Origin of the sequence: Rhodoferax sp. PAMC 29310, assembly GCF_017948265.1 — a bacterium.
Lineage (GTDB): Bacteria > Pseudomonadota > Gammaproteobacteria > Burkholderiales > Burkholderiaceae_C > Rhodoferax.
This window is the reverse complement of sequence record NZ_CP072852.1, coordinates 3,082,719-3,193,922: the sequence shown is the minus strand read 5'-3', so window position 1 is coordinate 3,193,922 and position 111,204 is coordinate 3,082,719. Positions and strand designations below refer to the sequence as shown.

The 111,204-nt window shown below is 60.1% G+C and carries 111 protein-coding genes, 4 pseudogenes and 1 riboswitch (2 of these 116 running past the window's edge); of the genes and pseudogenes, 71 read left to right on the top strand and 44 right to left on the bottom strand.

What is annotated here, in order from left to right; translation table 11 throughout:
• The 3 genes in view from J8G15_RS14900 to J8G15_RS14890 are tightly spaced (at most 44 nt apart) and all read left to right on the top strand, a layout consistent with a single transcriptional unit that may run on beyond the window.
• On the top strand, positions 1 to 113 hold the end of the coding sequence (locus J8G15_RS14900; protein ID WP_210543024.1) for an iron-containing alcohol dehydrogenase. 1,048 nt of this gene lie to the left of the window's left edge; 113 of the gene's 1,161 nt are visible here — the last part of the coding sequence; its start codon lies off the left edge, out of view; its stop codon occupies positions 111 to 113.
• A gap of 39 nt (positions 114 to 152) precedes the next feature.
• Positions 153 to 1,187 carry an NADP-dependent oxidoreductase gene (locus tag J8G15_RS14895; protein WP_210543022.1) on the top strand — a complete coding sequence of 345 codons (1,035 nt, stop codon included), beginning with the start codon at positions 153 to 155 and terminating at the stop codon, positions 1,185 to 1,187.
• Positions 1,188 to 1,231: 44 nt separating this feature from the next.
• The gene (locus tag J8G15_RS14890; RefSeq protein WP_210543020.1) at positions 1,232 to 1,912 is read left to right on the top strand and encodes a type 1 glutamine amidotransferase domain-containing protein; all 681 of its coding nucleotides are present in this window, start codon (positions 1,232 to 1,234) and stop codon (positions 1,910 to 1,912) included.
• Positions 1,913 to 1,945: 33 nt separating this feature from the next.
• On the opposite strand, the gene J8G15_RS14885 is transcribed toward J8G15_RS14890, so the two are convergent.
• Positions 1,946 to 2,977 (bottom strand): Glu/Leu/Phe/Val dehydrogenase, encoded by a 1,032-nt coding sequence (locus tag J8G15_RS14885; protein ID WP_210543018.1) that lies wholly within the window; start codon positions 2,975 to 2,977, stop codon positions 1,946 to 1,948.
• Between the two features lie 306 nt (positions 2,978 to 3,283).
• Here J8G15_RS14885 and J8G15_RS14880 point away from each other — a divergent pair.
• A protein-coding gene (locus tag J8G15_RS14880; protein WP_210542005.1) for an IS3 family transposase occupies positions 3,284 to 4,473 on the top strand; the annotation gives its coding sequence in 2 pieces (ribosomal slippage) (positions 3,284 to 3,542 and positions 3,542 to 4,473; 1,191 coding nt in all).
• A 68-nt stretch (positions 4,474 to 4,541) separates the two neighbouring features.
• Here J8G15_RS14880 and J8G15_RS14875 read toward each other — a convergent pair.
• Both J8G15_RS14875 and J8G15_RS14870 read right to left on the bottom strand, forming a co-directional pair.
• Entirely contained in the window at positions 4,542 to 4,739 is a 198-nt protein-coding gene (locus J8G15_RS14875; protein ID WP_210543017.1) for a DUF2892 domain-containing protein, read from the bottom strand.
• A gap of 97 nt (positions 4,740 to 4,836) precedes the next feature.
• Positions 4,837 to 5,499, bottom strand: coding sequence for a Crp/Fnr family transcriptional regulator (locus J8G15_RS14870; protein ID WP_210543015.1), 663 nt, complete (start codon positions 5,497 to 5,499; stop codon positions 4,837 to 4,839).
• Between the two features lie 215 nt (positions 5,500 to 5,714).
• On the opposite strand from J8G15_RS14870, the gene J8G15_RS14865 reads away from it, so the two are divergent.
• Positions 5,715 to 6,131 carry a DUF302 domain-containing protein gene (locus tag J8G15_RS14865; RefSeq protein ID WP_210543013.1) on the top strand — a complete coding sequence of 139 codons (417 nt, stop codon included), beginning with the start codon at positions 5,715 to 5,717 and terminating at the stop codon, positions 6,129 to 6,131.
• 90 nt (positions 6,132 to 6,221) lie between these two features.
• Complete coding sequence (locus tag J8G15_RS14860; protein ID WP_210543011.1) at positions 6,222 to 6,716, top strand: heme-degrading domain-containing protein; 495 nt, start codon at positions 6,222 to 6,224, stop codon at positions 6,714 to 6,716.
• Positions 6,717 to 6,839: 123 nt separating this feature from the next.
• Here the strand turns inward: J8G15_RS14860 and cueR are convergent, their stop codons facing one another.
• The 3 genes from cueR to J8G15_RS14845 form a co-directional block, all read right to left on the bottom strand.
• Positions 6,840 to 7,277, bottom strand: coding sequence for a Cu(I)-responsive transcriptional regulator (cueR, locus tag J8G15_RS14855; RefSeq protein ID WP_304621845.1), 438 nt, complete (start codon positions 7,275 to 7,277; stop codon positions 6,840 to 6,842).
• A complete protein-coding gene (locus tag J8G15_RS14850) occupies positions 7,274 to 7,471 on the bottom strand; it encodes a heavy-metal-associated domain-containing protein (protein ID WP_210543009.1) in 198 nt (65 codons plus the stop codon). The genes cueR and J8G15_RS14850 overlap by 4 nt, the downstream gene beginning before the upstream one ends.
• A 103-nt stretch (positions 7,472 to 7,574) precedes the next feature.
• The gene (locus tag J8G15_RS14845; RefSeq protein WP_210543007.1) at positions 7,575 to 8,576 is read right to left on the bottom strand and encodes a helix-turn-helix domain-containing protein; all 1,002 of its coding nucleotides are present in this window, start codon (positions 8,574 to 8,576) and stop codon (positions 7,575 to 7,577) included.
• 183 nt (positions 8,577 to 8,759) lie between these two features.
• On the opposite strand from J8G15_RS14845, the gene eat reads away from it, so the two are divergent.
• The 4 genes from eat (at position 8,760) to J8G15_RS14825 (ending at position 14,737) form a co-directional block, all read left to right on the top strand.
• Positions 8,760 to 10,157, top strand: a complete 1,398-nt coding sequence (eat, locus tag J8G15_RS14840; protein ID WP_210543004.1) for an ethanolamine permease — start codon at positions 8,760 to 8,762, stop codon at positions 10,155 to 10,157.
• 76 nt (positions 10,158 to 10,233) lie between these two features.
• Positions 10,234 to 11,565 (top strand): ethanolamine ammonia-lyase subunit EutB, encoded by a 1,332-nt coding sequence (locus J8G15_RS14835; protein ID WP_370627548.1) that lies wholly within the window; start codon positions 10,234 to 10,236, stop codon positions 11,563 to 11,565.
• 6 nt (positions 11,566 to 11,571) lie between these two features.
• Positions 11,572 to 12,414 carry an ethanolamine ammonia-lyase subunit EutC gene (gene eutC / locus J8G15_RS14830; protein ID WP_210543001.1) on the top strand — a complete coding sequence of 281 codons (843 nt, stop codon included), beginning with the start codon at positions 11,572 to 11,574 and terminating at the stop codon, positions 12,412 to 12,414.
• A 97-nt stretch (positions 12,415 to 12,511) separates the two neighbouring features.
• Positions 12,512 to 14,737, top strand: a complete 2,226-nt coding sequence (locus J8G15_RS14825) for a cation-translocating P-type ATPase (RefSeq protein WP_210543000.1) — start codon at positions 12,512 to 12,514, stop codon at positions 14,735 to 14,737.
• Positions 14,738 to 14,803: 66 nt separating this feature from the next.
• Here the strand turns inward: J8G15_RS14825 and J8G15_RS14820 are convergent, their stop codons facing one another.
• Positions 14,804 to 15,808, bottom strand: a complete 1,005-nt coding sequence (locus J8G15_RS14820; RefSeq protein ID WP_210542999.1) for an adenosine kinase — start codon at positions 15,806 to 15,808, stop codon at positions 14,804 to 14,806.
• A gap of 375 nt (positions 15,809 to 16,183) precedes the next feature.
• Here J8G15_RS14820 and J8G15_RS14815 point away from each other — a divergent pair, with 375 nt between their 5' ends.
• Positions 16,184 to 16,642, top strand: a complete 459-nt coding sequence (locus J8G15_RS14815) for an Lrp/AsnC family transcriptional regulator (protein WP_210542998.1) — start codon at positions 16,184 to 16,186, stop codon at positions 16,640 to 16,642.
• A 421-nt stretch (positions 16,643 to 17,063) separates the two neighbouring features.
• On the opposite strand, the gene msrB is transcribed toward J8G15_RS14815, so the two are convergent.
• On the bottom strand, positions 17,064 to 17,546 hold the full coding sequence (msrB, locus tag J8G15_RS14810; protein ID WP_210542997.1) for a peptide-methionine (R)-S-oxide reductase MsrB: 483 nt from the start codon (positions 17,544 to 17,546) through the stop codon (positions 17,064 to 17,066).
• A gap of 514 nt (positions 17,547 to 18,060) precedes the next feature.
• Between msrB and J8G15_RS14805 the strand changes: the two genes are divergently transcribed.
• The 4 genes from J8G15_RS14805 to J8G15_RS14790 all read left to right on the top strand — a co-directional run bounded on the left by J8G15_RS14805 (position 18,061) and on the right by J8G15_RS14790 (position 20,311).
• Positions 18,061 to 19,236: a metallophosphoesterase gene (locus J8G15_RS14805; RefSeq protein WP_210542996.1), complete on the top strand. Its 1,176-nt coding sequence runs from the start codon at positions 18,061 to 18,063 to the stop codon at positions 19,234 to 19,236.
• A 203-nt stretch (positions 19,237 to 19,439) separates the two neighbouring features.
• The gene (locus tag J8G15_RS14800) at positions 19,440 to 19,880 is read left to right on the top strand and encodes a DUF1810 domain-containing protein (RefSeq protein WP_210542995.1); all 441 of its coding nucleotides are present in this window, start codon (positions 19,440 to 19,442) and stop codon (positions 19,878 to 19,880) included.
• A 65-nt stretch (positions 19,881 to 19,945) separates the two neighbouring features.
• Entirely contained in the window at positions 19,946 to 20,083 is a 138-nt protein-coding gene (locus J8G15_RS14795) for a hypothetical protein (RefSeq protein WP_210542993.1), read from the top strand.
• A 9-nt stretch (positions 20,084 to 20,092) separates the two neighbouring features.
• Positions 20,093 to 20,311 (top strand): VOC family protein, encoded by a 219-nt coding sequence (locus J8G15_RS14790; protein WP_210542991.1) that lies wholly within the window; start codon positions 20,093 to 20,095, stop codon positions 20,309 to 20,311.
• Positions 20,312 to 20,412: 101 nt separating this feature from the next.
• On the opposite strand, the gene minE is transcribed toward J8G15_RS14790, so the two are convergent.
• From minE to minC, 3 genes are read right to left on the bottom strand one after another with little or no spacing between them, the layout of a single operon-like run.
• Positions 20,413 to 20,673 carry a cell division topological specificity factor MinE gene (gene minE / locus J8G15_RS14785; RefSeq protein WP_210542990.1) on the bottom strand — a complete coding sequence of 87 codons (261 nt, stop codon included), beginning with the start codon at positions 20,671 to 20,673 and terminating at the stop codon, positions 20,413 to 20,415.
• A 4-nt stretch (positions 20,674 to 20,677) separates the two neighbouring features.
• Positions 20,678 to 21,493, bottom strand: coding sequence for a septum site-determining protein MinD (gene minD, locus J8G15_RS14780; RefSeq protein WP_210542989.1), 816 nt, complete (start codon positions 21,491 to 21,493; stop codon positions 20,678 to 20,680).
• Positions 21,494 to 21,520: 27 nt separating this feature from the next.
• Positions 21,521 to 22,309 (bottom strand): septum site-determining protein MinC, encoded by a 789-nt coding sequence (minC, locus tag J8G15_RS14775; RefSeq protein WP_210542988.1) that lies wholly within the window; start codon positions 22,307 to 22,309, stop codon positions 21,521 to 21,523.
• 549 nt (positions 22,310 to 22,858) lie between these two features.
• Here minC and J8G15_RS14770 point away from each other — a divergent pair.
• The 5 genes and pseudogenes from J8G15_RS14770 to J8G15_RS14750 all read left to right on the top strand — a co-directional run bounded on the left by J8G15_RS14770 (position 22,859) and on the right by J8G15_RS14750 (position 27,292).
• Complete coding sequence (locus J8G15_RS14770; protein WP_210542987.1) at positions 22,859 to 23,440, top strand: hemerythrin domain-containing protein; 582 nt, start codon at positions 22,859 to 22,861, stop codon at positions 23,438 to 23,440.
• Between the two features lie 98 nt (positions 23,441 to 23,538).
• Positions 23,539 to 24,747 carry a YbfB/YjiJ family MFS transporter gene (locus J8G15_RS14765; protein WP_210542986.1) on the top strand — a complete coding sequence of 403 codons (1,209 nt, stop codon included), beginning with the start codon at positions 23,539 to 23,541 and terminating at the stop codon, positions 24,745 to 24,747.
• Positions 24,748 to 24,792: 45 nt separating this feature from the next.
• Positions 24,793 to 26,088, top strand: coding sequence for a hypothetical protein (locus J8G15_RS14760; RefSeq protein ID WP_210542984.1), 1,296 nt, complete (start codon positions 24,793 to 24,795; stop codon positions 26,086 to 26,088).
• Between the two features lie 161 nt (positions 26,089 to 26,249).
• Positions 26,250 to 26,546: pseudogene (locus J8G15_RS22160) on the top strand (GFA family protein); the annotation flags it as partial.
• Between the two features lie 47 nt (positions 26,547 to 26,593).
• Positions 26,594 to 27,292, top strand: a complete 699-nt coding sequence (locus J8G15_RS14750; RefSeq protein ID WP_240538597.1) for a hypothetical protein — start codon at positions 26,594 to 26,596, stop codon at positions 27,290 to 27,292.
• 54 nt (positions 27,293 to 27,346) lie between these two features.
• Here the strand turns inward: J8G15_RS14750 and J8G15_RS14745 are convergent, their stop codons facing one another.
• From J8G15_RS14745 to J8G15_RS14690, 12 genes are all read right to left on the bottom strand, one after another.
• Entirely contained in the window at positions 27,347 to 27,964 is a 618-nt protein-coding gene (locus J8G15_RS14745) for a DJ-1/PfpI family protein (protein WP_210542978.1), read from the bottom strand.
• A 54-nt stretch (positions 27,965 to 28,018) separates the two neighbouring features.
• Positions 28,019 to 31,105, bottom strand: a complete 3,087-nt coding sequence (locus J8G15_RS14740; protein WP_210542976.1) for an efflux RND transporter permease subunit — start codon at positions 31,103 to 31,105, stop codon at positions 28,019 to 28,021.
• A gap of 12 nt (positions 31,106 to 31,117) precedes the next feature.
• Positions 31,118 to 32,308, bottom strand: coding sequence for an efflux RND transporter periplasmic adaptor subunit (locus tag J8G15_RS14735; protein WP_210542974.1), 1,191 nt, complete (start codon positions 32,306 to 32,308; stop codon positions 31,118 to 31,120).
• A 37-nt stretch (positions 32,309 to 32,345) separates the two neighbouring features.
• Positions 32,346 to 33,782, bottom strand: a complete 1,437-nt coding sequence (locus tag J8G15_RS14730; RefSeq protein ID WP_210542972.1) for an efflux transporter outer membrane subunit — start codon at positions 33,780 to 33,782, stop codon at positions 32,346 to 32,348.
• The gene (locus J8G15_RS14725; RefSeq protein WP_210542970.1) at positions 33,779 to 34,471 is read right to left on the bottom strand and encodes a CerR family C-terminal domain-containing protein; all 693 of its coding nucleotides are present in this window, start codon (positions 34,469 to 34,471) and stop codon (positions 33,779 to 33,781) included. Before J8G15_RS14725 ends, J8G15_RS14730 begins: the two co-directional genes overlap by 4 nt.
• Before the next feature lie 570 nt (positions 34,472 to 35,041).
• Positions 35,042 to 35,755: an ABC transporter ATP-binding protein gene (locus tag J8G15_RS14720; protein WP_210542968.1), complete on the bottom strand. Its 714-nt coding sequence runs from the start codon at positions 35,753 to 35,755 to the stop codon at positions 35,042 to 35,044.
• A gap of 8 nt (positions 35,756 to 35,763) precedes the next feature.
• Positions 35,764 to 37,008 (bottom strand): ABC transporter permease, encoded by a 1,245-nt coding sequence (locus tag J8G15_RS14715; protein ID WP_210542965.1) that lies wholly within the window; start codon positions 37,006 to 37,008, stop codon positions 35,764 to 35,766.
• A gap of 10 nt (positions 37,009 to 37,018) precedes the next feature.
• Positions 37,019 to 38,287: an efflux RND transporter periplasmic adaptor subunit gene (locus tag J8G15_RS14710; protein ID WP_210542963.1), complete on the bottom strand. Its 1,269-nt coding sequence runs from the start codon at positions 38,285 to 38,287 to the stop codon at positions 37,019 to 37,021.
• A 94-nt stretch (positions 38,288 to 38,381) separates the two neighbouring features.
• A complete protein-coding gene (locus J8G15_RS14705; protein ID WP_210542960.1) occupies positions 38,382 to 39,665 on the bottom strand; it encodes a lytic murein transglycosylase in 1,284 nt (427 codons plus the stop codon).
• A 47-nt stretch (positions 39,666 to 39,712) separates the two neighbouring features.
• Positions 39,713 to 41,149, bottom strand: a complete 1,437-nt coding sequence (locus tag J8G15_RS14700) for a coniferyl aldehyde dehydrogenase (protein WP_210542958.1) — start codon at positions 41,147 to 41,149, stop codon at positions 39,713 to 39,715.
• Entirely contained in the window at positions 41,146 to 41,901 is a 756-nt protein-coding gene (locus J8G15_RS14695; RefSeq protein WP_210542957.1) for a class II aldolase/adducin family protein, read from the bottom strand. The genes J8G15_RS14700 and J8G15_RS14695 overlap by 4 nt, the downstream gene beginning before the upstream one ends.
• 545 nt (positions 41,902 to 42,446) lie before the next feature.
• Entirely contained in the window at positions 42,447 to 43,022 is a 576-nt protein-coding gene (locus J8G15_RS14690) for an NADPH-dependent FMN reductase (protein WP_210542955.1), read from the bottom strand.
• Positions 43,023 to 43,143: 121 nt separating this feature from the next.
• On the opposite strand from J8G15_RS14690, the gene mnmG reads away from it, so the two are divergent.
• The 8 genes from mnmG to J8G15_RS14650 all read left to right on the top strand — a co-directional run bounded on the left by mnmG (position 43,144) and on the right by J8G15_RS14650 (position 50,622).
• The gene (gene mnmG, locus J8G15_RS14685) at positions 43,144 to 45,174 is read left to right on the top strand and encodes a tRNA uridine-5-carboxymethylaminomethyl(34) synthesis enzyme MnmG (RefSeq protein ID WP_210542953.1); all 2,031 of its coding nucleotides are present in this window, start codon (positions 43,144 to 43,146) and stop codon (positions 45,172 to 45,174) included.
• Positions 45,174 to 45,854 carry a 16S rRNA (guanine(527)-N(7))-methyltransferase RsmG gene (gene rsmG, locus J8G15_RS14680; RefSeq protein ID WP_210542951.1) on the top strand — a complete coding sequence of 227 codons (681 nt, stop codon included), beginning with the start codon at positions 45,174 to 45,176 and terminating at the stop codon, positions 45,852 to 45,854. The genes mnmG and rsmG overlap by 1 nt, the downstream gene beginning before the upstream one ends.
• Before the next feature lie 112 nt (positions 45,855 to 45,966).
• A complete protein-coding gene (locus J8G15_RS14675) occupies positions 45,967 to 46,581 on the top strand; it encodes a LysE family transporter (protein WP_210542949.1) in 615 nt (204 codons plus the stop codon).
• Between the two features lie 90 nt (positions 46,582 to 46,671).
• Positions 46,672 to 47,457, top strand: a complete 786-nt coding sequence (locus J8G15_RS14670) for a ParA family protein (protein WP_210542947.1) — start codon at positions 46,672 to 46,674, stop codon at positions 47,455 to 47,457.
• Between the two features lie 58 nt (positions 47,458 to 47,515).
• The gene (locus tag J8G15_RS14665; protein WP_210542945.1) at positions 47,516 to 48,067 is read left to right on the top strand and encodes an alpha/beta hydrolase; all 552 of its coding nucleotides are present in this window, start codon (positions 47,516 to 47,518) and stop codon (positions 48,065 to 48,067) included.
• A 14-nt stretch (positions 48,068 to 48,081) separates the two neighbouring features.
• Complete coding sequence (locus J8G15_RS14660) at positions 48,082 to 49,023, top strand: ParB/RepB/Spo0J family partition protein (RefSeq protein ID WP_210542944.1); 942 nt, start codon at positions 48,082 to 48,084, stop codon at positions 49,021 to 49,023.
• A 39-nt stretch (positions 49,024 to 49,062) separates the two neighbouring features.
• Positions 49,063 to 49,791 (top strand): trans-aconitate 2-methyltransferase, encoded by a 729-nt coding sequence (locus J8G15_RS14655; protein WP_210547604.1) that lies wholly within the window; start codon positions 49,063 to 49,065, stop codon positions 49,789 to 49,791.
• A gap of 81 nt (positions 49,792 to 49,872) precedes the next feature.
• Positions 49,873 to 50,622 (top strand): HD-GYP domain-containing protein, encoded by a 750-nt coding sequence (locus J8G15_RS14650; RefSeq protein ID WP_210542943.1) that lies wholly within the window; start codon positions 49,873 to 49,875, stop codon positions 50,620 to 50,622.
• 281 nt (positions 50,623 to 50,903) lie between these two features.
• Here J8G15_RS14650 and J8G15_RS14645 read toward each other — a convergent pair whose 3' ends face one another.
• From J8G15_RS14645 to J8G15_RS14630, 4 genes are all read right to left on the bottom strand, one after another.
• Positions 50,904 to 52,397 carry a wax ester/triacylglycerol synthase family O-acyltransferase gene (locus tag J8G15_RS14645; protein WP_210542942.1) on the bottom strand — a complete coding sequence of 498 codons (1,494 nt, stop codon included), beginning with the start codon at positions 52,395 to 52,397 and terminating at the stop codon, positions 50,904 to 50,906.
• Positions 52,398 to 52,418: 21 nt separating this feature from the next.
• The gene (locus J8G15_RS14640) at positions 52,419 to 53,168 is read right to left on the bottom strand and encodes a triacylglycerol lipase (RefSeq protein ID WP_210542941.1); all 750 of its coding nucleotides are present in this window, start codon (positions 53,166 to 53,168) and stop codon (positions 52,419 to 52,421) included.
• Positions 53,169 to 53,573: 405 nt separating this feature from the next.
• The gene (locus J8G15_RS14635) at positions 53,574 to 54,791 is read right to left on the bottom strand and encodes an MFS transporter (RefSeq protein ID WP_210542940.1); all 1,218 of its coding nucleotides are present in this window, start codon (positions 54,789 to 54,791) and stop codon (positions 53,574 to 53,576) included.
• Between the two features lie 60 nt (positions 54,792 to 54,851).
• The gene (locus tag J8G15_RS14630; protein ID WP_210542939.1) at positions 54,852 to 56,291 is read right to left on the bottom strand and encodes an FAD-binding oxidoreductase; all 1,440 of its coding nucleotides are present in this window, start codon (positions 56,289 to 56,291) and stop codon (positions 54,852 to 54,854) included.
• 102 nt (positions 56,292 to 56,393) lie between these two features.
• On the opposite strand from J8G15_RS14630, the gene J8G15_RS14625 reads away from it, so the two are divergent.
• The 5 genes and pseudogenes from J8G15_RS14625 to J8G15_RS14605 all read left to right on the top strand — a co-directional run bounded on the left by J8G15_RS14625 (position 56,394) and on the right by J8G15_RS14605 (position 60,546).
• Positions 56,394 to 56,972, top strand: coding sequence for a cob(I)yrinic acid a,c-diamide adenosyltransferase (locus J8G15_RS14625; RefSeq protein ID WP_210542938.1), 579 nt, complete (start codon positions 56,394 to 56,396; stop codon positions 56,970 to 56,972).
• Positions 56,973 to 57,095: 123 nt separating this feature from the next.
• Positions 57,096 to 58,577 carry a sensor histidine kinase gene (locus tag J8G15_RS14620; protein ID WP_210542936.1) on the top strand — a complete coding sequence of 494 codons (1,482 nt, stop codon included), beginning with the start codon at positions 57,096 to 57,098 and terminating at the stop codon, positions 58,575 to 58,577.
• Positions 58,574 to 59,215, top strand: a pseudogene (locus tag J8G15_RS14615) (response regulator transcription factor). The gene J8G15_RS14620 and the pseudogene J8G15_RS14615 overlap by 4 nt, the downstream one beginning before the upstream one ends.
• Before the next feature lie 103 nt (positions 59,216 to 59,318).
• Positions 59,319 to 59,822 carry a heme-binding protein gene (locus tag J8G15_RS14610; protein ID WP_210542934.1) on the top strand — a complete coding sequence of 168 codons (504 nt, stop codon included), beginning with the start codon at positions 59,319 to 59,321 and terminating at the stop codon, positions 59,820 to 59,822.
• A gap of 10 nt (positions 59,823 to 59,832) precedes the next feature.
• Positions 59,833 to 60,546 (top strand): ankyrin repeat domain-containing protein, encoded by a 714-nt coding sequence (locus J8G15_RS14605; protein ID WP_210542933.1) that lies wholly within the window; start codon positions 59,833 to 59,835, stop codon positions 60,544 to 60,546.
• A gap of 23 nt (positions 60,547 to 60,569) precedes the next feature.
• On the opposite strand, the gene J8G15_RS14600 is transcribed toward J8G15_RS14605, so the two are convergent.
• The 6 genes from J8G15_RS14600 to J8G15_RS14575 form a co-directional block, all read right to left on the bottom strand.
• Positions 60,570 to 62,075, bottom strand: a complete 1,506-nt coding sequence (locus tag J8G15_RS14600) for a wax ester/triacylglycerol synthase family O-acyltransferase (RefSeq protein ID WP_210542932.1) — start codon at positions 62,073 to 62,075, stop codon at positions 60,570 to 60,572.
• A 201-nt stretch (positions 62,076 to 62,276) separates the two neighbouring features.
• Positions 62,277 to 63,407 carry an ABC transporter substrate-binding protein gene (locus tag J8G15_RS14595; protein WP_210542931.1) on the bottom strand — a complete coding sequence of 377 codons (1,131 nt, stop codon included), beginning with the start codon at positions 63,405 to 63,407 and terminating at the stop codon, positions 62,277 to 62,279.
• Positions 63,408 to 63,486: 79 nt separating this feature from the next.
• Positions 63,487 to 64,773, bottom strand: coding sequence for a TRAP transporter large permease (locus J8G15_RS14590; RefSeq protein WP_210542930.1), 1,287 nt, complete (start codon positions 64,771 to 64,773; stop codon positions 63,487 to 63,489).
• A complete protein-coding gene (locus J8G15_RS14585) occupies positions 64,770 to 65,297 on the bottom strand; it encodes a TRAP transporter small permease (RefSeq protein ID WP_210542929.1) in 528 nt (175 codons plus the stop codon). The genes J8G15_RS14590 and J8G15_RS14585 overlap by 4 nt, the downstream gene beginning before the upstream one ends.
• A gap of 62 nt (positions 65,298 to 65,359) precedes the next feature.
• Positions 65,360 to 66,337, bottom strand: coding sequence for a TRAP transporter substrate-binding protein (locus J8G15_RS14580; protein WP_210542928.1), 978 nt, complete (start codon positions 66,335 to 66,337; stop codon positions 65,360 to 65,362).
• 139 nt (positions 66,338 to 66,476) lie between these two features.
• Positions 66,477 to 66,788 carry a hypothetical protein gene (locus tag J8G15_RS14575; protein WP_210542927.1) on the bottom strand — a complete coding sequence of 104 codons (312 nt, stop codon included), beginning with the start codon at positions 66,786 to 66,788 and terminating at the stop codon, positions 66,477 to 66,479.
• A gap of 10 nt (positions 66,789 to 66,798) precedes the next feature.
• Here J8G15_RS14575 and J8G15_RS21625 point away from each other — a divergent pair.
• The 10 genes and pseudogenes from J8G15_RS21625 to J8G15_RS14530 all read left to right on the top strand — a co-directional run.
• A pseudogene (locus J8G15_RS21625) lies at positions 66,799 to 67,074 on the top strand (IS91 family transposase); the annotation flags it as partial.
• Positions 67,075 to 67,399: 325 nt separating this feature from the next.
• Positions 67,400 to 67,489, top strand: a pseudogene (locus J8G15_RS22155) (peptidase); the annotation flags it as partial.
• A gap of 490 nt (positions 67,490 to 67,979) precedes the next feature.
• Positions 67,980 to 68,609 carry a twin-arginine translocation signal domain-containing protein gene (locus tag J8G15_RS14565; protein WP_210542923.1) on the top strand — a complete coding sequence of 210 codons (630 nt, stop codon included), beginning with the start codon at positions 67,980 to 67,982 and terminating at the stop codon, positions 68,607 to 68,609.
• 45 nt (positions 68,610 to 68,654) lie between these two features.
• A complete protein-coding gene (locus J8G15_RS14560; protein WP_210542921.1) occupies positions 68,655 to 70,223 on the top strand; it encodes a GMC family oxidoreductase in 1,569 nt (522 codons plus the stop codon).
• A gap of 30 nt (positions 70,224 to 70,253) precedes the next feature.
• Positions 70,254 to 70,631 carry a ribbon-helix-helix domain-containing protein gene (locus J8G15_RS14555; protein WP_210542919.1) on the top strand — a complete coding sequence of 126 codons (378 nt, stop codon included), beginning with the start codon at positions 70,254 to 70,256 and terminating at the stop codon, positions 70,629 to 70,631.
• A gap of 92 nt (positions 70,632 to 70,723) precedes the next feature.
• Positions 70,724 to 71,260, top strand: a complete 537-nt coding sequence (gene gloA, locus J8G15_RS14550) for a lactoylglutathione lyase (protein ID WP_210542917.1) — start codon at positions 70,724 to 70,726, stop codon at positions 71,258 to 71,260.
• 4 nt (positions 71,261 to 71,264) lie between these two features.
• On the top strand, positions 71,265 to 71,600 hold the full coding sequence (locus J8G15_RS14545; protein WP_210542915.1) for a c-type cytochrome: 336 nt from the start codon (positions 71,265 to 71,267) through the stop codon (positions 71,598 to 71,600).
• 8 nt (positions 71,601 to 71,608) lie between these two features.
• Positions 71,609 to 72,028 (top strand): VOC family protein, encoded by a 420-nt coding sequence (locus tag J8G15_RS14540; RefSeq protein WP_210542914.1) that lies wholly within the window; start codon positions 71,609 to 71,611, stop codon positions 72,026 to 72,028.
• Positions 72,022 to 72,816 (top strand): 2OG-Fe(II) oxygenase, encoded by a 795-nt coding sequence (locus J8G15_RS14535; protein ID WP_210542912.1) that lies wholly within the window; start codon positions 72,022 to 72,024, stop codon positions 72,814 to 72,816. The genes J8G15_RS14540 and J8G15_RS14535 overlap by 7 nt, the downstream gene beginning before the upstream one ends.
• Before the next feature lie 12 nt (positions 72,817 to 72,828).
• Entirely contained in the window at positions 72,829 to 73,620 is a 792-nt protein-coding gene (locus tag J8G15_RS14530; RefSeq protein ID WP_210542910.1) for a hydroxyacylglutathione hydrolase, read from the top strand.
• Here the strand turns inward: J8G15_RS14530 and J8G15_RS14525 are convergent.
• Positions 73,603 to 73,998: a hypothetical protein gene (locus J8G15_RS14525; protein ID WP_210542908.1), complete on the bottom strand. Its 396-nt coding sequence runs from the start codon at positions 73,996 to 73,998 to the stop codon at positions 73,603 to 73,605. The two genes, J8G15_RS14530 and J8G15_RS14525, sit on opposite strands and share 18 nt — an antisense overlap.
• A 114-nt stretch (positions 73,999 to 74,112) precedes the next feature.
• A complete protein-coding gene (locus tag J8G15_RS14520) occupies positions 74,113 to 75,132 on the bottom strand; it encodes a DctP family TRAP transporter solute-binding subunit (RefSeq protein ID WP_210542907.1) in 1,020 nt (339 codons plus the stop codon).
• Between the two features lie 44 nt (positions 75,133 to 75,176).
• Here J8G15_RS14520 and J8G15_RS14515 point away from each other — a divergent pair, with 44 nt between their 5' ends.
• The 3 genes from J8G15_RS14515 to J8G15_RS14505 are packed head-to-tail and all read left to right on the top strand — an operon-like array spanning position 75,177 to position 79,029.
• Positions 75,177 to 77,243, top strand: a complete 2,067-nt coding sequence (locus tag J8G15_RS14515) for a nitrogen regulation protein NR(II) (RefSeq protein WP_210542905.1) — start codon at positions 75,177 to 75,179, stop codon at positions 77,241 to 77,243.
• Positions 77,244 to 77,247: 4 nt separating this feature from the next.
• Positions 77,248 to 77,907, top strand: coding sequence for a response regulator transcription factor (locus J8G15_RS14510; protein ID WP_210542903.1), 660 nt, complete (start codon positions 77,248 to 77,250; stop codon positions 77,905 to 77,907).
• 12 nt (positions 77,908 to 77,919) lie between these two features.
• A complete protein-coding gene (locus J8G15_RS14505; RefSeq protein ID WP_210542901.1) occupies positions 77,920 to 79,029 on the top strand; it encodes a 6-phosphofructokinase in 1,110 nt (369 codons plus the stop codon).
• Between the two features lie 85 nt (positions 79,030 to 79,114).
• On the opposite strand, the gene J8G15_RS14500 is transcribed toward J8G15_RS14505, so the two are convergent.
• Positions 79,115 to 79,537: a hotdog fold thioesterase gene (locus J8G15_RS14500; RefSeq protein WP_210542898.1), complete on the bottom strand. Its 423-nt coding sequence runs from the start codon at positions 79,535 to 79,537 to the stop codon at positions 79,115 to 79,117.
• Between the two features lie 283 nt (positions 79,538 to 79,820).
• On the opposite strand from J8G15_RS14500, the gene J8G15_RS14495 reads away from it, so the two are divergent.
• From J8G15_RS14495 to J8G15_RS14465, 7 genes are all read left to right on the top strand, one after another.
• Positions 79,821 to 80,906 carry a cobalamin-independent methionine synthase II family protein gene (locus tag J8G15_RS14495; RefSeq protein WP_240538312.1) on the top strand — a complete coding sequence of 362 codons (1,086 nt, stop codon included), beginning with the start codon at positions 79,821 to 79,823 and terminating at the stop codon, positions 80,904 to 80,906.
• Between the two features lie 59 nt (positions 80,907 to 80,965).
• Positions 80,966 to 83,152, top strand: a complete 2,187-nt coding sequence (locus J8G15_RS14490) for a bifunctional diguanylate cyclase/phosphodiesterase (protein ID WP_210542896.1) — start codon at positions 80,966 to 80,968, stop codon at positions 83,150 to 83,152.
• Between the two features lie 47 nt (positions 83,153 to 83,199).
• Positions 83,200 to 85,299, top strand: a complete 2,100-nt coding sequence (locus tag J8G15_RS14485; protein ID WP_210542894.1) for an acetoacetate--CoA ligase — start codon at positions 83,200 to 83,202, stop codon at positions 85,297 to 85,299.
• Positions 85,300 to 85,371: 72 nt separating this feature from the next.
• On the top strand, positions 85,372 to 86,466 hold the full coding sequence (locus J8G15_RS14480; RefSeq protein ID WP_210542893.1) for a 6-carboxytetrahydropterin synthase: 1,095 nt from the start codon (positions 85,372 to 85,374) through the stop codon (positions 86,464 to 86,466).
• A gap of 547 nt (positions 86,467 to 87,013) precedes the next feature.
• Positions 87,014 to 87,427: a GFA family protein gene (locus J8G15_RS14475; protein WP_210542891.1), complete on the top strand. Its 414-nt coding sequence runs from the start codon at positions 87,014 to 87,016 to the stop codon at positions 87,425 to 87,427.
• A 521-nt stretch (positions 87,428 to 87,948) separates the two neighbouring features.
• Positions 87,949 to 88,158, top strand: a complete 210-nt coding sequence (locus tag J8G15_RS14470) for a DUF4287 domain-containing protein (protein ID WP_210542889.1) — start codon at positions 87,949 to 87,951, stop codon at positions 88,156 to 88,158.
• A gap of 333 nt (positions 88,159 to 88,491) precedes the next feature.
• Positions 88,492 to 89,618 (top strand): IS3 family transposase gene (locus J8G15_RS14465; protein ID WP_370627427.1). Its coding sequence is split into 2 segments (ribosomal slippage): positions 88,492 to 88,690 and positions 88,690 to 89,618, totalling 1,128 coding nucleotides; the frame shifts between segments, so codons are not numbered across the junction.
• Positions 89,619 to 89,706: 88 nt separating this feature from the next.
• On the opposite strand, the gene J8G15_RS22150 is transcribed toward J8G15_RS14465, so the two are convergent.
• The 3 genes from J8G15_RS22150 to J8G15_RS14455 form a co-directional block, all read right to left on the bottom strand.
• Positions 89,707 to 89,922: a hypothetical protein gene (locus J8G15_RS22150; protein ID WP_370627426.1), complete on the bottom strand. Its 216-nt coding sequence runs from the start codon at positions 89,920 to 89,922 to the stop codon at positions 89,707 to 89,709.
• 14 nt (positions 89,923 to 89,936) lie between these two features.
• Complete coding sequence (locus tag J8G15_RS21620; RefSeq protein ID WP_240538310.1) at positions 89,937 to 90,311, bottom strand: hypothetical protein; 375 nt, start codon at positions 90,309 to 90,311, stop codon at positions 89,937 to 89,939.
• Between the two features lie 134 nt (positions 90,312 to 90,445).
• Positions 90,446 to 91,021, bottom strand: coding sequence for a TMEM165/GDT1 family protein (locus J8G15_RS14455; protein WP_210542888.1), 576 nt, complete (start codon positions 91,019 to 91,021; stop codon positions 90,446 to 90,448).
• Positions 91,022 to 91,025: 4 nt separating this feature from the next.
• A riboswitch (yybP-ykoY riboswitch) is annotated at positions 91,026 to 91,205 on the bottom strand.
• Positions 91,206 to 91,296: 91 nt separating this feature from the next.
• Here J8G15_RS14455 and J8G15_RS14450 point away from each other — a divergent pair.
• From J8G15_RS14450 to J8G15_RS14430, 5 genes are all read left to right on the top strand, one after another.
• Entirely contained in the window at positions 91,297 to 91,926 is a 630-nt protein-coding gene (locus J8G15_RS14450; RefSeq protein ID WP_210542887.1) for a Rossmann fold nucleotide-binding protein, read from the top strand.
• A 214-nt stretch (positions 91,927 to 92,140) separates the two neighbouring features.
• Entirely contained in the window at positions 92,141 to 92,383 is a 243-nt protein-coding gene (locus J8G15_RS14445; protein WP_210542886.1) for a CDGSH iron-sulfur domain-containing protein, read from the top strand.
• 569 nt (positions 92,384 to 92,952) lie between these two features.
• Entirely contained in the window at positions 92,953 to 94,182 is a 1,230-nt protein-coding gene (locus J8G15_RS14440; RefSeq protein WP_210542885.1) for an IS256 family transposase, read from the top strand.
• Positions 94,157 to 94,846: a hypothetical protein gene (locus J8G15_RS14435; RefSeq protein ID WP_210542884.1), complete on the top strand. Its 690-nt coding sequence runs from the start codon at positions 94,157 to 94,159 to the stop codon at positions 94,844 to 94,846. Before J8G15_RS14440 ends, J8G15_RS14435 begins: the two co-directional genes overlap by 26 nt.
• 139 nt (positions 94,847 to 94,985) lie before the next feature.
• On the top strand, positions 94,986 to 95,276 hold the full coding sequence (locus tag J8G15_RS14430; protein WP_210542883.1) for a hypothetical protein: 291 nt from the start codon (positions 94,986 to 94,988) through the stop codon (positions 95,274 to 95,276).
• A 39-nt stretch (positions 95,277 to 95,315) separates the two neighbouring features.
• On the opposite strand, the gene J8G15_RS21615 is transcribed toward J8G15_RS14430, so the two are convergent.
• Positions 95,316 to 95,690, bottom strand: coding sequence for a PEP-CTERM sorting domain-containing protein (locus J8G15_RS21615; RefSeq protein WP_240538309.1), 375 nt, complete (start codon positions 95,688 to 95,690; stop codon positions 95,316 to 95,318).
• Between the two features lie 568 nt (positions 95,691 to 96,258).
• Here J8G15_RS21615 and J8G15_RS14420 point away from each other — a divergent pair.
• Entirely contained in the window at positions 96,259 to 96,999 is a 741-nt protein-coding gene (locus J8G15_RS14420; protein WP_210542882.1) for a hypothetical protein, read from the top strand.
• 92 nt (positions 97,000 to 97,091) lie between these two features.
• Positions 97,092 to 97,910 (top strand): DUF3750 domain-containing protein, encoded by an 819-nt coding sequence (locus J8G15_RS14415; RefSeq protein WP_210542881.1) that lies wholly within the window; start codon positions 97,092 to 97,094, stop codon positions 97,908 to 97,910.
• A gap of 161 nt (positions 97,911 to 98,071) precedes the next feature.
• On the opposite strand, the gene J8G15_RS14410 is transcribed toward J8G15_RS14415, so the two are convergent.
• Positions 98,072 to 98,485: a hypothetical protein gene (locus tag J8G15_RS14410; protein WP_210542879.1), complete on the bottom strand. Its 414-nt coding sequence runs from the start codon at positions 98,483 to 98,485 to the stop codon at positions 98,072 to 98,074.
• A 167-nt stretch (positions 98,486 to 98,652) separates the two neighbouring features.
• Here J8G15_RS14410 and J8G15_RS14405 point away from each other — a divergent pair, with 167 nt between their 5' ends.
• The 7 genes from J8G15_RS14405 (at position 98,653) to J8G15_RS14375 (ending at position 104,476) form a co-directional block, all read left to right on the top strand.
• On the top strand, positions 98,653 to 99,477 hold the full coding sequence (locus J8G15_RS14405; protein ID WP_210542877.1) for an ABC transporter ATP-binding protein: 825 nt from the start codon (positions 98,653 to 98,655) through the stop codon (positions 99,475 to 99,477).
• Positions 99,470 to 100,369: an ABC transporter permease gene (locus J8G15_RS14400; RefSeq protein ID WP_240538308.1), complete on the top strand. Its 900-nt coding sequence runs from the start codon at positions 99,470 to 99,472 to the stop codon at positions 100,367 to 100,369. The genes J8G15_RS14405 and J8G15_RS14400 overlap by 8 nt, the downstream gene beginning before the upstream one ends.
• Positions 100,366 to 101,313: an ABC transporter permease gene (locus J8G15_RS14395; RefSeq protein WP_210542876.1), complete on the top strand. Its 948-nt coding sequence runs from the start codon at positions 100,366 to 100,368 to the stop codon at positions 101,311 to 101,313. The genes J8G15_RS14400 and J8G15_RS14395 overlap by 4 nt, the downstream gene beginning before the upstream one ends.
• A gap of 68 nt (positions 101,314 to 101,381) precedes the next feature.
• Positions 101,382 to 102,398 carry an ABC transporter substrate-binding protein gene (locus J8G15_RS14390; RefSeq protein ID WP_210542875.1) on the top strand — a complete coding sequence of 339 codons (1,017 nt, stop codon included), beginning with the start codon at positions 101,382 to 101,384 and terminating at the stop codon, positions 102,396 to 102,398.
• Positions 102,399 to 102,502: 104 nt separating this feature from the next.
• The gene (locus tag J8G15_RS14385; protein WP_210542874.1) at positions 102,503 to 103,162 is read left to right on the top strand and encodes a TetR/AcrR family transcriptional regulator; all 660 of its coding nucleotides are present in this window, start codon (positions 102,503 to 102,505) and stop codon (positions 103,160 to 103,162) included.
• Between the two features lie 112 nt (positions 103,163 to 103,274).
• Entirely contained in the window at positions 103,275 to 104,051 is a 777-nt protein-coding gene (locus tag J8G15_RS14380; RefSeq protein ID WP_210542873.1) for a ferredoxin--NADP reductase, read from the top strand.
• Positions 104,052 to 104,080: 29 nt separating this feature from the next.
• Positions 104,081 to 104,476, top strand: a complete 396-nt coding sequence (locus tag J8G15_RS14375; protein WP_240538307.1) for a thioredoxin family protein — start codon at positions 104,081 to 104,083, stop codon at positions 104,474 to 104,476.
• 25 nt (positions 104,477 to 104,501) lie between these two features.
• Here J8G15_RS14375 and J8G15_RS14370 read toward each other — a convergent pair whose 3' ends face one another.
• The 3 genes from J8G15_RS14370 to J8G15_RS14360 form a co-directional block, all read right to left on the bottom strand.
• Positions 104,502 to 105,098, bottom strand: coding sequence for a hypothetical protein (locus J8G15_RS14370; protein ID WP_210542872.1), 597 nt, complete (start codon positions 105,096 to 105,098; stop codon positions 104,502 to 104,504).
• Between the two features lie 130 nt (positions 105,099 to 105,228).
• Positions 105,229 to 106,524: an amidohydrolase family protein gene (locus J8G15_RS14365; RefSeq protein WP_210542871.1), complete on the bottom strand. Its 1,296-nt coding sequence runs from the start codon at positions 106,522 to 106,524 to the stop codon at positions 105,229 to 105,231.
• A 68-nt stretch (positions 106,525 to 106,592) separates the two neighbouring features.
• Positions 106,593 to 107,423, bottom strand: a complete 831-nt coding sequence (locus tag J8G15_RS14360) for a helix-turn-helix domain-containing protein (protein WP_210542870.1) — start codon at positions 107,421 to 107,423, stop codon at positions 106,593 to 106,595.
• A 102-nt stretch (positions 107,424 to 107,525) separates the two neighbouring features.
• Here J8G15_RS14360 and J8G15_RS14355 point away from each other — a divergent pair, with 102 nt between their 5' ends.
• From J8G15_RS14355 to J8G15_RS14340, 4 genes are all read left to right on the top strand, one after another.
• Positions 107,526 to 108,473: a DMT family transporter gene (locus tag J8G15_RS14355; RefSeq protein ID WP_210542869.1), complete on the top strand. Its 948-nt coding sequence runs from the start codon at positions 107,526 to 107,528 to the stop codon at positions 108,471 to 108,473.
• Positions 108,474 to 108,840: 367 nt separating this feature from the next.
• Positions 108,841 to 109,440, top strand: a complete 600-nt coding sequence (locus tag J8G15_RS14350; protein WP_210542868.1) for a CBS domain-containing protein — start codon at positions 108,841 to 108,843, stop codon at positions 109,438 to 109,440.
• A gap of 63 nt (positions 109,441 to 109,503) precedes the next feature.
• A complete protein-coding gene (locus J8G15_RS14345) occupies positions 109,504 to 110,187 on the top strand; it encodes a dienelactone hydrolase family protein (RefSeq protein WP_210547600.1) in 684 nt (227 codons plus the stop codon).
• A 234-nt stretch (positions 110,188 to 110,421) separates the two neighbouring features.
• A protein-coding gene (locus tag J8G15_RS14340; protein ID WP_240538306.1) for an MYG1 family protein crosses the window boundary here: on the top strand, positions 110,422 to 111,204 show its 5' portion. 192 nt of this gene lie beyond the right edge of the window; only the first 783 of its 975 coding nucleotides appear in the window; the start codon lies at positions 110,422 to 110,424; the stop codon falls past the right edge of the window.

Sequence of the window (111,204 nt, the reverse complement as noted above, 5' to 3'; positions counted from 1 at the left end):
AAGACATTGACACCGTAATCAGCCAACTGGAAGAGCACGGCATGACCCAGCTCAGCGAACACCGCGACCTCACACCGGCCATCAGTCGCCGCATTCTTGAAGCCGCGCTCTAAATCGGCTTCCCCTTCAACCTCATTTCAGGACGTCTCACCATGACCCAATCCACCACCGAAAACCGCCAGATTCAACTGGCTTCCCGCCCGGTTGGCGCCCCCACAGCGGCCAACTTCAAACTGGCCGACACGGCTGTCCCCGTCGCCGGCCCTGGCGAAGTGCTGCTGCGCACTGTGTACCTGTCTCTGGACCCCTACATGCGGGGACGCATGAGCGATGCCGCCAGCTACGCCGCCTCGGTGGCCATTGGCGCACCCATGGTCGGCGCCACCGTGTGCAAAGTAGAAAGCAGCCAGAACGAGAAATTCGCTGAGGGCGACTGGGTGCTGGCCTACACCGGCTGGCAAGACTTTGCCGTGTCCGACGGCACCGGCCTGACCAAGCTCGACCCCAAAATGGGCCCGGCGTCTTACGCCCTGGGCGTGATGGGTATGCCCGGCTTCACCGCCTACATGGGCTTGCTCGATATTGGCGCACCCAAAGCAGGTGACACCGTGGTGGTGGCCGCTGCAACCGGTGCCGTCGGCTCCGTGGTCGGCCAGATCGCCAAGCTCAAGGGCTGCCGCGTCGTCGGCATTGCCGGCGGTGCAGAGAAGTGCCGCTCTGCTGTCGAAGACCTGGGTTTTGATGCCTGCATTGACCACCACAGCGACGACCTGGCGGCGCAATTGGCAGCGGCTTGCCCGAAAGGCATTGACGTGTATTTTGAGAATGTCGGTGGCAAGGTGTTTGACGCCGTGCTGCCCTTGCTCAACACCGGTGCCCGGGTGCCGGTGTGTGGACTGATTGCCCATTACAACGCCACCGAACTTCCTTCGGGCCCTGACCGCACGCCCGTGCTGATGCGCACCCTGCTGACCAAGCGCATCCGCATGCAAGGCTTCATCATTTTTGATGACTACGGTCACCGCTACCCCGAGTTTGCCAAGGACATGGGCCAATGGCTTGCTACGGGCAAGATCAAGTTCCGCGAAGACATCGTCGACGGTCTGGAGAACGCACCGCAAGCCTTCATGGGCCTGCTGGAAGGTAAAAACTTCGGCAAACTGATTGTTCGCGTTGCCAAAGACTGACCCTTTTTTAACCCCTAACCCCTTACCACTCACCAGGAATTCACATGAAAAAAGTACTGATCGTTTTGACCTCCCACGACCAACTGGGCACCACTGGTGCCAAGACCGGCTTCTGGCTGGAAGAGTTTGCTGCGCCCTACTACGCACTCAAAGACGCCGGCGTGGCCTTGACGCTGGCCTCACCACTGGGTGGCCAGCCCCCCATCGACCCCAAGAGCGATGACCCGGCTTCCCAAACCGAAGCCACCATTCGCTTTAAGGCCGACGCCCCTGCGCAAGCCTTGTTGGCCAGCACGCTGAAACTGAACGACGTGTCGGCGGCTGACTTTGATGCCGTGTTTTACCCCGGCGGCCACGGCCCCTTGTGGGATTTGGCCGAAGACGCCACCTCCATCGCCCTGATTGAAACCATGTTGAAGGCCGGCAAGCCGGTGGCTGCGGTATGTCACGCCCCAGCGGTGCTGCGTCACCCCAAAGGCGCCGACGGCAAGTCGGTTGTCAATGGCAAAAAGGTCACCGGTTTCACCAACACCGAAGAGGAAGCCGCCGGTCTCACCGCCGTGGTGCCTTTCCTGGTGGAAGACATGCTGACGCAAAACGGAGGCGTGTACTCAAAGGCCGCTGACTGGCACCCGCATGTGGAAGTGGACGGCTTGCTGATCACCGGCCAAAACCCGGCGTCGTCCGAGCCAGTGGCACACGCCTTGCTGGCGAAACTGGGCTAATCCCAGCGCCCGCCAGCGCGGCGGGCTCAAAACTTACCGTTGAAAGCGAGACCTGGCCAACTCGTCCGCCACTACGGCGGTCGAGCGGCCTTCTTTGTCGGCGCGGGGAAAAATTTCAGCCAAGGTATCGCTGATTTCGCGCACATGGGCTTCCACGTCCGTCTCGGGCTTCTTCAGGTACTCGTAGCAAACCTTGATGATGCCGCCCGCGTTGAGCACAAAGTCAGGCGCATACAACACCCCTTTTTGACGCAGCAAGTCACCTATGTCATCGGTGGCCAACTGGTTGTTGGCACCGCCCGCCACAATTTTGGCGCGCAGGCGGGACAAGGTGTTGGGGTTCAGCGTGGCACCCAGCGCGCAGGGCGCATAAATGTCGGCATCGACATCGTAAATCGCGTCCACACCCACGACCTCGGCACCCAACTCGGCACGGGCACGCTCCAACGCGACCGCGTCAATGTCCGCCACCACGAGCTTGGCGCCCGCTGCGTGCAGGCGACGTGCGTAATCAAAGCCGACATGGCCCAGGCCCTGCAAGGCCACGGTCAAGCCGTCCATGCTGTCGCGTTTGAAATGGTGTTTGACGGCCGCCTGGGCGCCCACAAAGCAGCCCAGTGCGGTGTAGGGCGAGGGGTCGCCGCTGCTGCCCAGGCCGGCCACATAGCCGGTTTGGGTGGCCACGTGCGCCATGTCTTGCGGGCTGGTGCCCACGTCTTCGGCCGTGATGTAGCGCCCGCCCAGACGCTCCAGGGCTTCGCCCAGGGCCTCGAATAAAGCCGGCGTTTTGTCAGTTTTCGGGTTGCCAATGATGACGCTTTTTCCACCGCCAATCGGCAGGCCAGCTACCGCGTTTTTGTAAGTCATGCCGCGCGACAGGCGCAGCACGTCGTTCACGGCCAACGCTTCGCTGGCGTAGTTCCACATGCGGCAACCGCCCATGGCCGGACCGAGGTTGGTGTTGTGAACGGCAATGATGCCTTTGAGACCCGATTTGGGTTCCGAGACGAACACCACTTGCTCGTGGTCGTCAAAATTCAATTCATTGAAGATGAAGCTGGTCATCAAAGTTCTCCGCGCAGAGGACACGCAACCGCACGGGTGGCACGGGGGAGCGTCATTCCACTTTATTTGGGTTAAAGGTCAGTGGATGAAGCAGGCTCTGGGCATCAGGATCGCTGGTGGCCACAGAGCAAGCGGTGAGAGTCTCACCACGTACGAGTATAAAACGCCCATAAAAAACCCTTGCAGCCAAAGCCGCAAGGGAAAGTCAGGATCTCTTATGTCGGCCCGGAACACCGGGCTAGGTGACCTTGCCCTCGAAAAACGTATCTCTTGCTGAGTGTTTAAATTCACGCAAGGAGAACGGAAATGACGAAGACAGCAAGAGCGCGCTACACGCTCGAATTCAAGCAAGAAGCAGTTCGACTGGTCGAAGGTGGCCAGAGCATTGCAGCCGCGGCACGCACGCTGGGAGTGGTCGACCAGACGTTGTTCAATTGGGTCAAGGCGCAGCGCCAGGGCCAGCTCAAGGGAGCTGACAGCAAGGTATTGGTCAGCGCCGAGCAGATGGAGATCAGCCGGTTGCGGGCCGAGCTGGCGCGTGTGAAGATGGAGCGTGACATTCTGGGAAAAGCGACGGCGTACTTCGCAAAGGGATCGATTTGAAGTACGCCTTCATCCAGCGCCACCGCAGCACATGGCCGATCTCGGTACAGTGCCGCGTACTGGGGGTGAGCATCGCCGGGTACCACGAACACTTTGTGCGACTGGCCAGTCCGGCCCAGCTCCGCCACCTGAGCGATGACGCCTTGCTGGTGCACATCAAGGCCATCCATGCCGAGACGCGAGGCGGCTACGGCTGGCCACGCACCTGGAAGGAGCTGCTTGCCCGTGGCATCCGTGTGGGCAAAGAGCGCGTGCAAAAGCTCATGCAGTTGCACGGCATCCGTGCCAAGGGAAAGCGGCGCTTCAAGGTCACCACCGATAGCAATCACGATCTAGCGATCTCACCCAACCTGCTCAACCGGGAGTTCGATGTGGCAGCACCCGACAAGGTCTGGGTGGGTGACATCACGTACATCGCCACGGACGAAGGCTGGTTGTTTCTGGCCGTGGTGATTGACCTGTTCAGCCGCCAAGTAGTGGGCTGGTCGTTACGAGAGGAAATGACGCGGGACATCGTCATTGATGCGCTGCGCATGGCATGGTTCAAGCGGCATCCGGGCAAGCAGGCTGGCCTGATGTTCCATAGCGACCGCGGCAGTCAGTACGCCAGCAAGGACTTCCGGGAAGTGCTCAAGGAGTACGACATCACCAGTTCAATGAGCCGGCGCGGCAACTGTTGGGACAACGCCTGCAGCGAGACGCTGTTTGGATCATTGAAGGTGGAACGGTTATACGGACAGAAGTTCAAGACTCAGCGGGAGGCAAAGGATGAAACGATTGCTTGGATGCTTTGGTATAACCGGACTCGACTGCATTCGACACTGGCCTACGTCAGCCCGGTGCGGTTCGAGCAAAACTGGCTTGCTAATCAGCCCAAGCAAGCCAACTCATGATCTCGGTTATGGGATACGGATTCCAGGGGCAAGGTCAAGGACGGGGCAAACAGCCCCGGCAAGTTAATTCAAGTCTTGTTTTTCATGGAACAAGTGTTGAAACCCAGCATGGCATAGGGCGGGCACCAGCCGATAGCACCCGTAGCCAGTGGCACGATGCCAATCCAGCCCCAAACACCAATGTTGCCTGTCAGGGTCAAGCCAATCAAAGCCAAGCCCAGCACGATTCGTATCACGCGGTCAGCGCCGCCAACGTTCAGTTTCATGATTCACTCCTTAAGGTTTGTTGATGGATCTATTGAACGCGTTTGTGCGCGATAAGTCTGTGACCAAAGTCACCCAAGGCCCGCGCCGGCAGGCCCGTCAGTTGATCAGCGTGGCAGCCAGCGCGCGCAGTGCCGCGCCGTTCGTGATCTCAATCTGCTCCCGCCCCAGCGCCACCCATCCCTCGCGCTCGAAGCGGCGCAGCAGGCGAGTGACGATCTCACGCACCGTGCCCAACTCGTCGGCCAGCGTCTGGTGGGTCACCGCCAAATGGTGACCATGGCCCAGCAGGGCTGCGGCCAGCCGGCGGTCCAACTTGTGAAACGCCACGGCGTCGATCAGGCTGGTCAGGTCGGCCATGCGTTCTGCAAACAGGCCCAGCACCTCGTTGCGAAAAGCGGGTTCGTCCAGCCAGCGGTTGAATGCCGCGGACGGAATCACGATCAGGGTGCTGGCCTTGGTGGTCACACCATGGGCTGACAGGGGCTGGGTTCTGAACAGGCAGGCCGAAGACACCAGACACAGTTCGCCGGGGCCCACCCGGTACAGCTCCAGCGAGCGCCCGTCGCCCGAGCTGCGAGACACCTTGATCTCGCCCGCCAGCACCAGCGGAAAGCCCTGACAAGGCGTGTTCTCGCCAAACAACTCGGTGCCTGCCGGCACTTGCATGGGCGCCACGGCCGCACCCAAATCAGACAGCGACGGTTGCACTAGCGCGAGGGCCGGGTACAGCGAGGTCAGTGTGTCAGGGGTTTGGGGCATGAAGGGGCATTGAGTTGAATGGCGCCATGGACAAAGTTTACAAGGAATTGTCCTCTAGCCCTTATTTAATATGCGTAACACGCTATATGTTTGATAGCGGCACGCTTTCTTTAGGGTATGTGCCCGGTGATTGACTTAAGTCAACCCGTCATACTGGCTGGGCGCTAAATTGGACCACTAGCGCCTTTTAGCGCCACTTGCCCAAGGAGCATCTCATGAACTCGACATCCCCGACTGCGCCTGGCTACAGCTTCAGCGCCACCCTACCCGACACCGTTTTTTCCAAAGCGGTGTCGCGCGTGACCGAGGCGCTCAAGGTTGAAGGCTTTGGCGTGCTCACCGAGATTGATATTCAGGCCACGATGAAAGCCAAGCTGGACATTGACGTGCGTCCTTACCGGATTCTGGGGGCTTGCAACCCGCAGCTCGCCCACCGCGCATTGACCGCTGAGCCGGACATTGGTTTGCTCTTGCCCTGCAACGTGACTGTGCGTCAAGAGGAGGACGGCGCTCTCATGGTGGGCTTCATGGACCCGGTGGCGGTGATGCAAATGACAAGCAACCCGGAGGTGGCCCAGGTCGCCCAAGAGGTGCGCGAACGCTTGATGCGTGTGAAGGCCGCCCTGGCCTGACTCTCTGCCAAGGCCGACGGGCATCAGTGAGACACAGGCTGGCGTAAGCGATGATGGTGCCTTCGCTGAACAACCCCTTCTGAGGACCCCATGACGCTGGAACACGACATTGAACGCCTGGCTTTGCAGGAAGAGCGGCTGCGCTTTTCCCGGTTCGACAAGGCCACCGCCTGGCAACTGGGCTGCCTGCTCAAAACGCAGGCCGAGGCTCGCAACCTGTCTTTGACGATCGATATTTGGCTGGGCGGCGAAGCCGTGTTTTTTCACGCCATGGACGGCACCACACCTCTAAATGCAGACTGGGCCCGGCGCAAGCGCAACACTGTGAACCTGATGCAGCGCAGCTCGTATGCAGTGGGCCGCGCCAATCTGCTCAAAGACCAGACACTGGAAGCCACGCTGGGACTGGCGACACGTGACCATGCCGATCACGGCGGCTGTTTTCCGATTCGGGTAAATGGCGTGGGCGGTTGTGTCGGCACGGTCACCATCTCCGGCGCGCCGCAGCGCGACGACCACAACCTAGTGGTGGAAGTGCTGGCGGGACTGTGCGGCGTTCCGCTGCAAGACGTGGCGCTAGCTTGAGCCTGGGGCAGGTCGGGGCGGGGCGGCGCGGAAATCGGTCCTTGAATTTTTAAGAAAACTGGCTCTAGCGCCCTATTGGTATCCGAAAGCCGCTATTTATTCGATAGCGATTATCTCGAGTCGTCAAAACGCGTGACCAGCCAAGTCGTCCAGAATGGGGCTGTCCGGGCGGTCATCCCCGTGACAATGGGTCAGCAACGCGCCCAGTGTGCGCTGCATGGCCTGCATGGCTTCAATGCGCTGGCTCAGTTCATCGACATGCTTTTGCGCAATGCGTTTGACACTGGCGCTCGCCCGCTTGCGGTTGTGCCACAGGTCTACCAGCTCGGCAATTTCCGCCATCGAAAAACCCAAGTCACGCCCGCGCCGGATGAACTGCAGGGTGCGCACGTCGGCCTCGGTGTACTGGCGGTAGCCGCTGTCGGTGCGCGCCACGCCAGGCAGCAAGCCCAGCGACTCGTAATGCCGCACCATCTTGGCGGACACATTGGACAGGCGCGCCGCCACCCCGATCACCACCGGCCAGGCCAGTCTGCCCAGGTCTGTGGAGGCGGTTTTCATGCCGCGACGGCGTAGCCTTCTTCGGCAATGGCGGCGGCCAGCGCCTCGCGCGGCTGCTCGGATTGGACTTCCACCTGATTGGCGGCGCGGTCAATGGTGACTTCAGCTTGCGGGTCGGCTTGCTTGACGGCGCGGGTGACTGCTTTTTCGCAATGGCCGCAAGTCATTCCGGTGACGGTAAAGGTTTGCTTCATGGGATAACTCCTTGGATGGACAAAACAACGACAACCCGTAGTTTTAACCTTCCCATCGTAGCAAGGTCAAGCGCTGATTTTGCCTCGTGCCGTGGGCCCCGGTCTAATGCATACCCTGCTTCAGGGTCTCAGAAGGCCGCTGCCCAAAGAGCTTTCGATAGTCACAGGAAAACTGGCTGAAGTGCCAGAAGCCCCAGTCGGCGGCCACGTCTCGCACCGTGCGGGGCGGCGAGGTGGTGTCTCGCAGAGAGCGACGGGCACCATTGAGCCGGATGATGCGCAGGTACTGCACCGGGTTAATGCCCAGCACATCCTCAAAGCAGTATTGCAAAGTACGCCGACTCACAAACAGTTGTTGGCACAACTCAGGCACGGCAATCACGCGGTCATGGTGCTCTAGCACGTAATTGCGCGCCTTGGCAACAATGCGTTGGCGCCGTATAAAGCTGCTGCTAACGGCTCTATCGACTTCGCTGGTGTCCAGCAAGGGCAACAAAGTGTCAAACACGGCCTGCTGTGCCGCGTCATGTCCCTGCCCAATGCGATCAGGGTTGAGCAAGGTGTTCAGGGTTTGCCGACAGGCATCGCGGGATGCGCTGTTCGCCTGCACCATTTCTGATCGGGTCAGGCCCTTCAAGTCCAGTTTGCAGCCCATTTGGTCTGCCGCCGTTTGCAAGGCACTCTGGCGCACCACGATGCCATAGATGGCGTAGTCGGCCGGGGTTAGCAGCTCAAACTCGCACGCGCCGGGGCGCACTAACACATGGTCTTGTGTCATCACACGGCCATTGAGGCGGGTGAGTTGTTCCGACACCGGAAAACCGAACCACACGGCGTCAGGCCAGACGCAGCATGACTGGCGCATCCCCTGACTGGTGCTTTCCCGAAACACCTGCATTTGGGGCAATTGCAACTCTTCTAACAAGCCATGAAATGGGCCGGAGGTGGTCTGGTCGTAACGCTGTTGCCAGTTGGTCAGATGGCCGGCGTGGTCATCGGCATCCTCGGCCAAAGCGGTGCGAATGTGTGGCCATGCACCAAGCCCATGGGGTTGTGCGACCTCCGTGCTCTGCGATGGTGCGGGGATCGAACGGACATGGGTCATGGCGATAGGGGCTCCAAAGTGCGCAGTCTCCGCCCTGGCCCTATTCACCGACAAGGTGTGTCTAGAAACATTGCCAAAATTTGATACCGGTCAATGGCGGGGTTGCTTACATTCAAGGCAAGCAAAGGCCGTGCCTGCGCTGGTCGACTCGACCCTTACCGTCTCAACCTGTTGAAGGAATCCATGCAATCCGCAAATCTGCAATCTGGCACGCACGTGCTCAAACCGGTGCTCAGCACCTTGCAACTCTGGGGCATCGCCGTGGGCCTGGTGATCTCCGGCGAGTACTTTGGCTGGAGTTATGGCTGGGCGTCAGCAGGCACCCTGGGCTTCACCGTGACGGCGATCTTTGTCGCGGCGATGTACACCACGTTCATCTTCAGCTTCACCGAATTGACAACATCCATTCCTCATGCCGGCGGCCCGTTTGCGTACAGTAAGCGCGCCTTTGGCCCCACGGGCGGCTACCTCGCCGGTGCGGCCACGCTGGTGGAGTTTGTGTTTGCGCCGCCGGCCATTTCATTGGCCATTGGTGCCTACCTGAATGTGCAGTTTCCCTCACTGGACCCTAAAATGGCGGCCTTGGGTGCTTACATCATCTTCATGACGCTGAACATCGTGGGGGTGCAAATTGCGGCCACCTTCGAGCTGTGCGTCACGGTGTTGGCCATTTTTGAACTGCTGGTATTCATGGGCGTTGTGTCACCCGGCTTTTCAATGGCGAACTTCACCAAGGGCGGCTGGTCCGGTCAAGACTCTTTCAGTTTGGCCTCCATTCCCGGCATGTTTGCGGCCATTCCATTCGCCATCTGGTTCTTTCTTGCCATTGAGGGTGTGGCCATGGCGGCAGAAGAAGCCAAAGACCCCAAACGCTCCATTCCCATCGCTTACATCGCGGGCGTCCTGACGCTGGTCGTTTTGGCAATTGGGGTGATGGTGTTTGCAGGCGGGGCCGGCGACTGGACCAAGCTAGCCAACATCAACGACCCCTTGCCTCAGGCCATGAAGCTTATCGTGGGTGAGAATAGTGGTTGGTTACACATGCTGGTGTGGTTGGGCTTGTTTGGCTTGGTGGCGTCGTTTCACGGCATCATTCTGGGCTATTCACGCCAGATTTTTGCCCTGGCCCGAGAGTCCTACTTGCCCTCATTTTTTGCCAAAGTGCATCCTCGTTTCAAAACACCTCACCGCGCGATTCTGGCCGGTGGTGCTATCGGTATTGCGGCCATTTACAGCGATGAATTCATCACCATCGGTGGGCAGACACTGACCGCCAACATCGTCACCATGTCGGTCTTCGGCGCGATTCTGATGTACATCCTGAGCATGTTGAGCCTGTTCAAGTTGCGCCGCGATGAGCCTGACATGGTGCGCCCTTTCCGCGCCCCCTTGTACCCTTACTTCCCGGCCTTCGCGTTGATGGGAGCCTTCATTTGCATGGGCACGATGATTTATTACAACCCCTTGATTTTTGGTGTGTTCATAGGCTTCCTGGCGGTGGGCTATGTTTATTTCCTGACAACAGGCCATCACCGCGCCGCTGCCATCGATCTCCAGGCCGCCGTGGCCCAGGTCAATTGAGGTCACCGTGCGCTCTCATCGCTACACCCACACAATTGGCGTCACCACCTACAGGTTTGGTGACCTCAAGGAGCTGATGGCCAAAGCCACACCAGCGCGCTCCGGTGACTTGCTGGCGGGCGTGGCGGCGTGTAGTGCTGAAGAGCGTGCGGTGGCGCAGATGGCGCTTGCCGAGGTGCCACTGTCTACTTTTTTGACCGATGCGCTGGTGCCCTACGAGCGGGATGAAGTCACGCGCCTGATCATGGACAGCCATGACCGTGCCGCCTTTGCAGCGGTCAGCCACCTGACGGTGGGCGATTTTCGCAATTGGCTGCTGAGCGACGCCGTCGATAGCGCCGTGCTGAGCGCACTTGCGCCCGGCCTCACGCCGGAGATGGTGGCGGCCGTGTGCAAGATCATGCGCAACCAGGATTTGATTTTGGTGGCCAAGAAATGCCGCGTGGTGACCGCTTTTCGCAACACCGTCGGATTGGCGGGGCGCTTGTCCACCCGCTTACAACCCAATCACCCCACAGACGACACCACGGGCATTGCCGCCAGTCTGCTCGATGGGCTGCTCTATGGCAGTGGCGATGCGGTGATTGGCATTAACCCCGCGACGGACAACGTAACGCAGGTGGTGAAGCTGATCACCATGATGGGTGACATCATCAGCCAGTACGGCATACCAACCCAGTCCTGCGTTCTGACGCATGTGACCAATACCTTGGAAGCCATCCATCGCGGGGCGCCGGTTGATTTGGTGTTTCAGTCGATTGGGGGAACAGAGGCGACCAACACCAGCTTTGGAGTCAACCTGGCACTGCTGGCTGAAGCACGCAACGCGGCACTCTCCCTGAACCGGGGCACGGTGGGGAGCAACGTGATGTACTTTGAGACCGGGCAGGGCAGTGCGCTGTCCGCCAACGCACACCACGGCATGGACCAGCAAACCTGCGAGGCACGTTCCTACGCTGTGGCCCGCCACTACCAACCCCTGTTGGTGAACACCGTGGTGGGCTTTATTGGCCCCGAGTACCTTTTTGACGGCAAACAAATTATTCGGGCCGGGCTGGAAGATCATTTCTGCGCCAAGCTGCTGGGGCTGCCCATGGGCTGTGATGTTTGTTACACCAACCATGCCGAGGCCGATCAGAACGACATGGATGTGTTGCTGACCTTATTGGGCGCTGCGGGCTGCAATTTCGTGATGGGGATTCCGGGCTCGGACGACATCATGCTGAATTACCAAACTACCTCGTTTCACGATGCCTTGTACGCCCGCCGTGTGCTGGGCTTGCGCCCGGCGCCTGAATTCGAAGCGTGGTTGGAACGAATGCAAATATTTAGCAAAGTCGGTCCTGACTTTGCGTTGCACCCCACCTTGCCGCCAGCGTTTCAAAAAGCACTGTTGCGATTGAACTGAACCACCGTGAAAGAAAACATTCCCCTTGTTACGGCCAACTCGTGGTCGGTGCTGCGCCAGTTCACTGACGCGCGCATTGCGCTGGGGCGCTCGGGCGTCAGCCTGCCAACGTCAGTGCACCTAGCCTTTCAACTGGCCCACGCCAAGGCCAGGGATGCGGTGCATCGCAGCCTGGATGTGCCCCACCTGACACAGGCGTTGTCGGCGGCCTGGCCCGAACTGGCGCCACCTTGTGCGTTGTTGCACAGCGCCGCCACCGACCGCAATCAATATCTACAGCGTCCTGACTTGGGGCGAAAACTGGACGCCGCCTCCTTGGATCTTCTTGCAAGCGCTTACCCCAAACCGACCCAAGCTGGGAAGAAGGCTCGTCCATACGACCTTGTTTTTGTGGTGGCGGACGGGCTGTCGGCATTGGCCATTGAACAAAATGCGGCGCCCTTCTTGCGCGCCATGAAGCCACGCCTAGAGCAGAGCCAGTGGCGCGTCGCGCCCCTGTGTATAGCGATGCAATCGCGGGTGGCGATTGGCGACGAAATTGGGCAGGCCGTGGGCGCCAAGGCCGTTGTGGTTTTGATTGGTGAGCGCCCGGGTCTGAGTTCGCCCGACAGCATGGGCTTGTACCTGACGTGGATGCCGTCTGTGGGGCTGACCGATGCCAGCCGCAACTGCATTTCTAACGTGCGCCTCGCAGGTCTCAGCCATGACGAGGCAGCCTTCAAATTGCACTACCTACTGACCCAGGCACGCCAGCGACAACTGTCAGGTGTGGCGCTCAAAGACGAGGCGAACGGCAGCGCGCTGGCAATGGCGGACGAGAAAAGCAACTTCCTGCTGCGCTCACCCTGACGCGGGCGGTCGCTCCGGAACGTCAAAACGCCCCGCTGCGCATGGACGCGAAAACGGCGCTTGACCGTCCCATCATGGGAAGGATTAAAGTCAACCCATGACTACTGAAACCTTGACTCCCAAGAACCCGCCGATTGACATTGGCATTGGCGGAATGACCTGCGCGTCCTGCGTGGCACGGGTTGAAAAAGCATTGAAGAAGCTGCCCGGTGTGCAAGAGGCCACAGTGAACTTGGCCACCGAGTCGGCGCGCGTGTTGGTGGCGGCCAACGGGCCAGAGGAAGCCCGTTTGCGCCGGGCTGTGCGTGACGCCGGTTACGAGCCACGCGCGGCTGACGCGGCCATCGATTCTGCGGAGCCCTCAGCGTGGGAAGGATTTTTGCCGGTCGGTGTAGGCATCGCCTTGTCGCTGCCGCTGGTGGTGCCCATGGTGGCAGATTTATTTGGCAAGCATTGGATGCTGCCGGCTTTGTGGCAATTTTTGCTGGCCACACCGGTGCAATTCATTCTGGGTGCGCGCTTTTACAAGGCCGGCTGGCACGCGGCCAAGGCACTGACCGGTAATATGGACCTGCTGGTAGCGATTGGCACCACGGCGGGGTGGGCCTTGTCGATGTGGTTATGGCTCACTGCAGAGGCGGGCACCATGCCCCACCTTTACTTCGAGGCCTCGGCGGTGGTGATCACGTTGGTGTTGCTGGGAAAATGGCTAGAGGCCCGCGCCAAACGCCAGACCACCTCTGCCATTCGCGCCCTGCACGCGCTGCGCCCGGATGTAGCCCATTTGATGGGTCTGGACGGCGAAGTGGACGTGCCTGTGGGTGAGGTGCTGGTGGGCGACAAGCTGGTGGTGAAGCCCGGCGAGCGCTTCCCCGTGGACGGCACGCTGCTTGAAGGCCGTACCCAAGTCGATGAGTCGATGCTGACGGGCGAGCCGCTGCCGGTGGACAAGGACAAAGAGGCCAAGCTCACCGGTGGCTCCATCAATGGCGATGGCCGGGTGGTGATGCAAGTGGGCGCCGTGGGCAATGAGACCGTTCTCTCGAGCATCATCCGCCTAGTGGAAGACGCGCAGGCCGCCAAAGCGCCGATTCAGCGCATGGTGGACCAGGTGAGTGCTGTCTTTGTGCCGGTGGTGCTGTTGATAGCACTGGTCACACTGCTGGCCTGGTGGCTCACCGGCCACCCGTTCGAGCAGGCGGTGATCATCGCCGTCGCCGTGCTGGTGATTGCCTGCCCCTGCGCGCTGGGCTTGGCCACGCCAGCCGCCATCATGGCCGGCACGGGCGTAGCGGCCCAGCATGGCATTCTGATCAAAGACGCGCAGGCGCTGGAGCTGGCGCACAAGGTTGATGTCGTCGCGTTTGACAAGACCGGCACGCTCACCGTGGGTCGGCCCAAGTTGACGGCCTTGCAGCCTGCAGCGGGCATGAGCGAAGACGAAGCCTTGACGGTGGCCGCCAGTTTGCAAAGCGGCAGCGAACACCCGCTGGCCCGAGCGGTGGTCGCCCGCGCCACGGAAAAGGGCTTGCGCTTTGGCGCCCCCGACAGTCTGCGTGCTGTGCCCGGTCGGGGCACGGAAGGCGAAGTAGGGGCGAAAAGCTATTTGATTGGCAGTCTGCGCTGGATGGAAGAGCTGCAGGTGGACACCCGCGCCATGAACGTACAGGCCGCCGAATTGCAAGCCCAAGGCTACACCGTGTCTGCCATGGCCGAGCGCACCACCGTGGGCCTGACCCTGCGCGCCCTGATGGCGTTTGGGGACGAGCCCAAGCCGGGCGCCAAGGAGGCACTCGCAGCCCTGCGCGCACGCGGCATCAAAACCGTTATGATTTCGGGCGACAACCAAGGTGCTGCTGAGGCCATGGCACGCCGTTTGGGCCTGCGCCCCGAAGAAGGGGAGGTCATGGCCGAGGTATTGCCCGGCGACAAGGCCGCCAAAGTGATCGCCCTGAAAGAAGGCGGACACACCGTGGCCATGGTGGGGGATGGCGTCAACGACGCGCCTGCGCTGGCCGCCGCCGACGTGGGAATGGCCATGGGCAACGGCACCGATGTGGCAATGCACGCGGCGGGCATCACGCTGATGCGGGGCGACCCCCAGCTGGTGGCGGCGGCACTGGATATTTCAGACCGCACTGTGGCCAAAATTCGCCAGAACCTGTTTTGGGCGTTTGGCTACAACGTGGCCGGTATTCCGTTGGCCGCGTTGGGATTTTTGAACCCCGTGGTGGCTGGCGCCGCCATGGCGATGAGTTCGGTGAGTGTGATGAGCAACGCGCTGCTGCTCAAGCGCTGGAAGCCAACTTCAGGACAAAAATAGGCTCCAGCCCCTTATTAGTCTACGCAGGCAGCTATCAAATCAATAGCTGTCTGATTTTCCCCTACCCTACTTGGCCCGTTGTTCAAAACTGGCTTTGATCTCACCCAGAATGTCACCGCTCAGGCGATTGCCATATTGGCTGACCACACGCCCGGCCGATTGGTTGGCCAGCCAGGCGGCATCCACTGCGCTGTGGCCATGGGTGACCGCGTACAAAAACGCACCGGCAAACATGTCGCCGGCACCATTGGTGTCAATGGCCTTGACGTTGGCGGCAGGCACAGCCGTTTGGCGGCCGCCTTCCAGCACCACACAACCCAGAGCGCTGCGCGTCAGGCACACGGTGCGCGCCAACTGGCTGATCTGGCCCATGATGACCTGAATATCCTGCGAGCCGCACCACACCTGCGCTTCTTCTTCGTTGCAAAAGAGATAGTCCAACCCATCGCCCACCATGTCCTCCAGGCCAGGACGGCAGTAGTTGATCATCGTGACGTCGCTCAAGGTGCTGGCCAGCAGCACGCCTGCGTCTTTGGCCATCTGGCGTCCCTGCAAGGCGGCGTCTAGGCCGGTCGGGGACGCTGACAAGTAGCCTTCCATGTAATAGACAGTGGACTGGGCCAGCTCGTCGGCATGCAAGGCCGTATGGTCCAATTCGGCAGTAGCTCCCAAAAAGGTGCTCATGCTGCGCTCGGCGTCCGGCGTGACCATGACCATGCAGATGCCGGTTTCACCGGTGGCCAGGTTGCCACGCGTCAGATTGCTGGCCACGCCGTTGTCCATCAGATCTTCACGGTAAAACGCGCCAAATTCATCATCTGCCACGCGGCAGGAGTAGAAGGCTCGCCCGCCCAACTGGGACAAAGCCACTACCGTATTGCCGGCGGAGCCGCCGCCGTTGCGTCGGGATGTCAATTGCCGGACATGGCCCAGCAGTTCATCACGCCGCGCGGCGTCAATCAGAGTCATATGGCGCTTGGCCACGCCCATGGTCTGCAAATGGGCATCCGTTACTTCGTAGTCGGAGTCAACCAAGGCGTTGCCAATGGCATAAAGATCGTAGTTTTTCATGGGGCGCAGGGAAAAAGTCAAGAAGCGTGGCCAAGCTCGGCCAGACCCTCCAGTTTACCGGCCACGGGTTTGCAGCACCACTGCAGCCAACCAGTCACCCGTGGCGATGTCATTGCGGCGAAAAAAAACCGCTCAAAAGAGCGGCAGTTTTTTCGTCCCTCCATTCTTTTGAGATGCCGTGAGGCTTTGTCACATCAAACAACTCAGCAGTGGGTGACCACTGATTGACTGACTGTCCATCCGCAGCGGTAACCGCGTCCTGACAGGCTTTAGTATTACGCGCCACCTCTAGAAATAATTTCTCAATTGGCTCGCAATCCATCTCAATTAAGAATAAATTTCTTTAATTTTTCAAATTTTGGCTATATTGTCTTCATGGACAAAATTGACAGAAAAATTCTTCACATTCTTCAGGCTGACTCCCGCTCCAGCTTGCAAGAGATCAGCAAGTCAGTCGGTCTGAGCAGCACGCCCTGCTGGGGGCGGATCAAGAAGATGGAAGAGGCCGGTGTGATCGAGGGCTACACCATTCGACTCAATGCCCAAGCCATTGGCCTGGGCGACACCGTGATGGTGCAAGTGACGCTGGACAGCCATTCAGACAACACCTTGGAGAAGTTTGGCGAGACGTTGGCCAGTATTCCCGAGGTCATTGAGGCCTATTTGGTCTCCGGCGAATACGACTACCTGCTGCGTGTGGCGGTGAAAGATACCAAAGACTATGAACGCCTGCTGCGCGAGCGCCTTTACAAAATCAAAGGCGTGCGCCACAGCAAATCCAGTTTTGTGCTGCGCACACTGAAAAAAGCGGATCTACCGCTGTTTGTCAGCTGAGGTTCACTTTGCGCAGGGTCAAGCACGTGCCAATCCCAGGACGAGCAAGGTGTGTTGCAAGTCACTGGCGCAACGGCGCAGTGGATCACATCCCGAATTCAATGCCGACATCGGGCAGTCTTGTGCGTAATCCTTGTCGATTCGCAACCGGGTAAGGTCAATCCAGCAGCCCTGACCTACCATCAACCATATGAAATCGACCTACGCCAACAGATTCAAGCGCCTTTTGGCGCACACATCTGGATGGTTGAGGGCATTAAGCGTGTTCATTGTGACCCCCATCAGCTTCTGTTGATCAACCTAGACTCCCTGACTCCAATGTAGGGGTAGCGTCGCCAGCAAAGGTCTGAATATTGAGGGTGATTGGGTACCTAATCAGGGGTTCATGAACGCCTGAGTGCATTCACAGGGCGCATGGGACTCATGTCTTGGCCACAAACTTAAGCGCAACCCCGTTGTTGCAATATCGTTTTCCTGTGGGCTGCGGACCATCGTTGAATACATGGCCTTGATGCCCTTCGCAGCGCGCGCAGTGGTACTCGGTGCGCGGAAAAATCAATTTGAAATCTGTTTTGGTGAGCACTGCGCCCGGCAAGAAGCTGAAAAAACTCGGCCAACCGGTGCCGCTGTCGTACTTCATTTCAGAGGTGAATAAAAGCAGGTCACAGCCTGCACAGTGGTAAACACCAGCACGTTTTTCCGTGTTCAAAACACTGGAATGAGCTCGTTCTGTCCCCTCGTCTCGCAAAACGTCGTACTGATCGGCGGTCAGGCGCTTTTTCCATACGGAATCACTCAGGCGAAGGGGCTCAACAGCCTGTGGTTTGGCGGTGGGAGTAGCAGCTTTTATTTGATGGGAAATGCCCAAGACTCCCAACATAGTCAACAAGTGGCGGCGGTTCATGGTTTCATTCTCCTTGATGGGTCCATTGCATGTTGGTCGCGTTAGCGACCGCTTTCTTTCATGAATGTAATTTCATCGTCCCTGATATGTTTTTAGGCGTTCTGAAGCCTTGCCGGAGAGGGCAATGATGTTCCTCTCTTATTCTTTATTTCTTCTATAAATACATAGTAGTAGTAGTAAGGGCAGCGCTTTTCTGTGGATAAGGTTAAAAAACCTTTTTAGTTCAACCACTTACGATCGATTGACGGGTGTGGGCTTCTCTGCTTTTCTGGTGTCACCCGATCTTGAATAAGTTCAGAGTTTCCAACTTTCTGTGGATAACCATGATCTTCTTCAAAAGTTGTCCACATGTTTATCCTTTTTCACGTGGCTCCGTGGCGCATAGAGTTCTTTCAGAAGCCCTCTTATGTGATCTTTTTTACGTTTTGGGATTTGTTGGTGGCTCGTATCTTGATCCTGGCGAGTGAAGCGCCATCTAACTTCAGCGTTGTTTTTTTTCTACTGGATCGGGTGTTTGGTTGTGAAACGTGTGTTGCCTCTATTTTTGGTTTCGGTGCTGTTGCATGGTCTGTTGGGCTGGTGGCTGTCCGCCGACCTGACATCCATTGATTTATTGCTGGGTGTGGGATTTCAGGTTTTTCTGGTGTTGTCATCGCTGCTGCTTCCGCTGGCTTTGATTGCGCCGCGTGTGGCGCCCTCTGCGTGGTCGCCTACATTGACCTGGCTGGGTTTGATATTTATGGGCGGCTTTTCAAGCCTGTTTGTGTTGTCGTTGCTGCGAGGCGTTGCTTTGGTGGCTGTGACCCTGCTGAATTGGACTTGGCCGGGGAGCTTGGACGAGACCCTGTTTCGGAGTTACAGCGCTTTGGCCGTACCCGTCGTGGGCCTGCTGATGACCATAGGTGGGTTCTGGAATGCCAGGCGTACCGCCGCCGTTGTCCAGGTGGATGTGCCCATCCTGAACTTGCCGCATGCGCTTCATGGCTTCACAGTCGCGCAAATTACGGACATTCATGTCGGTCCAACGATCAAGAAACACTATCTTCAACGCATCGTTAACCGGGTCAACAGCCTCAATGCCGACCTGGTGGCGATCACGGGTGATCTGGTGGACGGCAGTGTTCATGACCTACACGACCATGTGCTGCCGTTGCGCGGGCTCACTTCAACTCACGGCACGTTTTTCGTGACTGGCAACCACGAGTATTACTCTGGTGCTCACAGCTGGATCGCGGCCTTGGGTGGCCTTGGCGTGCGGGTGCTGATGAATGAGCATGTGCTGATTCACCATGGCAGTGACAACCAGGACACAGAGCACGCCATGATGGTAGTAGCGGGTGTGACGGACTATGGTGCCCATCATTTTGACGACAGCCATCGCAGTGATCCCCATGCGGCGATGGCGGATGCCCCGGAGCATGCCTTGTTCAAATTGCTATTGGCTCATCAGCCGCGCAGCGCGCCTGCCGCCGCCAAGGCTGGCTTTGATTTACAACTTTCAGGGCACACCCATGGCGGGCAGTTCTGGCCGTGGAACCACTTTGTCAGATTTCAGCAACCCTTTACGGCCGGTTTGCACAAATTGGAAGAGATGTGGGTGTACACCAGCCGGGGTACGGGTTATTGGGGACCGCCCAAGCGCTTTGGTGCTCCTTCGGAAATTACGCATTTGCGTTTGGTAAGAGTTTGACCTCTATCCTCCGAATTTACTAGGTAGATTGCTATCTATTTTGAAGCAATAGAAGTTCAGGCAATCGCGGTGATTATTCCTCTATTGGCATGGCGGATCAGCGCTAGGTCTGTGGTGTGACGACACGCGGGCTTAACCCGCTAGCGCTCAATAGCCAAATGCGTCAAGATAGCTTATTTGCTTGGCATGGGATAGGTGAATTAATGAACCTGACAACAGAAGGTCTTGAACGCTTTGTGGAGGCGCAGGACCGCGTTTACGAAACCGTCTGCGATGAACTCGCTTTGGGCGAAAAAACCACCCATTGGATGTGGTTCATCTTTCCACAATTTCGCGATCTGGGTCGAAGCCCGATTGCCCGCCACTTTGCCATTCAGTCGGCTGACGAAGCGCTGGACTATTGGCAGCACCCGATTTTGAGTCCTCGTTTGCTAGAGTGCACTCAATTGGCGGTGGCGCAATCTACGTCCACCGCCCACGATTTGTTTGGCTCGCCCGACGATCTGAAATTCAAATCCTGCATGACGCTGTTCTCCCTGGTCGCGCCGGACGAACCCGTATTCAAACAGGCCTTGACTCGATTTTTTGCCGGTCGGCCGGATGAGAACACCCTGAAATTGCTGATCAACGTGTCACCCGTTTGACCTGACCCGCGTTTTTCACCCCGTTGAACGCGGCAGGGCCAGCGATTTGCCAACCGGAGATGGCCATGACTCTGGGACTGAGAACTGTCATTTATCCGGCGCCGAATCTGACCGCTGCCAGCCAGTGGTATGCCAAGGTGCTCGTTACTGCGCCTTGCTTTGAAGAACCCTTTTATGTTGGGTTTTCCGTGGGCGACTTTTAGCTGCGCTTGTTGCCCAACGCCACACCTGGCACCACGGGTGCGCAAGCCTTGTGGGGCGTGGCACAGATCGAGCATAAATTGTCCCGATTGCTTGAAATGGGCGCCATTGAACTCGAAGCGGTGAGAGAGGTCGGAGGCAGCATCAAAGTGGCCGCTGTCACCGACCCCCTTGGCAACCGTCTGGGTTTGATTGAAAACCCCTTGTTCGATGCCACCGCTGTGAAATAAGCCAGTGGCTACGCCAATCGGATGTCAGTGCACATTGCGCACGCTCAAAGAAAAGGGAGGGGTGTACCCCTCCCTTTTGCATAAAACACGCTCAATCAGGCTTATCGGCTGTCTGGTAGCTCAATTTTGACCTCCAGAACCTCCAGATTATCTTGGCGCTCCAAATTCACCTTGATGTCTTCGGCGTTGATCTTGATGTACTTGCTGATCACGGCGATCAGCTCCCGCTGCAAATCAGGCAAGTAGTCGGGCTGCGCCGCGCCACGACCGCTGCGCTCGTGCGCCAGAATGATTTGCAGCCGTTCTTTGGCAACGCTGGCCGTCTTCTTTTTCTCGCCGATAAAAAAGGAAAGAAATGACATGGGCTTATTTCCCCCCGAAGAGCCGTTTCAGCAGCCCTTGCTTGGGCGCTTCTGTGAAGCGCATGGGTTTCTCGGTGCCCAGAAAACGGTCGATCACGTCCTTGTAAGCCTCAGACACATCGCTGCCATGCAGATGCACGGCAGGCAGTCCTTGATTGGAGGCTTGCAACACCGTCTCGCTTTCAGGAATGACGCCAATCAGCTTGATACGCAAAATATCCTGAATGTCCTCCAGTGACAGCATTTGCCCCTGGTTGACCCGCGCCGGGTTGTAGCGGGTGATGAGCAAGTGCTCTTTGATCGGGTCCATGCTCTGTGTGGCTCGGCGGGTCTTGCTGGCCAGCATGCCCAAAATGCGATCTGAGTCTCGCACGGAAGACACCTCGGGGTTGGTCACCACCAGTGCTTCGTCGGCAAAGTGCATGGCCATCATGGCGCCAGTCTCAATACCTGCTGGAGAGTCGCACACGATGAACTCAAAGTCCATCGCCGCCAGATCGGTCAATACCTTCTCTACACCGTCTTGCGTCAAAGCTTCTTTGTCACGGGTTTGCGACGCAGCCAGCACAAACAGGTTGTCGCACTGCTTGTCCTTGATCAGTGCCTGGTTCAAATTCGCTTCACCGTGAATGACGTTGATCAGGTCATACACCACACGGCGCTCGCAACCCATGATCAAGTCCAGATTACGCAAACCCACGTCGAAGTCGATCACGGCAGTTTTATGACCGCGCAACGCCAAACCGGTCGCAAAACTGGCACTGGTGGTCGTCTTGCCAACGCCTCCTTTGCCGGAAGTCACCACAATAATTTTTGCCATGGGAAAGTTGTCTTTCAAAAAGATGAATTAGGGGTTGAGCGCTTCAAACAAGAGCTTATCTTGGCCGTCATTGCTCAGCCGCACTTGAGCCGGCTTGCCGTGCACATCGGGCGACAGTGGGTTTTCACTGGTACGGTAAATACCGGCGATTGAAATCAGTTCAGGTTCCAGACACAAGGAAAAGATGCGGGCATTGGTATTGCCACTGGCACCCGCCATGGCTTTGCCACGCAAGGGCGCATAAACATGGATATTGCCATCTGCCACCACCTCAGCGCCCTGGTTGACCATGGCCAGTACCACCAGGTCTGCACCACGCGCATAAATTTTTTGCCCTGATCGCAAAGGCTTGTCGATGACCATGGTGGCAACGGCCGGAATCTCGCGCACAATTTCTCGCACCACTTCGGTGGTGACCACTTCTGTCAAGACCGGCGGGGCGGATTTGGGACGGGGACGCGGGACATCGACCGGCACTTCCACCAAGCCCACGGACCGGGCCGCTTCCATCCAGTCCCGATTGGCGCCCCGCATGGCCACTGCAACCAATCGGCATGCGCGCAGCGCTCTCAACAAAGGAACCAAATCTGAGACGGGTAGTTTCGGATTGAGTTGCGAGAAGTCGAGTACCAGCGGGTCGTGGTCAAAAAAATCAGGGTTCTCGCCAAGATGGCCATATCGCGCCAGCAAGTCCGCGCTGAGTTGCGCCCAATCATCTGTGTTCACCAACAAGGCCACCAATGGCAATTGGGCACTTTTGATTTCAAAAGAGACAGGAGAGGAGCCAGGCGACGAAGCGGCGGGTGTAACAGACATGGAGGGGGACAAAAAACTTGATAAGAGGGCCAGAGAAGCCGCCCAACCCGGTGAAATGCTCGGGCCAGGCCATCCGGTAGCGCAAATCTTACTTGATTGTGCTGGTCGAAGCGTTTTTTAGTCTGGCTTATTTGCAGGTATGCACAAGCATAAAGCATCAATGTAAAACTGCCTGTTTTTTGACACCAGCGTTTTCCCTTGTCTTTCTATATCTTCTATTTATAAGATAGTAGTAGTAGGTAAGGGAAGCGCTCTGCTGTGGATAAGGTGTTTTTTTTGATTTAAAACATAGACTTAAGTTATCTCAAGCCATGTGGGTGACCTTGCTTCTGATGTGTACCCGGATTCTGGACAATTTTTCATTTGGCGTCACCTCTGTGGATAACTGCTGGCTTGTGCCAGATTTATGCACAGCTTTTTCGGTGGTGTGTTTTGCGGTCAAAAATAGCAGGCAAGGCGCTCGAACAGCTGATGAACTGTGCATTGATCCGTGTCAAGGTCAATCCAGTTCGGCGCTGTCATGCTTGGCGCTTGCTTTGGAGAGATGTGATGGTCCACCCCAGTATTCGAATCATTCGGGAAGAGCACGCCGCTTTGGCGACCCTGATGAATGCCTTTGAAAAGGCATTGCTCTCGGGGCCCGGCGATCAGCCCGAGGTTTTCTTTGACGGAATGCGCGCCATGCTTTTCTACGTGGACGAGTTCCCGGAGCAGTTGCACCATCCCAAAGAGTCGAACCTGTTGTTTCCCCGTGTGGCACGTTTGGCCCCCGAGACGATGGAGACCATTGTTCTGCTTGAAAAAGACCACGCCACGAGCGAATCGGCGGTACGTGAGTTGCAACACTTGTTGTTGGCGTGGGAATTGATGGGGGAGTCGCGCCGTGAAGCCTTTGTAGAGACGGCCCGCCACTACATCAGGTTTTATCTGGCCCACATGCAGATGGAGGAAAACGTTATTTTTCCCGCAGCGCTGCGGGTTCTCAGCGATGAAGACTGGCGTGAGCTGGACGCAGCCTTTGCCACCAATTGCGATCCCCTCACGGGACAGTACAAGCGCAACCCGGCTTTTGACCGCTTGTTTGCGAGGATTCTCATGCACTCACCGGGCGCCGTGTCTGGCAGTACCTGAGGCACGCTTGCTGGCGGGCAAGCTGGTTCCCGCCGGGCCAGCAATCTCAGCCAAGGCGACAGGGCATTGCAAGGGCTTTGCGCCAGAATGCAAGTCGCATGACGACTTTGACCCCCACTTCTCACACCCCCTTGTCCCAGCTCTTTTGGCTGGCGTTGGCTTTGTCCATGGGAGCGGCTCTGTCTTTGGGCATCACCCGGTTTTCCTATGGTTTGTTGTTGCCGCCCATGCGGGACGATTTGAATTGGTCCTACACCCTGGCGGGGGGCATGAACACCGTCAATGCGCTGGGTTATTTGCTGGGTGCGCTGGTCACGCCCCGTCTATTGCAACGTTATGGTGCGTCGCGTGTACTGATGCTGGGTTCGGTGTTGGCCAGCGTGTTCATGGGCTTGAGTGGGTTTTTCACTGACAGCACCCCATTGCTCGTGCAACGGTTGCTGGCCGGCGTGGCCAGCGCGTTGGTTTTTATTGCGGGCGGTTTGTTGGCGGCGCGCTTGGGCGCCTTGCAACCGGCTCGTGGTGGCTGGCTGATTGGCTTGTACTACGGCGGCACGGGGTTTGGCATTGTGTTGTCGGCCCTGTTGGTGCCTGCCGTGCTGGAAGCGGCAGTGGCGTGGCCCCATGGCTGGGCCTGGGCGTGGTGGCTGTTGGCCGGAACTTGCCTGGTGGCCACAGCCATCTTACGTTGGCCCGCGCGCGTTTTGCGGCAGTTGGCACCGCCAGCCGCCGTGGGCAGTGCACCCCCTGCATCATTCAACTGGCGGCCGTTTTCATTTGCGCTGTCGGGTTACGCCATGTTTGGCGTGGGCTACATCGGCTACATGACGTTTGTGATCGCCCTGTTGCGCGAGCAAGGCGCCAGCGGCCCGGACATCACCGTTTTTTACACGCTGCTGGGCACCGCCGTGGTCGCCTCGGCGCGCATTTGGGCAGGGTTGCTGGACCGGTACAAAGGGGGCCGGGTGTTGGCCTTGCTCAATGGATTGTTGGGCCTGGCAACTTTACTGCCTGCGTTGACTTCCGCTTGGCCCGTGGTGCTGGCCTCGGGCATTTTGTTCGGCGCGGTGTTCTTGGCGGTGGTCGCGTCGACCACCGCGCTGGTTCGGCACAATCTGCCGCAGGCAGCCTGGGGTGCGGGCATCAGTGCGTTCACCATTGTGTTTGCGTTTGGCCAGATCGTAGGACCCACGCTGGTGGGTTACATTGCTGACGGACAGGGTGGCTTGGCCCGCGGCCTGATTTATTCTGCCGCCGCGTTGTGGGTGGGCGCTGCACTGGCCTCGCGCCAGCGGGCGCTGACTTAGCGTGCCGTCTTTTGCGGGCTGGCGCAGGCCATGCAGAATGCAGGCATGAACAAAGCGTTGAAGTGGATCTCAGTGACAGGGTTGGCGGCAGGTGTGCTGGTGGTCGGTTCTGTGTGGGGCCTGCAAACTTGGTTGGGCTCGGCTGACTTCAAGGCCCGTGTGGAGCGCGAAGCCACTCAGTCGCTGGGCGTGGGTGTCAAGCTGGGCGGGATTGAGGTCTCTGTGTTTCCCAAGCCTGCTGTGGTGGTGACTGATATCGAGGTGGCCACAAAGCCGGCACTGTCCCTGGCCTATGTGGGCGTTCGTCCTGAGTTGGGCCGCCTTTTGATGGGCGAGTGGTCCGTCGGATCGGTGCTGGTGCGTGATGCCTCACTGCCACAACATGGCATCGACGCTTTGCTCTTGTCGCTATCAAAAACAAATCAACCTGCGCAATCTGGACCGGGGTCAAAGGCCAAAACAAGTCCCAAGAAGTCTCAAGCATGGTTTCCCCGAGAACTGTTGTTGAAAAACGTGAGCTGGGTCAACGCCAAGGGTTTGGCCATGACGGTGGACTTCCAGGCTGATATCAATGCTCAAGGCGAGCCTGACAAGGTGAACGTGCAGGTGTTGAAAGGATTTTTGCAGGGCTCAACCGCACAGCTTTCCCGGCAAGACCGAGTTTGGAGTGTGGCGCTGAGCGTGGGAGGAGGCACGGTCCAAGGCCCGGTGGAGTTCCGGGTACCTTCCCAGCCAGGTGGCGCCTATGTGCTCAAGGGCCAGTTGGAAACCAAGGGCGTTGAAGTGGCTGCGCTTAGCACGGCAGCCATACCGGTGCTAAGCGGCCGGTTGGACGCAAGCACGACGCTCTCAGCCCGAACGAGTCAAATTGATACGCTGTCTGATGTATTGAAATCCCAAAGCCAGTTCACCGTGAAGGGCGCCGTGTTGCATGGCATTGACTTGGCCAAGGCGGTCAAAACTGTGGGCACCAGCCGCGGCGGAAACACCTCACTGGACGTTCTGGCCGGGCAGGTCAGCACCGAAGGCCGGGTCCTTCAAATCAACAACTTGGTGGCCAGTTCAGGCGTGTTGAGCGCCACCGGGCAAGTCAAAGTGGCTGCTAGCCGGGCCTTGAGCGGACAAATCAGCGTCAACCTGGCAGCCAGCCAGTTGGGAGGTGCTGTGGGCGTGCCCCTGGAAGTGGGTGGCACGCTGGACGCGCCACAAGTCAATTTGTCCCGCTCCGCGTTGATCGGCGCGGCCATCGGCACTGTGTTGATGCCCGGTGTGGGCACAGGCGCCGGTGCGTCGGTGGGGGACAAGGTGGGTGAGGGGCTGAAGAAATTATTTGGGCGATAGACGGACCCAGGTCGCGGCTTGCACGGATGCCAGAATCGGTTTACTGTTCCGCGACCCAAGCGGAATTCTGTGGAGGACCGCAGGAGCTTTGGGGATTCGCAATTCCGAGTTCGATTCTCGTCAGATTTTGACTCGCGTGAAACCATTCTGGGAGAGGCGCCATGTCATATGTACTTGAAGGAGGTTGTCTTTGCGGAAAGGTCAGATTTCGGGCAACACAGGCTCCGCTGCGTACGCTTGTATGCCATTGCACTTTTTGCCAGCGAATGACTGGCTCCTCGTTTTATACGGAGTCCTTGTTTCCGATTGAGGCGGTTGAGTTCCTGTCCGCGAGGCCGCGCAAGTATGAGCACTTGTCTGACGAAAGTGGCAAGAAGGTGTTCGTGGAATTTTGCGCGGACTGCGGATCAACGCTTGGGTTGACGTTTGAACGTTGGCCTGAACTGCGAGCGATTTCTCGTGGCTGTTGCGACAACCCGAATGCAGTCGAGGTCACCGCCAACATTTGGACAAGATCAGCACAATCTGGCATGGCGCTGCCGTCTGGAGTCGACTGCTTTGGTGGGGCGCGTGCAACATTGGAAGGCGCCCCCGAGCACCCCACCAGGTACGGAACACCTGTCATGATCGCGGGGAGCGGCAAGGCCTGACCCTTCTCCTGCTTGGACTCTTTCAGCTGCCGCTTCGGCAAAAGGTTCGCCTCAACAAAAAAACGCAATCAATGCATTCCACCTTCCACGTCACCCCGCCTTCAGACTTTGACTTCATCCTTGGTGACTGGAAAGTTCGTCATCGGCGGTTGAATTCCCGCCTTACCGGGTGCTCGGCGTGGACGGAGTTTTCTGGCAAATCCTCCACCCGAAAGATCCTGGGCGGCTTTGGCAATGTGGAGGACAACATTCTTCATTTTCCCGACGAAGAGGTGCAGGCGGCGCCGTTTCGTTCGTTTGATCCGGTTACCAAGATGTGGGCCATCTGGTGGCTGGACGGGCGTGCGCCGCACAGTCTTGACGTGCCTGTTATCGGCAGATTCACCGGTTCTGTGGGCACATTTTTTGCCGACGATTGGCTGGCGGAGAAGCCCATCAAGGTGCGTTTTGCCTGGGATGCCAATCCCGGCGGTAACCCGACTTGGCAGCAGGCGTTTTCAGGAGATGGGGGCTTGAGTTGGGAAACCAACTGGGTGATGGAGTTCAGCCGCTGAACGCGGCGTGTGTTTTCACGCGGGAGCGACTGACTAGTTGCACGCTGTCATCACTCACGGCTTGACGGGAACCCCCTCCAAATAGGGCGTGATGTGGCCCATGGCGCGGGTGACGTAGTCCTCTTTTTCTCCGACCGGCGCGACGTAGTGGATGGCGTTTTCGGCGGCGGCGAGGCCGGCCAGACGGGCGATGAGCCAAGTGGCGAGGTAGCTTGAGGCCAGGCAGCCGCCGGCCGTGGCCACGTTGCCGTTGGCAAAGAAGGCCTGATCGAGCACGGCGATACCGGCTTCTTCAGCCCACGGTTTGGTGGTGAGGTCGGTGCAGGCAGGTACGTTATCGAGCAAGCCGAGCTTGCCCAGAATGAGTGTGCCGGAGCATTGCGCGCCCAGCAGTTGGCGGGAGGGGTCCAGCTGCAGTTGCGCCATCAGGGCCGCATCGGCCGCAATCTCTCGGGTACGCATGCCGCTGCCGATGAGCACGGCGTTCGCCGCACTGGCCTCGGCCAGCGTGGCCTGCGCTTCAATCACCAAGCCGTTCATGGAGCGTATGCGCTCGGTGTTGCTGGCGATGGAGACGCGCCAACCGGGTTGCTTGACACGGTTGAGGATGCCCAGCGCGATGAGCGAGTCCAGCTCGTTGAAGCCGTCGAAGGTGAGGATGGCGATGTGCATGGCTTTGCAGATTTGGAGTGGCGGGAATCCCTTGTTTCAACAGGCGATTTTTTTCTACGCCTCCTTGGGCTTGCTTCCTCCCAAACCGCGCACCCAGCCAGCCCCGCGGCGGATGAGGTGCTCGATGTCGTCCACAAAGGTGAACACCGACGGAATCACCAACAAGCTGAGCACGGTGGAGGTCATCAGGCCACCGATCACGGCTACGGCCATGGGGCTGCGAAAGCTGGAGTCTGCCGCACCCCAACCCACCGCGATGGGCAGCATGCCGGCGCCCATGGCCAGGGTGGTCATGATGATGGGGCGTGCCCGTTTGTGGCAGGCGTCCAGCAGCGCTTCGGTGCGTGTCATGCCGTGGTCGCGGCGGGCGACGATGGCGTATTCCACCAGCAAAATCGAGTTCTTAGTGGCAATGCCCATGAGCATGATCAGGCCAATGAGCGAGGGCATGGAGAAGCTCTTGTCTGCCAGCAACAAGCCCACAAACGCACCGCCCAAAGACAGTGGCAGCGCCGCCAGTATGGTGACCGGGTGTAAGAAGTCCTTGAACAAGAGCACCAGCACAATGTAAATACACAGCACGCCCGTCAGCATGGCCAGGCCAAAGCTGGCGAACAGTTCACCCATGACCTCGGCGTCGCCGAGAGCAAGTTGTTTCACGCCGGGCGGCAGTTGGGTGATGCTGGGCAGTTTTTGTACGGCGTCGGTCACGTCGCCCAATTGCGCGCCAGACAGCTCCACTTCAAAGGTGACGTTGCGGGCGCGATTCAGGCGGTCGATCACGGCGGGGCCGCCGGTCATCTCCAGCGTGGCGACTTGGCTCAGCATGACCGGGCCGTGGGTGCCGGGCACGCTCAAGCGGCCCAGCACGCTGAGGTCCTGGCGGGCGGTGTCGGCCAGTTTGACCACGATGGGGACCTGGCGCTGTGACAGGTTCAGTTTGGACAGTGCCGAGTCATAGTCGCCCACGGTGGCAATGCGCAAGGTGTCGCCAATGGCGGCGCTGGTCACGCCCAGGTCGGCGGCGCGGGCAAAGTCAGGGCGCACGGCAATCTCTGAGCGGATCAAACTCGCGCTGGAGGCAATGCTGCCCAGGCCAGTAATGGTGCGCAGGTCTTTCTCCACGGCGGCGGCGGCTGTGGCCAGAGCCACGGGGTCTTCGCCAGTCAACACCAACTGGTATTTCTCGCCCGAGCCCCCCAGGCCGACTTTGCTGCGCACGCCGGGCAGCTCAGCCATGACGGCGCGGATGTTGTTCTCAATGCCCTGCTTGCGGGGGCGCTGGCCGCGGTCGGTGAGCAGCACGGTGAGCGTGGCTTTGCGCACTTCCGAGGCGCCGGGCGGGGCAAACGGGTCAGAGCCCGCCGAGCCGCCACCAATGGTGGTGTAAACACTTTTCACATGGTCCACGCGCATGACCAGTTGGCGGGCGGCCTCGGCGGCCTCGCGCGTTTGCGCCAGGGTGGAGCCGGGTGACAGCTCCACCATGACCTGGGTTTGTGAGTTGTCGTCGGGCGGGATAAAGCCTTTGGGCAACAGCGGAATCAGCATCAACGAACCAACGAAAAAGGCGCCGGCAGCGGCGGCCGTGATCCAGCGGTGTGTGAGGCACCAGCGGCTCCACACCATGTAGCGGTGCATCCACCAGGGTTCTTTGTGTTCGCGCGGACTGCGCCGCATGATGTAGGCGGCCATCATGGGCGTCAACATACGCGCCACGACCAGCGAGGCGAACACAGCCAGTGCCGCTGTCCAGCCAAATTGCTTGAAGAACTTGCCGGGAATACCGCTCATGAAAGCGGTGGGCAGAAACACGGCTATCAGCGTGAAGGTGGTGGCGATCACGGCCATACCAATCTCATCAGCGGCTTCCGTTGCGGCCTTGATGGGCGACTTGCCCATGTTCAGGTGGCGCTCGATGTTTTCGACCTCCACAATCGCATCGTCCACCAGCACGCCAATCACCAGTGAGAGCGCCAAAAGCGTGACCACGTTGATGGAAAAGCCGAGGTAGTGCATGCCGATAAAGGCCGGAATCACCGACAGCGGCAAGGCCACGGCGGACACAAATGTGGCCCTGAAATCACGCAGAAACAACCACACCACAATGACGGCCAGAATGGCGCCTTCGTACAACAGCGTCATGGAGCCGGCAAATTCTTCTTCCACCGGCACCACAAAGTTGAAGGCCTCGGTGAGCACCAGATCGGGGTGGGCCTGTTGTAACTCGGCCAACGCGATTTTGACGCCTGCACCCACCTCCACCTCGCTGGCGCCTTTGCTGCGGGTGATCTCAAAACCCACCACCGGTTTGCCGTTGAGCAAGGCCATCGAGCGTGGCTCGGCCACGGTGTCGGTGACTTCTGCCAACTGGTCCAGGCGCACGCGCTGGCCGCCGGACAGTGCAATCTGGATGCGGGCGAGTTCTTCTACCGTCTTGACGGTGGCTATTGTGCGCATGGGCTGCTCACTGCCGCCCAAGTCGGCCCGGCCGCCGGCACTCTCGGTCTGCACTTGTTTCAGTTGGCGCGACACGTCGGCCGCTGTGGCGCGAAGCGCCTGCAGCTTGAGCGGGTCCAGTGCGACTTCCACCTGGCGGGTCACGCCGCCGACGCGGCTGACGGAGCCCACGCCTTTGACAGCCAGCAGACGGCGCGACACGGTGTTGTCCACAAACCAGCTCAAGGCCTCGTCATCCATACTGGGCGCGCTGACGGTGTAGGCCAGCACGGGCGTGCCGGCCAGGTCAATCTTTTTGACCACCGGGTCGCGCACGTCAGCGGGCAGGTCGGCCCGCACACCTTGCACGGCGGAGCGCACATCGTCGACGGCCTCCTGCGTGGATTTCTCCAACCGGAATTCGGCGGTGATGGTGACGCCGCCGTCTTGCACCTTGGTGTAGATGTTTTTCAAGCCCTGCAAGGGGGCCAGCGCGTTTTCCAGTTTGCGGGCGACCTCGGTTTCCAGCTGCGCGGGCGCGGCACCGGGCAGCGAGGCGACGACGATGACGTTGGGCACGTCCAGGTCAGGAAAGTTCTGCACCTTCATGGCCTGAAAGGACAGCAGACCGGCAAAGGTCAGCAACACAAAGAGCATCACCGCCGGAATGGGGTTTTTGATGGACCAGGAGGAAACATTCATGGTGTCTGCTCCTTATTTACTAGCGGCTTGCGCAGGAGCAGTGGGCGCTGAAGGCTGATTTGGCTTGGAAATATCAACCACTTTCACCAAATCCCCCTCGCTCAGGAAACTGGCGCCACTGGCCACCAGCTTTTGTTCCAGCGTCACGCCGTTGACGATTTCCACCCGGTCGCCCACCATGGCGCCGGTTTTGACCTTGAGCTGGCTCACCCGGCTATTGGCATCCACTTGGTAGACGTAGCTGAAGCCGTCTCGCACCACCACGGCGGTTTGTACCACCGTCATGGCATTGACCTGGCCCAGAGCGATTTCGCCGCGCGCAAACACGCCGGGTTTGAAAGTGCTGGTGTGGTTTCTGGTTTGGGGTGCGCTGAAGTCCACGTAGACCAGGCCGTTGCGGGTTTGGGCGTCCACGGTGGGGGAAATGAGGCGCACTTTGCCCTCGGCGGTGTCACCACCGGGGGCAGTCAGCGTCACGCGGGTACCGGGTTTCACGCGGCCCAACTCGGCGGCGGTAACTTCACCGCGCCACTCCAAGCGACCTTGGCGAATCAGGCGGAACAGGTCAGCACCCGCACCCACCACGGCGCCCACGCTGGCGGTGCGGGCCGAGATGATGCCGGCGTCAGGCGCCACGATGCGGGTGTAGTTCAGGCGCAGTTGCTGCGCGTCTCGTTGCGCTTTGGCCGACTCCACGCGAGCTTTGGCCGTCATCTCACCGGTTAGAAACTGGTTGATTTGTTGCGCGCTCAAAGCACCTGTGCCTTGCACGGCGCGGGCGCGCTCGGCGTTGGCGGCGGCCTCAGCCGCGAGTGCAGTGGCTTCGGCCAGTGAGGCGCGGGCGAGGGCCAAGTCGGCCTGCACACCGTCGCTGGACAGGGTGGCCAGCAACTGACCGCGCTTGACGCTGTCGCCTACCTGGGCGTGCAACTCTTGAATGCGCAAGCCATTCACCTCGGCGCCCACGCTGGCTTCCTGCCAGGCGGCGACGCTGCCGTTGGCCAGCAGGGTGATGGGCATCTGGCCGGCGGTGGCTTGGGTGAGGCTGACGGTGAGCGACGGTTTGCCGGCTTTGGCGCTGTCGGCTGCAGTGGGGGCGTCGGCCGCATCGGAGCGGGTGGTCAGCAGGCCGAGGCCGCCCAGCGTTAGGAAGCTGGCCAGCACGAGGCCGAGGGTGAGGGGTTTGACGGTGAATGAGTTCATTGGGAGGGTCTCAACAATCGGTAGGGGGCGGGGTGGCTCAAGGGGCCGACGAAGGGGTGGCGGTGGACGGGTCAGGCGTGAAGGTGCTGCGGTCCCAGCCGCCGCCCAGGGTGCGGTACAGCGCCACCCAGGCCAGGTTGCGCTCCAGCGCCAAGCCGAGCAGGCCACTCTGCGCGGCCAAGGCCACGCGGCGGGCTTCTTCCAGCTCGACGAGGCTGGCCAGGCCTTGGTCAAAACGCACTTGGGTGGCGGCCAGCGACTGCGCATAGCCTTGGCGCGACACCTCGGCGTTGGCCTGGCGGGTGTCGGTGCTTTGCAGCTTGATCAAGGCGTCCTCCACCTCGCGCACCGCCTGGCGCACTTGGCTGCGGTAAGTGATCACCGCTTGCTGGTACTGGGTCTCGGCGAGGCTGATGTTGGCTACGCGCTGGCCGCCGTCAAACAGCGGCACGCTCACGGCCAATGGGCCAAAGGACCAGGTGGTCAAGTTGGTGGTGGTGCCGCCGGTGTTGACGCGCAAGCCGCCAATGGCGCCGTTCAAGGTCAGGCGGGGGTAACGCTGGGCCTTGGCGCTGCCCACTTGCGCGCTGGCCACCACCACGTCACGCTCCGCGGAGAACACGTCGGGCCGCTGTGTGAGCGTTTGCGCGGGTATGGTTGCTACTGAAAAAGGAGCGGCTTGTGCAGGTTGGACGAGGGCCAGGGCCAGTTTTTGTCTCAAAGGCGCTTCATCCATGCCGGTCAGCGCCACCAAAGCCTTGGTGTTCAGGTCGCAGCTTTCTTGCTTGCTGGTGACGCGGCTTCGGGCCTCTGCGGCACTGGCGCGGGCCAATGCTGCCATGGCGGGTGCTGTGAACCCGGCTCGGGTGCTGAGTTCAGTCAGACGGGCGGTGTCGGCACGGGATGCGGAGTCTGCCTGGGCCACAGTTAGCAACTGGGTGCAGGTGGCCAGTGCGTAGTAGGTTTGTGCCACTTCGGCGGCCACTGACACACGGGCGTTGTGCCACTGCGCCTGGGTGCCCTGCAACTGGGCGAAGGCAGCGTCGTTCACCGCCTTGTTGGCCCCGACCAAATCCAGTTCCCAGCTGGCTTGCAGCCCCACGTTGGCGCTGGTTGCCACCGGTGTGTTCGGCTGGCTGACCCCGCGGCTGATGCCGGCCGACGCGCTGGCTTGAGGTAGCAGCACTGCATTCGCCGCGGCTTGGTTGGCGCGCGCCTGAGCAATGCGGGTCAGCGCCTGCGCCATGGAAGGGCTCTGGGCCTGGGTGGCGTCAATCAGTTCGACCAGCAGCGGGTCGCCCTGGCGTTGCCACCAGTTGGCCAGTGATTGCACCCGGCCCTGGTGCGGCAGCGGCGCCTGCCACTGCGGCGCGGCCAGTGAGGGAACTTGCGTGGCCGGCATCATTACGCTGCAAGCGCTGAGCACCAGCGTGCTGCTGGCAACAGCCATGCCTTTGAAAAAGTGGGGCGTCATGGGGCGGTCTCTGGGTGGGGCGTGGGGGACGGCTGGGGCAGGACGATCTGGCGGCGCTGAGCTTCAGCGGCGACCATGGTCAAGGCGTATTCAAGCAGGCGATCGGTGTAGGCGTCGATGGCTTGCGGCGTGTCGTTCAAGCTGGGGCGAATGGTTCGGTACACGTCAGTAGAGAGCTGCAGCATCACACCCAAGCCCGCGATGGAGAACGCCAACCTGTGAATATCGTCGTCTACTGTGGTTGCCAGATGACGGCACAGGCCATCCACCAGCGCGAGGTGGGCGGGCTGAATGTTGTTTTCAATTTCGGCTTGCCACACCCCCGTGGGCTCCAGCATTTCGCGCATGAAAAGCTTCACACACTGCTGGGCGGCGTCGCTTTGTTTAAGGGGTTCTGTCATGGCCGTCAGCAGGCCTCGAATCGCCTCGGCCAGATTGGCAGCCGGTGCCAGTGCGACAGGCGGATTGATGCGCGGATCCTGAAACAAGGCGCGGTATAAACCGGCCTTGTCGCCAAAGTAATAGCTGATGGCCGACACATTCACCTGCGCCGCCAGCGCCAACTCGCGGATGGAGGTCGCAGCAAAGCCTTTTTCAGCAAACAAAGTCAGCGCCGCATCCAGCAGCCGTGTACGGGCCTCTTGGCCGTCAATTCTCAGTTCCTTGGGAACGGGGGTGTCAAGTTTCATGGCCGGGATCATACAACTCAATCAATCGTTTGATTTAATTGCTTGATTTGGCCTTTGCATCCTGCATGCCCACCACGGCGTGCGGTCGCCTCAAAGCGGGAGTGCGACTTTCTGAGGTCGACTTGTTGGCCGCCTACATTTTTTTGGCCAGAAGAACTTTGGCGCCATGGGACCCTGCGCGCTCTGCATGCAGAACGTTTGCCGCCAATTCGCAGCACTCACCCGGCAAAAAAGTCGCTTTTGAGTCCGAATACTGGAGAGAAAATTCGCCTTCTAAAACGACAAGACTGGCGGAAAATTCGTGTGTATGCAATGGGGCGTCTGTGTCAGAGGCGTATTCTTTTTGTTGAAAATCAGAGAACCCATTGGCAGACGCTCGCACTCGAAATTCAACTTCGTTCATACATCGTTCCTTCAGTTTTTTAGAGAGTGAATTCTTCAGCTTTCAAGAATTCATGTGGGTTGGATAGGCTGTTGATTGTGTGATTTTCTTGGAAATTGAATTTCCTTGCAGCCCTCGGAGTGGGCCGTGGCGTCGGCCATATTTGATATTTGGCAGATGCTGTATCGCTAGGCGACCGCGTTAGGGGCATCCCGCTCAACCTTGCCGTCCACCAACTCAATCGTGCGGTCGCACCGCTGAGCCAGGCGCGGGTCGTGGGTGACCACCAAAAATGAGGTTCCGAGGTCCGCGTGCATGCGGCGCATCAGCGCAAACACTTCGTCAGACGACGCCCGGTCGAGGTTGCCGGTGGGTTCGTCCGCCAAGACCAGGGGCGGTTGCATGACCAGCGCGCGGGCAATGGCCACGCGCTGTTGCATACCGCCAGAGAGTTCACCCGGGCGCTTGCCCATGGCATCGGACAGGCCCATGGCGGCCAGCACCTCTTGCGCGTGCTTGCGCTGCGCCGCGCTGACGGTGCCGTCGCGCATGAGGGCCGGCATGGTCACGTTTTCCAGGGCGGTAAAGGCCGGCAACAGGTGGTGGAACTGGAACACAAAGCCGAGTGCACAGCGGCGCTGCAGCGTCAGCGCGGCATCGTCCAGCCCGGCCACCTCCGTTCCTTGCAGGCGATAGCTGCCTTCGGTCATGGGCTCTAACAAGCCGATGATGTTGAGCAAGGTGCTTTTGCCCGAACCGGACGGGCCGATCAGCGCCACAAACTCGCCCACGCCCACCGACAAACTGATGCCATGCAATACCTCAGCCTCATTGGGGCGACCGATGTTGTAGCGCTTGCGCACCCCCTCCATGGCAATCAATGGAGCGTTACTCGGTGCCATGGTCGCCGTCAAATCCGGATTGCCTGGGCGGGGTCCAAAGCGGCAGCGCGCCGCGCCGGCGCGACGGCGGCCAACACGCCACACACGGTGGCGATGGCGGCAATCGATAGGGCCAACTGGGGTGAGAGGGAAATCACAAACAGCGGGAGGCCGTCAGAGCCGCGCACAAAGTGGGTAAAGGCTGCGATCAGGGCCAGGGCCAAGAAGATGCCCAGGGTCGAACCGAGCGCCCCCACGATGGCGCCTTGCAGCAAAAACACACGCTGAATCTGGCCCTGGGTGGCGCCCATGGCCCGCAGAATGCCGATTTCACGGCGCTTTTGCACCACCGACACGACCAGCACGCTGGCAATGCCCAAGACCACGACCACCATCACCACACCCCGAATCAGCGCCGTGCTGACAGACTGCGCGTTCAGGGCCGATACGAGTTGGGCATTGGCCTGCTGCCAGCCTTCTACCTTGTAGGGGAAGCGTTGCGCCAACTCGCCCGACAGTGCCGAAGCCGCCCAAACATCGGTCAGTGCCAAGTCCAAATTGGTGGCGCCCCCTGGAAGCCCCAGCAGGCTTTGGGCCGCGCGCAGCGGAACAATCACGGTGCGCCGATTCAGCTCGCGCACACCCAGGTCGACCAGGGCGGTGACCCGCACAGAGTCGACCACACTGCTACTGGCATTGGTGCCCCCCACAATGAGGCTCACCCGGTCCCCCACCCGCAGCCCCAAGTCGCTGGCCAGTTCACGCCCCAGGATCGCCTCGCCCGGGCCGAGTCGGGCGACACCGTCGACGACCTTGCTTCGCAGGCCCACGATGCGGTCATAGCGGTCCAGATCGACACCCAGCAGCGCGATGGCTTTGGATGCCTCACCCCGCTGCGCCAGGCCGGCGCCCGACACCATGGGCGAAACGGCCGCCACGTCGGGCATCGCCTCCAGCACGGGCACCAGTGCCTGCCAATTGACAATGGATCGCGGGCGCTGGGTGCGCGGTTGCACCTGCTGCAAGGTGGTGGTATTGAATGTATTTGGGCCTGTGGTGAAAGCCGCGTCCTCTGGCGCCGAGATTGTGATGTGGGCCTGGGCACCCAAGGTTTTTTCCAGGGTGTTGCGTTGCAAGCCGCTGATCAGTGCCGAGATATACGCCACCACGGCCACACCGGCGGCCACGCCGACGATGATCAACACGGTTTGCATGCGCCCCTCGCGCAGAAAACGCATCGCCACCTGAGCTTCAAAACCGATCCGGTACCGCATCGGGTTTTTCTCAGCGGCCCATGGCGTTGCTCATCGCTGCGCCGGCATCATCGCCAGCGCGCTTGGGCGTTGCAAACCCTGCTCTGGTGTCGGCCTTGACCCGTTGCCCCACGGCGGGCGTGGGGCTCAGCAAAATCACATCACCGGCGGCCAAACCATCCAGCACTTCCACCGCGTCGAGGGTGCGAAGCCCCAGTCGAACCGAACGCGCCACCACGCGGCCTTCTTGCGCCAGCCGCACGCTAGCGGTCGTGCCGCCAGCCTGGGCACCCAGGGCTTGTGCAGGCACCACCAACGCCTGGTCGCGTTGGCCGGTGACCAGCTCGACGGAGAGCGTCATGTCCTCGCGCAAAAAATCCGGCACCGGGCCCGACAGAATGAGTTTGACTTCCACGGCACCACGCTGCGCATCGACCACGGGTGCAATGAACTGCACTTTTGCATCGAAAGGCTGCTGCGCAAAGGCATCAGCTCGCATGACTGCCTTCTGGCCCAACTGCACCTGCGCCATGTAACGCTCATCCACCTGACCCACCAGTTGCACCGGGCTGTCCAGGGCCAAGGTCAGCAGGGCACGCCCGGGCTGAACAATCTGGCCCGGCTCCACGCCCCTCAAGAGCACCCGGGCATCGGCAGGGGCAGTGAGGGTGGCCTGCTCCAGACGTGCCTGGGCTGACGCCAGCGTTGCCTGGGCCTGCGCCACCTGTGCTTGCGCGCCGACCCAGTCAGCGCCTTGCCGTGCGTTGGCCTGCAGTTGGCCCAGGGCGGCATCGCGCTGTGCCGTGGCAACCGCGGCTGCGCGCTGTGATTCGTCCAAACGCGCGGCGCTGACAAAGTTACGGGCGACCAATTCTTGTGTGCGGGCAAGGTCCTTTTTGGCGGCAAGGAGCACCGACTCGGCCTGCTCCAGATTGGCCTGAACGGCACTGCGCCCCGAACTTTGGAGGGCAGCTAACTTGGCCTGTGCTTGGCGAACGCCGGCCTGCGCTTGGGCAAGCGCTGCTTGCAGCTCGTCGCTCTCCAGTTGCACCAAGATGTCACCCCGCTTCACCCGGGCGCCTTCGGCCACGTTGACCTGCGCCACGCGGCCGGTCAGGGTGGCGCCAATCTCAACCCGAGAGGTGCTGGCCACCCGCGCTGAAAACAGTAGAGTGCGGACCAAAGGCTGTGAATGCACCACCATGGCGGCAACTGCCGGCGCGCGCATCGTGTACCACGCAAAAGCCGCTGCGCCACTTGAGGCGGCCAATACAAGCAACAAAAGGGTACGGCGGTTCATAAAGGCATTGAACCATAGACGCATGGGGGCGACGGATTTTTCCTGGAGTGCTCCTCATCGTGATCCAAATAGGAGCGTTTTCCCCCGTCCCCACTCACTGCAGTCGTTGTAGCAACTCTAGCGTCGGGTAGCCGTCGGCGGGCAGGCTGAGGCTGCGTTGGTAGTCACGAATGCCGCTGCGGGTGGCGGGGCCCATGATGCCGTCGGGCGTGCCGCTGTCAAAGCCGCGGGTGTTGAGCGCGGTTTGCAGGTTTTTCAATTGGGTCCGTGTCAAGGCTTGCAGATCTCGCGGCCACGCCGTTTGCACGGCGGGGCCGCCCGCCAGCCGCTGGGCCAGCAGGCTTACCCCAAGGGCGTAGCTGGTGGAGTTGTTGTAGCGCAGGATGGTGCGAAAGTTGACGCCCACCAGAAAGACCGGGCCGCGTGCACCGGCGGGTAGCAACAAGGTGCCGTTGGTCAAAGCGGGCAACGTTTCGCCGTCCATGCTTTGTACGCCCTCGGCGGCCCAGTTGGATGCGGGCTGAGACGTGTCGGCTCGGGCGTAGTCAAAGCCGGTGGGCAGGCGCACTTCCACGCCCCAGGGTTGACCGCGTTGCCAGCCTGAGCGGGTCAGAAAGTTGGCGGTGGAGGCCATGACGTCGGGCAGGCTGCCCCAGATGTCGCGACGGCCATCACCGTCGGCATCGACCGCATAGGCCAAATAGTTGGACGGCAGAAACTGGGTTTGGCCCATGGCGCCGGCCCAAGAGCCAATCATGTCGACGCGGGCAATGTCACCACTTTGTAGAATTTTGAGGGCTGCTAACAACTGGCCCCGCGCCCAGTCTTCCCGCCGACCTTCGAAACCGAGTGTGGCCAAAGCGTCGATGGTGGGAATGTCACCCATAAAACTGCCGTAGTTGCTTTCCATGCCCCATATGGCGGCCAGGATTTCCATCGGTACGCCGTAGCGCCCCGGCACGCCATCAACTTCGACTGGCAGATTGCGCATCCGGGTCTGCCCACGGGCAACGCGCTGTGGCGAGACGGCGGTGTCCAGGTAGGCCCAGACGGTGCGGGTGAACTCGGGCTGGGCCTTGTCGGAGGTGATGACGTGCGGAATGAGTCGCACGGTGTCAAAGGCCTGGTGGAGCGTGGCCTCGGTGATGCCGGCAGCGCGGGCTGAAACGCTGAACTCGGCCACCCAGCGGGCGAATTTCGCGACGGAGTCGATCTCTGGCTCAGGGGCCGGCGCGGCGACTACGACTGGCGCAGGTATGACAGGGGCTAGGGCCTCGACAGGTGGCGCAGAGGCACAACCGCCCAGCGCGGCGAGGGTCAGCAGGGCGGGCGCGACCCAGCGGGGCGCTTGCGGCGATGGGCGGGAGTGTGTATGCATTCCCGCCATTTTCGTCGCACCCTGGCGTCCAGGCAGGCCCGTTCGCTTTAGCGAGTCAAAAACGCCAGGTACTTGGTGGCGAATTTGCCGTAGGGCGGCCACATGAATTTGAGGGCGCTCCAACCAGCCTGGTAGAACACGGGACGCAGCTTGCTGAAGGTGATGAAGCCTTCATAGCCATGGTAGTGGCCCATGCCGCTGTCGCCCACGCCGCCAAAGGGCAGGTCGTGTTGGGCGAGGTGGAAGAGGGCGTCATTGACGGTGACTCCGCCTGACATGACGCGGGTGAGCAGCATGTCGATGGTGGCTGAGTCGTTGCTGAACGGGTAGAAGGCCAGGGGGCGCGGGCCTTGGTTAATGGTGGCCACGGCGTCTTCAAGTCGGGTGTATTCCTTGATGGGCAGAATGGGGCCAAAAATCTCACGGGTGAGCAGCACGCTGTCCGCCGGGGCGTTGAGCACGAGGTGTGGGGCAATCTTGCGGGTGGCTGCGTCCCAGCGCGGGCCAGGGGTGAGCTGCACCAGCGTGGCCCCGCCCGCCTCGGCTTCTTGCAGGGCGGTGGTGAGGCGCAGAAAGGACTTGTCGTCAATGATGGCGGTGTAGTCGGGGCCGGCGATGGTGGGGTAACGCAGGCTGACGATGGCTTTGGCGGCGGCCACAAACGCGTCAGTCTTGCCCTTGGGCAGGTAGAGGTAGTCGACCGTGGTGCAGATTTGGCCGGCGTTCAGGAACTTCACAAACAGCAGGCGCTCGGCGGCTTTTTGCAGAGGGTAGTCGTCGCAGACCAAGGCCGGTGATTTGCCGCCCAATTCCAGCGTCACGGGGCACAGGTTTTGCGCGGCCGCCGCCATGACGGCTTTGCCGGTTTGGCCGGAGCCAGTGAATAGCAGGTGATCGAATTTGAGCTTGGAGAACTCGATGCCGACGCCGCCAATTTCGTCAAAGAAGGCCAGCTTGTCGCGTGGGAAATAGGCGGGTGATTTGTTGACCAGAAAACGTGCCAGATGGCGGGAGTTTTCCGACATTTTGACCATGGCCCGGTTGCCGGCGGCAAAGATGTAGACCAGCGGGAGGATGCTGAGGTTGATGGGGAAATTCCAGGGCACGATGCAGCCCACCACGCCCAGGGGCTGTGGAATGACGCGGTTTTTTCCGCCCAGGAAGTTGCGCAGGTCAACGTGGCGGCGCTGTGGTTTCATCCATTTTTTGAGGTGGCCCAGCGTGTGTTTGATGGCGTCCTGCGCAGGAAATATTTCCGCAAACAGGGTTTCGTGGCTGGATCGACTGCCGTAGTCGGCGTTGATGGCGGCGACCAGGCCGTCTTTGTTTTCGCGCACGAACTTTTGCAACTGCAGCAGGTCGGCGCGTCTCTGCTCCAGCGTGGGTACCGGTTGCAAAAAGTAGGCCGCCCGCTGCAGGTCAAGCGTGGCTTGCAAGTCAGTCTGAATCAGGCCCTGTTCAGCGGTGCTTGAGGCGGAGTTCATGTGTTGTACCCGGGGTTGCTTCGATCCAGTTTGCGCAAGAGTGCTGGCCAAGCCAGTGCGGCGCCCATGCCGGCGGTGGCGACTTTCATGACGCTGGCAATGCCGGCCACGATCTCCGGGTTAACCAGCGTGAGTTCGCCACCGGCTTGCGCGTCAATCTGGATGCGGCAGGTGTTCTCAAAGGTGTACATGGCGAGAAACGCAGTGGGTATGTCTTTGCCCACAGTGAGCAGACCGTGGTTGCGCAGCATCAGATAGCTCGCATCACCCAGGTCGGCCTGCAGGCGAGGCTTTTCGTCGTCGCGCAGGGCCACGCCTTCATAGTCATGGTAGGCCAGCGAGCCGAGCACAAAGGTGGATTGTTGGCTGATGGGCAATATGCCGCACTTTTGCGCGCTGACGGCAACTCCCGCTCGGGTGTGGGTGTGAAGCACGCAGCCCGCATCGTCGCGCGCCTGATGAATACAGCTGTGGATGTTGAAGCCGGCCGGGTTGACTGGAAAGGGCGACTCACTGAGCTTGTTGCAATCCTGGTCGATCTTGACCAAGCTGGACGCAGTGATCTCGTCAAACATCATTCCATAGGGGTTGATCAGAAAGTGGTGCTCGGGGCCGGGGATGCGGGCCGAAACATGGGTGAAGACCAAGTCGCTCCAGCCGTAGGCGGCCACCAGCCGGTAGCAGGCCGCGAGGTCGCAGCGCAGCGCCCATTCTTCGGGGCTGACCTGGTCTTTAAGAGAAGGGATTTGCATGACGTGCTCCGGGTGACTGGCGCCGAGGTAGTGGCGCTCAACCGGTAAGGGTAAACCGATGTGGGTTCTTTTGCTGTCCAGTGCAGGACAAATGCGGGTAATTGCTGGGGTGAAATAGGGGGGCTTGCCCATTGAAGCTGTCCGGCTGCTTTGTAATGCCTGGATGCATTATTGGCCTGTAGCGCTTATAAAACATGCGTAGATAGCTATTAAATACGTAGCAATTCTTACGCTGCAACCCCCACTCTCTCCCCAGCCCTCTCTCGCCCCGCCGGGCGAGAGAGGGCGCTCAACAGCCACATTTGGTCGGATGTTGGAAGATTCGCTGCGCCTTATCGAGCGGCCTCAACCTCGACCGCCCCCGGCCACTTAGAAAGTTAGCCTTCCCCTTTGAACTCAGCCCCGCACACAGCGTTGGCCACAAACGGCTGTTGAGCTCCCCTTTCCGCCCCGGCGGGGGTGGAGAGGGGCTGGGGGAGAGGGGGGGAAGAACAAGGCGGTTGAGATTCCCGGTCCTTGGTCAGGGCGTCGTGAGCCCGGAAAAGTCAGACCAGCCGTGAACTGGCCCACAACACCTGATCAACCACCGCCTGCACGCTAGCGCGGTGCGCTTCGCTCTTAAGCTGGCCTTGTTCATCAAAAGCCTGTCCGGCGCCGTTCAGCGCGAACTGCTTGGGAGCGATCCAGCATTGCATGTTTTGCATCAAAGGATTCAAGTGACTGAGGGAGCGCAAACCGCCCAGGCCACCGGGTGAGGCGCTCAGAAGGCCGACCACTTTTCCCTCAAATGGTTTGAAGCCATTGGCCCAGTCGGCGTGGCCTTTGACCGGGCTGGAGGCCCAGTCGATGGTGTTCTTCAGCAAGGCGGTGTAGCTGCCGTTGTATTCGGGTGAGCAAATGATCCAGGCCGGGTGCTCCCACATCAATTGCTTGAGGCGAATCACGTCGGCTGGGGTGCCTTGGGCTTCCAGGTCTGCGTTGTACAAAGGGATGTCCAGCGTGGACAATTCCAGCAGCGTGACCTCGGCGCCAGCGGCGCGGGCGAGGGTGGCGGCCTGGGCGGCCAGTTGGCGGTTGAAGGAGTGTTGGCGGGTGCTGCCCGCGAAGATCAGAGTTTTCATGCGGGCCATTGTGCCCGCCTGCCAAGCCAAAAATGGCCCACGCCGGTAAAATCGGGGTCTTCAGCCCCTACGGGCGCAGGGCGCGCTGCTTATCTCACGCCCCCACCACAGACTCATCACCATGCTTTATCCTGAAAATTTCGACGTTATTGTTGTCGGCGGCGGACATGCCGGCACCGAAGCTGCTTTGGCGGCCGCCCGCATGGGCTGCAAGACTTTGCTGCTCAGCCACAACATCGAGACGCTGGGGCAGATGAGCTGCAACCCATCCATTGGCGGCATTGGCAAAGGCCATCTGGTGAAAGAGGTGGACGCACTGGGCGGTGCCATGGCGGCGGCCACGGACGAGAGCGGTATTCAGTTCCGTATTCTTAATTCCAGCAAAGGCCCGGCTGTTCGCGCCACGCGCGCCCAAGCCGACCGGGTGTTGTACAAAGCGGCCATTCGGCACCGGTTGGAGAACCAGCCCAACCTCTGGCTGTTTCAGCAAGCGGTGGAAGACCTGATGGTGGAGGGCGACCGGGTGGTGGGCGCGGTGACGCAGGTGGGTGTGCAGTTTCGCGCCAAGACCGTGGTGCTGACCGCTGGCACCTTTCTGGACGGCAAGATTCATGTGGGCCTGAACAACTACGCGGCCGGCCGCGCGGGCGATCCGCCGGCTGTTTCCCTGAGTGCTCGCCTAAAAGAGCTGAAGCTGCCCCAAGGCCGCCTGAAGACCGGTACACCGCCGCGGCTGGATGGTCGCACCATTGATTTCAGCAAATGTGTGGCCCAGCCCGGCGACGGCATGCCCGGCGGCATGAGCCCGCAGATGCCGGTGTTCAGCTACATGGGCCGAGTCGAGCAGCACCCGGCGCAAATGCCGTGCTGGACCACGCACACCAATGAGCGCACCCACGAGATCATTCGCCGGGGCTTTGACCGCAGCCCCATGTTCACCGGCGTGATTGAGGGGGTGGGCCCGCGCTATTGCCCAAGTGTGGAAGACAAGGTCAACCGCTTTGCCGACAAAGACAGCCACCAGATTTTTCTGGAGCCTGAAGGCCTGACCACACACGAGTACTACCCCAACGGCATCTCGACCAGCTTGCCGTTCGATATTCAGTATGAGTTGGTCCGCTCCATGGTGGGCCTGGAGAACGCGCACATTCTGCGCCCCGGCTACGCCATTGAGTACGACTACTTTGACCCGCAGCAACTCAAAAGCAGCTTCGAGACCAAGGCCATCAAGGGCTTGTTCTTTGCGGGCCAGATCAACGGCACCACCGGTTACGAGGAAGCGGCCGCGCAAGGCCTGTTCGCCGGCACCAATGCTGCGCTGCAAGCGGGCGCCAAGACCGAGTGGTCGCAGGACACCTGGCTGCCCGGCCGGGATGAAGCCTACCTGGGGGTGTTGGTGGATGACCTGATTACCAAAGGCGTGAGCGAGCCCTACCGCATGTTCACCAGCCGGGCCGAGTTTCGTCTGCAACTGCGTGAAGACAATGCCGACGCCCGCCTGACCGAGGCGGGCCGCAAGCTTGGCCTTGTAGATGATGCCCGTTGGGACGCCTTCTGCAAGAAGCGGGATGCTGTTTCACGTGAAACAGAGCGTCTGAAAAGCGTTTGGGTGAACCCCAAAAACCTGGATGAAGCTGAAGCCGTACGTGTGCTGGGTAAGGCGATTGATCATGAATACAGCTTGGCTGACTTGTTGCGCCGCCCTGATGTGACCTACGCTGCCCTGATGACCTTGGCCGGTGGCAAGTACGCCAGCGCCGAGTTGACCACCCCTGTTTCACGTGAAACACAGGCTGAACTCACGGCAGATGCCGTGAGGGCGGCTGTGGTGATTGAGCAGGTGGAGATTGTCGCCAAGTACTCGGGCTACATCGACCGTCAGAGGGAGGAGGTGAGTCGCGCCTCCCATTACGAGCAAATGAGACTGCCCACGGAGCTGGATTACATGCAGGTGTCTGCCTTGAGCATCGAGGCGCGCCAGACCCTGAACAAGTTCAAGCCAGAGACCTTGGGGCAGGCGTCCCGCATCTCAGGCATCACGCCAGCCACCGTGTCGCTGCTGCTGATTCACCTGAAGAAGAGCCGGTTCAAGGGCTTTGTGTCGGAGAAGGGTGCGACTGAAGTGGCCGGCTCAGAAGCAGGAATAGCTTGATGCGGGCGCTGGAGGCTGAGCTGCGCCAGGGCTTGGCTGCTTTGAATTTGCCTTTGAGTGATGAGCAGGTCACCCGACTGTTGGACTACATGGCACTGATTGAGAAGTGGACCAAGGTCTACAACCTGACTGCCGTGCGAAACCCGGTCGAGATGCTGACGCACCACTTGTTGGATAGTCTTGCTGTGATTGCACCCTTGCGCGCACAACTGGCGAGTACCGGTATTCAGGCGCAGACTGAGGCGTCGAGTGGCAAGTTGCGCTTGTTGGATGTCGGGTCAGGCGCGGGCTTGCCCGGCGCGGTGATTGCCATTTGCTGCCCGGACATTGCCGTGGATTGCGTGGATACCGTCGCCAAGAAGGTGGCGTTTATTCAGCAAGTGGCTTTGGGGCTGAAGCTGCCCAACTTGCGTGGCGTGCATGCGCGGGTTGAAAACCTCACCGACGAGTACGCGGTGGTGAGCTCCCGCGCCTTTGCCTCGCTGGTCGATTTCACCCAATGGTCGATGGCTGCCTTGGCAGAGAACGGTATCTGGATGGGCATGAAGGGCAAGAACCCGGCCGAGGAAATGGCCGCCTTGCCCGCCAGCGTGAATGTGTTTCACGTGGAACAATTGACCGTGCCTGGTCTGGATGCCGAGCGCTGCATCATCTGGATGCGCGCAGCCGACGCACACTGAGTGCAATTGCAGGCTCGCCGGTCGGGTGCTGCAAGACGGTGAAGGGCACCAAATAGTTTGAGAATCAGGTGGCGGCGCTTAAACTCGCCCGCTCCACTTGAAAGACCTCCTCATGTTCGGCATCGCAGACTACGGCGCTTTTGTTGTCGCCATCATTGTGTTTCTGATGATTCCCGGTCCGGGCAATCTGGCCTTGATCACATCCACCAGCAAGGGTGCGGTGCGCGGCGGTTTGGCGGCCACACTGGGTGTCATCGTCGGTGACCAGGTTTTGCTGTGGCTGGCGGTAGCAGGCGTCGCGACTCTGCTGGCCACTTACCCAAAGGCGTTTCAGGCGGTGCAGTGGGCGGGTGCTGGCTACCTGGCCTGGTTGGGCGCCAAGATGCTGCTGGCCAAACCGGGCGCTGGCCCCATCATTCACATCAAGCCGCACCACTACCTGCGCCAGGCCATGATGATCACGCTGCTCAACCCCAAGGCGATCGTGTTCTATATGGCGTTCTTCCCCTTGTTTGTCGATCCGGTCCGCCACCAGGGTGTGATGACCTTTGGCGTCATGGCGGCCACCATTGCTGCGCTGACCTTTGGCTACGGGTTGACCGTGGTGCTGCTGACGCACTACCTGGCAGAGCGCCTGCGGGCCAATCCCATGATCTCTCGCACGCTGGAAAAGGTGGCAGGATTGTTCTTGATTGGATTTGGTGTGAAATTGGCCCTGTCGCGCTAGTCGCTTGAATTTACACTTGCGGGGTGTTTCACGTGAAACATCCCGCAAGCTCTCCCCGATCTCTCACTCTTTCTTTCAAGTACCTACCTTATGGCCAAAATATTCTGCGTTGCCAATCAAAAGGGTGGCGTTGGCAAAACCACCACCACGCTCAATCTGGCGGCGGGCTTGGCCAAGATCGGACAACGGGTGTTGATGGTCGACCTGGACCCGCAGGGCAATGCGACCATGGGCTCGGGTGTGGACAAGCGCAAGCTGGAACTCACCATTTATGACGTGTTGCTCGAGTCCGCCACGGTGGCAGAGGCCCGCGTGAAAAGTGCCAAACTGGTGGACGCCGGGTGCAGCTATGACATTCTGGGCGCTAACCGGGAGTTGGCCGGAGCTGAGATCGAGATGGTGGGCCTGGAGCGGCGTGAAACCCGAATGAAAACGGCGCTGGCCGCTGTCGTGGACGAATATGACTTCATCCTGATCGATTGCCCGCCCAGCCTGTCAATGCTGACTCTCAATGGTTTGTGCAGCGCCAACGGCGTGATAGTGCCCATGCAGTGTGAGTACTTTGCGCTGGAAGGGCTCACTGATTTGGTCAACACGATCAAGCAAGTGCACGCCAATTTGAACAAGGAACTGGTCATCATTGGATTGCTGCGCGTCATGTTTGATCCGCGCATTACCCTGCAAAGTCAGGTGAGCGAGCAGCTCAAATCACACTTTGGCGGCAAGGTGTTTGACACCGTCATTCCTCGCAATGTGCGCTTGGCCGAAGCCCCCAGTTATGGCGTGCCAGGCGTGGTGTTTGATCCGCTAAGCAAAGGCGCGCAAGCCTTCATCGCCTTCGCCAGCGAGATGGTGGAGCGGGGCAAGAAAATATAAAGAATTTGGCTGCTACCTCAGGTACAGCCTGCACAAGCAACTATCAAAACCATAGCAAATGAAGCCGTCCAACATTCTGATCCTGCCCGGCTGGCAAAACTCCGGCCCCGACCATTGGCAAAGCTTGTGGGAGCGGGACTTGGGCTACCAGCGGGTTGAGCAACACGACTGGATGCGTCCGCTGCGCGGCGACTGGATTTCCCGTCTGGAAGATGTGGTGCTGTCCTGTGACGAGCCGGCCGTTCTGGTCGCCCACAGCCTGGGTTGTTTGCTGGTGGCGGCGTGGGCCTCCCACTCGCGCAACACACACCGGGTCAGAGCGGCCTTTTTGGTGGGCCCCGGTGATGCCGAACAAGAAGCCTTGCGCCCGGTGTTGACCAGTTGGTCGCCCGTGCCCCTGCAAACTCTGCCGTTTCCCTCCGTGCTGGTGGGCAGCCAGAACGACCCATACTGTAGTTTTGAGCGCGCCCGCGCCTTTGCCAGCGCCTGGGGCAGTACCTTTGTGGATGCCGGCCCGCAGGGTCATCTCAATGCCGAATCCGGCCTGGGTGACTGGCCGGCTGGCACCGAGTTGCTGGCACCGCTGCTGACCTTAACCCCCCTTAATTAAAGAGTGAGACAAACATGGTCACGAAAAAACCAAAAGGCCTAGGCCGCGGACTCGAAGCTCTGCTGGGCCCCAGAGTGGCCGATGGCGCGTCGCTGGATGACACCCACTCCGGCGAGGCAACTCCGGCGCTGCCGTCCACCTTGATGCTCACCGACATGGTCCCTGGCATGTACCAGCCGCGCACACGCATGGACGAGGGCGCGCTGTACGAGTTGGCCGAATCCATCAAGGTACAGGGCATCATGCAACCGATTCTGGTGCGCCAGCTCAAAGAGGGCGACAACCAGGGCAAATACGAAATCATTGCCGGTGAGCGTCGTTTCCGCGCCGCCAAGCTGGCCGGTCTGGACAGTGTGCCCGTGCTGGTGCGCGACGTGCCCAACGAGTCGGCCGCCGCCATGGCGCTGATCGAGAACATTCAGCGTGAAGACCTCAACCCGCTGGAAGAAGCGCAGGGCCTGCAACGCTTGGTGAAAGAGTTTGGCCTGACGCACGAGCAGGCTGCGCAAGCGGTGGGGCGCTCGCGCAGCGCCGCCAGCAACCTGCTGCGCCTGTTGAACCTGACCGACCCGGTGCAAACCATGCTGATGGCGGGCGACATTGACATGGGCCATGCCCGTGCCCTGCTGATGCTGGACCGGGGTGCGCAGGTCACGGCTGCCAGCCAGATTGCCGCCAAAAAAATGTCAGTGCGCGAGGCCGAAAGTCTGGTGAAGAAGCTCAGCGCCGAATTCTCCCTGACGGCTACCAAGCCGAAGAAAGAAAAGTCCCGAGACATGAAGCGGGTGGAAGAAGAGTTGTCTGATTTGCTGATGGCCGAGGTCGAGATTCGCGTCAAAAAGCGGGTCAAGCGGGCAGGGCGCATGGAGGAGCAGGGTGAACTCAGCATCCAGTTCGGCTCACTCGACGAGTTGAACGGCTTGCTGGACAAGCTCAACCGCGCCGCCACGCGCTAAAGCCCGCCAGCCGTGGCCAAGCTGCCTCGCCAGCCCTTGATGTGGCCGCTGCCTGCCGTGCTGTCCTGGGCGCTGTCCTGGGCCGTTTTCGGCGGCTTGCAGCGCCTGGGGGTTGCGACTGTGGTGGCACTCGCTGTGGCTTGTGCCACAGGCGTAGGCTTCAGCCTGCTGGGCCCCACCTGGTGGCGCCGGCTGATGATTGGGCTGGGCTTTCCTTTGTCATTGGTCTTGTCGGGTGTGGTCAGCCTGCCGGCCTGGGCCTGGCTGCTGCCGCTGGCCTTGCTGCTTTTGATCTACCCGCTCAATGCGTGGCGTGACGCCCCGCTTTTCCCCACGCCCTCCAATGCCTTGAAAGACCTCGCGGCAAACGCCCCCTTGCCAGCCGGTGCGCTGGTGCTGGACGCAGGTTGTGGCCTGGGCCACGGGCTCAAGGCCTTGCGCCAAGCCTACCCGCAGGCGAAGCTGCAAGGGCTGGAGTTCTCTTGGCCGTTGCGGGCCCTGTGTGCGCTGCGCTGCCCTTGGGCCCGCGTGCGCCAGGGCGACATCTGGCGGGCCGGTTGGCAGTCTTACGCCATGGTCTATGTCTTTCAGCGACCCGAGAGCATGGCGCGCGCCATGGCGAAGGCGCAGGCTGAACTGGCCCCTGGCGCCTGGCTGGTCAGCCTGGAATTTGAGGCGATCGACTGGGAACCTGCGACGCGGCTGCAGTGCCCCGACGGGCGAGCGCTGTGGTTGTACCAAGTGCCGTGTCAGACCCGCTTGCGCTGAGTTCGCAGGCCGCCATAATGGCGGGTACCTTCTGCCCACACCTTGATGGCGGGACAGGAATGACCACTACCTAGGAACCCCATGGTGAACCCCATTGACCAGCGCCCCGAGCGGCGCGCAGACCCTACGCGCACGGCCATGGCAGTGGCCCTTTTTGCGATGGCGTCATTGACTGAAACCCGCGACTCTGATTCCGACGGCCACATTCTGAGGGTGCAGCACTACCTTCAGGCACTGGCCAAACGCTTGAGCGCCCACCCGCGCTTCACGGCACGATTGACCGACGACTACATCGATGATCTTGCTCGATCGACGCCGCTGTATGACATGGGCACCATTGGCATTCCCGACCGCATTTTGCTCAAACCCGGCCGTCTCACACCGCGTGAATATGAAATCATGCAGACCCACACCACATTGGCCTACGAGGCCATTGTCCGGGCTGAGCAAATCCTGGGCTTGCACGCTGAGCAGCTTCAGTTGGTGAAAGAGCTGGTGCACTCGCACCATGAGAAGTGGGACGGCAGTGGCTATCCCAGAGGCTTGTCGGGTGACGCCATTCCCGTGTCGGCCCGTTTGCTCGCCGTTGCCGACGTGTACGACGCGCTGATCTCAGACAAGGTCTACAAATCTGGCGTCAGCCACGACAAAGCGGTGGGCATCATTTTCCAGGGACGGGAAAGCCACTTTGACCCCGACATGGTCGACGCCTTCATGGACATTGAGGCCGAGTTCAACGCCATCGCACAGACTTACGCCGACTCCGAGCAGGACATGCAAAAGAAGATCGACTACCTGGCCAACGCCATCGCCGAAGACGCCGAGATGTAAACGCCGCGGGCCTCCTCGGTCATCGGCTCGGTCCCGAGAGGTGCAAGGCGGCCTTGGGCAGATGGCTGTAACGACTTGGTGGCGCAAGTGCGGCGCATACCGCCCGTCCATAGAAACCGAACGGTTAAAAACAACAGCTGAAGTTGGAAACTTCGGGGGACTCCTCTAACGCGCCATTCCAGTAGTTTTGGGTATCAGCGCCGGTCGACTCGCTGCCCTTGCCGATGGGGCGTATTCCTCCGCTTCCAACCCTGCCCTGCATTTTTCGACTGACCAGGGAACTATGCCGGCGAGACCTTCTTCTTGGCCACTTTTTTGACCCTCGCTGCGGGGGTTTTTTGGGTTCTGCCGACTGCGCGCGGCGCGGCATTCGCCAGCGCAAATAGTTCCTGGAAGCTGTCGCGCAGGCACTGCGCAAAGACGGCGGGGTCCGGCAATTGCTCGGCACACGCGGTGAAGGAGATGGCAATCTGGTCGTTGTAGCCGGTAACCGAGAAGACCAGCCCCATCCCATCCGAAATCGGCATGATGGCCGACATGTGCGTCAATCGCGCGCCTTGCAAATAGAGAGGCATTCGTGCCCCAGGGACATTGGTGATCGTGCAATTGGCCAGCGGTACCCAGTTGCCAAGTTGGGCCGAGGCCGCTCGCAGCATCTTGCTGGTGGCGGCAATAGCCACCGAAGGCGCGTGTTGGGCCAGATTGCTCAACTCCCTCGCGCTGACGGCCTGCGCCATCACCGCTGAGGAGGAACTGGCAGCCTGGATGGCAGCCAGTCGCTCCACGGGGTCCGCCAAATGGGTGCTCAGGGCCACGCGCACAAAGGCGTAATTGGACCGTCGCTCGGACGGCTCGCCGCTGCGCACGGTAATCGGTGCCGCGGCGACCAAACTGGTATCGGGCAATTCGTCCTGCAGGTCCAGGTAGCGCCGCAATCCACCGCCGCAGACGGCCAGCACGACGTCGTTCACCGTGGCCGAGGGGACCAGGGCACGGATGGCCCCAAAATCCTTCAACGCAAACCGGCGCGTCTCATACACGCGAGAGGATGACACCTCGGTATTGAAGCGTGTCATCGGAAACTCGTTCGGTCGGGTCAAGAACTCGCCGGCGAGGGTTTTTACGGCCGCCTGAAAGGAGGCCCACTGGGTTCCGACCAGTTGAGCGGCGCGCAGAGGGAACGTGACGAGATTCAAGCCCGTCAGACAAAAAAGAAGCAAGTTGCCGGGGGCTTCCTCCGGAAACCAGGGCGCGGGCGGGGGAGGGGGCGCCGTGGTCGGTGTGAGATCGTGCAACAAGCTGGTGATTTCGGCGCCACTGGCCATATTGATGGCCGCGTGATGGATCTTGATCAGCACGGCAAAGCTGCCCACCGGCAGGTCAAGAAAACTGTCCAGCCCTTCAATGACATACATCTCCCACAGCGGTCGCTGCAAATCCAGCGGACGGGTGTGAATGCGAGCGCACTGAATACAGAACTGGCGCCAGTCACCCGGCTTGGGCAGCGCAATATGGTGAACATGGTGGTTGATATTGAAGTTCGAATCCTCAATCCAGTAGGGGTAGTCGAGATCCAGCGGCACCCGCAGAATTTTCTCGCGCAGATGCGGCAAGCGCTCAAGACGACTCGTGACGTGAGCCTGAATTTGTTTAAATCGAACCACGCCACCTGGCGCCGTGGACTGGTCGTAGATGTGAAGCAGTGTGACGTTGGAGTTGGCGTGGGCGCTGTCCGAATAGATAAAGGACGCATCGTGCTCGCTGAGTTGACGCATAGAGAGCTTTCGTAACAGGTTTCAATTCGCGAGACTGGGCGCCTCGTCGGGCGCAGGGCAACTGGTCAATTGCAGCACCCGCGCGAGCATGCCCTTGGGCTGAAACGGTTGCCAATCGCCTTCTGGCTGCGCCAGACGGTCAGCCACAATGGCCAAAACGATGCCATTGAAACCCAGTCCGATATGGCTTCCCGCCACCTGGATGTTTTCATGCAGGGCGGCGTCACCATCAATTGTGGCCTCCTGAGGAGGCACCACGCCATCGCTCAAGGAGTACAGGCAACTGGTGGGAATCGGCAGTCGCTGGCGCTCGCGCATCGCCTTGGCGCGCGGCTTCATGATGTGCGCCGCGGTGCCCAGGCGATGCGACACCAGGCGATAAATTGCTTTCAGCGCAGGGGGTGAGCGGCTGTCTCCGTGATCGACGCTGACGGGGCTACCCAATGTGACGATCGAACGTACGCATTCCATCGCGCTTTCGGCGCCATAGAACGAAAAGACCCCGCCCAAACTCCAGCCCACCAGGCTCACCTTGCGACCCGTGATGTGATGCAGGTAGCGAATCTTTTGAGGCAACGCGTTCGCGTGTTTGCCCCGAAAACCGACGTTGCGCCCCAGCCCCCAGGTGTGCACGTCATAGCCCTTTTTCCGTAAAAATAGCTTGAGGGCGATAAGCGTGGACTCGCCGGCCATAAAGCCCGGTAGCAACAGCACCGGATGTCCGTCGCCGCGGGGTGCCTCCATCAGCAGGGGGAGTGAGGCGGGCAGCATCGCCATTTCCAGAAGACCTCTGGGCTCCATAAGGGAGCTAAATAGGAGCGGCGAGCCCACGTGAGGGTGCCGAACAACGGCGCGGCTTGGTTTTGAGCGGTCTCTGGTGACGGGGGTGTTCAATTCAGTTCCCATTAAATAAGGGCCTGTATGGCGTGATTAGCGAAGCGATATTGATGCCTTCTTGACCAAGGCGGATGGCGGCGATCAAAGACAAGAAAGTGCTTCAATCGACTGCAGTGAGCCACGCCTATTCCGTTGATTTTGCCAAGGCTCTGACGTCGTTGCGCCAGCGCAATGACCTGAAAACCAGTCGTTGACCATTCTCACTTTGAGCCACATGCGGTCGTGTATTTGACGCTATCATAAAAATACACAACCCGCAGTCACCAAGACGTCGCGACGTCAACGCCCCGTTGGCTCCGGTCCCTTGCGGGATCGTATCCCCAGCCCCAGCCCCAGCAGCGCCAGTGTGGCAAACACCGCGCCAGCCTGAAAGGTCATGGCGGCGCCGTAGCTGTCCCAGAGCCAGCCGGCCAGGCCGCTGGCTACCAGCATGGCTACGCCACTCACCAAGTTGAAGAAGCCGTAGGCGGTGCCCCGCAGGTCGGCTGGGGCGGTGTCGGCCACCATGGTGGCCAGCAGGCCTTGGGTCATGCCCATGTGAATGCCCCACAAGGCGACCCCGGCCAGCATCGTGGTCCAGTGGCTGTTGTAGGCCAGAACCAGGTCGGCCGCGACCAGCACCACCAGTCCCCAGGCCAGCAAGGTCGTGTGGCTCATGCGGTCTGACAGCTTGCCAAAGGGGTAGGCCGAGGCGGAGTAGACCAAGTTCATGGCCACCATCACCAGCGGCACCAAGGCCAGCGCCACGCCGCTTTGCTGGGCGCGCAGCACCAAAAATGCCTCACTGAACCGGGCCAGTGCAAATACGGCGCCGATGATGACCACGGTCCAATATGGCGCGCCCAGACGACGCAGGTTGTCTCTTTTGATGGGGTTGGTGCGAACGGTGCTGGCCGGACGCTCGGGTTCTTTCACGCCAAAAAGTAGCAAGGCCACAGCCATCAGCCCGGGCACCACGGCGACCCAAAACACGGCCCGAAAGTCGTTGGACCAAAGCAGCATCAGCCCCACCGCCAGCAGCGGGCCGGTGAAGGCGCCGACCGTGTCCAGTGACTGGCGCAGCCCAAAGGCTGCCCCGCGTATCTCTGGCGGCGTCAGGTCTGCCACCAGGGCGTCACGCGGCGCGCCGCGAATCCCTTTGCCCACCCGGTCCAAAAAGCGCGCCGTTACCACCAGGCCCACACCGGGGGCAATGGCAAACAGCGGCTTGGTCAGGGCGCCCAGCGCGTAGCCAAACACCGCCAAGCCTTTGCGCCGCCCCAGGTAGTCGCTCAAGGTGCCGGAAAACACTTTCACGATCAGGGCAGTGGATTCGGCCAGGCCTTCGATCAGGCCAACCGTGAATGCGCTGGTGCCCAGCACGGTCACCATGAACAGGGGCAGCAGGCTGTGAATCATCTCGGAGGAGATGTCCATGAGCAGACTGACAAAGCCCAGCACCCACACGCCCTTGGGGATCTGACTCAGGGCGGTGGACTGGGGTGCGGGGTTTGGCATAGTTTTATGAGTGAAATAGGCCGCTAGCGCTCGTCCTGTCTGCGCAAGCAGCTATTTATTTTATAGCGTGAAGATTTTGCCTGGGTTCAGGATGTTTTTCGGGTCCAGTGCCTGTTTGATCGTGCGCATCATGGCCACGGCGCCGGCGCCGGCCTCGCTCACCAGAAAATCCATCTTGTGCAGGCCAATGCCGTGTTCGCCGCTGCAGGTGCCTTCCATGCTCAAGGCACGGGTGACCAGCGCGTGATTCAGGCGCTCGGCGGTTTCGCGCTCTTCGGGCAGGTTGGGGTCGATCAGGTAGCCAAAGTGGAAGTTGCCGTCGCCCACGTGGCCGACCAAAAAGTAGGGAATGCCGGTGGCGTCCGCCTCGGCCACCGAGTCCAGCAGGCAATCGGCCAGCCGGGATATCGGCACGCAGGTGTCGGTGGAAATGGCGCGGCAACCGGGTTTGGACTGGATGGCGGCAAAGTAGGCGTTGTGCCGGGCCGTCCACAGGCGGGTGCGCTCTTCAGGGGTGGTGGCCCACTCAAAGGCGCCCTGGTCGGTGGCCACGCCGTTGTCGGCGGCAATGTCTTGCACCAGCAGCGCCTGCTCTTGCACGCCGGTGGGTGAGCCGTGAAACTCCATCAGCAGCAGGGGTTCTTCGCGCAGGCCGAGCTTTGAATGGGTGTTGACCATGCGCACAGTGTTGGCGTCCAGCAGCTCCACGCGGGCAATCGGAATGCCCATCTGGATGATTGAAATGGTGGTGCGCACCGCTGCCTCAATGCTTGGAAACGAGCAGATGGCTGCTGAGATCGCCTCGGGCAGCGGGTAGAGCTTGACGGTGACTTCGGTGATCACACCCAGTGTGCCTTCCGAACCCACCATCAGGCGGGTCAGGTCGTAACCCGCGCTGCTTTTCTTGGCGCGGGTGCCGGTGCGAATCACCTCGCCGCTGGCCGTTACGACTTCCAGGGCCAGCACGTTTTCACGCATGGTGCCGTAGCGCACGGCGTTGGTGCCGCTGGCGCGGGTGGCGGTCATGCCGCCCAGGGTGGCGTCAGCGCCGGGGTCAATGGGAAAGAACAAGCCGGTGGACTTGACCGCCTCGTTGAGCTGCTTGCGGGTCACACCCGGCTGCACGGTCACGGTGAGGTCTTCTGCGTTGATGGACAGTACCGCGTTCATGCGGCCCACGTCCAGGCTGATGCCGCCTTGCACGGCCAGCAGGTGGCCTTCCAGAGAGGAGCCAATGCCAAACGGAATCACCGGCACGCTGTACTGGTTGGCCAACGTCAGGGTGTCGGCCACGTCTTGCGTGCTCTCTGCAAACACCACGGCAGCGGGCGGCGGCACGGTGGTGAAGGCGGATTCGTCGCGCCCGTGCTGCTCGCGCACCGCTAGTGCCGTGGAGAAGCGGACGCCAAAGCGGGTTTTGAGCGCATCCAGCAAGGCCTCGGGCAGGTCTCGGGTCTGGATGGTGGGGGCCAAATGGGCGGGGGAAAGAGGGGCGTTCATGACATTCCTTAATCGGGGGACCGGGCACTCAGCGGCTGGGCAAGGCCAGCCGGGGTGTGGTGCCATTTTGCTGCAACAATAGTCCGAACAAAGGAGCATCGCATGGGACAACGACTAACGCAAATCGCCACCCGCACCGGGGATAACGGCACCACCGGTCTGGGCGACAACACCCGCCTGTCCAAAAACAGCCTGCGAGTGCATGCCATGGGTGACGTGGATGAGCTCAACTCCAACCTCGGCGTGCTGCTGTGTGAAGACGTGCCCGAGGGTGTTCGCACCCTGCTGGTCGAGATTCAGCACCAGTTGTTCAACCTGGGTGGTGAGCTGTCCATTCCAGGCTTTGAGCTGCTCAAGGCCGAGGCCGTGTTGGCTCTGGACGACGCGCTGGCCGAGCACAACGAGGCGCTGCCGCGCCTGCAAGAGTTCATTCTGCCCGCCGGCACCCGCGCCGCCTCGCTGGCCCATGTGTGCCGCACCGTGGCCCGCCGGGCCGAGCGCGCCGTGGTGGCGTTGGAGGGGCAAGACACCCTGAAAGACACCCCGCGCCAGTACCTGAACCGCCTGTCGGACCTGATGTTTGTGCTGGCGCGGGTGCTGAATCGCCACCGCACGGACGGCTCCGTGGGTGACGATGTGTACTGGAAAAGTGAGCGTTTGAAGGCCTCTGAAGGGAAGTAGGCGCGAACTTTACGAACGGACAGGGTGGAAGGTGTCCGCGTCAGGGCGTCACCCTGACTATTTGGACTAGGGGCCTTTGCGGTCACAGTCACCCGGCGCGCCTGACAAGGCAGAATCGACGCCATGCAACATTCAAGGCAAAGCTTTCGTTGGTGGCTCGTCGGAGGGGCTTGCTTGGGCCTGCTCGGGTCGGCCTTGATTGCACGCCAGTCATTGGATGAACAGCGCGCCTTGTTTGAGACCGATGCCCGCATCGTGCACCGCCTGCTCAGCCAACGCGTGGTGCAGCACGACGCCATTCTGGCCACACTGACCCTGTTGCAGCCCGCGGCCGAGGCACCGGGCGCTACGCCCCCTGAGCAACGCCTGCCCGCGCTGTACCCCCACATTCTTGCCGTGCAACGACGCGATCGCAACGGCGCATGGCGTGACCCGGCCTTGGCTTCGGCCGAAACGACCTCTCGCCAGACCGTGCAGGCCGCATTGGCTTCGGTTGACTTTGCGGCGGGTCGCTACCAACTGGTGCTGGCCGCCACGCCCACCAGTTATGCGCTGACTGTGGATCTGCGCGCCATGGTGCCCACTGAGGAGTGGCCCATGCCGCTTGAAGCCAGCCCGGTTCGCGTGTCGCTGGCGCATGACGGGCAGCTGTTTCAGATCCAGGCCGGCCAGTTGCCGGAGCAGACCACCGCGACGGGTTGGTCTTTTGATTTCCACAAACACCTAGCGGCCACCAGCCAACCCTTTGACGTGGTGGCAGAGCGCCACCTCGGATGGGGTCAACTGCCGTGGTGGCGTATGGGGGCCTGGTGGCTGCTGGTTGCCGCCGCGCTGGCGGGCATGGCGCAGGCCCAGTTCCAGCGGGCTGAGCGACGTCGGGCCGAAGAGTTGTTGCGCCTGGGGCAGGTGGCAAGGCTGAACACGTTGGGAGAGCTGGCCGCCGGCATGGCGCACGAACTTAACCAGCCACTCACCGCCGTGCTCGCCAACACCCAGGGCGCGTTGCGCCTGTTGAACGAAGACCCGCCTGAGCTGGAAACGGCCCGAGAAGCCATGCGTCAGGCCGCCGCGCAGGCGCGCCGTGCCGCCGATGTGGTGGGGCGTTTGCGCCAGGCAGTGGAGCGGCCCGCGATAGGCGGCGCGACCCAGTCCGTTAGTCTGAATGGGGCCGTGCAACGCGCCCTGTATTTGTTGGAACCTGAAAGCAGGCGCCGCGGCGTCGAGCCAGTGATCAAGGCCGCTGGGGTGGTGACGGTGCAGGTCGATCCGGTGGCGCTGGAGCAAATCGTTCACAACCTGTTGATGAACGCGCTGCAGGCGCTGGAACAGGTGAGCACCGACGGACGCCAACTGATGGTTTCTCTCCGTGCCGAAGGAAGCGGGGGTGTGCTTGAAGTGGCCGACACTGGTCCTGGTATCGCGCTGGATGCGCTGCCGCGTCTTTTCGAACCCTTCTTTTCAACCCGGGAAGGTGGGCTCGGTCTGGGCCTGAGTCTGTGCGAAACCCTGGCCAGCGGCATGGGTGGAGCATTGGCTGCGCACAACGCCGCCCAAGGTGGCGCGGTATTCACGCTGACGTTGCCGTTGCAGGGAGCGCGTGTATGAACCTGACACCCGAAGCATCACTCTCTCCCACCATCCACCTGATCGATGACGACGCAGCCGTGCGTGATGGCCTGGCCCTGCTGATTGGCACGGTGGGGTTGCGCGTGCAAACCTAGAGCGATCCGCAGGTCTTTCTCGACCAATTTGAGAGAGAGGGGATTGGCGCCATCGTGCTCGATGTGCGCATGCCCGGCATCAGCGGCTTGTCCGTGCTCGACACCTTGATGGCGCAGGGTGTGGACCAGCCCGTGATCATGCTCACTGGCCACGGCACCGTGGAGATGTGTCGCCGTGCCTTCAAGGCCGGCGCCGCCGAGTTTCTGGAAAAACCGGTGAATGATGAGGTGCTGTTGGAAGCGCTGCAATCAGCCGTGCGCCAGCACGTGGGTTCGCGGCAGAGGCACCTTGCCGATCAGGAGGCGCGGGAACAGTATGCGCTCCTGTCAGGCCGCGAAGCCGAGGTGCTGGGCCTGATCGTGGAGGGGCTGACCAACAAGGAGATTGCTCGCGCATTGGGTCTCTCGCCCCGAACCGTGGAGACCCACCGCGCGAATGTGTTCCACAAACTGGACGTTGACTCACTGGCGCAGCTGATTCGTCGTTATGCGAGCCTGGTGGACGAGGGACCCACTGCGTAGTTCTACGCAGTGGGTCCCGTAGCCGCCCGAATTGCGCCATTTGCCCTGGTTTTTTAAAGTTCTTCCACGGTTGATCGAACCGCTTGCATCCCTCGAGAACTCCATGAACACCACTTTCAAAATTTGCCTGTTGACCTTTTCTGTTGCGTCGTCCCTGGTCGCTCCTTTGGCACAGGCCCAGTCGGTGCGCACCGAAAAGAACATGTCCTTGGCACTGGCCAACCAGATCGCCAGTGCCACCGTGGCCTCTTGCAGCGCCAGCGGCTACAACGTTACCGCTACAGTGGTCGACCGCAGCGGCGAAGTGCGCGCCATGATGCGTGCTGACCAAGCCGGTTCGCACACCCTGGAAGCCAGTCGCTTGAAAGCCTACACCTCGGCGTCGGCCAAGAACAGCACCTTGGCCATGATGGAGATGGCGCAGAAGAATGCGGGCGCTGCCAACCTGGTCCACATTCCCGGTTTCCTGCTGCTTGGCGGTGGCGTGCCAGTGAAGGTGGGCAATGAGGTGATTGGCGCAGTGGGTGTGGGTGGTGCCCCTGGCGGCCACCTGGACGAAAAATGCGCCATGGTCGCACTCGAGCAGGTGGCGGACCAGTTGAAGTGAGGATGCTGCCATGAACCCGCCACTCACTCGCTACATCCGTGAACTGCTGCGCGCGACCACCCTGGTGCTCAGCGTGGCCGTGCAATGGGGCGCGCAGGCCCAGGTGGCCCCGAGTGCCGTGGAGGCTGCGCGCTACACCAGCTTGCATGCGGCGGCCTTTCGGGGCGACGTAGTGCAGTTGCAGCGCCTGGCGGCCACAGGTGCGGATCTGAACGCCACGGACGGTCATGGGCGCACGCCGCTGCACGTTGCCACATTTGCGCAGCAGCGCGATGCCATTCGTGTGCTGGCCAAAGCCGGGGCAGCCCTGGATCGGCTGGAAAACGACCGCTACGATGCCGTCACCATTGCCGCCGTGGCAGGTGACGACGCCACGCTCAAGACCCTGTTGCAGCTCGGCGCCAGCGCCCGGCAGACGACCAGCCGCTATGAGGGAACAGCGTTGATCGCAGCCGCCCACCTGGGGCATGTCGGTGTAGTGCGCCAGCTGATTAAAGCCGGGGCGCCGCTCGACCATGTGAACAACCTGCACTGGACGGCGCTGATTGAATCCATTGTCCTGGGAGATGGCGGGGAGCGGCACCAAGCCACCTTGGTGGCATTGGTCGATGCGGGCGCCAGCCTGCAGTTGACCGACCGCGAGGGGCGAACACCGCTGCAACTGGCACAGGCTCGGGGCTTCACGGCCATGGTGAAGAAGCTTGAGTTGGGTCAGGGGCGGTGAACCGCCGGGCGGGCGCTGGTCGCTCAGGCGGCTGCTGCGACGCGATTGACCCGCTTGGCCCTTTTGACCGCAGGGCGGTGGGTCACTTTGGGAGCCTCTGCGACCACTAGCACGGGCGGCGCGGCCAAATCCAGCAGGATACGGTGCTCGGCCAGCAAGGCGTCTGCCAGTTCATTCACATCCGGCAGCGCTCGGCGGCAGGCGATCAACCCGTAGTCCAGGCGCCCGTTGTAGCTTTGCACGGTGACGTTCAAGGCCATGCTGTGGGCCGGGATGGACACCGGGTAGTAGCTCACCACCTTGGCGCCGGCAAAGTACAGCTGGACGGGAATGCCGGCGACATTGGAAATCACCACGTTGGCCAGTGGTGGCATGACGTTGGCGAGCCGGGAACGGCTGAACAGCGACGCCACGGCCGACATCAACCACGGCGCGGCCAGCAGCGGGAAGTCTGTGGGAATCACGGATTTGAAACGCGCCATCGTCTCTTTGGTCTTGGCCGATGATGCGCTGATGGCCTGGAGTCGCTCCAGCGGGTCGCGAATGTGGGTCGCCAGGCCCATGGTGACCATGCTCACCTGGTTGTTGGCGGAGGAGTCGCCTTCCTGACGAAGACTCACGGGCACTGCGGCCACCAATGGCTTGGCTGGCAGTTCGTTGTTCTCTATCAAATAGGTGCGCAAGGCACCGGCCGTGGTGGCCATCACCACATCATTCAGTGACACGCCAAGCCCTTTGGCAATCTGCTTGACCTCGGCCAGGGGCACGGTGCGTCCGGCAAACGTGCGCTGGTTGGTAATGGCTACGTTCAATGAGGTTTTGGGTGCGAAGACTTGAAAACCCTTGGGCATGGACCAACGGCGTTTGCCGTTGACGTCTTTGGGGGGAATGAAGACCGTCTTGACGGCCCCGGCCATCAAGGGCAGGGACTTCACCAGCGCCACCGTCTGGTTCACGGTGTTTCGCGCGGCTGCACCCAGCAGTTCTGCGGTACCGAGTTGGTACTGATTGCGGCGGGCGCGGGGCCGGGGCGGCTTGATGTGGCGCCCCGTCGGCGCCAGATCAAAAATGGCTTTGGCAACCGCCACGCCGGCCTGGCCGTCAATGCCTGCATGGTGCACCTTGCTGTACAGAGCCACTTGCCCGCTCTTGAGCCCGTCAATGACAAAAAATTCCCACAAGGGGCGGCTGCGGTCCAGCAGGCTGGAGTGCAGCCGTGCCACGTACTGTTGCAACTGGCGGTTGCTGCCGGGCTTGGGCAGGGTGACGCGGCGGATGTGGTAATCGAGGTCAATGTCCTCGTCGTCCACCCAAACCGGGTTGGACAGATCCAGTGGCATCAGCGCGAGCTTGCGGGTGAATACCTCCGCCATGTGCATGCGTTCCCGAATGTGGGCCTGGGTGTCTTCAAAGAAATCACCGCTGTAGCCGTCAGGCAAATCCAACACGTTGAGCGAGCCGATATGCATCGGCATTTCAGGCGACTCCAAATGCAGGAATGCGGAGTCAATACCACTTAGATGTTTCATAAATCCGCTTTCTTGCTCAATGCAGGGATCGTGAAGGCGACGGCCTGTTGGGCAGCCGTCGCGCCATGATAAACAGCCGGTTCAGCCGTCGGGGAAAAGTATCTCACCTTGTCCCCGAATCCGGTGACGCCAAAGGCTCACCCGATTTCACCTGCATTCACGACCGATCCCGGTCAACGGCGGGATTGACGGGTTAGCCGCCTAGCGAAGAAACTTCCCGTCGGCGTTGATGATGGAGATGTCGGCAAAGTCGAGTCCAGTGTGGTTGCTGGCGTTGTAACTGACGGAGATTCCGCCCAGGTTGTAGTTGTCCATGCCTTCTAGCGCGTCACGCAAACTTTGCCGGGTGGGTTGCGGGCCGGCACGGCGCAGACCTTCGACCAAGACTTTGGCGCCGGCAAACCCTTCCAGCATGGCTGGGGTCACGCCATCCAGGCCTTTGGCTTTGGCCAGGTCCCGGGCTTCCCGGATCATGGCGATTTTGATGGAGCGCTCGTAGGGGAAGACCTGGGTCACGATCACGCCGCGTGCGTTGGCTCCCAATAGCTTGATGAAGCCCTCTGAGGCGTTGTTGGACAGGGTCACCACTTGAGCGCTGGACTTCGCGTAGCGAAGGGCGGCAACCGCATTGGCCACATTGCCAGCCGAGCCAATGATGACGACCGCCTGGGCATTGGCCGCCACGACCTTGGGAATAATGTCGCTGAAGTCAGGTTTTTCGCGTGGAAATTTCTCGACCAGCACCGGCTGCTGCTTCACCTTTGCAAAGCCGGTTTGTGTGCCGGCCGCGCCGTCGGCGCCGAAGGTGTCGTCGGTGGTCAGCACGGCGGTGCGGGTGATACCAACTCGCGCGAGGTGCTCAATGGCTTCGGACGCCTCCCGTTGGTAGGTGGCCCGCACATTAAAAATCCAGGGATTGACCGGATCGTGCAGCAGCATGGCGCCTGTGCTGGGCGCAACCAGTGGCACTTTGAACTCGGCTAACAGGGGCATCAAGGCCTGGGCGTGCGGTGTTCCCCGGTTCAAAAACAGGGCAAGAACACGGTCTTCGGTAATAAGCTTTCGTGCCAGTTCGACGGTGAGCTTGGGGTCAAACTTGTCATCGACAGAAACCAACTCCACCTTCTGCCCGAAAACGCCGCCTTTGGCGTTCACAGCGTCGAAGTAGAGGTTGGCACCCGCCGTGTTCTCTATGACGCCGGCCGAAATGGTCCCCGTAAAGCCGGACGGTTGCCCGATGCGCAATTGAGCCATCGCGGGCAGGGACAGCGTCAGCGAGCCAGCAAGTGCCAGGGAAGCCAGGGCGCGGGATGGGGAGCGGAAGCGAGACATATCAATCCTTGGCAAAAAATAAAAAAGCCGGACGCCCTTTAGATTGGGCGTCCGGCTCAGGGACAGCGCTCAGGCCACTTTAGGCCTTGCCGAACATCAAATCAGGCAAGCCGACGCTGATGATGGGCACGTAGGTGATGATCAGTAGGAAGATCAGCAACACCGAGAGCCAGGGCAATGCGGCCTTGGTGACTTGCACCAGACTCATGCCGGTCACACCGCTGGTCACAAACAGATTGAGTCCCACAGGCGGGGTCACCATGCCGATCTCCATGTTCACCACCATGATGATGCCGAAGTGAATCGGGTCGATGCCCAGCTGAACTGCAATCGGAAACAAGATCGGCGCCAAGATCAAAATGATCCCTGTAGGCTCCATAAAGTTGCCAGCAATCAGCAAGATCACGTTCACCACCAGCAAGAACATCCAAGGCGTCATGCCAACAGCCAGAATTTGCTCAGCGATCATTTGGGGAATTCGCTCGGTCGTCAGCACGTGGGCAAACAGCAAGGCGTTGGCCACGATGAACATCAGCATCACAGTGGTTTTCGCCGACTCCAGGAACACATGGGGCAAGTCTTTTACGCGCAGGTCTTTGTAGACAAACACGGCAATGACCATGGCGTACACCGCAGATACGGCAGCGGCTTCGGTGGGAGTGAAGATACCCCCATAAATGCCGCCCATGATGATGACCAGCAGCGCGAGACCCCACATGGAGTCACGAAACGCACGGAACACCTCGCCGGCAGAGGCCTTTGGCGGGGGAGCAATTTTCAGTTTCCCGGCACGCCACCAAACCGCCATCATCAACATCAAGCCAAGCATGATGCCTGGTATGACACCGGCCATGAACATGCGACCCACCGACACCTCGGTCACAGCGGCATACACCACCATCACAATGGAGGGAGGAATCAAGATACCCAATGTTCCCGCGTTACAGATCACACCTGCGGCAAACTCTTTTGGGTAACCGTTTTTCACCATGCCGGCGATCACGATGGAGCCAATGGCGACCACGGTGGCCGGGCTGGAGCCCGATACCGCCGCAAACAACATACAGGCCAGAATCGACGCAATGGCCAGGCCGCCGCGCAAGTGGCCCACCGCCGCAATGGCAAACACCACCATGCGCTTGGCCACGCCACCCGTGGACATCAGATTGCCTGCCAACACGAAGAAGGGAATCGCCATCAGCGTGTAGTGCTCGCTGGTTTCAAACAGCTTGATGGACATCGACGCGAGTGAGTCTTGCGAGAAAAAGAAGATCGTCAGCAGACTGGACAGGCCCAGACTGATCGCCACCGGCATGCCGATGGCCATAAATAGGAAAAGGCTGGAGAAAAGGACAAGCGTGTTCATTCGGTGGCCTCTTGAGCTTTCAGTTTCATAGCGTCAGCGGCCTCGTCAGCCAAATGCAGGCTGTCGGTTTTGCCAGTGATGAGGTTGTAGAAGATTTGCAGAAATCGAAAACCCACCAGCGCGTAACCAATTGGCATGATGGCCAGGACCTTCCACTTTTCGATGGGCAAGTCGTCCATCTCAATACCGATGTCCATGATCTTGCTGACGTACACCGTGGCGCCGTAAAGGACAAAGCCGACGTACACCATGCACAAAAACACCGCAAGTAGGGAGACCACACGGCGCTTGGCTGGCGACAGCAAGTTCACCAGTGCATCGACCCCAATGTGGGAGCCCACGCGCACGCCGTAGGAGATGCCGACAAAAATCATGATGCCGAAGAACACGGTGGTCAGCTCCAGATTCCAGGAGTAACCCGTATTGAAGACATAGCGACGAATCACTTGCATGAAGGCCAACGCCGTCATACCAAACAGCATGAGTGAAATGATCCACTCTTCCAAATAATCTAGTATTTTCATGGTTTGTTCCAAAAAAACCCCGGACTAGCCGGGGTGTGGGGTGATGCTTTCGCTAACCCGTTTTACTTGTTGGCTTTCTGGGCGGCCTGGATCAGGTCGGCACCAATTTCGCCTTCAAATTGCTTCCACACGGGTTGCATGGCGGTGCGCCAGGCGGCCAGGTGCTCTTTGCTCATTGGCAAGACCTTGGCCTTGTTCTCGGCAATGACCTTGGCACGGAAGGCCGCGTCTTCGTCATAGGCCACTTTGTTGCCGAACTTGATGGACTCGACCATGGCTTCGTTCAGGCCTTTGCGAATGTCAGCTGGCAGCTTGTTCCACCAGCCCGCGTTGGTGATGACCATGTAGTCCAGCACACCGTGGTTGCTGTCCATGATGTACTTTTGAACTTCATGGAATTTCTTGCTGTAGATGTTGGACCAAGGGTTCTCGGTACCGTCCACCACGCCGGTTTGCAGGGCTTGGTACACCTCGGCAAAGGCCAGCTTTTGTGGGTTGCCGCCCACGGCCTTGAATTGGGCTTCCAGAACGTCAGAACTCTGAATTCGGAATTTCATGCCTTTGGCATCGGTGGGGCTTCCCAGCGGCGCGTTGGCTGACAACTGCTTCATGCCGTTGTGCAGGTAGCCCAGGCCAATGATGCCTTTCTTCTCCATGGAGCGAAGCAGGTCTTGACCTTCTTTGCTGGCCTGGAAACGGTCCACGGCAGCAATGTCAGTGAACAAGAAGGGAAGGTCAAAAATCTGCAGCTTTGGGGTGTACTTGCTGAACTTGGCCAGCGAAGGCGCAATGATTTGCACGTCACCCAGCACCAGCGCTTCCATCTCTTTGCCGTCGCCGAACAGCTGGCTGTTGGAGAACACCTGAACTTCAACCTTGCCGGCGAGCTTCTTCTCGGCCAGTTCCTTGAACTTCAATGCAGCTTGGCCCTTGGGTGTGACGTCGGTGACGACGTGGCTGTACTTGATGACGATGGGCGCGGCCTGCGCGCTGAAACCGACGGCCAGAAGGGCTGAAACGATGGCTAGTTTGAATTTCATAAAGTTCTCCTCGTTGAAAAAAACCGCTTTTCTAAACGGATAGGATGAACTTTAAGGGCTTTGTAACCGATGCGTAACTGTGGCCTTCAACAGCTAGGGTTAACCCGGTGTCTCTCGCGCCGCGTCAAAGCCCACGGCCTCAACGTGTGCCACCATCGAGGCATCCATGCCTGTGCCCATGCTGTGGCGGCCACGCGCCCAGCTGATCGGCCATCTGACGCACCACGTGGTTGCCTCGGTGTGCGCGTGCCTCACCCTCGCGCATGAGGGGAAAAACGGTGGCGTGTTGGGGGAAGATGCCGTTGTCCGCGACAAGGCCGGTTTTGACCAGCTGGGATTCCATGGCGCTGATCAAGTGTGACCAGTGGGGGATCAGGTCCGCATTGGCGGCCAATGGCACCCGGGCCAGTGCGGCCACGATGGTTTGGTGATCCTTATTAATGGGTTGCACGTGCACCAGCCATGCGTCACCCCACACAGAAATAGCGAGAGTTTCAGCCCTGGTGCCACCACCGCGCACCCATCGGCACCGCTATTTTTGTGTGCTGGCACCGAACTCGCTATTCAGGGCTGCGGCGGTGGCCATGGCACAACCGCCCACGAGGCAGACCGAGCCAGCCATCACGGGCGAGGGCGTGCCTGGAGTGGTGCCGCTGGGCCATGCCATCTCACCCACGCTAGAACCTGTGCCACCCAAGCGCGCACCGGTGCGCTATCTGTGGGCGGTGTTGATAGCGGATTCCTGAGACCTTGCGGGAAAGGCCGCAGTTACGCGCAGCGAACCAGCTCTGTCCTCAACTGATTGTGGGGATCTGGCGGCGCAAGCGGCACCCGACTTTGAGGTCGATCAGCGTATCAGTTGGTGACTGAGCAAAGCGGCGATTTTGAGTCGCAGCGGGCTAGGCCTGCGCGGTCCACCGCAAATGACCCTGTCGGCAGGCGAATTTCGGTGATGGCTCGCCAAGGAATCACGCTGTAGCGAAAATCCTGAGGGTTTTTACGTGGTTCAATACCACGCTCTGCCGCGCGATATTTGGCCTCATGTGGTTGGAAAGCATCTATCCGTTGCTGGACCGGGTGATTACCCCCGACACGCCGTTGGACGAAGCCGCCAAGTGCGCCCTGGTGTCGATGGACTCGACCCTCAAGTCTATCCGTCCGAAGTCCAGTGGAGCGGGTACCGTCGGCGTGTGAGCTGGTGTTCAAGGGTCTGGTACAGCCCAGCGGCTACACCGAGCTGCTGCTGCATGCTTGGCGCTTGCAAGTGAAGGCTACGGCCTGACGGGCTACCAATAAAAACGCGCAAGTCGCCGCCTTTTTAGCGGCTGCTTAGGCCAGTTCCATGGGCGCCTAGCGCCCATTGTTCATTAAATTCCAGACGCGGTCGAGGCTATCAACGCGTCGTTCCGCTAGTCTGCGGTCCTGCCTGCAGGCATCGACCTCGCAGCGTATTTACTCTCTAAGATGCATGACTTGACTGACAACCACAACTGATTTTTTCATGGTGACTGTCGCGCAGGGCGCTGTCCAGGGTTTACCCTGTAAGTAGTCAGCTATCACCCGCTGCGGTGCATTCGGTTGAACACTACGGTGGTCGACTGCACTTTGTGGTGCAGATAAGACCCAACCACCGGAGACAACAATGCGCGTCATTTCCATAACCCCAGAAAGCCCCGAAATTGCGGGTTGCGACGAAGACAGCGGCGTGGTCCGCAAAGTAGACCTGCCGCTTGTGCGGCGCGACTTCCTGAAGGGTTCGGGTCTGTTGTTTGGCTCACTCGTCACAGGTACTTTGCTGGCGGGCTTGGCACCATCGCGTGCATGGGCGCTGGAGCTCAAGAAACTGTCATCGGCAGAAGGCACAACACTGATGGCCATGGGCCGCGTACTGTTCCCCCACCAAAAACTCCCCGATGCGGTCTACGCCCTGTTGTCCAAAGACCTGGACGCCAAGGCAGCAGGCGACGTAGCCGCAGCCAAACAGTTGCAAGAGGGTATTGCGTGGCTGAACCAGTCAGCCGGTGGCAACTTTGCCAAGGCCAGCGCCGCCCGCAAAGACGAGATCGTACGCGGCATGGAAGGCACGGCATTTTTTGCCACCGTGCGCGGCCAGTGCGTCACCTCACTGTATGACAACGACATGGCTTACGCGGTGTTTGGTTATCCGGGTTCCGCCTGGGAAAAAGGCGGCTACATCACGCGCGGCTTTCAAGACCTCAAATGGCTACCGGCGCCCTCGAAAGAAGCCAGCCCACCGCCCTACATGGGCTGAGCACCCGCCCGTCAACAAGAAACCAGAAACTATTCGGAGACCTACATGGCTAAATTTGATTTCGCGGACGAATCCGTTATCCTGATTATCGGTTCTGGCGCCGGCGGTGGCACATTGGCCAACGAGCTGTGCCAAAAAGGCATCAAGGTTGTGGTGCTGGAAGCTGGCGCGCTGCAGTCTCAAGCCTCATTCATCAACGACGAGTGGAAGTCTTTCAGCCAGCTCGCCTGGCTGGACAAGCGCACCACGTCGGGCTCATGGCGCGTCGCCAAAGACTTTGCTGGACTGCCATCCTGGATTTGCAAGACCGTGGGCGGCACCACGACCCATTGGGCAGGTGCTTCACTGCGGTTGCAAGAACACGAGTTTCGCGCCAAATCTGTTTATGGCGAACTCAAAGGTGCCAGTCTGCTGGACTGGCCCATCACCCTGAAAGATCTCGAGCCGTACTACGCCAAGGCTGAGTACAAAATGGGCGTGACCCGTACCAATGGAATTCCTGGGCTGCCTGGCAACAACAACTTCAAGGTCATGCACGCTGGCGCGACGAAGCTGGGTTACAAGGAAGTGCACACCGGAAACATGGCCATCAACAGCCAGCCACGCGACGGACGCGGTCGCTGCATGCAACTGGGGTTTTGCTTTCAGGGCTGCAAGAGCGGCGCCAAGTGGTCGACCTTGTACACCGAAATTCCCAAGGCCGAAGCCACTGGCAATTTCGAGATTCGTCCACTCTCCCACGTGACCCGGATCGAACACAACCCAGCCGGCAAGGTGACGGGCGTGGTGTACTTTGACAAAGACGGAAAAGAGCAACGCCAAAAAGCCCGGATTGTCTGCGTCGCCGGTAACTCGATCGAAACTCCGCGTTTGCTGCTGCTGTCAGCTTCCAATATGTTCAAGGACGGTTTGGCCAACTCCTCAGGTCAGGTCGGTCGCAATTACATGCGCCACATGACAGGCTCCGTCTACGCCGCCTTCAAAAATCCGGTGCACATGTACAAAGGCACCACCATGGCTGGCATCGTGCGTGACGAAGCAGGACACAATCCAAACCGAGGTTTTGTCGGTGGTTACGAACTCGAAACCCTGAGCCTGGGCATCCCCTTCATTGCTGCTTTCTTGAACCCCGGTGGCTGGGGTGCAGACTTTACCTGGTGGATGGACCGCTACACCAACCTGGCCGGCATGTGGCTGGTGGGTGAAGACATGCCACGCGAAAGCAACCGCGTGACGCTCAACACCGACGTAAAAGACCAGTGGGGCAACTACGTCCCCAATGTGCACTTTGACGACCACGACAACGACATCGCCATGCGCAACCACGCCTTCACGCAGGGCGAGCGCATTTACCAAGCGGCCGGGGCGGTTCGGACTTTCCGCACACCGCCGTATCCCTCGACCCACAACATGGGCACCAGCCGCATGAGTGCGCGTCCGCAAGATGGCGTGGTCAATAAATGGGGTCAAACGCATGACATCCCGAACCTGTTCATCAGCGACGGTAGCCAGTTCACCACCGGCGGCGCTGAAAACCCCACGCTGACCATCGTGTCCCTGGCGATCCGTCAGGCGGACTACATTGCCCAACAGATGACCGAGCGGGCGATTTAAGATGTTATTTTTTTGATGCGGGAGTTGTCTATGTGTGAATATTTTGTCAAGGCTGACCCCATCCAGTACGAGCAACGCTCACGGACGGTCCGCATCAAGAACGTGCTGACCAGCCTGCGCCTGGAGAACATGGTTTGGGACATCCTCGCAGAAATGGCCGAGGTAGAGGGGTGCACCACCAATGCGCTGATTGCGAAGTTTCATGACGAAATTCTGGCGCACCGTGGAGAGGTACCCAACTTCGCATCGTTTCTGCGGGTCACCAGCATGCGCTACCTGCGCCGCTGTGTGATCACCACGGAACGCCAACAGGCGCAAACTCTACCCGCCGCCAACGTCATGCGCATCCTCAGCCGTACGCAAGCACCAGAAACATCCCCAAAGGCAGTTACGGCGGTGGGCGGGTAGTTTCTTTTCCCGTCGCCAATCGCCCGGCTGCCCCCGAAGCACCGGGTGGGTTGTTTGCAAGCCTCCATTTCAACGCGAAAGAATTTTCTCCCATGCGCTTTACCACTGAGAGCCACCCCGGCGTACAGTCCGCCGTCCCGGATGCCACCCGGGGCTTTGTATTCAACCACTCGATGCTGCGCATCAAAGACCCACAGGTGTCGCTGGCGTTTTACACGGGTGTCATGGGCATGCGTGTGTTGCGAAAACTCGACTTCCCCGAAATGAAGTTTTCGCTTTACTTTCTGCACCGCGCCGCTGAGGGCGAAGACGTGCCCGAAGAAACCGGAGAACGCACCGCCTGGACGTTCGCGCAGCGTGGCATTCTTGAGTTCACCCACAACTGGGGCACCGAGGCCGACCCTGACTTCAAGTACCACGATGGCAACGCCCAACCCCAGGGCTTTGGCCACATTTGCTTCTCCGTGCCAGACCTTGATGCCGCTACCGCGTGGTTTGACGAAAACCAGGTCACGTTTGTAAAACGCCCCGACCAGGGCAAGATGAAAGACGTGGCCTTCATCAAAGACCCGGACGGTTACTGGATCGAAATTGTCGAGCCTGCCCGGCTGAAAAATTTGGGGATTTGAACAGATGAACACTCAACATTTTTCTCGCGTTAACGCAGGTGTCAAGATCGCTGTATTGGTCGTCACTGGCCTACTGTCTCTGTCTGCCCAGGCGAGTGAAGCGTTGGCCCGCAAAAACGACTGTTTGGGCTGCCACGCCGTAGCCACGAAATTGGTTGGTCCAGCCTTCAAAGACGTAGCCGCCAAATATGCGGGGCAATCCGACGCACAGGCCATGCTGGTGCAGAGCATTCGCAACGGTAGCGTGGGGAAATGGGGTGATTTGCCCATGCCGGCGCATCCCAAGTTGTCGGAGGCCGACGCACGGAGTCTCGCCGCGTGGGTACTCAAAGCCAAGTAGCAACCCCCATGAAGTATCTGCACACCATGGTCCGGGTCACTGACCTGGAAGCATCCCTGCGCTTCTACCGCGACGCACTCGGCTTGGCACTGCTTAGCGTGCGCGAGATACCGCAGGGACGCTTTACCCTGGCGTATTTGGCTGCGCCCGGCGACACCAGCGCGCAAGTGGAACTCACCTACAACTGGGACCCTGAAAACTACACCGGAGGTCGCAATTTTGGCCATCTCGCTTATGCGGTGGATGACATTTACGCGACGTGTGGTCGCCTGCAGGCGCACGGGGTGGCCATTGTGCGGCCGCCGCGCGACGGCGCTATGGCATTCATCCGTTCGCCTGACAATATCTCTATCGAACTATTGCAGCGCGGTGGTGCTCTGCCGCCTGCTGAGCCCTGGGTGTCATTGCCCAACATCGGCACATGGTGAGTGATAGCCCCGTGCCTGACGGCGTTTGGCCCGGCCACCATGCCGTGGCCCATTTTCCGGGATCGCTGCCCATGGGCGGCGTGGTGCCCATGACGCCCGTGCACGCCTTTGACAGCGTGCCTGCTGCCCTGTGTCTCCAAAACCAGCCCGGGCTGCGACCGGTGCGCCACGACATCGATCTGGGTGGTTTGTTGGCATTTTCTATTGACGATGTCGTCACGCCGGCTGAGGCCGATACCATCGTTGCTGCCACAGAGCAATTTGGCTACCGCGATGAGGCACCCGGCATCGCTACGCCGCCGGGCATGCGCATGAACAAATCCATGCACTGGGTGGCGGATGAGGGCATGACAGGCCCGATGTTCAGGCGGATTGCCCACTTGTTGCCAACGCATCTGGAGGATGTACCGCTATTTCACGCCTTCAGCCGTCGCCTGAATATGTACCGCTATGACGCCGATGACGTGTTCAACCGCCACACCGATGGGAACTGGCCGGGCTATAGTCTGAGTGGCGACCGAAGCACCATGCAGGAGTGGCCCCCCGGCTTGCGCTCTGGGCTGACCATGCTGCTGTACCTCAACGGCCCAGCCGATGGGGTGCTGGGTGGCAGCACCCGGCTGTTTAGTCGCGATGGGAGGCAAACAGACGTGAAGCCGATGAAGGGCTCGGCGCTGTTCTTCCGTCACGGATTCGGAGCCAATTCGGTGGTGCACGAAGGTCGCAGGGTAAGCGGAAATGTGTCTAAATATGTGGCCCGTATCAATGTCATGTACGGGACCGAATGAACGAAGGCAAGCATGATTGTTGAACGCATCTGGACTGGCAACGCGTATCGCAACTACAACTACCTGGTAGCTTGCCCCGAGACCGGGGAAGCGCTTGCCATAGACCCGCTGGATTCCGGGAAATGCCTGCACCTGGCCAAGGTGCGCGGCTGGCAAATAACCCAACTGCTCAACACCCACGAACACGCAGACCATACCGGCGGCAATGCCGCCGTTGTGGCCGCCACTGGCGCCAAAGTCATTGCGCACCACAAGTCGGGCGCTCGCATTGCCAACGTGGACCGTGGCGTGCAAGCGGGCGACGTCATCAAAGTAGGAAAAACGGTCGAACTGGAATGCCTGGACACGCCCGGCCACACGTTGTGCCATATCTGCCTGCTGGCACACACCGACCAACCCGCACTGTTTTCTGGCGACACCCTGTTTAATGCCGGGGCGGGTAACACCCACAACGGTGGCAACACCGAAATACTGTTTGAAACCTTTGACAAACAACTAGCGCGCCTGCCCGACAACACGCGGCTCTTTCCGGGGCATGACTATATCGAGACCAACCTCAAGTTCACCCTCTCGCGTGAACCCGAGAATCTGACAGCGCAAAAGCTGCTCACGGCCGTTGCCGGCCAGGGTGGCGACGCCTCGCCCGTGACCACACTGCTGCAGGAAAAGCAGCACAACACCTTCTTCCGGCTCAACCAGCCTGGCCTGATTGCCAAGCTGCGCGAAAGCCTGCCCGACCTGCCGCACAACCCCGACGCGCAAGCCGTTTTTGTTGCGTTGCGCACACTACGCAACCAGTGGTGAAGCAGTAGTAGCAACGGGGCAGTAACGCCCATGGCATGGGGACATCCAGCGGGCGGTCGTGGGTGAAAGTCCCCCGCGCGGCATCAAAATCCACGGCTTCAAAATGCGCCACCATGGACGCATCCATGCTGTGCACGTGCTGTGGCAGTTGTCAGCGGTAAAACCGGTCGTCACCAGCCAGGCGTCTTCCATTTTGAAGTGGGCCTCCATGGCGCTGATCAGGTGGCACCAGCGGGCCATCAAGTCCTCGTCGGGCGCCAAAACCACCTGGGCCAATGCGGCGACGATGGCTTTGTGGTCGTCGTCAACGGGTTGAAGGTTCACCAGCAGGGCGTCACTCCACTCGGGAACAGCAAGGGTGGCAGTCGTTGGGGTCATGTGATTCGCGCAAAAAGCGGACACCATAGCGGCTCCATCGTCCGCTGCGTTGACCCAGATCAGCAGGTGATCAAGTAGATGCCAGACTACGCTGAATTGGCGTTGCCACGCGGCTTACAGTGCGCCTCGAATTGCCTGCATCCACGCGGTGCCAATGCGCCGCTCCAGCGCCAGGTGAACAGACTCCACGGCGCGGCGCAATTGGGCGCGCTGGGCGCCGGTGGGAACATGAATGCGGGTGGTTCCGGCCACGCGCAGTGCCGCGAGGGCCTTACTGTTTTGGGCTTCGGAGATTTGGTTGCCATAGTCAGTGGCTTCATGCATGGCTTGGGCCAATAGCGCGCGGTCACCTTCGGCCAGACTGGCCCAAAAACGCTGGTTCACAATGACGGCGTAACCCAGGTAGCCGTGTTGGGTCAGCGTCAAATCTGACTGCACCTCGTGCATGCCCTGCGTCCAGAAGTTGGACACCGGGTTTTCTGTGCCGTCCACGACGCCGTTGGCCAGGGCGCGCCGGGTCTCGCTAAAGCCCAGGTTCACCGGTTGTGCGCCAAGCGCCCGCATTTGCGCCGCAATGACTCGCGACGCCTGGACCCGCATGCGCAAACCCTTGAAGTCCGCGGGGGCCAGCAAGGGCCGGTTGGCGCTCATTTGTTTGAAGCCGTTGTCGAAAAACCCCAGGCCCACCAGCCCATGCCGGCTCAGGCCCTTGAGCAGGCGTCGCCCAATAGCGCCTTCGGTGATGCGCCGCACCTCGCGGGCATCGTTGAATAGAAAGGGAAGATCAAATAGCTCAAACTCGGGAAAACCGATGCGCCCAAACTTGGACAGCGAGGGCGCCAGCATCTCCACGGCGCCAAGCTGCAGCGCTTGCATCTCGTCCTGGTCACCGTAGAGTTGCGCGCCAGGGTAATGCAGCACCTCAATGCGGCCGTCAGAGCGCTGCTCCACCAGCGCTTGGAAGCGCTGCACCGCCAAGCCTTTGGGTGTCTCCTCGGCCACCACATGAGAAAAGCGAATTGTCAGGGCCGGGCGGGGCGATGCCTTCGCTACACGTGTGGTCAGTGTCGCCGCTGCCACGCTGTGCAGCCAGCGGCGGCGATCCAGGGGGGCGGGCCAGCTTGGGAATGACATGCTGGCTATTATGCGAGGACACGCTGCCCCATTGCCTGAAACCTGTGCCCACTCCTTCCCTCCCCCCTACGGATCAGTCGCTCGACTTTTCCCTGTTACAGCGCACCACCGGTTCGCCAACGATGCGCAACCGCCGCGCCTTGTGGTGGCTGCTGGGTTTGTTGCTGCTGTTGGTGGCGTCGGTGGTGGCCCTGGTCTTGTACTTGAATAACTTTGAGGCGGAGGAGGATGAGCGGCGCCGCGCCGCCGATGCCCAGTGGCTGGAGCAAGGCGCGCAGTTTCACTTTCGTCGTCTGGAGGACGACTTGTTGGTGCTGGCCCGCCAGGCCGTGCTGGGCGCGGGCACCACCACAGCGGTGACGCGGGGGACCGTCAGTGATCAGGCCGGACTTTTGTGGCGGGCGCCGGGTGTGGTGCTGTCACACGGCTGGTTGGCGGCTGGCCCGCAAGACGGGCAAGGTGTACCGCCTGAGCGCTGGGCGCTGGACTGGAGTGCCCACCCGGCCAATGCCCAAGTGCTGGCCACCATGAAGGACATCGCCAGCGGCTTGCGCCGGGCCGCGTATGCTGGGCCCATGCGCCAGGCCGACGGCGCGCTGAGTGATGTAGTCTGGCTGGCCGTGCCGTTTTTTGAACGAGGGCAGTTCGCCGGCAACTACCTGGCCGCCATTTCCATGGACAGGGCCGCCGTGAACATGGTGCCGGCCTGGTTCCAGCAAAACCACGAGGTTCGGCTGCTGGCCGAAGATGTGGAGCTGGCGCCCATCACCGGCTCTGGTGACGGCGCGTACCGGGCATCGATGAATTTGCCAGGCACCGAGTTGTATCTGGAGGTCGATCCGGTGGGGGCCAACCCGGCCACCGTGCCCCGCATCTTCTTTCTGGTGGCCTTGCTGTTCCTGTCGGGCATGCTGGTGAGCCTGTATGTGCTGCGCCGTGACTTTCTCAAACGCCAACAGGTGCAAGCCCTATTGCAGGCCGAGGTGGCTCTGCGCAAAGCCATGGAAAACTCCGTCACGATTGGCCTGAGGGCGTGGGACCAGAACGGCAAAATTCTGTATGTGAACCACGCTTTTTGCAGCATGGTCGGCTACTCGGCGGAAGAGTTGCTGGGCCGCTCGGCGCCCATGCCCTACTGGCCGGCTGACCGCGCTGATGAAATTCAATTGGTTCACCGGCGAGTGATTGCCGAAGGCACCGTCGATGAAGGCGTGGAAGTCCAGTTTCAGCACCGGGACGGTCGCTATATTGATGTGCTGATTCATGAAGCACCGCTGACCGCCGTCACCGGCGAGCCACTGGGCTGGATGAGTTCGGTGCTGGATATCAGCGAGCGAAAACGCGCCCAGCGAATGGCTGCCCTGCAGCAAGACAAGCTGGAGGCGTCGGGCCGGTTGGTGGCCGTGGGCGAGGTGGCGTCCACGCTGGCGCATGAACTCAACCAACCCCTGGGCGCCTTGAGCAGCTTCGCCAATGGCCTGTTGAACCGCCTGCGCGGGGGCACCATCACGCTGCCGGAAATGGAGCCGGTGGTGCTGCGCATGGCCAGTCTGGCCGAGCGGGCAGGCAATATCATTCAACACGTCAACGCCTTTGCCCGGCGTCGGGAAATTTCGCGGGTTCGGCTGGAGCTGACGACGATGGTGAGGCGGGTGCTGTTCAGTTCCGGCAGTGCGGGGCGGCCACTGGTGTTGCAGCCCGCGTCTGACCCGGTCTGGATTGAGGCAGACGCGCTGTTGCTGGAGCACCTGATCAACAATTTGGTGGGCAACGCACTGGACTGGGCCGAGCAGGGCAGGGAGCGCGCGCAGGTGCGGGTGCAAGTCACCGTGGACGCGGACACCCGCATGGCGGGTCTTGTGGTGTCAGACTCCGGGCCTGGGGTGAAGGAAGAAGTTCAGGCCCATATTTTCAACGCCTTTGTCAGCCTGAAAGAGGGCGGCATGGGCATGGGGCTGGCTATATGCCGCTCCATTGCCGAAGCGCATCATGGCCGCATTGGCGTCGACCGTGACCCGGTGCTGGGCGGCGCACGCTTTACAGTGTGGTTGCCGCTGGCCGCTGAATCGGCCACTTCTGAGCGGCCAACGTCTCTCCAACCGCCTGAGTAACACCATGAACCGCGCTGCCATCCATATTGTTGACGACGACCCCGATATCCGGGATGGCCTGGCTTGGCTGTTTGACTCGCGTGGCTACCAGGCGGCCACCTGGGACGGCGGTGCCGCATTTTTGGACGGTGCACGCGCCCTGCAAGCGGACTGGGGTCATGCCGTGGTGCTGTTGGATATTCGCATGGAGCCCCTGTCAGGGCTGGTGACTTTTGAGCGTCTCAAGGCCCTGGCCTGCCCGTGGCCGGTGATGTTTCTGACCGGCAATGGTGACGTGAGCACCGCGGTGGCCGCCGTGAAAAGTGGGGCCTGGGATTTCATGGAAAAGCCCTTTCAGGACAACGAACTGGTGGACCGCATTGAGCAGGCCTTGGCGGCGGCCAGCAAGGTGTCCACCTCGGACCAGGAAAGCCGCCGTCTCAAGCAGGCCCTGGCGTCCCTGAGTCCGCGCGAGCGCGAGGTTCTGGATGAGTTGATTCGGGGCCACTACAACAAGAACATTGCCGATCACCTCGGCATCACGCCGCGCACGGTGGAGTTTCACCGTGCCAATATTTTTGAAAAAATGGGAGTCAGCACGGCGGTGGAGCTGGCCCATCAACTCGGGCGTCTGGAGCCGATGGGCACAACCAGCGCGCCCGTGCCCAAAGCGACAGGCGACTAACCAAAGCTTTTTATGACCAAGACCATCAAACGCATTGCCATCAACACCGGCGGAGGCGACGCCCCCGGCCTCAATGCCGTGATTCAGGCGGTGACCATTGCCGCCGACAACCTGGGCTGGGAGTGCTACGGCATTCGGGACGGCTTCAACGGCATTCTGTTTCCCGAGCGCTATGTCAAGGGCGGCGTCAATCGGCTCACCCGCGACACCGTGCGCGGTATTGGCCACCTGGGTGGCACCATTTTGGGCACCACCAACAAGGGCAACCCGCTGAGCTACCCGGTCAAGCAGGCCGATGGCAGCACCCGCCATGTGGACCGATCAGAGGAGATCTTGGCTTACTTCGCCACCCACGAGATCGATGCCTTGGTGGCGGTGGGCGGTGACGGCTCATTGACCATTGCCAACGCCTTGCATCAAAAAGGACTGGCGGTGGTTGGCGTGCCCAAGACCATTGACAACGATCTGGACAAAACCTTCACCACCTTTGGCTTTGACACGGCGGTGTCCTTTGCCACCGAGTGCATCGACCGCCTGCACAGCACCGCCGAGAGCCACCAGCGGGTGATCGTGGTGGAGGTGATGGGCCGCTACGCCGGCTGGATTGCGCTGCACGCCGGTATCGCGGGCAACGCCCATGCCATTCTGATACCCGAAATTGCGTTTGATATTGAAAAAGTGGCGCAAAAAATTCAGACCCGGGACGCCAACGGCCATCTTTACTCCCTGGTGGTGGTGGCCGAAGGTGCCATTGCCCTGGACGGCAAACGCGATGTGGCCGCCCCGGCAGAAAAAGGCCATGTGGAGCGGCTGGGTGGCATTGGCGAACACGTGGCCCAAGCCCTGCAAGCGATCACCGGCAAAGACACCCGCGCCGTCGTGTTGGGCCACTTGCTGCGCGGTGGCAGCCCCACCGCGTTTGACCGGCTTGCCGCCCTGCGCTTTGGTGCGGCGGCGGTGCGGGCGCTGGATGAAGGCCAGCGCGGCATCATGGTGGCACTGGGTTTTCCGGGTGTGACATACGTAGCGCTGGAGGAGGTGGCTGGGCGCATGAAAGCCGTGCCGCTAGACGGCGACACCCTGCAAACCGGGCGCGACCTGGGCATTTGCTTTGGTGATTAAGCGTTTAATTTGCTATTCATTAAATAGCTGTCTGCGCAGACGCTAGCATGCGCTAGAAGCTGATTTGGTTTGTATTTTTCGCGCCTTAGCGGGGCGCCAAAATCGCCATCGTGATGCGGGACACGCAGGTCAACTCACCCGCGTCGTTCACCATGTCAATCTGCCACACCTGCGTGGTGCGCCCCACATGCACGGCCTTGGCCGTGCCGGTGACCCAGCCACTGGTGGCGGCGCGCAAGTGGTTGGCGTTGATGTCCAGACCCACGGCCTTGTAGCCCTCCGGGCAGGCACAGTAAGCGCCGCTCGACCCCAGCGTTTCGGCCAGCACCACACTCACCCCGCCGTGCAGCAGGCCGTAAGGTTGTTTGGTGCGCTCATCCACCGGCACACGGGCACGCAAAAAATCGTCACCCACCTCCAGAAACTCAATGCCCAGATGCGATACCGCGCAGTTCGCGCTGAACGCGGTCAGGCCCTCGACCGAGATGGGCTTTTTCCAGATAGACATTCAAACACCTTGCAAGTTGAAAAACGATGACTATAAGAACAAACGACGGCCAGTCCTTGTCGCCGAAGCGCAGACAGCTACGACTTTGATAGTGTTCGCGCCAACCCAACCGTCAATCCCCGCCCGGTTGGGCGCGAGTGCGGGCAAATACGGAGGCTGACCCCGTCTCAAACTCGCTAATATGGGTGCAGGGAATCCACCGTCGCTGCCGTCAACTTTCTGGTGACGGACCCAGGCGACCAGAGCAGCCTGCGACGACAGGCGAGACGCAAAGGACTTGACCATGCCAACTGTGCCCGACCATGTGGGATTGCCCACCGAACCCATTGGCAGCATTCCCAGGCCACCGGCCCTGATCGAAGCGCGACGCGCCTATGAAGCCGGCACTCTGCCGTTGGCCGAGCTCGACGCCTTGTGCGACGAGGCCATTCGCGACACGCTGGCCCGGTTCGAGGCCACGGGCTCGCCAGTCATCACCGACGGTGAACAGCGCAAGTACCACAACTTTGCCAGCTACTGCGTGCACGGCCTGCCCAACTTTGCACCCGACGGCTTCAAGCTGCAGTTCGTCAACCACTTCCGGTTGTGGCCACGGCTGACGGCCGGCCCGTTTCGCTACCAGCAAAAGGGGGACGACTACTTGCGCCGGGCGCGGGCGCTCACCATTTTGCCACTCAAGCAGGCCATCATCTCTCCGTCCGCGCTCAGCCTGTTTTACCCGGCTGAGCCGCTGCCGGATTACAGCCGTGAACAATTCATTGAGGACTTGCTGGCCGAACACACCTCAGAGATACGGGCCTGCCTCAGTGAGGGCGCCCACACCGTGCAGATTGACTTCACCGAAGGCCGACTGGCCTACAAGCTGGACCCCACCGGCGGCGTGCTGAACAGTTTTGTGCAATTGAACAACATGGCGCTGGACCACTTCACGCCGCTGGAGCGTCAGCGCATTGGGGTGCACACCTGCCCCGGCGGCGACTGCGACTCCACCCACAGCGCCGATGTGGATTACGCCGAGCTGCTGCCCAGCCTGTTTGAGCTCAATGCGGGCAACTTCTTCATTGCCCTGGCCCGCGAGCCCGACCCCGAGCGGGTGCTGAAGATGATTGCCACCTACCTCAAACCCGACCAACGCGCGTTTGTGGGTGTCATTGACCCGCTGGATCCGCGCATTGAGACGCCAGAAGTGGTGCGCGACCGCGTGTTGATGGCCGCCCGCCACATCCCTTTGGCGCAGCTGGGTACCACCGACGACTGCGGCTTTGCGCCGTTCTCGGATGACGTGACAACCTCACGTGACACGGCGTTTGCCAAAATTCAAAGTCGGGTGCTGGGCACGCGTTTGGCGAGCGAACTGTTGTTGGGTTGAATTGGATTGGATTTGTCCAAATCTGTTATCCGGGAGCCGGTAAAGGCGTATAACAACGTATGAGTTACGCCAGCGACACACCAGCAGATTCAGCGCAGCAGTTGCAACGGGCCGCGCTGGTGACGTCGGCGGCCGTGCTGCAACGCCAGCGGCGGGTGGCCCACGAGCTGGCGCAGGCCCAAGCAGCGCTGAAGGCGCTCACCCAGGCGCAGGCCCAGGCACTGTCGCTACTGCACTCCACGCTGGAGGCTTCGCCCGACGCCGTCGGGGCCTACGATTTGTCGGACCGGTTGATTGCCTACAACCAGTCCTATTTGCAGCTATGGCAGCTCAGTCCCGAGATGATCGAGACGACCGACCCGAGCGTCCTGCGGTTGCATCTCGAAAGCCAGGTCACCACACCCGAGCGGCTCACCATGTGGTCCGACGACGTTTACGGACCGTGTGTGGAGGTGACCCGGGTGGACGGGCGGCTGATGGAGCGCCGCGCTCGTCCACAAATGCTGCATGGCAGCCAGGTGGGTGTGGTCTTTCACTGGCGTGACATCACTGGGCGGCGACGCGACGAGACGCAACGCCAACGTCTGACCCATTTTCTGGAACGCAGCGTCAACGAAATTTACCTGTTCGACCCGGTCAATCTGAAGTTTGAGTACGCTAACGCAGGAGCATTGCGCAACCTCGGTTATGACCTGCCCACCTTGCGCCGGATGACCCCCGTGGATTTGGCGCCAGATTTCGACGAAACGCAGCTTCGCCAGCTGCTTGAGCCGCTGCTGCAAGGAAGTACCGAGCTGTTGGTGTTTGAGACCGTTCATCAGCGGGCCGACCAGTCGCTCTACAACGTACAAATCAACCTGCAGTCGGACAACAGCGGCGAGCGCCCCTTGCTGATGGCCTTGGTTCTGGACATCACCGAGCGCAAGCGCTCTGAAGCATTGATCTGGAACCAGGCCCACTTTGATGTGCTCACACAGTTGCCCAACCGAGTCATGTTGCAAGAGAGTCTGAGCCAGGAAATCGCCAAAGCGCAGCGCAACAGTCAAAAGCTGGCGGTCCTGTTCATTGACCTGGACAAGTTCAAGGAGGTCAACGACATGCTGGGCCACGCCCAGGGCGACCAGTTGCTGCGTCAGGCCTCGCAGCGCATTCGTACCTGTGTGCGCGCCAGCGACTCGGTGGCGCGCATGGGGGGTGACGAGTTTGTGGTTTTGTTGTCTGAGTTGCAAGATGGCCGCATGGCCAGCGACGTGGCCCAGGCTTTGATTGACCAACTGACATTGCCGTTTGCGCTGGACGCAGGCGAAGTCGTCGTGTCCGGCAGCATTGGCATCACGCTCTACCCCGACGATGCTCAGAGCAGCGAAGTCTTGCTCAAGAACGCCGACCAGGCGATGTACCTCAGCAAAACCCGGGGGCGCAACCAGTTCAGCTATTTCACACGGGAGTTGGAGCAGTCCGCGCAGCGGCGCATGCACATGATTGCTCAGCTGCGCCAAGCCTTGGTGCTGGGGCAGTTCGAGGTGCATTTCCAGCCCATTGTGGACATGGCCGATGGGCAGATTCATAAAGCCGAGGCCTTGATTCGCTGGAATCACCCGGTTTTGGGAGCGGTGTCACCGGTCGAGTTCATTCCCCTGGCTGAAGAATCCGGCTTGATCGTGCCCATTGGCGACTGGGTGTTTGACGAGGCGGTGCGCTGGGTCAAGCGCTGGCGCGAGACCCAGCGCCGTGATTTCCAGGTCAGCGTTAACAAATCGCCGGTGCAGTTTCAGCGTGAAAAAGGCTTCACCGGCACTTGGCAGAATAAATTGCACGAGCAAGGCTTGCCGGGAAATTGCATCACCATGGAGATCACCGAAGGACTGTTGATTGACGCCAATACCGACGTGCAAACCATTCTGAAAAACTGTCGTGAAGCGGGTATTGAAGTCGCCATCGACGACTTTGGCACCGGTTATTCCTCGCTGGCCTATTTGAAGCGCTTTGAGGTTGACTACGTCAAGATCGATCGCTCCTTTGTCTCCAACCTGGCCCCCGGTTCCAGTGACTTGGCGCTCACCCAAGCGATCATCGCGATGGCGCACGCCCTCAAGCTCAAAGTGATCGCTGAAGGGGTTGAGACCGCAGAGCAGCGCGATTTGCTGAAGCAGGCGGGTTGCGACTACGCGCAGGGCTACCTCTTTGCCCGGCCGATGCCTCCGGCCGATCTGGAAAATCTGCTGAGTGCCTTGCCCAGTGCGTGACGCCCAGGCGATTGCGTGCGCACGCAAGACCACGCTACCCTCTTGATATGACACCTAACTCCGCACCGCCCTTCCTGCCTCAAATCACGCTCTATGAAAATTGGTTGGAGCGCCAGCGGGGTCGACGTTTTTCGTCTTACGACGCACTGTGGCATTGGTCCACCACCGACCTCAATGGCTTTTGGCAAAGCGTCTGGGATTACTTCGAGTTGTCCTCACCCACGCCGCATTCGGTGGTTTGTGACGAGGCGCCCATGCCGCACACCCAGTGGTTTGTGGGTGCACAGGTCAACTACTCACAGCAGGTCTTTCGCCACGCCGAGGCGGCCCATGCGGCGGGATGCCCGGCGGTGGTCAGCCACAACGAGACCAGCCTGGGCCACGCGCCCGCTCTTGAACTGAGTTGGCCCGAGTTGCGTCAACAGGTGGCGTCCCTCGCGCTGCATCTGCAAGCGCAGGGCGTGTTGCCCGGCGACCGGGTGGCGGCCTGCCTGCCCAACGGCCCGCAAGCGGCGGTGGCGTTTTTGGCCACGGCCAGCATCGGCGCCATCTGGAGCATTTGCGCCCCCGACATGGGCACCGCGGCAGTGTTGGACCGTTTTCAACAGATTGAGCCCAAGGCGCTGATTGCGTGCGACGGTGTCGTCTATGGCGGGCGCACGCTGGACCGCACGGCGGTGGTGGCCGAGCTGTGCGCGGGCCTGCCTTCGCTGCATCATGTGCTCATGCACAAGCGCCTGGGTGTGTCTTTGAATGCTATTGAATCAATAGCTGCTTGTGTAGACTTTACTGCGGCTACAGCCAGAAATGACGCTCAAACAGCCGCGTTTGAACCGGTGTGGCTGCCGTTTGACCATCCCTTGTGGATCGTCTATTCCAGTGGCACCACCGGTTTGCCCAAGCCCATCGTGCACGGCCACGGCGGCACCATGCTGGTTGCGCTGGCGCTCAAAGGGCTGCACAACGACGTCGGTTGCAGCTACGCGGCCAATTCACTGGGCGAGCGCTACCACTGGTACAGCTCCACCGGTTGGGTCATGTGGAACGCCCAGATTAGCGGCCTGCTCAGCGGCACCACCATCTGCCTGTTTGATGGCAACCCGGCAGGGCGCACGGTGGACGAACACGGTCAAAAACTCGCCCCCGACTGGAGCACGCTGTGGCGCTTTGCGGCCGATGTGGGTGCCACTTTCTTTGGCGCGGGCGCCGCGTTTTACGCCAGTTGCCAGAAAGCGGGGCTGGACTTGTCCACCGTCGGCGACCTGTCCCGCATTCGTGCACTGGCCAGCACCGGCTCGCCCTTGAGTCTGGACGCCCAGGCCTGGGGCACCCAGCAGTTCGCCAGTCTGGCCGGCAGCGAGGCGCAGAAAGACATCTGGTGGTGCAATATCTCCGGCGGCACTGACTTTGCCGGCGCCTTCATCGGTGGCAACCGAAACCTGGCGCAGGTGCCGGGCGAAATGCAGTGCCGCCTGCTGGGATGCGCCGTGCAGGCCTGGGACGAGCAGGGCCAGCCCGTGATGGACGAGGTGGGCGAGCTGGTCTGCACCCAGCCCATTCCCAGCATGCCCTTGTACTTTTGGGGCGACGAAGGCAAGCAGCGCTACCTGTCGTGCTACTTTGACATGTACCCCGGCGTCTGGCGCCATGGTGATTGGCTCAAAGTAGGCGCCGACGGCGGTTGCGTCATTTACGGCCGCAGCGACGCAACCATCAACCGCCACGGCCTGCGCATGGGCACCAGCGAGTTGTACAGCGCGGTCGAGGCCTTGCCCGAGGTGCTGGACTCCTTGGTGGTTGATCTGGAATACCTCGGGCGTGAAAGCTATATGCCGCTGTTTGTGGTGCTGCGCGAGGGACTGACCTTGAACGACGACTTGCGCACTCAGCTGGTGAACGCCATCAAGACCGCGCTTTCACCCCGCTTTGTGCCCAACGACATCTTTCAGGTGACCGCCGTGCCCCGCACCTTGTCGGGCAAAAAGCAGGAGCTGCCCATCAAAAAACTGCTGCTCGGTCAGCCGCTGGACAAGGTCGTGAATCGCGAAGCCATGGCCAACCCTGAGTGCTTGGACTGGTACGAGGCGCTAGCCAACGCCCGCCAAACCGGGTCGGTTCAGCCGCATGCCGGCAAGCCTCTGGCATAAAGAAGGAAAATACCCCCTTCGCCGGGCCGCTTGTTGGCTGTTCGGCCCCCGTTTTTGTGCCGAAAGTTAGACGTGACGAACAAGATTACCTTTGTGGCCACCGCCGCCTTTGAAGCCGCCCGGCGCATTGATGAACTTCCTGCCGGCCACCGCGCCCGCCAGCTGCATGGCCACGGCTTTCTGGCCAGCCTGCGCTGCTGCCCGCCGCCTGACTCAGCGCCATTTCCCGGTGGCGAGTTGGACAGCCTGCAAGCCACGCTGGCGCCTGCGGCCGCCAAGTTGGACTACAGCTTACTCAACGACCAGGTGGCTTCGCCCACCAACCCCAGTGTCGCCCGCTGGGTGCAAAGCCAATGCGCTGTGCCAGGCCTAAGCGCCGTGGCCTTGCAAAGCACCACCACCGAGGGCTGCGAGGTCAGCGCCAGCGGCCAAGTACAACTTTGGCGCCGCTACGCTTTTCACTCCGCCCACCGCCTGCCCAACGTGCCCGCTGGCCACAAATGCGGCAATATGCACGGCCACGCCTTTGAGGCCATTCTTCACATGGGGTGGGACGATTCGGCAGAAACCAACAGCCTGGGTTATGAACTGCTGGACGCCGCCTGGGCGCCCATTCACGCGCAACTCGACCACGCCTGTCTGAACGAGTTAGTGGGGCTGGAAAACCCCACCAGTGAAATGCTCTCCAGCTGGATCTGGCAACGCCTGCAACCCGGCCTGCCCGCCTTGAGCGGGGTCACCGTGTACGAGACGGCCAGTTGCGGCGCTCACTATGACGGCAGCACTTACCAAATCTGGAAAGAGCTGACGCTGGACAGCGCCCTGCGCTTCAAACACGCGCCTGAGGGCCACCCGCGCCGGCTGTTGCACGGCCAAACCTACACCTTGCGTTTGCACCTGAGTGCGCCCCTGGACGAGATCATGGGCTGGACCGTGGACTTTGGTGACGTCAAAGAGGTCTTTAACCCCCTCTTCAAGATGCTGGACCACAAACCCCTGTTCGAGATTCCCGACCTGGCCGATTGCGACACCGCCAGCATCGCCAACTGGGTGCTCGCCAAAGCCCGCACCGCCTTGCCTCAGTTGTACCGCGTTGATTTGTTCGAAACCCGCGGCTGCGGCGTGCTGGTGTCCACGGGGCAGGACGGGCCGCAGTTGCCGCTGTGACAGCTTGGGGTTGGTGAGATTGCTTTGAGGTGGCTTGTTCCCTTGGCCTGACCTGTGTTTTGAAGGTGTTTTAATCCTCTGGCGCCTGTCTAATCTGCGCAGATAGCTATCGAATATGTAGCTGTTTTCCGCTGCGACCCCCTTTCTCACCCCGCCGGGCGAGAAAGGGAGCTCAACAGCCCCATTTGGCCGCGTGTCAAAAGATACGCTGCGCCTTATCGGACGGGGGTTTGGCCGGCAGAGCCTGAGGCAGCTTCGTGCCCAAAGCGGACCACCGTCGTGTCACCTTGACGGTATGCAAGGCGGGCGATACCGGTAGCTCCAATTCGAGAAATTACCCGCGTGCCGCCTAGATTCGAGCAGAATCCGAGTGCGGGGTTTGTTGGATTTTTTATACCTGTATAAAAAGGTAAAAAATTCGAGAAAACCTAAGCTGCAAGCCACTCTCAGGAGGAATCGAGGTCCAGCTTATCCGGCAGTGCCAAGATGTATCGACCGTCTTTGCCATCTACATTTCGTTATGCCCCATTTCAGGAAAACCCTTCCCATGTTTAGCGGTAGTTGTTTGTGTGGCGGCATTCGCTTTGAAATCCGCTCTTCGCTTGCGCCAATTCAGGTCTGTCATTGCTCTCTTTGTCGCAAAGCTCAAGGCGGGCCTTTTGCCACAAACATTCCTGTCGAGTTGTCTGCGCTTCATTTCTTGTCCGGCGAAAACCTGCTCACTTCTTACGAGTCGTCGCCGGGGAAACAACGTTGCTTTTGCAGCCGCTGCGGCTCACCAATCTTCAGCCGCAAAGATTCATTGCCAAATATCGTCCGGGTTCGCGCTGGTCTCATCAATGAGCCATTACTCGTCAAACCCGAGTTTCATGCATTCGTTGGTTCCAAATGTATTTGGTGGCAAATCAACGACACTCTCCCACAGTTCTATGGCCTTCGGGTTGCAACGCCAGGCGCATAACATTGCGATCAAAGCCGCTCCGGCTTTCAGCCTCCGCTGGACGTCCCGCAAGCGGGCCGCCCGTTACCTACAACGTTGGGTGTCATTGCTCGTCTGTTACCCCGAGACCACATATGCATAATTCCAAGTCGATTGAGTTGTTCTCCTCTCGGCCGCTGGCAAGCTCTGTCCTCGCCGTTTTGCTTCTCATCATGGGTCTAGTCTTCGTAAGTGGCCTGGTGCCAACGTCTCCAAACCACAAGTACTTTCCCGGTCACGAATGGTTCATGGCAATCGCCTGCTGGGCGTTGGCCATTTTCTTTTGCTACTGCGCAGCCAAGGGTCGCAAACTAAAAGGGCAAGAAGGGATGAAGTGAACAACGCATCCGCGCCGTCTCAGTTGGTTGCGCTGCCTGTTCACAAGGCGCCTTGGCGAGCGCGCGGGCCAATGGTTGAGCGCTGACTGCCTACCGGAGGTGCAGAGCAGTTTTTGAACGACGCGTTTCCGTTGCGCCGAAGCTATGATTGAAAGCAGTCAATATATGGCAACTCAAGAAACGGTTAAGGGTCCGGCTTCCTACTTCCCATCTATTGAGAAGAAGTACGGCAAGCCCATTGCCCACTGGATGGAAGCCCTTAAACAGCAAGGCCAACTCAAACACATGGAGTTGGTCAGCTATCTCAAAACGGAGCATCAGTTGGGTCATGGTCACGCCAACGCTCTGGTCGCTTGGTATATGGCCAAAAAGTAACTGCTTAAAGGCACGAGCGACATGCGAGACACAGTGACTGGCCAGTCTGCGATGGCACTTTCGCAAATGGACTTCAGCCGCTTTCGTGGGCACTAATCGACTTTCAGTTCGACGTTGCTCGAATGATGAACAGCATAGTTGGTTGGGTGTTGTCAGCGTCTGCTCTTGGTCGGGACAGGCCTGACGTTTCCGTGCACAACGCTGCCAAACTCGATTCCTGTCCTGATCTAATGACTTCGTACACACAGATAGGTGGAAATCACCTGGGTAATAAAAGTGACGAAATCCAAACGAAGAGTATTCGACTCAAGCTTCAAGCTGTAAGTCGTTGAAATGATCCGCTCCCAAGGCCTGAGCATTAGCCAGGTCTGCCAGGACATGAAGCTGGGCGAGTCGGCAGTGAGACGTTGGCTGGCACAGCTTGATGCGGAGCAACTTGGCCAGCTGGGCATTGGCAAGCCCTTGACCGCTGAGCAGCAGCGCATCCGCCAACTCGAAGCCGAGAACCGGCAACTGCGAGGCGATGTGGATATCTTAAAAAAAGCGTCGGCCTTCTTTGCCCGGGAACTTCGATGAGCTTCCAGCTTGTTGAGCAACTGCAGCAGAAGGCCGTGCCAGTTAATCAGGTCTGCCGCGTATTGGGCGTTAGTCGTTCGGGCTATTACACGGCCCGTAAGCGCGCGCAGGCCCAGCCCGTGGTGTGCGAGGCCAGCGTGCACCTGAGGGCCGCGTTTGCGGCCAGTGGAGGGGCTTACGGCAGCCGTCGTTTGCGCACAGCCGTGGCATCGCGCGGGCTCGAAATTGGTCTTTACCGCTTGCGCCGTTTGATGCACAAGAACGGATTGCGCTGGGTGTGGAAGCGCAAATTTGTGCACACTACCTACAGCAAACATGCCCTGCCAATTTCGCTCAATGTGTTGAACCGGCAGTTCAATCCGATGCGGCCCAACCAGGCCTGGGTGGCTGACATTACCTACATCCGTACGCGCAGCGGCTGGCTGTATCTGGCGGTGGTGCTGGACTTGTTTGCACGCAAGGTGGTGGGCTGGGCGATGGCACCGGACATGCAGGCCACACTGGTATGCCGGGCACTGCAACTGGCCATCGTGCAGCGCCAACCGGCGCCGGGTTTGATCGTGCATTCGGATCGCGGCAGCCAGTACGCCAGCGCAGCGCACCAAAATCTGTTGAGCAAGCATCAGTTGGTCGGCAGCATGAGCCGCAAGGGAAATTGCTGGAACAACGCGGTGATGGAGCGCTTCTTCTTGAACTTGAAGATGGAGCGCGTCTGGCAGAACGACTACGCCAACCATGCCGAGGCCATGAACGACATTGCCGACTACATCGTCAGCTTCTATAACAGCCAGCGGCTGCACTCCAAACTGGGCAACTTTCCGCCCAATGCTTTCGAGCAAAAATCGGCAATCAAACAACCTATCGGCATGTGCGAAAAGACTTGACCAGGACATCCAACGGGAATGACCATTAAGCGAAATCCGGTTCATTGCCACTTAAAAGCCACTCGCGTTAATAGGTTCTATTATTCGATTAGCGCCTGAAAGCGCCTTTGCGTATCGGCCACGCGCAAACACCCCGATATATACCCTCCAAGGTCCTGGTGGCTGACGCGGCGAGAAGCCGCCAAATTGGGGTGACTGCGATGAGGCAAATAGCTGCAACGACAAATGCACCGACCATGTCCAATGGAAAGTGAACGCCTAGAAAAACCCGCGCAACAGACACCACGAGGGCAATGCCCAACATGAGGCTTCCCATCACTACAGCCCCCCAGCAAGCAACGTCAGTCCAAAGGCTGACAGCACTGTCACGTGGTCGCTGGGAAATGAAGAGTCAGCTTGATGCGGTATCCATGCATGCCCAAGCATGACCATAAACGGCCTGGGGTGTTGCCAGACCAGTCCGATAAGCTGATTTGCACCTACGGCGACCATGACGACCACGAATACTTTCAAAGCCAAACTGCGTCGTTCGAAGTCTCCCCAAAGCCACATCCACAGTAATGCAAGTGGAACCAAGTAGATAAGTGTGTCACCCAATGCGACCGCAATGCCCACAATCCACGCGGGCGTGTTTTCTCCCCCGTTGAGCATCATAAAAAGTTGTCGATTGAGTATTTCCAGATTTTCCAACATGTATCTCTTGATTGGTATGGCGCAACGAATGCAAGAGCTAATGTCAGCCTTTCGCCCACCACCAAGACTGCACTAGAACTCGATGAAGTCAGTGGCAGCTTCGCGGGTATTGATTGACTCGGCTGATGCGGTTTTTATATAAAAAATTTGTCGACTTGAAACAGTGTGAGTAGACCCATGGCCGCAAATATCCCTGCAGCAATGGAGTGCACCAACTTCATGGGTATCTTGGCGGCAAATTTGTTGCCAACGAACACAGCAGGAACATCTGCCAAAAGCATGCCCAAGGTCGTTCCAGCAATGACCATGACGGGCGTACCGTAGTGGGCGGCCAAGGCAACAGTCGCAATCTGCGTTTTGTCGCCCATTTCAGCCAGGAAGAAGGTGACCAAGGTCGCCCCAAAGACTCCGAGATGTTTGGCTACCTGTGTTTCTTCTTCCTCAATCTTGTCGGGAATCAAGGTCCAAATTGCCATCGCGATGAAGGATGCCCCTAGTACCCAACGCATGATGTCCGGGCTCACTACCGAGGTAATCCAGGCCCCGAGCGCACCCGCCAACCCGTGATTCACCAGCGTGGCAACCAAGATTCCAGCAATGATGGGGAAGGGTTTCTTAAATCGAGCTGCCAGAATGAAGGCAAGGAGTTGGGTCTTGTCGCCGATTTCAGCGAGGGCGACGACACCGGTAGAGACGAAGAGAGCTTCCATAAGGGATTCCAAGGCCAGACAAAAAACAATGACCACAAAGCCTCCCCGGCCGAACCGGAGGCAATGTGGTCAAAGGTCTTGTCAAGTTTGAAACCGCTTGCACCATGGTCAAACAATGACCAAGTATGTTGACGCAAGCCCCTTCGAATGATTCGAAGGGAGACTACTCTCCAGTGACATGTGAATTCTAGCCTGCGAGCTGCTGGTTGAGGCGATTTGTAGCCGCGCTTGGTTGTCGCCTGTCACCGCGAGCAGGCAAGGTCGGATGTGGGCGAATGTCTGCTCTTGGTCGGAAAACGCCCGACCCGGCAGCGTACGAGCGTGCTGCCGAAGCAGGTACGCTTTTGGCAGGCTTGGGGATTACTGTTGTCAGTGTGTGCGGTAGCCCGGCAACTCGAGTAGCTGTTGAACGTGCAATCGCCGCTGGCGGAACTGTGCTGAGCATTGTTCCTCCCGACGAAATGCCTCCGCCTGATTGGCCCGCCACCGTGGTCGTTCCTTGCGGCATGGGCGATGCCCGCAATTTGCTGATGGCCCTTTCAGGGGATGCATGCATCGTCATCGGTGGCCGAGCGGGAATAATTTCCGAAGTCTGCTTGGCTTGGCTTCACAAGCGCCCTCTACTGCCGCTCACTGGCTGCGGAGGTTGGTCAGACGGGCTGCTGAACAATCCACCGGATGAAAGAAAAAACTCGCCAATCCTTCCGTGGAGCTCAAGCGCCGAGTTGAAAAAACCAACTTCAGGCGCTGGGTTTGGTTTCTACTGGGTAGCTGAGCGCGTGGCCTGGCCCGTCATTCTCTCGGACGATTTCTGGAATCGAGGATGTCGGGAATCAGCATGTGGAGGCTTTCGGAATCGCTGTTTGAGGGACTGCTCCTGGTCGACAAATATCCGAAGTGTCTAGGGCCTCTTAGGTCATCCATGGCGGCATGGAAGTCCACACGCCATCTTTCCGCGTTTGATATGTCGACTGCCGAGGCGCGCCTCCACCGCCGTTGCCTAGCCCCACAAAGGAACGGGGCGCCACATAGGCAGCAGCGGGCGTACAGCCGGTATTGCCCTGTCTCCGAATAAGGAGGAAACTACGAGCGGTCCCCTTGAGCACAAGGAGCTTGACCATGACCTCTCCCCATCGCGCGTCCGACACGCCATTCGCAGTCAACGTTGAACTCGGCAAAGACTATTTTTGGTGTGCCTGTGGCCAAAGTAAAAGTCAGCCATTTTGCGATGGTTCACATAAAGGCAGCTCATTCACGCCGATTCAGTACAGCGCAGACGCCAGCAAGGAGGTTTACTTCTGCGGCTGCAAAGCCAGCAACAACAAGCCACTTTGCGACGGCACTCACAAAAATCCAGTTTGACCAATCTGGAAGTCACCCGCTTGACTAGGCTCCTGTCCACTTCCACTTCCACTTCCACTTCCACTTCCAAGTTGTCTAAATGTTGGCTGGGGCAGTCGGTGAAGCATTCTTGGTGTCTGCAGGTAGTCGGTACTGCCAGTCACATGTGGGGGAGTTGAAGTTTTCACGAGCCGTGTACTGGCGCTGCGGACCCGAAAGTGCCGTTCTCTCGCCCGAACTATCCGCCACGAAGCAGTGGCTTGAACGGTCCACCCGCGCGGCCCTTCGACGCGCATGCAGCACAGCGCTGACCTGCTTCACCTATGCTTCATTTGCGATTGACAAGCGCCCGATATGCTTGGCCCGAATGGAGCTTGACGCGCAAGCCATATTGGAGATCCCCCATGCCATGCACACCGACCATGAGGCCTTGGCGGCCAGAAAGACAGGCGACGTCGCATGCCGTTTTGACAGCAGGGTTGCTGCTGCTGACCTTCGCTGCCAACGCAGCCAGCCCCAAGCCGGAGGGTGTAAGAAGTTTTGTGTAAACGGTTATTTGGCAGGAAACTGCTGTCTTGCATGGAGCCGAGATGACCGTAGAGATGAAACCCTTACCCGCCGAGCTGATTGACGCCCTGTTGGCCGACTACAAAAAGCCCGAAGACCTGATTGGCCAGAATGGCCTCTTGACGCAGCTCACCAAAGCCTTGGTCGAGCGAGCTTTGCAAGCCGAATTGACCGGCCACCTGGGTCACGGCAAGAACCAGTTGGTTGCCAATGAAGCGGGCAACACCCGCAACGGGTGCAGCAAGAAAACGCTCAAAGGCGATTTTGGCCAGCTACCCATAGAAATCCCCCGTGACCGCGCCGGCACCTTCGAGCTCCAACTGCTTGGCAAACACCAGACCCGCTGGAGCGGCTTTGACGACAAGATACTGTCGCTGTATGCCCGAGGCATGACGGTACGCGAGATTCAAGGCCATCTGCAGGAGATGTACGGCGCCGAAGTGTCTCCTATCCTGATTTCATCCGTGACCGACGCCGTCATGGACGAGGTCAAAGCCTGGCAGTCGCGCCCCTTGGAGGCGCTGTACCCCATCGTCTACATGGACTGCATTCACGTCAAGGTGCGCGACAACGGTACTGTGCGGGTCAAGGCCCTGTACTTGGCCATTGGCGTCAACCTGGACGGCCTCAAAGAGGTACTGGGCCTGTGGATGGCCCAAACCGAAGGGGCCAAGTTCTGGCTGCAGGTGGTGACTGAACTGAAGAACCGGGGCGTGGCTGACATCTTTATCGCCTGCGTAGATGGGCTCAAAGGTTTCCCTGACGCCATTGAGGCAGTCTTCCCCAAGGCGACGGTGCAGCTTTGCATTGTTCACATGGTGCGTCACAGCCTGAACTTCGTGGGGTGGAAACAGCGCAAGGAAGTCGCCGCGGATTTGCGGCTGATTTACGCTGCGCCCACTGAATCCGAAGCTGAGCGACAACTCACGGCATTCGAGGTCAAATGGGACGATTCCTTCGCTCCGATTGGGCGCTCCTGGCGGCGCAACTGGACACGCTTGATACCGTTCTTTGAATACCCGCCAGACATCCGAAAAGTGATTTACACGACCAACGCCATTGAGTCCGTGAACATGAGCCTGCGCAAAATAACCAAGACCCGCGGCTCGTTCCCAACTGAGGACGCAGTGTTCAAGCTGTTCTATCTGGCACTGAACAACATCAGCCAGAAATGGACGATGCCGATTCGGGATTGGAAGGCTGCTCTGAACCGCTTTACCATTCAGTTTGACGAGCGCATGCCGCGCGTCTAACTTAACCGCCGTTTACACAAAATTCGGGACACCCTCCCAAGCCGCACCGCCTGCGGTTCTCGATGCCAAGGCCCTTCTTCTGGGCGACGGTCGGGTCAGTACCGAAGCAAAGCGCGGCTATGTGTTTGCCTGCGCAACGCAGTTTCGCGGCAGTGGTGCGCGCCATGCGGGCGACTGGATTCAAGGTGATACTTGGGACGCGACGCGCAAGATTTTGGTCCAGGGTGAGGTGTATTGGTCCGACGCCCGCTTCACTATGGACGTCAGTGGCGAGCAGCGTGTGCTGACGGGCAATGCTTTGCCGGTGGGTCAGGCGACGGGGCTTTTCCCGATACAGCGGCAAGATCCGGCTTTTCAAATCGACCGCAATCCCAACGCGATCGTTGCGCAGAGCATTCGATACGTGTTGCCGGTGGCGCCTGCACAGGCTGGTGATGGCGGCCCAGCCTCCAGGGCGACTCAGGTCGGGCAGCCGGCGCAGGCGCGAGAAGGGCGCCCGTCAGGCCAGCCTCGTCCACCGGCTGTTGCACTCGACGCATGCGCCGGACAAACTGACGGTAGCGCTTGCTCATTGAACGGCCCGATGGGGCGCGCGCTCATTGGCCAATGCCGGCAGCGGGGCCGTGGCGCTGCGGTTTTGGCCTGCGTGCCCGCTGGCCGATGATCGCGGCCCGCGCTTGGTCCGGTTTTGGTACCTGTGCATTCATTTCAAGCTGAAGGCGAGAGGCCAGCCCGCCATGGGCCAGTCGAGTTTGCGTGGTGGGCATCGCCTGACGCTTGTCCAACGTGCCCGCCGGCCACCAATGCGGCAATTTTTGCACAGCTACGCCAGCCTGAACGAGCTGGCAGGGTTGGAAAATCCCATCAGCGAAATTCTCTCCAGTTGGATCTGGCAGCGGATACAACCCGGTCTGCCTTGGGTACATTACCGTGTACGAGACTGCCGCTGCGACACCGCCTGCATCCCCAATTCGGTGCTCGAAAAAACGCGCACCGCCTTGCCTCAGTTGTACCGCATCGACCTGTTCGAAACCTACGGCAGCGGCCTGCTGGGTGGGCCGCAGTTGCCGCTTCCAACGGGAAAAGGGCGATAAAAAACCCGCGAAGCGGGTTGTCAGGCTGTCAAGCGTTGATCACTGCTTGACCCGAAGCCGACGCGTCAATCCCAAGCCCGCCAAACCGAGGCCGAGCAGCGCCAACGATCCAGGCTCAGGCACTTGGTTGGCCGAGAACAGCAGCGCACTGCGTGTCATGTCGCCGCCGCCATTGCTGTAAGCGGTTCCAAGGTGTGTCGTAGCGCCTGCGTTGGTGATACCAATGAATTGATTGTGCCCATTGTTGGCAAGTGTGCTGTACTGGAATTCAATGTTGTTGCTGCCCTCATGCAACACCATCTGAGCCAGAATACTTCCACCATCGTAGTACTCGTATCCGCTCCAGTTCAGCACATATTCACGGGATCCTACGTTGCCCAGGGTCTTGGCGGTCACGGTGGTAACCCAGTCCATTCAGCTCAAGGAAATCGTGTCACTGGTGCCGGGTGCCGAGCCGCTGCAGCAGTAGGCGCCAGCGTTTGCGCCGAATCCGATCAAGCCGTTGGTTGAAACTCACGCCGACGAATACGCATTGCCATAGAAACTAAAACTGAATGGCAGCGTCACTGAGCTGTAACTGTCATCACCGCTCACCACGGCATTGCCGCCCGCGACGTTGCGCAGCGAAAAGCCAATAGCGGTCGCCGTTTATCCGAACGGATCCGGATCAGGCACCGGGGTGGCTTGAGCGCTCAGGCCGAGCAACGACAAAGATGCAATGGCCAAAAACTTTGAAAAATTCATCGATCTACTTTCTTGTTGAAACTTATTTGTAACAGAAAGCAATTCTTGTACCATTTAACCTTCACAAGCGAAATCAAAGAGTGAGTAGTTGCACTTTTTTCGGTTGTAAAAAATATCGACATAAATAGCAGTGGTTTTCGTTCTTCAGGTTTCCACTTCGGCAACTTTGTTGGTCATCGTGGATCGAGTAGAGTCCAACGCCCACTCAATGCTCACTCAACCCAAAGCCCACACCACCATGAACCGACTGCAAGCGGAACAGCGTCGCCTCTACCTCGTCCCGAATACCGCCGACGGGGTCGATGCGTTGATCGACGCGCAGGGGCAGGTGCGGGCCATGGTGGTGGACGTGGCGCAACCGGCGGGGTGGGCCGCAGTGGCCGCGTTGTGTCAAGGCATACAGGACGAGCTGGATTTGCCCACACCGGCCATTGCGGTGTCGGGCGGGACGGGTTTCCAGGTGTGGCTCTCGTTGGCAGAGCCAGTGTCGGTCTTGCAAGCGCAGACGTTTTTGGCCGCGCTGTGTCAGCGATTTTTAGGCACCGTTCCCGCGCGCCATGTTCAACGCATGCCCGTGGCGGAGCCGTCTGCCACGCCGCCGGCCCGGCACGCCAGCCTGGTCCCCGCGCTTCAGGGGGCGACTGGGCGCTGGTCTGCTTTCGTGGCGCCCGGTTTGGCCAGCATGTTTGCTGACGAGCCATGGCTGGATGTGCGACCCGGCATCGACGCCCAGGCCCAATTGCTGAGCCGTCTGGAAAGTATTTCGGTGGCGGACTTTGCACGGACAAAGCAGGAGTTGGGGCTGAGCGACACGCCCGCCGCACCGTTGCCGGTGGCAACAACGGGTGGAAATTCGGGGGCTGCAACTGCTCCGACCAACACGGAAATCGACCCCCGGCGCTTCTTGCTGTCGGTGATGAATGACCCGGCGGTGGAGATGCGTTTGCGCATCGAGGCGGCGAAGGCGCTGCTACCTTAGGTGCAGCGCAAGGTCTATGACGCCCGAGCCACGGCGTGCGTCTTGAATTGCGTGCTCGCTGCAAAAATTATCCAGCTCCCGGACAATGGGCCATGCTTAAAACCTCCTTCCCCTTGATTCGCGCCGGTCTGGTGGCCTGTTTGGTGCTGGCAGTGCAAGCCGGATTCGCCCACGACGCTCCGGACGCTGCCACCGGCGCTGCCCCGCGCGGCAGTTGGGCGACTGCCCCTCGCCACTCGGCCGGCATCGCACCCGATCCGGTCCAGTTGGTGGACGTGCCCATCGTGCAGATTTACGCCGCACGAACCTACGGCTGGCGGGCCTACTTTGCGGTTCACCCGTGGATCATTTACAAGCGAAAAGGCGAGACCGCCTACACCCGCTATGACGTGGTCGGCTGGCGCTCCCCGGATGTGGTGCAGCGTAACTACGCCGTGCCTGACGGGCTCTGGTACGGATCGACCCCGGAGCTGCTGGTGGACCACCGGGGCGAGGGGGTGGAGGCCATGATTGACGCCGTCGAGGCGGCCGTAGTCAGCTACCCCTTTGCCCACGAATACCGCAGCTACCCTGGTCCCAACAGCAACACCTTCTTGGCCCATATTGGGCGCGAGGTGCAGGCGCTCAAGTTGGACCTGCCACCCAACGCCATTGGAAAAGACTATCGGCCGTTGTCGAGTCCGGTCGGCGTGTCGTCGTCTGGTTCTGGCGTGCAAATCGGTCTGCTGGGTTTGCTCGGTGTCAGCTTGGGGCTGGAGGAGGGCTTGGAGTTCAATGTGTTGGGCCTGAATTTCGGCATCGATTTCAACCGCCCGGCGCTGCGCCTGCCGTTTTTCGGGCGCGTGGGCTTTACCGATGTGAGTACGCCTCCCACCGTGCCCGCGTCAAACCCCGAACTGGCCAGACGCTGAGAAGCAACGGTGTGTCATGGGAGGACGGTTTCTCGCAGGATTTTCCAACTCCCCGCCGTCCTCTCAAGTTCGAGTTGTTTCAGCACCGCATCGGAATAGAGGTCAGATCGATAGGTCTGACGAAAGCGCACTCGCATCAGGCCGGAGTCCACTTGGTCGATTCATGCATCCTGTAAGGTGAGGACGATGAACTTGGGTCCCGCCAACCGCGATATGCGCTGGGTCGCCCAAGCAGGCCGGTCGCTGGCGCCTGACGGCTGAAATCCGGGCGAATAATGGGACAAATAGGCTAGAACGTTTTGCCCAGACCACGCCTTGCTCCAACGTTCAATCATGTTTTCCACCGCCTTGATGGCGTCACCGGGCTGAGCGCGTTGCGGCTGCGCAGTGACTTTGAGCAACACCGGCTTGTTCTCGCTAACCGCTCCTGTTTGCAAGGCGGCGGGCGTGCGCGGCACATCGGAGACGCCTTGCCGCGCAGACTCGGGCGCGCTGAACACAGCCGGACCCGTGGCGACTGTGGGAGGCCTGTCTGGCTCAACCGCCACTTGCGGCTCGCTGTTCTCAGAGATCACTGCTGTCGCCTCGACGGGTGCGCTGGACGGCACTTCATGAGGGTGTAAACCCTGAGCATGTTGGTGGCACGAAACTCGCTTTGGTCTATAGAATAAATTGACCAATCGGTTAACTTATTCTCGGCGTTGCACTCATGTGGTGCAGCGCGGTCCATTTTGACGTGTCAATGAACAAGCCTGAACTCTCGCCGTCCCCTTTGAACCCTAGCGCTTCGCCCAGAGTGGCGGTGGAAGTGCGCAACGCCAGCGTGATCTACGGCGCGCAGACCAACGCGCCAGTGCATGCGCTGAGCGACATTGACCTCCAGATTCACGAGGGCGAGTTTGTCGCCCTGATTGGCCCCTCAGGCTGTGGCAAGACGACGCTGATGCGCGTGATTGCGGACCTGGAAAAAATCAGTGCCGGTGAGGTGCTGGTCAACGGTGTGTCGCCGCATGAGGCGCGCCAGGCGCGCGCCTACGGTTATGTGTTTCAAGCCCCGGCCCTGTTCCCCTGGCGCACGGTGCTGGCCAACGTCATGCTGCCGCTGCACATTCAGGGGCGCCCTAAAGCCGAGGCGAAAACCATTGCCCTGCAGCATCTGGAGCGGGTTGGTTTGACCGGCTTTGAGAGCAAATACCCCTGGCAGCTCTCAGGCGGCATGCAGCAGCGGGTGTCAATTGCCCGGGCCTTGTCGTTTGAGCCCAAAATTTTGATGATGGACGAGCCCTTTGGCGCGCTGGACGAGATCACCCGCGACCGGCTCAACGAGCAGCTGCAACAGCTCTGGCAGCGCGAGCGCCGCACCGTGGTGTTTGTGACGCACTCCATTTCCGAGGCGGTGTACCTCGCCACCCGTATCGTGGTCATGTCGCCTCGGCCGGGGCGAATCGCCAAAGTGATTGAATCCTCACTGCCGGATGAGCGCCATCTGGGTTTGCGCGACTCCGCCGAATTTGTGGAAATGGCACATGCAGTTCGAGAGGCTTTGGCCGATGGGCACCATGACTGACTCGCCAATGCAACAACGACTGGCCCAGTTCCGCCACCACGGCATTCCCGTGGTCGTGGTGATGGCGGTTGTCTTGGTGGCTTGGTATTTGGGCGCATGGGCGATGAATGCGCCGGGCGCCATCGAGCGCGTCATGCCCGAAGGTGGTGCCTGGGGCTGGCAAGACCTTCTGTCTGCCACGCTCTCAATGGACCGGCCGGTATTGCCCGCGCCGCATCAGGTGGCACAGGACTTCTGGTCCAGTCTGGTGGATTGGCCCCTGAATTCGCCGCGCAATCTCATGTTTCATGTGGCGGTCACCGCCGAGTCCACCTTGTGGGGCTTTGTCATGGGCACCGCACTGGGGCTGGTGTTGTCTGTGTGCATCGTGCATTCCCGCACCCTGGACCGCGCCCTTTTGCCGTGGATTGTGGCGTCGCAAACCGTACCTGTGCTGGCCATTGCGCCCATTGTGTTGGTCATCTTGGGGAGCCTGGGTTTTTCGGGCGTCGCGCCCAAAGCGGTGATCGCCATGTACCTGTGCTTCTTCCCCGTCACTGTGGCCATGGTGCAGGGCTTGCGCTCTCCACAGCGAATTGAAACCGAGATGATGCACACCTACGCGGCGTCGCCCTGGCAAGCCTTGTGGCTGCTGCGCTTGCCAGCGGCCTTGCCCTTTTTGTTTCCCGCGCTTCGTGTCGGCATTGCCGCCGGTTTGGTGGGCGCCATGGTGGCCGAATTGCCCACCGGCGCCCAGGCGGGCCTTGGAGCGCGACTGCTGACCGGCTCCTACTATGGCAACACGATCCAGATCTGGTCGGCGTTGGTGATGTCGGCTCTGCTGGGTTTGACTTTAACCACCGTGGTCGCGGGTGTTGAACGATTGGCTCTGCGCCATCGGAGGCAAGCATGATGCGGTCAAGGTCTTTCACTGCGGGCTTTGCGCTTGCGGGGCTGGTTGGTGCTGCGGTCTTGATGGCCCTGTGCGTCGGCAAAGGCCAAGCGCCGCCTTCAGCTGGGTTCTGGTTGCTCACCGTGGGCTTGGGCGTATGGGCGGTACTGTCAGTTCGCTATGTTGCTGGTCTGGATGGCTCCCGCATGGACGGCACGATGACCGCTGCCTTGTTTGGCCTTTGGATTATTTACTTCTGGCAACTGCTGGTCATGGCTTTTGATGTGCCCCGGGTGCTCTTGCCCCCACCCAGCACCATTGCCCTGTCCATGTTTGAGCACGGCGACCTCCTGTGGGGCGACTTTGTGCAGACCGTGCTCAAGGCAGTGCTCGTGGGCTGGGCGCTGGGCTCTGGCCTGGGTTTTGCCGTGGCCGTGGCCATTGACCGCATGCCTTTTCTGCAGCGAGGCTTGTTGCCGCTGGCCTCGCTCACCAGCACCATTCCTTTGGTGGCGGTCGCGCCCATTGCGGTGATGTGGTTTGGCTTTGAGTGGCCGTCCAAGGCCGCGGTGGTGGTGTTGATGACCTTTTTTCCCATGCTGGTGTCCACGCTGGCGGGCTTGAAGGCTTCCGGCAAGCTGGAGCGGGAGTTGATGTACAGCTACGCCGCCAGCTACACCGGTACCTTGCTGGCGCTGCGCCTGCCCTCGGCCTTGCCCTTTATGTTCAGCGCGCTCAAAATCAACGCCACCCTGGCGCTGATTGGCGCCATCGTGGCGGAGTTTTTTGGCTCACCCACCACCGGGCTTGGTTTTCGTATTTCCACGGAGGCGGCCAAGATGAATATGTCACTGGTCTGGGGCGCGATTGTGGTGTCGGCCATCACCGGTTCGCTCGCCTATGTTTTGCTGGTGAAGCTGGAGCGTCGTGCGGCGTTCTGGCACCCGTCGGTACGTGACGCATGACCTTGTTTCTGTCGTTTGGTCAGTGCGCCTGAACTGACTGTTTCTTTCCCCAACCCTAGGAGCTCTCTATGATTCGTTCTTCGAAGATCACAAACAGCCTGCTGGCCGCGGTGCTGGCGGTATGCGGTGTGACGGCCAGTGGCGTTGCCACCGCCGCCGACAAGGTCACGGTGCAATTGAAATGGCTGCCCCAAGCGCAGTTCGCGGGCTACTACGTGGCGCAGGCCAAGGGTTATTACAAAGACGCAGGGCTGAATGTGATCATCAAACCCGGTGGCCCTGATATCTCGCCCGTTCAAGTGATTGCCGGCAACCAGGCCGATGTGGTGGTGAACTGGATGCCCGATGCGCTGGCCGCACGGGAAGCCGGTGTGCCGCTAGTCAACATTGCCCAGGTGTTCAATCAGTCCGGCTTGATGCTGACCTGCAAAAAATCAAGCGGTGTGACGTCACCCAAAGACTTCAAGGGCAAAACCCTGGGTGTTTGGTACGGTGGCAACGAATACCCCTTCCTGAACTGGATGGCCAAGCTCGGTTACAACACGGAGAAGGACATCAAGATCATGAAGCAGGGGTTCAATGTGGACCCGTTGCTGCAAAATCAGGCCGCTTGTATCTCGACCATGATTTACAACGAGTACTGGCAGGTGGTGGATGCGGGCGTCAAGGAAAGCGATCTGGTGACCTTCTTCTATGAAAAAGAAGGCGTGGCCTCGCTCGAAGATGGCTTGTATGTGATGGAAGACAAGCTCAAGGACCCCGCCTTCGTGGCGCGAATGGGCAAGTTTTTGAAGGCCACCTTCAAAGGCTGGAATGACGCCGTGAAGAACCCGGCTGAAGCGGCCAAGATTGTGGTGGCCAACGACATGTCGGGCAGCGCTACCGAGAAAGTTCAAAAGCGCCAGATGGAGAACGTGGCCAAGTTGATCACCACTGCAGGCACTGCCAAGATGGGCTATCTGGAGCCCGCCGCATATGAGCGAACTGTGAAAGTATTGCTGGCAGCTGGCAGTTCACCCGTGATCAAGAAAGACCCGGGCAAGGCTGCCTACACCCACGTGGTGTGGGACGCTGCGACCAAGTAAGGCGCACTTACCCGCCTCCTTTTCAACCGCAAGGGTGTCGAGGGGCGGGTCAATGTGGGGTGGCCGGAGATCTGCGGCCATGAATCAAGACTATCATTTTGGACATGCCCCCCAAATCCCTGACCCGCTCCGGCGTGACGCCTGATGAGCCCAGCAAGGGCCAGATTCGCCAAGCCAATGAAATCCTGATTCTCACCGCCGCCGAACGCGTATTCGCCGGCGCCGGATTTGGTGGCGCCACCATGGCCGCCATTGCCGAGGCCTCCGGTCTGCCCAAGGCCAATCTGCATTACTACTTCGGCAGCAAGCAAGACCTGTATCGTGCTGTGCTGGCCCGCACCCTTGAAGATTGGTTGTTACCGCTGCACGCCATCACCCCCAAGGCTGATCCCGCCCAGGCCATTGAGCAATACATACGGGCTAAAATGGACCTTTCAGCCAAGCGCCCGCACGCCTCCAAAGTATTTGCCAATGAGTTGTTGCATGGCGCGCCGGTGGTCAAAACCCTGCTGATGACGGAGCTGCGTGACATGGTTAAAGCCAAGGCCGCCGTGATTGACGGCTGGGTCGCCTCAGGGCGAATGGCCCATGTGGACGCAACCCACCTGTTGTTCAGCATCTGGGCGGCGACGCAAACCTACGCTGATTTTGATGTGCAGGTGAGTGCGGTGTTGGGTGTGGAGAGTTTGCAGGAGGCGCATTACGCCCGAGCCACAGACCATGTGGTGGCGTTGATGCTAAGAGGCTGTGGCCTGTCCAGCTAACTTAAACGCATATCCATATGAAAAAACAAACCAAGCGCGTGGCCGGTTTGTCAGTGCTCAGGTGTTACACCTGAAGGTTGTTCCGATTTTTTGAATTTTTACAAAGACAGTCATGAGTGCATTTCTTGAAGAAACCGTTTTAAGCGTCCACCACTGGACCGATCGCCTGTTCAGTTTCACCACCACACGTGACACGACGCTGCGTTTCTCCAACGGGCACTTCACCATGATCGGTCTGCGCCAGGAAAACGGAAAGCCCTTGCTGCGTGCCTACAGCATCGTCAGCGCCAACTACGAAGAGCACCTTGAGTTTTTGAGCATCAAGGTGCAAGACGGCCCGTTGACATCGCGTCTTCAGCATATCAAGGTCGGTGACAAGATTGTGGTGGGCCGTAAGCCCACGGGCACCTTGTTGATTGACTACCTGCTGCCCGGCAAAAACCTGTACCTGCTGGGTACCGGTACCGGCGTGGCGCCGTTCTTGAGCGTGGCGCGTGACCCCGCCACTTACGAACGCTTTGAAAAGGTCGTGCTGGTGCATGGCGTGCGTGAAGTGGCTGAACTGGCCTACCACGACTACCTCTTGCATGACTTGCCCAACCATGAGTTCCTGGGTGAGATGGTGACCGACCAGTTGCTGTACTACCCCACGGTGACTCGTGAGCCCTTCCGCAACCAGGGTCGTATGACCGATTTGCTGGAATCGGGCAAGATTGAAGCCGACCTGGGCCTGTCCAAGCTGGACCCGGCTACCGATCGTGTCATGCTGTGCGGCAGCCCGGCGATGTTGCGTGACCTCAAGCACATGCTGGAAAAGCGTGGTTTCATTGAGGGCAACACCACCAAGCCGGGCGACTTCGTCGTCGAACGCGCCTTCGCTGAGCAGTGATGAACATGGGTGCGTGAGAGCAGCGCGCCATGATGTCTTCAGTGGCCGTTGCGTCTCAATCTGTTCTTGTGGTGTGCCTGTGCGCCGAGTGGTGCGGTGTTTGCCGCGACTATCGCAGTCGTTTTGACGAGGTCAAGGCCCGCTTCCCGGGCGTCGAGTTCCTCTGGATCGATGTGGAAGACGAGGCCGACCTGCTGCACCCATTGGACATTGACAACTTTCCCACGCTGTTGGTGGGGGTGGGCGATGAGCCCCGCTTTCTGGGGCCCTTGACCCCTCAAATAGAGACTCTTGACCGTCTGATTAGGGCCCAAATGCAGGTCGAGGTAATGGTGAAAGCACCTGATGCACTACAGGTAGGTTTGCTGGCTCGAATCCGTCAAGCCAAAGGCTTGTCCCCCTCCGCCACTGGGCCGCTGACCTAACCTGGACACCCTTGACCAGTGGCAATCAGGGCTGGGACAGGGTGGTGTCCGCGTAAGAGGGTGAGGCGTAGTTGGGGTCCAACTGGGGTACCTTGGATCCGCGGTCGCTCACCGACCCGGATTGGCGAGCCTGCTGGCGACGGTCAAAGAAGTCAACGGTGTCCGCAATCTTTGGGGCGGGTGTTTTCTTCTTGCTCCAAGTCTCTGGCGCGGGCATCGTCGGGAAGGGGCATGCACATTCCTTGGAAAACTGCCAACTCACTGAATAGCCAGAGTGGTCCACGGCGGGGTCGTACCGGTCCAGACCGGTCAGGATCAGGTGCTCCATCGCCATGGTGTATTTCAGCAGCGTCCCGCTCCACTTGTTCATGATGATGCGGATATGCAGAGCGCCGCTGGTTTTGGCGCCGGGCAATGTGTGCACCTCACAGCGCAGCCAGTCAGAGGGCAGGCCATGGGCCCGCATGGTGTCCTTCAGAACGGCCCGAACGAGTTCGACCCGAACGTCATTGCTGGAAATCGAACTGCTTGGCTCCTGCGACGGAGCAAGGGTCGACCTTTGCGACACCGGGTGAGACTGCGGCGGAGCGGTGCGCGCGCGATTTTTGAGGAAACCGAACATAGAAGCTTTCTGCTGGTCAACGGTATTGACCCTTGGTATCAAGGGTAGTCCCACTTATTCGGCCTGTCTATCCCCCAATAGGGGCTGTTAGCCGACGTTTCGTGAAATATGACCCGGTATGTGATTTGTCTCAGCCCATGGGCGGTGTCATCCACGACGACTGGGGTGGGCGGCCCGGCAGGTTCAGTTGACTGGTGGCGGGTGGTGTCTGGGCCAGTAGTTGGCCGCGACGGACGACTTTGAGACGGGTGGCGCGCAGGCGCAGCGCTTCCACCGGGTCGCGGGCCTGCAGCATTACAAAGTCTGCATGGCAGCCCACTGCCAGGCCGTAGCCGTCCAGCCCCATCACCTTGGCAGGGTTCACAGTGACTGCGTCAAAACACTGACGCATGGCGGCCTGGCTCGTCATTTGGGCCACATGCAGGCCCATGAGGGCAACTTCCAGCATGTCGCCGCTGCCTAGGCTGTACCAGGGGTCCATTACACAGTCATGCCCAAACGCGACGTTGATCCCTGCGGCCAGCAACTCGGGTACGCGGGTCATGCCCCGGCGCTTGGGGTAGGTGTCGTTGCGACCTTGCAAGGTGATGTTGATGAGCGGGTTGGCCACCACGTGCAACTGCGCCTCTGCCATGAGGGGCAACAGCTTGCTCACGTAGTAATTGTCCATGCTGTGCATGCTGGTCAGATGCGAGCCCGTCACTCGGCCGTGCAGGCCCAAGCGTTGGGTCTCAAAAGCCAGTGTTTCCACATGGCGCGACATCGGGTCGTCGGACTCATCGCAGTGCATGTCCACACGCAGGCCGCGCTCGGCGGCCAGTTCGCACAGCAATTTCACGCTCAGGGCGCCGTCCGCCATGGTGCGCTCAAAGTGCGGAATGCCGCCCACCACGTCAACGCCCATGTCCAGCGCGCGTTTCAGGTTGTCCATGTGTTGCTGTGGCCCGTGTGTGCCGCGCAGCACGCCGTCTTGCGGAAAAGCGACCAACTGCAAGTCCAGGTAGGGTGCGACTTGGCGCTTAACCTCCAGCAACGCTTCCACCGCCAGCAGGCGCGGGTCACACACATCCACATGGGTGCGAATCGCCAGCAAGCCTTTGGCCACAGCCCAGTCGCAATAAGTAAGTGCCCGCTCCATCAGCGCGTCTTGGGTGAGCAGTGGTTTGAGCTCGCCCCACAAGGCAATGCCTTCCAGCAAGGTGCCGCTCTGGTTGACGCGGGGCAGGCCGTAGCTCAACGTGGCGTCCATGTGGAAGTGGGCATCGACGAATGGCGGGCTGATCAGTTGTCCCAGAGCATCCCAAGTTTCATGAGCCTCTGCGTGGAAGCCAGCACTGACTTCAACAAACTTTCCGTCCTGAACTCCGAGCGCCATGTCGGTGCGACCATCGGGCAGAGTGGCGTGGGTGACGAGCAAATCGAGCATAGTGAGACTCCGTTTAGTTCAATGCGCAGCTATCTGATTTATAGCGGCTTGTGCAAATACAGCGGGGGCTATTGCCCATTTTTATCCAAAAATTTCCCGACACCGCCCCGACGGTATTCGTCTGGCGTGGCACTCATCAGGCGTTTGAACATGGCAATAAAGGCCGAAGCGCCGCCGTAGCCCAGATCCAGCGCAATGGTTTCTACGGTTTGGCCAGCTTCCAGAAGCGTCATGGCCTTGATCACGCGCAGGCGTTGGCGCCATTCGTTGAGCGACATGCCCAGGTCGCGCTGGCAGCGGCGCATCAGGGTGCGTTCGGTGGTGTGAATGGTGTGGGCCAACGCGGCCAGGCTGCGGTTGTCGCCGGGGTGGGCCTCCAACTGGCGCAATAGCGCGCTCAGGGCCGGGTCGTCCGAGGTGGGCAGGTAGCTGCCGGCACAAGGGGCCTGGGCCAACAGGTCTACCAGCACCTGCAGCAGGCGGCCCTCTTGTTCGGAGATGGGTGGCGGAGGGCCGGATTGGGGCGCTGGCTGTTGGCGCAGGTGGTCCAGCAGGGCGCGCACCACCGGGCTCACGGTGAGGGCGCAGGGGTTGCGTGGCAAGGCCTGGCAGACGGGGGGCGTGATGTAGACCGAGCAGTGGACCGCCTCAAAACGGTTCAAGCCAATGTGCGTCACCTCCGGCGGCAGCCACACGCCGTACTGGGGCGGGGCGAGGTAATGGCGGTCGGCCAGTTTCACCTCCATGATGCCGCTGAACGAGTACACGAACTCACCCCAGGCATGCCGGTGCTGCGGGTACAGCCCGCCCGCCGGCACATGGGCGCTGCGAAACATGATGGGAAAGGGCAGATCCGGGCTGGACAGCGGCACCTCCAGCTTGGGAGAAAGAATCGGCATGGTTTGTCGCCTTGGGCTTATGACCTGTCAATTATTCGCTATATCACTCAAAGCTGCCAGGTTAATAATCCCTACTCGATCTAATCAGCACAAAGGAAATCCATGGACTCGCGCAAGGCGCTCGACGGGCGGGCGGTTGGCCTCATGCTGGTGCTTTGCGTCATCTGGGGCATGCAGCAAGTGGTGCTCAAGGCCACAGCGGGCGACATCTCACCTGTGATGCAGATTGCCCTGCGCTCGGGCGTGGCAGCCTTGCTGGTGGGGTTGCTGATGCTGGCCCGTGGCGAGCGTATGAGCCGTGCCGACGGCACCTGGCGTCCCGGCGTGGTGGTCGGCCTGCTCTTTGGCCTGGAATTCATGCTGGTGGGTGAAGGGTTGCGCCACACCAGCGCCTCGCACATGGTGGTGTTTCTGTATACCGCGCCCATTTTTGCGGCGCTGGGCCTTCATTGGCGTCTGCCCGCCGAGCGCCTGGGCGCACTGCAATGGGTTGGCATCTTCCTGGCCTTTGCCGGCATTGCAATCGCCTTTTTCGGCCGTACCCAGAGTACAAGCCCGGCTCCCGTGAATATGTTGTGGGGCGACTTCTTGGGGTTACTCGCTGCCATAGCATGGGGAGCCACTACGGTGGTCGTGCGTTCGTCCGCTTTGGCCAGAGCCCCCGCCACGCAGACCCTGTTGTACCAACTGGTTGGCGCCTTTGTGCTCTTGACAGGGATGGCCTGGCTGACTGGCCAAGCGAGCGTCAACTTCACACCGGCGGTCTGGGCCAGTCTGGCGTTTCATACTTTGGTGGTGTCGTTTGCCAGTTTTCTGGTGTGGTTCTGGCTTTTGCGCCAGTATCTGGCCTCACGCTTAGGGGTGTTTACCTTTCTCACACCGCTCTTTGGCATTGTTTTTGGTGCCTGGCTGCTGGCCGAGCGCATCGAACCCAGCTTTCTGGTGGGCGCCGTGCCTGTGATGATTGGCATCGTGCTCGTCAGTGGTCATGGCTGGGTGGCTCAGCAGCTGGGCCGTCTGGGAAAACGCAAAGTCATTGATTCGCTCTGATTTTCGGAGTGGCTTGTTCTTCATTGATGAGGGTCTGGCCCGATCTGCTGAATAAATGAACACAAGAAGCTCGGCCTTGTGACCCGCCTCAAAGTCGCCATCTTGTTCCCGTCGGGCAAAGGCTTGGCATTGGCCGAAGAGTTAAGCTGTCTGGGCGTGACCGGGGCCAACCAGTCCAACGACGGCCTCAAGCGCTTGGCGGATGACCCCCTGGCGCGCTGGCCTGGATCGGCGGCGGGATTACCCGGCCCGTGTCGCGCCTGCCTATGTGAATGGGAGGTAAAGACGACCCGCGCCGGGCTTACGGGGTTTGCTTGCGGACGGATTGGTACTACCATTTGTCTGACTTTACAAACCAAGGCGAAACATGAGCGAGACCACCACCTTCCGTCCTCTGGCGCAAGCCCAGATTTCTTCAAGCGGTTGCTACTTGATGGGGGCGTTCAATCCCCCCCACGTCACCGTTGAGTCCCCTGCGACTGACGCCATGACCGACCTGTCCAAGGTGCCCTCAGCCACCATTTTTGCTGAAGCCACGCTGGATGGTGCCAACCGTTCAATGTTGGCACGGGGTGTGCGTTTGTTGCTGGTAGTCGGTGAGCACAACCGCATTGTTGGCGTAGCCACCTCCGTCGACGTGCTGGGCGAAAAACCGGTGCTGACGGCCCAAAAACGCCGCTGCCAACGAGGCGATTTGCGCATTGCAGACGTCATGGTGCCTGTGGACAAAATGGAAGCGCTGGCCATTAACGACGTCAAGCACGCCGTGGTCGGTGACATTGTGGCCACCCTCAAGGCCGATGGCCGCGCTCATGCCCTGGTCGTTGGCAAAAGCCCGGAGGGTCAGCAAGTGTTGCTGGGCATCTTCTCGGTCTCCCAAATTGCGCGCCAACTCGGCGTGCCGCTGCACACTCATGAAATCGCCCGCACCTTTGCCGAGATCGAGGCCGTGATCGCGGGCATTTAACGAACGCGACACGTGGCGGGCCTTACTGCCACCAATCAACCGGAGACAATGCAAATGGCATCCATGGTTAGTTATCAACGACCTGACGGAAAAACCGTTCTGGGCTATCTCGCCGAGCCTGCGCAGGCCCGTAGCGCACCCGCTGTGGTGGTGATCCAGGAGTGGTGGGGTTTGAATGCACAGATCAAAGGCGTGGCCGACCGCCTGGCCAGCGCCGGCTACCAGGCGCTGGTGCCCGATCTGTACCGCGGCCAATCCACCCTGGAGGCCGAAGAGGCCCACCATTTGATGACCGGGCTGGACTTTGCCGACGCCGCCTCGGAAGACATACGGGGTGCGGTGCAGTTCCTCAAAACCCGCGCGCCCAAGGTCGGCGTCACCGGGTTTTGCATGGGCGGCGCGCTGACGTTGTTGGCGCTCACCCAGTCGCCCGAAATTGATGCCGGCGTGGTCTGGTACGGCTGCCCGCCGCTGGAATACATCGACGCCAGCAAAATCCGCGCGCCCTTGCAAGCGCATTGGGCAACGCAAGCCGAGTTCTTCAAAATTGACACGGTGGACGCGCTGGAGGCCAAACTGAGAGACGCTGGCACGGTCTTCGACTTTCACCGCTACCTCGCCCACCACGCTTTCGCCAATGAGACCGCCGTCGGGCCAGGTCGCATTCCCGCCACGCAATATGACCCGGTGTGGGCCCAGCAGGCCTGGGACCGCACGCTGCGGTTTTTTGGTCATCATCTGGGTTGATGACCTTTGAGGGCTGAATGGCCAGTGGTTGCCGCGGGTGTGCAAAACCCACGGCGCTTGGCCCGCTTGTTGCGGCGTATGGCAATCAGTCGTGGAATGCCTTAACTCGCTATTGATTTGGAAGCGTTTTGTGTAGGACGTACAAGGGGCACGAGTCGATTTGGCTGAAGACTCCTGAGTTGATCACGCGACCCCGTTCATACGCTCGGGATCTCGCCTCCTTAAAATCCCCGCATGACTGACACCACCAAAATTATCAACATCACCACCCACAGTGGCACTTTTCATGCTGACGACGTTTTCGGCGTTGGCGTTTTGATGGGGGTTTTCCCGTCACACACGCTCATCCGCACCCGCAAGCATGAGCTGATCGAGGCCGCTGACTTTGTGGTCGACGTGGGCGGCACCTGGGACGCTGCCACCGGCCGCTTTGATCACCATCAACGCGGCTTTGAGGGCGCCCGTCCAAGTCATGAAGTGGACGGAAAAACCGTTCCCGGCGTGGGCTACGCCAGCGCCGGCTTGGTGTGGTCCGCCTATGGTGACGCTTATGTTCAAGCCTGGGCGGCCAGCCACAGCCAACCCCTGGACGAGGCGGCGGTGGCCAGCGTGGTGCGCTCCATTGACCACTCACTGGTGCAGTACATGGACTTGGTTGACACAGGCCAAGCCGATGTTTCCCCCGGCATCTTCGGTCTCTCTTCCCTCATCGCCCAGCTCAACACCCACTGGCTGGAAGAACAGGGCCTGGACGGTGCCGCCAAAGCGCAGCTGCTGGAAACCCGCTTTCGCGAGGCGATTGCCATCACGCGCAAGTTTCTGGACCACGCCATCAGCAAAAATATTGCCCAGATTCGCGCCATGGACACCGTACGCAACGCGCCCCGTCTGCTGGAAGGCCGCGTCCTGCATCTGGCCGAGGGCGGCATGCCCTGGACCCGTGTGGTGGTCGACGAAATGCCCGAGGTGATGTTCGTGATCTACCCCGACTCGGAGGGCAGCCAGTATCAAATCAAG

Bases quoted from the DNA above. Each gene is read 5' to 3' on its own strand.
- J8G15_RS14895 (WP_210543022.1), top strand. From the start codon at position 153: ATGACCCAATCCACCACCGAAAACCGCCAGATTCAACTGGCTTCCCGC.
- J8G15_RS14890 (WP_210543020.1), top strand. From the start codon at position 1,232: ATGAAAAAAGTACTGATCGTTTTGACCTCCCACGACCAACTGGGCACC.
- J8G15_RS14885 (WP_210543018.1), bottom strand. From the start codon at position 2,977: ATGACCAGCTTCATCTTCAATGAATTGAATTTTGACGACCACGAGCAA.
- J8G15_RS14875 (WP_210543017.1), bottom strand. From the start codon at position 4,739: ATGAAACTGAACGTTGGCGGCGCTGACCGCGTGATACGAATCGTGCTG.
- J8G15_RS14870 (WP_210543015.1), bottom strand. From the start codon at position 5,499: ATGCCCCAAACCCCTGACACACTGACCTCGCTGTACCCGGCCCTCGCG.
- J8G15_RS14865 (WP_210543013.1), top strand. From the start codon at position 5,715: ATGAACTCGACATCCCCGACTGCGCCTGGCTACAGCTTCAGCGCCACC.
- J8G15_RS14860 (WP_210543011.1), top strand. From the start codon at position 6,222: ATGACGCTGGAACACGACATTGAACGCCTGGCTTTGCAGGAAGAGCGG.
- cueR (WP_304621845.1), bottom strand. From the start codon at position 7,277: ATGAAAACCGCCTCCACAGACCTGGGCAGACTGGCCTGGCCGGTGGTG.
- J8G15_RS14850 (WP_210543009.1), bottom strand. From the start codon at position 7,471: ATGAAGCAAACCTTTACCGTCACCGGAATGACTTGCGGCCATTGCGAA.
- J8G15_RS14845 (WP_210543007.1), bottom strand. From the start codon at position 8,576: ATGACCCATGTCCGTTCGATCCCCGCACCATCGCAGAGCACGGAGGTC.
- eat (WP_210543004.1), top strand. From the start codon at position 8,760: ATGCAATCCGCAAATCTGCAATCTGGCACGCACGTGCTCAAACCGGTG.
- J8G15_RS14835 (WP_370627548.1), top strand. From the start codon at position 10,234: ATGGCCAAAGCCACACCAGCGCGCTCCGGTGACTTGCTGGCGGGCGTG.
- J8G15_RS14825 (WP_210543000.1), top strand. From the start codon at position 12,512: ATGACTACTGAAACCTTGACTCCCAAGAACCCGCCGATTGACATTGGC.
- J8G15_RS14820 (WP_210542999.1), bottom strand. From the start codon at position 15,808: ATGAAAAACTACGATCTTTATGCCATTGGCAACGCCTTGGTTGACTCC.
- J8G15_RS14815 (WP_210542998.1), top strand. From the start codon at position 16,184: ATGGACAAAATTGACAGAAAAATTCTTCACATTCTTCAGGCTGACTCC.
- msrB (WP_210542997.1), bottom strand. From the start codon at position 17,546: ATGAACCGCCGCCACTTGTTGACTATGTTGGGAGTCTTGGGCATTTCC.
- J8G15_RS14800 (WP_210542995.1), top strand. From the start codon at position 19,440: ATGAACCTGACAACAGAAGGTCTTGAACGCTTTGTGGAGGCGCAGGAC.
- J8G15_RS14795 (WP_210542993.1), top strand. From the start codon at position 19,946: ATGACTCTGGGACTGAGAACTGTCATTTATCCGGCGCCGAATCTGACC.
- minE (WP_210542990.1), bottom strand. From the start codon at position 20,673: ATGTCATTTCTTTCCTTTTTTATCGGCGAGAAAAAGAAGACGGCCAGC.
- minD (WP_210542989.1), bottom strand. From the start codon at position 21,493: ATGGCAAAAATTATTGTGGTGACTTCCGGCAAAGGAGGCGTTGGCAAG.
- minC (WP_210542988.1), bottom strand. From the start codon at position 22,309: ATGTCTGTTACACCCGCCGCTTCGTCGCCTGGCTCCTCTCCTGTCTCT.
- J8G15_RS14770 (WP_210542987.1), top strand. From the start codon at position 22,859: ATGGTCCACCCCAGTATTCGAATCATTCGGGAAGAGCACGCCGCTTTG.
- J8G15_RS14765 (WP_210542986.1), top strand. From the start codon at position 23,539: ATGACGACTTTGACCCCCACTTCTCACACCCCCTTGTCCCAGCTCTTT.
- J8G15_RS14760 (WP_210542984.1), top strand. From the start codon at position 24,793: ATGAACAAAGCGTTGAAGTGGATCTCAGTGACAGGGTTGGCGGCAGGT.
- J8G15_RS14745 (WP_210542978.1), bottom strand. From the start codon at position 27,964: ATGCACATCGCCATCCTCACCTTCGACGGCTTCAACGAGCTGGACTCG.
- J8G15_RS14740 (WP_210542976.1), bottom strand. From the start codon at position 31,105: ATGAATGTTTCCTCCTGGTCCATCAAAAACCCCATTCCGGCGGTGATG.
- J8G15_RS14735 (WP_210542974.1), bottom strand. From the start codon at position 32,308: ATGAACTCATTCACCGTCAAACCCCTCACCCTCGGCCTCGTGCTGGCC.
- J8G15_RS14730 (WP_210542972.1), bottom strand. From the start codon at position 33,782: ATGACGCCCCACTTTTTCAAAGGCATGGCTGTTGCCAGCAGCACGCTG.
- J8G15_RS14725 (WP_210542970.1), bottom strand. From the start codon at position 34,471: ATGAAACTTGACACCCCCGTTCCCAAGGAACTGAGAATTGACGGCCAA.
- J8G15_RS14720 (WP_210542968.1), bottom strand. From the start codon at position 35,755: ATGGCACCGAGTAACGCTCCATTGATTGCCATGGAGGGGGTGCGCAAG.
- J8G15_RS14715 (WP_210542965.1), bottom strand. From the start codon at position 37,008: ATGCGGTACCGGATCGGTTTTGAAGCTCAGGTGGCGATGCGTTTTCTG.
- J8G15_RS14710 (WP_210542963.1), bottom strand. From the start codon at position 38,287: ATGAACCGCCGTACCCTTTTGTTGCTTGTATTGGCCGCCTCAAGTGGC.
- J8G15_RS14705 (WP_210542960.1), bottom strand. From the start codon at position 39,665: ATGCATACACACTCCCGCCCATCGCCGCAAGCGCCCCGCTGGGTCGCG.
- J8G15_RS14700 (WP_210542958.1), bottom strand. From the start codon at position 41,149: ATGAACTCCGCCTCAAGCACCGCTGAACAGGGCCTGATTCAGACTGAC.
- J8G15_RS14695 (WP_210542957.1), bottom strand. From the start codon at position 41,901: ATGCAAATCCCTTCTCTTAAAGACCAGGTCAGCCCCGAAGAATGGGCG.
- J8G15_RS14690 (WP_210542955.1), bottom strand. From the start codon at position 43,022: ATGAAAACTCTGATCTTCGCGGGCAGCACCCGCCAACACTCCTTCAAC.
- mnmG (WP_210542953.1), top strand. From the start codon at position 43,144: ATGCTTTATCCTGAAAATTTCGACGTTATTGTTGTCGGCGGCGGACAT.
- rsmG (WP_210542951.1), top strand. From the start codon at position 45,174: ATGCGGGCGCTGGAGGCTGAGCTGCGCCAGGGCTTGGCTGCTTTGAAT.
- J8G15_RS14675 (WP_210542949.1), top strand. From the start codon at position 45,967: ATGTTCGGCATCGCAGACTACGGCGCTTTTGTTGTCGCCATCATTGTG.
- J8G15_RS14670 (WP_210542947.1), top strand. From the start codon at position 46,672: ATGGCCAAAATATTCTGCGTTGCCAATCAAAAGGGTGGCGTTGGCAAA.
- J8G15_RS14665 (WP_210542945.1), top strand. From the start codon at position 47,516: ATGAAGCCGTCCAACATTCTGATCCTGCCCGGCTGGCAAAACTCCGGC.
- J8G15_RS14660 (WP_210542944.1), top strand. From the start codon at position 48,082: ATGGTCACGAAAAAACCAAAAGGCCTAGGCCGCGGACTCGAAGCTCTG.
- J8G15_RS14655 (WP_210547604.1), top strand. From the start codon at position 49,063: ATGTGGCCGCTGCCTGCCGTGCTGTCCTGGGCGCTGTCCTGGGCCGTT.
- J8G15_RS14650 (WP_210542943.1), top strand. From the start codon at position 49,873: ATGGTGAACCCCATTGACCAGCGCCCCGAGCGGCGCGCAGACCCTACG.
- J8G15_RS14645 (WP_210542942.1), bottom strand. From the start codon at position 52,397: ATGCGTCAACTCAGCGAGCACGATGCGTCCTTTATCTATTCGGACAGC.
- J8G15_RS14640 (WP_210542941.1), bottom strand. From the start codon at position 53,168: ATGCTGCCCGCCTCACTCCCCCTGCTGATGGAGGCACCCCGCGGCGAC.
- J8G15_RS14635 (WP_210542940.1), bottom strand. From the start codon at position 54,791: ATGCCAAACCCCGCACCCCAGTCCACCGCCCTGAGTCAGATCCCCAAG.
- J8G15_RS14630 (WP_210542939.1), bottom strand. From the start codon at position 56,291: ATGAACGCCCCTCTTTCCCCCGCCCATTTGGCCCCCACCATCCAGACC.
- J8G15_RS14625 (WP_210542938.1), top strand. From the start codon at position 56,394: ATGGGACAACGACTAACGCAAATCGCCACCCGCACCGGGGATAACGGC.
- J8G15_RS14620 (WP_210542936.1), top strand. From the start codon at position 57,096: ATGCAACATTCAAGGCAAAGCTTTCGTTGGTGGCTCGTCGGAGGGGCT.
- J8G15_RS14610 (WP_210542934.1), top strand. From the start codon at position 59,319: ATGAACACCACTTTCAAAATTTGCCTGTTGACCTTTTCTGTTGCGTCG.
- J8G15_RS14605 (WP_210542933.1), top strand. From the start codon at position 59,833: ATGAACCCGCCACTCACTCGCTACATCCGTGAACTGCTGCGCGCGACC.
- J8G15_RS14600 (WP_210542932.1), bottom strand. From the start codon at position 62,075: ATGAAACATCTAAGTGGTATTGACTCCGCATTCCTGCATTTGGAGTCG.
- J8G15_RS14595 (WP_210542931.1), bottom strand. From the start codon at position 63,407: ATGTCTCGCTTCCGCTCCCCATCCCGCGCCCTGGCTTCCCTGGCACTT.
- J8G15_RS14590 (WP_210542930.1), bottom strand. From the start codon at position 64,773: ATGAACACGCTTGTCCTTTTCTCCAGCCTTTTCCTATTTATGGCCATC.
- J8G15_RS14585 (WP_210542929.1), bottom strand. From the start codon at position 65,297: ATGAAAATACTAGATTATTTGGAAGAGTGGATCATTTCACTCATGCTG.
- J8G15_RS14580 (WP_210542928.1), bottom strand. From the start codon at position 66,337: ATGAAATTCAAACTAGCCATCGTTTCAGCCCTTCTGGCCGTCGGTTTC.
- J8G15_RS14565 (WP_210542923.1), top strand. From the start codon at position 67,980: ATGCGCGTCATTTCCATAACCCCAGAAAGCCCCGAAATTGCGGGTTGC.
- J8G15_RS14560 (WP_210542921.1), top strand. From the start codon at position 68,655: ATGGCTAAATTTGATTTCGCGGACGAATCCGTTATCCTGATTATCGGT.
- J8G15_RS14555 (WP_210542919.1), top strand. From the start codon at position 70,254: ATGTGTGAATATTTTGTCAAGGCTGACCCCATCCAGTACGAGCAACGC.
- gloA (WP_210542917.1), top strand. From the start codon at position 70,724: ATGCGCTTTACCACTGAGAGCCACCCCGGCGTACAGTCCGCCGTCCCG.
- J8G15_RS14545 (WP_210542915.1), top strand. From the start codon at position 71,265: ATGAACACTCAACATTTTTCTCGCGTTAACGCAGGTGTCAAGATCGCT.
- J8G15_RS14540 (WP_210542914.1), top strand. From the start codon at position 71,609: ATGAAGTATCTGCACACCATGGTCCGGGTCACTGACCTGGAAGCATCC.
- J8G15_RS14535 (WP_210542912.1), top strand. From the start codon at position 72,022: ATGGTGAGTGATAGCCCCGTGCCTGACGGCGTTTGGCCCGGCCACCAT.
- J8G15_RS14530 (WP_210542910.1), top strand. From the start codon at position 72,829: ATGATTGTTGAACGCATCTGGACTGGCAACGCGTATCGCAACTACAAC.
- J8G15_RS14525 (WP_210542908.1), bottom strand. From the start codon at position 73,998: ATGACCCCAACGACTGCCACCCTTGCTGTTCCCGAGTGGAGTGACGCC.
- J8G15_RS14520 (WP_210542907.1), bottom strand. From the start codon at position 75,132: ATGTCATTCCCAAGCTGGCCCGCCCCCCTGGATCGCCGCCGCTGGCTG.
- J8G15_RS14510 (WP_210542903.1), top strand. From the start codon at position 77,248: ATGAACCGCGCTGCCATCCATATTGTTGACGACGACCCCGATATCCGG.
- J8G15_RS14505 (WP_210542901.1), top strand. From the start codon at position 77,920: ATGACCAAGACCATCAAACGCATTGCCATCAACACCGGCGGAGGCGAC.
- J8G15_RS14500 (WP_210542898.1), bottom strand. From the start codon at position 79,537: ATGTCTATCTGGAAAAAGCCCATCTCGGTCGAGGGCCTGACCGCGTTC.
- J8G15_RS14495 (WP_240538312.1), top strand. From the start codon at position 79,821: ATGCCAACTGTGCCCGACCATGTGGGATTGCCCACCGAACCCATTGGC.
- J8G15_RS14490 (WP_210542896.1), top strand. From the start codon at position 80,966: ATGAGTTACGCCAGCGACACACCAGCAGATTCAGCGCAGCAGTTGCAA.
- J8G15_RS14485 (WP_210542894.1), top strand. From the start codon at position 83,200: ATGACACCTAACTCCGCACCGCCCTTCCTGCCTCAAATCACGCTCTAT.
- J8G15_RS14475 (WP_210542891.1), top strand. From the start codon at position 87,014: ATGTTTAGCGGTAGTTGTTTGTGTGGCGGCATTCGCTTTGAAATCCGC.
- J8G15_RS14470 (WP_210542889.1), top strand. From the start codon at position 87,949: ATGGCAACTCAAGAAACGGTTAAGGGTCCGGCTTCCTACTTCCCATCT.
- J8G15_RS22150 (WP_370627426.1), bottom strand. From the start codon at position 89,922: ATGTTGGGCATTGCCCTCGTGGTGTCTGTTGCGCGGGTTTTTCTAGGC.
- J8G15_RS21620 (WP_240538310.1), bottom strand. From the start codon at position 90,311: ATGTTGGAAAATCTGGAAATACTCAATCGACAACTTTTTATGATGCTC.
- J8G15_RS14455 (WP_210542888.1), bottom strand. From the start codon at position 91,021: ATGGAAGCTCTCTTCGTCTCTACCGGTGTCGTCGCCCTCGCTGAAATC.
- J8G15_RS14450 (WP_210542887.1), top strand. From the start codon at position 91,297: ATGTCTGCTCTTGGTCGGAAAACGCCCGACCCGGCAGCGTACGAGCGT.
- J8G15_RS14445 (WP_210542886.1), top strand. From the start codon at position 92,141: ATGACCTCTCCCCATCGCGCGTCCGACACGCCATTCGCAGTCAACGTT.
- J8G15_RS14440 (WP_210542885.1), top strand. From the start codon at position 92,953: ATGACCGTAGAGATGAAACCCTTACCCGCCGAGCTGATTGACGCCCTG.
- J8G15_RS14430 (WP_210542883.1), top strand. From the start codon at position 94,986: ATGCGGCAATTTTTGCACAGCTACGCCAGCCTGAACGAGCTGGCAGGG.
- J8G15_RS21615 (WP_240538309.1), bottom strand. From the start codon at position 95,690: ATGGACTGGGTTACCACCGTGACCGCCAAGACCCTGGGCAACGTAGGA.
- J8G15_RS14420 (WP_210542882.1), top strand. From the start codon at position 96,259: ATGAACCGACTGCAAGCGGAACAGCGTCGCCTCTACCTCGTCCCGAAT.
- J8G15_RS14415 (WP_210542881.1), top strand. From the start codon at position 97,092: ATGCTTAAAACCTCCTTCCCCTTGATTCGCGCCGGTCTGGTGGCCTGT.
- J8G15_RS14405 (WP_210542877.1), top strand. From the start codon at position 98,653: ATGAACAAGCCTGAACTCTCGCCGTCCCCTTTGAACCCTAGCGCTTCG.
- J8G15_RS14400 (WP_240538308.1), top strand. From the start codon at position 99,470: ATGACTGACTCGCCAATGCAACAACGACTGGCCCAGTTCCGCCACCAC.
- J8G15_RS14395 (WP_210542876.1), top strand. From the start codon at position 100,366: ATGATGCGGTCAAGGTCTTTCACTGCGGGCTTTGCGCTTGCGGGGCTG.
- J8G15_RS14390 (WP_210542875.1), top strand. From the start codon at position 101,382: ATGATTCGTTCTTCGAAGATCACAAACAGCCTGCTGGCCGCGGTGCTG.
- J8G15_RS14385 (WP_210542874.1), top strand. From the start codon at position 102,503: ATGCCCCCCAAATCCCTGACCCGCTCCGGCGTGACGCCTGATGAGCCC.
- J8G15_RS14380 (WP_210542873.1), top strand. From the start codon at position 103,275: ATGAGTGCATTTCTTGAAGAAACCGTTTTAAGCGTCCACCACTGGACC.
- J8G15_RS14375 (WP_240538307.1), top strand. From the start codon at position 104,081: ATGATGTCTTCAGTGGCCGTTGCGTCTCAATCTGTTCTTGTGGTGTGC.
- J8G15_RS14370 (WP_210542872.1), bottom strand. From the start codon at position 105,098: ATGTTCGGTTTCCTCAAAAATCGCGCGCGCACCGCTCCGCCGCAGTCT.
- J8G15_RS14365 (WP_210542871.1), bottom strand. From the start codon at position 106,524: ATGCTCGATTTGCTCGTCACCCACGCCACTCTGCCCGATGGTCGCACC.
- J8G15_RS14360 (WP_210542870.1), bottom strand. From the start codon at position 107,423: ATGCCGATTCTTTCTCCCAAGCTGGAGGTGCCGCTGTCCAGCCCGGAT.
- J8G15_RS14355 (WP_210542869.1), top strand. From the start codon at position 107,526: ATGGACTCGCGCAAGGCGCTCGACGGGCGGGCGGTTGGCCTCATGCTG.
- J8G15_RS14350 (WP_210542868.1), top strand. From the start codon at position 108,841: ATGAGCGAGACCACCACCTTCCGTCCTCTGGCGCAAGCCCAGATTTCT.
- J8G15_RS14345 (WP_210547600.1), top strand. From the start codon at position 109,504: ATGGTTAGTTATCAACGACCTGACGGAAAAACCGTTCTGGGCTATCTC.